This window comes from Klebsiella sp. JB_Kp004 (assembly GCF_040065795.1).
GTDB lineage: Bacteria > Pseudomonadota > Gammaproteobacteria > Enterobacterales > Enterobacteriaceae > Klebsiella > Klebsiella quasipneumoniae.
The window spans coordinates 1-114,595 of record NZ_JBEAKW010000008.1 but is presented as its reverse complement, the minus strand read 5'-3'; the positions used below and the strand labels follow the sequence as shown (position 1 = coordinate 114,595).

104 protein-coding genes, 8 pseudogenes and 2 riboswitches (1 of these 114 cut by a window edge) are annotated in these 114,595 nt (G+C 57.6%); of the genes and pseudogenes, 57 read left to right on the top strand and 55 right to left on the bottom strand.

Features of this window, described 5'->3' with window-relative positions; genetic code table 11:
• Positions 1–720, top strand: partial view of a PLP-dependent aminotransferase family protein gene (locus tag ABLX76_RS10840; protein WP_065883948.1) — the end only. The gene continues 783 nt to the left of window position 1, outside the view; 720 of the gene's 1,503 nt are visible here — the last part of the coding sequence; the start codon falls outside the window, past its left edge; the stop codon is at positions 718–720.
• Between the two features lie 143 nt (positions 721–863).
• Here the strand turns inward: ABLX76_RS10840 and ABLX76_RS10835 are convergent.
• Both ABLX76_RS10835 and ABLX76_RS10830 read right to left on the bottom strand, forming a co-directional pair.
• Positions 864–998, bottom strand: a pseudogene (locus ABLX76_RS10835) (IS30 family transposase); the annotation flags it as partial.
• Between the two features lie 204 nt (positions 999–1,202).
• Positions 1,203–1,310 (bottom strand): annotated as a pseudogene (locus ABLX76_RS10830) (hypothetical protein); the annotation flags it as partial.
• On the opposite strand from ABLX76_RS10830, the pseudogene ABLX76_RS10825 reads away from it, so the two are divergent.
• Positions 1,263–1,754 (top strand): annotated as a pseudogene (locus ABLX76_RS10825) (ISNCY family transposase); the annotation flags it as partial. The pseudogenes ABLX76_RS10830 and ABLX76_RS10825 sit on opposite strands and share 48 nt — an antisense overlap.
• Positions 1,755–1,815: 61 nt before the next feature.
• On the opposite strand, the gene ABLX76_RS10820 reads toward ABLX76_RS10825, so the two are convergent.
• The 4 genes from ABLX76_RS10820 to pgtC form a co-directional block, all read right to left on the bottom strand.
• A complete protein-coding gene (locus ABLX76_RS10820; protein WP_348874505.1) occupies positions 1,816–2,154 on the bottom strand; it encodes a hypothetical protein in 339 nt (112 codons plus the stop codon).
• 220 nt (positions 2,155–2,374) lie between these two features.
• The gene (locus tag ABLX76_RS10815; protein ID WP_348874504.1) at positions 2,375–3,625 is read right to left on the bottom strand and encodes a sigma-54 dependent transcriptional regulator; all 1,251 of its coding nucleotides are present in this window, start codon (positions 3,623–3,625) and stop codon (positions 2,375–2,377) included.
• On the bottom strand, positions 3,615–5,624 hold the full coding sequence (gene pgtB, locus ABLX76_RS10810; RefSeq protein ID WP_348874503.1) for a two-component system sensor histidine kinase PgtB: 2,010 nt from the start codon (positions 5,622–5,624) through the stop codon (positions 3,615–3,617). The genes ABLX76_RS10815 and pgtB overlap by 11 nt, the downstream gene beginning before the upstream one ends.
• Positions 5,621–6,841 carry a phosphoglycerate transport regulator PgtC gene (pgtC, locus tag ABLX76_RS10805; protein ID WP_348874519.1) on the bottom strand — a complete coding sequence of 407 codons (1,221 nt, stop codon included), beginning with the start codon at positions 6,839–6,841 and terminating at the stop codon, positions 5,621–5,623. The genes pgtB and pgtC overlap by 4 nt, the downstream gene beginning before the upstream one ends.
• Before the next feature lie 405 nt (positions 6,842–7,246).
• Between pgtC and pgtP the strand changes: the two genes are divergently transcribed.
• Complete coding sequence (gene pgtP / locus ABLX76_RS10800) at positions 7,247–8,638, top strand: phosphoglycerate transporter PgtP (protein WP_348874502.1); 1,392 nt, start codon at positions 7,247–7,249, stop codon at positions 8,636–8,638.
• A gap of 144 nt (positions 8,639–8,782) precedes the next feature.
• Here pgtP and lysM read toward each other — a convergent pair whose 3' ends face one another.
• The 3 genes from lysM to ABLX76_RS10785 all read right to left on the bottom strand — a co-directional run bounded on the left by lysM (position 8,783) and on the right by ABLX76_RS10785 (position 11,080).
• Positions 8,783–9,232 (bottom strand): peptidoglycan-binding protein LysM, encoded by a 450-nt coding sequence (gene lysM / locus ABLX76_RS10795; protein ID WP_023289703.1) that lies wholly within the window; start codon positions 9,230–9,232, stop codon positions 8,783–8,785.
• 358 nt (positions 9,233–9,590) lie between these two features.
• Positions 9,591–10,235 (bottom strand): TenA family protein, encoded by a 645-nt coding sequence (locus tag ABLX76_RS10790; protein ID WP_044523237.1) that lies wholly within the window; start codon positions 10,233–10,235, stop codon positions 9,591–9,593.
• Positions 10,235–11,080 carry a BtpA/SgcQ family protein gene (locus ABLX76_RS10785; RefSeq protein ID WP_023289705.1) on the bottom strand — a complete coding sequence of 282 codons (846 nt, stop codon included), beginning with the start codon at positions 11,078–11,080 and terminating at the stop codon, positions 10,235–10,237. Before ABLX76_RS10785 ends, ABLX76_RS10790 begins: the two co-directional genes overlap by 1 nt.
• A gap of 26 nt (positions 11,081–11,106) precedes the next feature.
• Here ABLX76_RS10785 and ABLX76_RS10780 point away from each other — a divergent pair, with 26 nt between their 5' ends.
• Complete coding sequence (locus ABLX76_RS10780; protein ID WP_348874501.1) at positions 11,107–11,979, top strand: PfkB family carbohydrate kinase; 873 nt, start codon at positions 11,107–11,109, stop codon at positions 11,977–11,979.
• Position 11,980: 1 nt separating this feature from the next.
• Here ABLX76_RS10780 and ABLX76_RS10775 read toward each other — a convergent pair whose 3' ends face one another.
• Positions 11,981–12,934 (bottom strand): substrate-binding domain-containing protein, encoded by a 954-nt coding sequence (locus tag ABLX76_RS10775; RefSeq protein WP_348874500.1) that lies wholly within the window; start codon positions 12,932–12,934, stop codon positions 11,981–11,983.
• Between the two features lie 345 nt (positions 12,935–13,279).
• Between ABLX76_RS10775 and ABLX76_RS10770 the strand changes: the two genes are divergently transcribed.
• The 7 genes from ABLX76_RS10770 (at position 13,280) to ABLX76_RS10740 (ending at position 19,985) form a co-directional block, all read left to right on the top strand.
• On the top strand, positions 13,280–14,302 hold the full coding sequence (locus ABLX76_RS10770; RefSeq protein WP_032428845.1) for a LacI family DNA-binding transcriptional regulator: 1,023 nt from the start codon (positions 13,280–13,282) through the stop codon (positions 14,300–14,302).
• Positions 14,303–14,682: 380 nt separating this feature from the next.
• Positions 14,683–15,429 (top strand): ATP-binding cassette domain-containing protein, encoded by a 747-nt coding sequence (locus tag ABLX76_RS10765; RefSeq protein WP_072199055.1) that lies wholly within the window; start codon positions 14,683–14,685, stop codon positions 15,427–15,429.
• A gap of 18 nt (positions 15,430–15,447) precedes the next feature.
• Positions 15,448–16,449, top strand: coding sequence for an ABC transporter permease (locus tag ABLX76_RS10760; protein WP_176221083.1), 1,002 nt, complete (start codon positions 15,448–15,450; stop codon positions 16,447–16,449).
• 3 nt (positions 16,450–16,452) lie between these two features.
• The gene (locus tag ABLX76_RS10755; protein ID WP_102006060.1) at positions 16,453–17,532 is read left to right on the top strand and encodes a phosphotriesterase-related protein; all 1,080 of its coding nucleotides are present in this window, start codon (positions 16,453–16,455) and stop codon (positions 17,530–17,532) included.
• A 14-nt stretch (positions 17,533–17,546) separates the two neighbouring features.
• A complete protein-coding gene (locus ABLX76_RS10750) occupies positions 17,547–18,302 on the top strand; it encodes a glutamine amidotransferase (RefSeq protein WP_348874499.1) in 756 nt (251 codons plus the stop codon).
• Entirely contained in the window at positions 18,302–19,414 is a 1,113-nt protein-coding gene (locus tag ABLX76_RS10745; protein ID WP_241515993.1) for a M20 family metallopeptidase, read from the top strand. The genes ABLX76_RS10750 and ABLX76_RS10745 overlap by 1 nt, the downstream gene beginning before the upstream one ends.
• Positions 19,415–19,556: 142 nt before the next feature.
• Entirely contained in the window at positions 19,557–19,985 is a 429-nt protein-coding gene (locus tag ABLX76_RS10740; protein ID WP_087827220.1) for a cell envelope integrity TolA C-terminal domain-containing protein, read from the top strand.
• Between the two features lie 187 nt (positions 19,986–20,172).
• Here ABLX76_RS10740 and ABLX76_RS10735 read toward each other — a convergent pair whose 3' ends face one another.
• Positions 20,173–21,078 (bottom strand): LysR family transcriptional regulator, encoded by a 906-nt coding sequence (locus tag ABLX76_RS10735; RefSeq protein ID WP_241515992.1) that lies wholly within the window; start codon positions 21,076–21,078, stop codon positions 20,173–20,175.
• Between the two features lie 103 nt (positions 21,079–21,181).
• On the opposite strand from ABLX76_RS10735, the gene ABLX76_RS10730 reads away from it, so the two are divergent.
• Positions 21,182–22,390 (top strand): MFS transporter, encoded by a 1,209-nt coding sequence (locus ABLX76_RS10730; protein ID WP_348874498.1) that lies wholly within the window; start codon positions 21,182–21,184, stop codon positions 22,388–22,390.
• Positions 22,391–22,491: 101 nt separating this feature from the next.
• On the opposite strand, the gene ABLX76_RS10725 is transcribed toward ABLX76_RS10730, so the two are convergent.
• Together ABLX76_RS10725 and ABLX76_RS10720 are read right to left on the bottom strand one after the other, a co-directional pair.
• Positions 22,492–23,121 (bottom strand): helix-turn-helix domain-containing protein, encoded by a 630-nt coding sequence (locus tag ABLX76_RS10725; RefSeq protein ID WP_348874497.1) that lies wholly within the window; start codon positions 23,119–23,121, stop codon positions 22,492–22,494.
• Between the two features lie 66 nt (positions 23,122–23,187).
• On the bottom strand, positions 23,188–23,847 hold the full coding sequence (locus ABLX76_RS10720) for a helix-turn-helix domain-containing protein (protein ID WP_348874496.1): 660 nt from the start codon (positions 23,845–23,847) through the stop codon (positions 23,188–23,190).
• A 435-nt stretch (positions 23,848–24,282) separates the two neighbouring features.
• Between ABLX76_RS10720 and ABLX76_RS10715 the strand changes: the two genes are divergently transcribed.
• From ABLX76_RS10715 to ABLX76_RS10690, 6 genes are all read left to right on the top strand, one after another.
• Complete coding sequence (locus ABLX76_RS10715) at positions 24,283–24,813, top strand: fimbrial protein (RefSeq protein WP_023289719.1); 531 nt, start codon at positions 24,283–24,285, stop codon at positions 24,811–24,813.
• A 57-nt stretch (positions 24,814–24,870) separates the two neighbouring features.
• Positions 24,871–25,548, top strand: coding sequence for a molecular chaperone (locus ABLX76_RS10710; RefSeq protein WP_348874495.1), 678 nt, complete (start codon positions 24,871–24,873; stop codon positions 25,546–25,548).
• A 28-nt stretch (positions 25,549–25,576) separates the two neighbouring features.
• Positions 25,577–28,111, top strand: coding sequence for a fimbria/pilus outer membrane usher protein (locus ABLX76_RS10705; protein WP_348874494.1), 2,535 nt, complete (start codon positions 25,577–25,579; stop codon positions 28,109–28,111).
• Positions 28,095–29,153 carry a fimbrial protein gene (locus ABLX76_RS10700; protein ID WP_224222690.1) on the top strand — a complete coding sequence of 353 codons (1,059 nt, stop codon included), beginning with the start codon at positions 28,095–28,097 and terminating at the stop codon, positions 29,151–29,153. Before ABLX76_RS10705 ends, ABLX76_RS10700 begins: the two co-directional genes overlap by 17 nt.
• Positions 29,154–29,163: 10 nt before the next feature.
• Positions 29,164–29,676 (top strand): fimbrial protein, encoded by a 513-nt coding sequence (locus ABLX76_RS10695; RefSeq protein ID WP_135721149.1) that lies wholly within the window; start codon positions 29,164–29,166, stop codon positions 29,674–29,676.
• Positions 29,677–29,807: 131 nt separating this feature from the next.
• Complete coding sequence (locus ABLX76_RS10690; protein WP_135721148.1) at positions 29,808–30,431, top strand: LuxR family transcriptional regulator; 624 nt, start codon at positions 29,808–29,810, stop codon at positions 30,429–30,431.
• A 254-nt stretch (positions 30,432–30,685) separates the two neighbouring features.
• Here the strand turns inward: ABLX76_RS10690 and ABLX76_RS10685 are convergent, their stop codons facing one another.
• Positions 30,686–31,876 (bottom strand): outer membrane protein transport protein, encoded by a 1,191-nt coding sequence (locus ABLX76_RS10685; RefSeq protein WP_135721147.1) that lies wholly within the window; start codon positions 31,874–31,876, stop codon positions 30,686–30,688.
• Positions 31,877–31,936: 60 nt separating this feature from the next.
• The gene (locus ABLX76_RS10680; protein WP_135721146.1) at positions 31,937–33,562 is read right to left on the bottom strand and encodes a mechanosensitive ion channel domain-containing protein; all 1,626 of its coding nucleotides are present in this window, start codon (positions 33,560–33,562) and stop codon (positions 31,937–31,939) included.
• A gap of 620 nt (positions 33,563–34,182) precedes the next feature.
• On the opposite strand from ABLX76_RS10680, the gene ABLX76_RS10675 reads away from it, so the two are divergent.
• The 9 genes from ABLX76_RS10675 (at position 34,183) to ABLX76_RS10635 (ending at position 44,000) form a co-directional block, all read left to right on the top strand.
• The gene (locus tag ABLX76_RS10675) at positions 34,183–35,772 is read left to right on the top strand and encodes an arylsulfatase (protein WP_049014088.1); all 1,590 of its coding nucleotides are present in this window, start codon (positions 34,183–34,185) and stop codon (positions 35,770–35,772) included.
• 96 nt (positions 35,773–35,868) lie between these two features.
• Positions 35,869–37,164, top strand: coding sequence for an anaerobic sulfatase maturase (locus ABLX76_RS10670; RefSeq protein ID WP_032452881.1), 1,296 nt, complete (start codon positions 35,869–35,871; stop codon positions 37,162–37,164).
• Positions 37,161–38,165, top strand: coding sequence for a MoxR family ATPase (locus ABLX76_RS10665; RefSeq protein WP_032452882.1), 1,005 nt, complete (start codon positions 37,161–37,163; stop codon positions 38,163–38,165). The genes ABLX76_RS10670 and ABLX76_RS10665 overlap by 4 nt, the downstream gene beginning before the upstream one ends.
• A complete protein-coding gene (locus ABLX76_RS10660) occupies positions 38,165–39,070 on the top strand; it encodes a DUF58 domain-containing protein (RefSeq protein ID WP_348874493.1) in 906 nt (301 codons plus the stop codon). The genes ABLX76_RS10665 and ABLX76_RS10660 overlap by 1 nt, the downstream gene beginning before the upstream one ends.
• A complete protein-coding gene (locus ABLX76_RS10655) occupies positions 39,071–39,511 on the top strand; it encodes a DUF4381 domain-containing protein (RefSeq protein WP_348874492.1) in 441 nt (146 codons plus the stop codon).
• Positions 39,504–40,481 carry a VWA domain-containing protein gene (locus tag ABLX76_RS10650; RefSeq protein ID WP_348874491.1) on the top strand — a complete coding sequence of 326 codons (978 nt, stop codon included), beginning with the start codon at positions 39,504–39,506 and terminating at the stop codon, positions 40,479–40,481. The genes ABLX76_RS10655 and ABLX76_RS10650 overlap by 8 nt, the downstream gene beginning before the upstream one ends.
• Positions 40,478–41,992 (top strand): tetratricopeptide repeat protein, encoded by a 1,515-nt coding sequence (locus ABLX76_RS10645; RefSeq protein WP_348874490.1) that lies wholly within the window; start codon positions 40,478–40,480, stop codon positions 41,990–41,992. Before ABLX76_RS10650 ends, ABLX76_RS10645 begins: the two co-directional genes overlap by 4 nt.
• Positions 41,989–43,002 carry an oxygen tolerance domain protein gene (locus ABLX76_RS10640; RefSeq protein ID WP_289553480.1) on the top strand — a complete coding sequence of 338 codons (1,014 nt, stop codon included), beginning with the start codon at positions 41,989–41,991 and terminating at the stop codon, positions 43,000–43,002. The genes ABLX76_RS10645 and ABLX76_RS10640 overlap by 4 nt, the downstream gene beginning before the upstream one ends.
• On the top strand, positions 42,999–44,000 hold the full coding sequence (locus ABLX76_RS10635) for an HAD family hydrolase (protein ID WP_241515984.1): 1,002 nt from the start codon (positions 42,999–43,001) through the stop codon (positions 43,998–44,000). The genes ABLX76_RS10640 and ABLX76_RS10635 overlap by 4 nt, the downstream gene beginning before the upstream one ends.
• Positions 44,001–44,060: 60 nt before the next feature.
• On the opposite strand, the gene ABLX76_RS10630 is transcribed toward ABLX76_RS10635, so the two are convergent.
• From ABLX76_RS10630 to ABLX76_RS10620, 3 genes are all read right to left on the bottom strand, one after another.
• Positions 44,061–44,681, bottom strand: a complete 621-nt coding sequence (locus ABLX76_RS10630; protein WP_348874489.1) for a LysE family translocator — start codon at positions 44,679–44,681, stop codon at positions 44,061–44,063.
• A gap of 198 nt (positions 44,682–44,879) precedes the next feature.
• The gene (locus tag ABLX76_RS10625; protein ID WP_023289727.1) at positions 44,880–45,671 is read right to left on the bottom strand and encodes an HAD-IIB family hydrolase; all 792 of its coding nucleotides are present in this window, start codon (positions 45,669–45,671) and stop codon (positions 44,880–44,882) included.
• 222 nt (positions 45,672–45,893) lie between these two features.
• Positions 45,894–46,814 carry a LysR family transcriptional regulator gene (locus ABLX76_RS10620; protein WP_110237704.1) on the bottom strand — a complete coding sequence of 307 codons (921 nt, stop codon included), beginning with the start codon at positions 46,812–46,814 and terminating at the stop codon, positions 45,894–45,896.
• 104 nt (positions 46,815–46,918) lie between these two features.
• On the opposite strand from ABLX76_RS10620, the gene ABLX76_RS10615 reads away from it, so the two are divergent.
• Together ABLX76_RS10615 and ABLX76_RS10610 are read left to right on the top strand one after the other, a co-directional pair.
• Positions 46,919–47,584, top strand: a complete 666-nt coding sequence (locus ABLX76_RS10615) for an SDR family oxidoreductase (protein ID WP_110237705.1) — start codon at positions 46,919–46,921, stop codon at positions 47,582–47,584.
• A gap of 124 nt (positions 47,585–47,708) precedes the next feature.
• On the top strand, positions 47,709–48,347 hold the full coding sequence (locus ABLX76_RS10610) for a hypothetical protein (protein WP_110237706.1): 639 nt from the start codon (positions 47,709–47,711) through the stop codon (positions 48,345–48,347).
• A 42-nt stretch (positions 48,348–48,389) separates the two neighbouring features.
• Here ABLX76_RS10610 and atzF read toward each other — a convergent pair whose 3' ends face one another.
• The 7 genes from atzF to ABLX76_RS10575 all read right to left on the bottom strand — a co-directional run bounded on the left by atzF (position 48,390) and on the right by ABLX76_RS10575 (position 58,005).
• On the bottom strand, positions 48,390–50,186 hold the full coding sequence (gene atzF / locus ABLX76_RS10605; RefSeq protein ID WP_348874488.1) for an allophanate hydrolase: 1,797 nt from the start codon (positions 50,184–50,186) through the stop codon (positions 48,390–48,392).
• Positions 50,183–53,788 carry an urea carboxylase gene (gene uca, locus ABLX76_RS10600; protein ID WP_348874487.1) on the bottom strand — a complete coding sequence of 1,202 codons (3,606 nt, stop codon included), beginning with the start codon at positions 53,786–53,788 and terminating at the stop codon, positions 50,183–50,185. Before uca ends, atzF begins: the two co-directional genes overlap by 4 nt.
• Positions 53,789–53,954: 166 nt before the next feature.
• Positions 53,955–54,590: an urea amidolyase associated protein UAAP2 gene (locus ABLX76_RS10595; RefSeq protein WP_023289733.1), complete on the bottom strand. Its 636-nt coding sequence runs from the start codon at positions 54,588–54,590 to the stop codon at positions 53,955–53,957.
• Positions 54,591–54,600: 10 nt separating this feature from the next.
• Entirely contained in the window at positions 54,601–55,329 is a 729-nt protein-coding gene (locus ABLX76_RS10590) for an urea amidolyase associated protein UAAP1 (protein ID WP_032454968.1), read from the bottom strand.
• Between the two features lie 4 nt (positions 55,330–55,333).
• The gene (locus tag ABLX76_RS10585) at positions 55,334–56,110 is read right to left on the bottom strand and encodes an ABC transporter ATP-binding protein (RefSeq protein ID WP_348874486.1); all 777 of its coding nucleotides are present in this window, start codon (positions 56,108–56,110) and stop codon (positions 55,334–55,336) included.
• A complete protein-coding gene (locus ABLX76_RS10580) occupies positions 56,107–56,922 on the bottom strand; it encodes an ABC transporter permease (RefSeq protein ID WP_023289736.1) in 816 nt (271 codons plus the stop codon). The genes ABLX76_RS10585 and ABLX76_RS10580 overlap by 4 nt, the downstream gene beginning before the upstream one ends.
• A 24-nt stretch (positions 56,923–56,946) precedes the next feature.
• Positions 56,947–58,005: a putative urea ABC transporter substrate-binding protein gene (locus ABLX76_RS10575; protein WP_087848820.1), complete on the bottom strand. Its 1,059-nt coding sequence runs from the start codon at positions 58,003–58,005 to the stop codon at positions 56,947–56,949.
• A gap of 56 nt (positions 58,006–58,061) precedes the next feature.
• Positions 58,062–58,160: riboswitch (guanidine-I (ykkC/yxkD leader) on the bottom strand.
• Positions 58,161–58,772: 612 nt separating this feature from the next.
• Between ABLX76_RS10575 and oxlT the strand changes: the two genes are divergently transcribed.
• Positions 58,773–60,029: an oxalate/formate MFS antiporter gene (gene oxlT / locus ABLX76_RS10570; RefSeq protein ID WP_050534108.1), complete on the top strand. Its 1,257-nt coding sequence runs from the start codon at positions 58,773–58,775 to the stop codon at positions 60,027–60,029.
• A 37-nt stretch (positions 60,030–60,066) separates the two neighbouring features.
• On the opposite strand, the gene ABLX76_RS10565 is transcribed toward oxlT, so the two are convergent.
• Genes ABLX76_RS10565 through ABLX76_RS10555 form a run of 3 tightly spaced genes read right to left on the bottom strand, consistent with a single transcriptional unit; the run spans position 60,067 to position 61,198 of the window.
• A complete protein-coding gene (locus ABLX76_RS10565; protein ID WP_192870691.1) occupies positions 60,067–60,639 on the bottom strand; it encodes a GNAT family protein in 573 nt (190 codons plus the stop codon).
• Positions 60,640–60,663: 24 nt separating this feature from the next.
• On the bottom strand, positions 60,664–60,855 hold the full coding sequence (locus ABLX76_RS10560; protein WP_227524074.1) for a hypothetical protein: 192 nt from the start codon (positions 60,853–60,855) through the stop codon (positions 60,664–60,666).
• Entirely contained in the window at positions 60,767–61,198 is a 432-nt protein-coding gene (locus ABLX76_RS10555; RefSeq protein WP_227524073.1) for a haloacid dehalogenase-like hydrolase, read from the bottom strand. The genes ABLX76_RS10560 and ABLX76_RS10555 overlap by 89 nt, the downstream gene beginning before the upstream one ends.
• A 154-nt stretch (positions 61,199–61,352) precedes the next feature.
• Here ABLX76_RS10555 and ABLX76_RS10550 point away from each other — a divergent pair, with 154 nt between their 5' ends.
• Positions 61,353–61,931 (top strand): TetR/AcrR family transcriptional regulator, encoded by a 579-nt coding sequence (locus ABLX76_RS10550; RefSeq protein WP_023289743.1) that lies wholly within the window; start codon positions 61,353–61,355, stop codon positions 61,929–61,931.
• Here ABLX76_RS10550 and ABLX76_RS10545 read toward each other — a convergent pair.
• Positions 61,907–63,005 (bottom strand): annotated as a pseudogene (locus ABLX76_RS10545) (iron-containing redox enzyme family protein). The gene ABLX76_RS10550 and the pseudogene ABLX76_RS10545 sit on opposite strands and share 25 nt — an antisense overlap.
• A gap of 202 nt (positions 63,006–63,207) precedes the next feature.
• Here ABLX76_RS10545 and ABLX76_RS10540 point away from each other — a divergent pair.
• On the top strand, positions 63,208–64,122 hold the full coding sequence (locus ABLX76_RS10540; RefSeq protein WP_261902426.1) for a DMT family transporter: 915 nt from the start codon (positions 63,208–63,210) through the stop codon (positions 64,120–64,122).
• A 39-nt stretch (positions 64,123–64,161) separates the two neighbouring features.
• Here the strand turns inward: ABLX76_RS10540 and ABLX76_RS10535 are convergent, their stop codons facing one another.
• Positions 64,162–65,394 carry an MFS transporter gene (locus ABLX76_RS10535; protein ID WP_023289746.1) on the bottom strand — a complete coding sequence of 411 codons (1,233 nt, stop codon included), beginning with the start codon at positions 65,392–65,394 and terminating at the stop codon, positions 64,162–64,164.
• 275 nt (positions 65,395–65,669) lie between these two features.
• Here ABLX76_RS10535 and ABLX76_RS10530 point away from each other — a divergent pair, with 275 nt between their 5' ends.
• Both ABLX76_RS10530 and ABLX76_RS10525 read left to right on the top strand, forming a co-directional pair.
• Entirely contained in the window at positions 65,670–67,277 is a 1,608-nt protein-coding gene (locus tag ABLX76_RS10530) for an FAD-NAD(P)-binding protein (RefSeq protein WP_262962660.1), read from the top strand.
• 107 nt (positions 67,278–67,384) lie between these two features.
• Positions 67,385–68,485, top strand: coding sequence for an NADH:flavin oxidoreductase/NADH oxidase (locus ABLX76_RS10525; protein WP_023289748.1), 1,101 nt, complete (start codon positions 67,385–67,387; stop codon positions 68,483–68,485).
• Between the two features lie 228 nt (positions 68,486–68,713).
• Here the strand turns inward: ABLX76_RS10525 and ABLX76_RS10520 are convergent, their stop codons facing one another.
• From ABLX76_RS10520 to hpxU, 9 genes and pseudogenes are all read right to left on the bottom strand, one after another.
• The gene (locus ABLX76_RS10520; RefSeq protein WP_348874485.1) at positions 68,714–69,202 is read right to left on the bottom strand and encodes an E3 ubiquitin--protein ligase; all 489 of its coding nucleotides are present in this window, start codon (positions 69,200–69,202) and stop codon (positions 68,714–68,716) included.
• Positions 69,203–69,290: 88 nt separating this feature from the next.
• Positions 69,291–69,443 (bottom strand): annotated as a pseudogene (locus ABLX76_RS10515) (LysR family transcriptional regulator); the annotation flags it as partial.
• Positions 69,444–69,506: 63 nt separating this feature from the next.
• Positions 69,507–70,766 carry an allantoate amidohydrolase gene (gene hpxK / locus ABLX76_RS10510; RefSeq protein ID WP_348874484.1) on the bottom strand — a complete coding sequence of 420 codons (1,260 nt, stop codon included), beginning with the start codon at positions 70,764–70,766 and terminating at the stop codon, positions 69,507–69,509.
• Positions 70,763–72,004: an alanine--glyoxylate aminotransferase family protein gene (locus ABLX76_RS10505; protein ID WP_023289753.1), complete on the bottom strand. Its 1,242-nt coding sequence runs from the start codon at positions 72,002–72,004 to the stop codon at positions 70,763–70,765. The genes hpxK and ABLX76_RS10505 overlap by 4 nt, the downstream gene beginning before the upstream one ends.
• Before the next feature lie 15 nt (positions 72,005–72,019).
• Positions 72,020–72,757, bottom strand: a complete 738-nt coding sequence (locus ABLX76_RS10500; protein WP_348874483.1) for an amino acid ABC transporter ATP-binding protein — start codon at positions 72,755–72,757, stop codon at positions 72,020–72,022.
• Positions 72,738–73,394 (bottom strand): amino acid ABC transporter permease, encoded by a 657-nt coding sequence (locus tag ABLX76_RS10495; protein WP_002905295.1) that lies wholly within the window; start codon positions 73,392–73,394, stop codon positions 72,738–72,740. Before ABLX76_RS10495 ends, ABLX76_RS10500 begins: the two co-directional genes overlap by 20 nt.
• Entirely contained in the window at positions 73,394–74,059 is a 666-nt protein-coding gene (locus ABLX76_RS10490; protein ID WP_117136993.1) for an amino acid ABC transporter permease, read from the bottom strand. Before ABLX76_RS10490 ends, ABLX76_RS10495 begins: the two co-directional genes overlap by 1 nt.
• A 9-nt stretch (positions 74,060–74,068) precedes the next feature.
• On the bottom strand, positions 74,069–74,854 hold the full coding sequence (locus ABLX76_RS10485; protein WP_023289755.1) for a transporter substrate-binding domain-containing protein: 786 nt from the start codon (positions 74,852–74,854) through the stop codon (positions 74,069–74,071).
• A 214-nt stretch (positions 74,855–75,068) separates the two neighbouring features.
• Positions 75,069–75,908: a MurR/RpiR family transcriptional regulator HpxU gene (gene hpxU / locus ABLX76_RS10480; RefSeq protein ID WP_023289756.1), complete on the bottom strand. Its 840-nt coding sequence runs from the start codon at positions 75,906–75,908 to the stop codon at positions 75,069–75,071.
• 179 nt (positions 75,909–76,087) lie between these two features.
• Between hpxU and hpxW the strand changes: the two genes are divergently transcribed.
• Genes hpxW through hpxZ form a run of 4 tightly spaced genes read left to right on the top strand, consistent with a single transcriptional unit; the run spans position 76,088 to position 79,647 of the window.
• A complete protein-coding gene (gene hpxW, locus ABLX76_RS10475; protein WP_348874482.1) occupies positions 76,088–77,674 on the top strand; it encodes an oxamate amidohydrolase in 1,587 nt (528 codons plus the stop codon).
• 10 nt (positions 77,675–77,684) lie between these two features.
• Positions 77,685–77,870, top strand: coding sequence for an oxalurate catabolism protein HpxX (gene hpxX / locus ABLX76_RS10470; protein WP_348874481.1), 186 nt, complete (start codon positions 77,685–77,687; stop codon positions 77,868–77,870).
• Positions 77,867–79,264: an AtzE family amidohydrolase gene (locus ABLX76_RS10465; RefSeq protein ID WP_065883690.1), complete on the top strand. Its 1,398-nt coding sequence runs from the start codon at positions 77,867–77,869 to the stop codon at positions 79,262–79,264. The genes hpxX and ABLX76_RS10465 overlap by 4 nt, the downstream gene beginning before the upstream one ends.
• Positions 79,261–79,647, top strand: coding sequence for an oxalurate catabolism protein HpxZ (gene hpxZ, locus ABLX76_RS10460; RefSeq protein WP_101978245.1), 387 nt, complete (start codon positions 79,261–79,263; stop codon positions 79,645–79,647). The genes ABLX76_RS10465 and hpxZ overlap by 4 nt, the downstream gene beginning before the upstream one ends.
• Positions 79,648–79,819: 172 nt before the next feature.
• Here the strand turns inward: hpxZ and asd are convergent, their stop codons facing one another.
• A complete protein-coding gene (gene asd, locus ABLX76_RS10455) occupies positions 79,820–80,938 on the bottom strand; it encodes an aspartate-semialdehyde dehydrogenase (protein ID WP_289553434.1) in 1,119 nt (372 codons plus the stop codon).
• A gap of 322 nt (positions 80,939–81,260) precedes the next feature.
• Here asd and ABLX76_RS10450 point away from each other — a divergent pair, with 322 nt between their 5' ends.
• From ABLX76_RS10450 to fabF, 3 genes and pseudogenes are all read left to right on the top strand, one after another.
• Positions 81,261–81,818 carry a helix-turn-helix domain-containing protein gene (locus ABLX76_RS10450; protein WP_080901592.1) on the top strand — a complete coding sequence of 186 codons (558 nt, stop codon included), beginning with the start codon at positions 81,261–81,263 and terminating at the stop codon, positions 81,816–81,818.
• 24 nt (positions 81,819–81,842) lie between these two features.
• Positions 81,843–82,035 (top strand): annotated as a pseudogene (locus tag ABLX76_RS10445) (EmrB/QacA family drug resistance transporter); the annotation flags it as partial.
• Positions 82,036–82,054: 19 nt separating this feature from the next.
• A complete protein-coding gene (gene fabF, locus ABLX76_RS10440; protein ID WP_348874480.1) occupies positions 82,055–83,329 on the top strand; it encodes a beta-ketoacyl-ACP synthase II in 1,275 nt (424 codons plus the stop codon).
• A 261-nt stretch (positions 83,330–83,590) separates the two neighbouring features.
• Here fabF and ABLX76_RS10435 read toward each other — a convergent pair whose 3' ends face one another.
• Together ABLX76_RS10435 and ABLX76_RS10430 are read right to left on the bottom strand one after the other, a co-directional pair.
• Positions 83,591–84,082 carry a DMT family transporter gene (locus tag ABLX76_RS10435; RefSeq protein WP_241515970.1) on the bottom strand — a complete coding sequence of 164 codons (492 nt, stop codon included), beginning with the start codon at positions 84,080–84,082 and terminating at the stop codon, positions 83,591–83,593.
• A gap of 9 nt (positions 84,083–84,091) precedes the next feature.
• Positions 84,092–84,526 (bottom strand): DMT family transporter, encoded by a 435-nt coding sequence (locus ABLX76_RS10430; protein WP_289553498.1) that lies wholly within the window; start codon positions 84,524–84,526, stop codon positions 84,092–84,094.
• Positions 84,527–84,625: 99 nt separating this feature from the next.
• Here ABLX76_RS10430 and ABLX76_RS10425 point away from each other — a divergent pair, with 99 nt between their 5' ends.
• Together ABLX76_RS10425 and ABLX76_RS10420 are read left to right on the top strand one after the other, a co-directional pair.
• Positions 84,626–85,549: a LysR family transcriptional regulator gene (locus tag ABLX76_RS10425; protein WP_348874479.1), complete on the top strand. Its 924-nt coding sequence runs from the start codon at positions 84,626–84,628 to the stop codon at positions 85,547–85,549.
• A 251-nt stretch (positions 85,550–85,800) separates the two neighbouring features.
• On the top strand, positions 85,801–86,157 hold the full coding sequence (locus tag ABLX76_RS10420; RefSeq protein ID WP_186976793.1) for an ASCH domain-containing protein: 357 nt from the start codon (positions 85,801–85,803) through the stop codon (positions 86,155–86,157).
• A gap of 502 nt (positions 86,158–86,659) precedes the next feature.
• Here the strand turns inward: ABLX76_RS10420 and ABLX76_RS10415 are convergent.
• Positions 86,660–87,460: a helix-turn-helix transcriptional regulator gene (locus ABLX76_RS10415; RefSeq protein WP_172754642.1), complete on the bottom strand. Its 801-nt coding sequence runs from the start codon at positions 87,458–87,460 to the stop codon at positions 86,660–86,662.
• 92 nt (positions 87,461–87,552) lie between these two features.
• Here ABLX76_RS10415 and ABLX76_RS10410 point away from each other — a divergent pair, with 92 nt between their 5' ends.
• Positions 87,553–88,278: a type 1 glutamine amidotransferase gene (locus tag ABLX76_RS10410; RefSeq protein WP_348874478.1), complete on the top strand. Its 726-nt coding sequence runs from the start codon at positions 87,553–87,555 to the stop codon at positions 88,276–88,278.
• 132 nt (positions 88,279–88,410) lie between these two features.
• On the opposite strand, the pseudogene ABLX76_RS10405 reads toward ABLX76_RS10410, so the two are convergent.
• The 4 genes and pseudogenes from ABLX76_RS10405 to ABLX76_RS10390 all read right to left on the bottom strand — a co-directional run.
• Positions 88,411–88,681, bottom strand: a pseudogene (locus tag ABLX76_RS10405) (LysE family translocator); the annotation flags it as partial.
• Positions 88,678–89,298: a histidine phosphatase family protein gene (locus tag ABLX76_RS10400; RefSeq protein WP_241516011.1), complete on the bottom strand. Its 621-nt coding sequence runs from the start codon at positions 89,296–89,298 to the stop codon at positions 88,678–88,680. The gene ABLX76_RS10400 and the pseudogene ABLX76_RS10405, both read right to left, overlap by 4 nt.
• Before the next feature lie 143 nt (positions 89,299–89,441).
• Complete coding sequence (locus ABLX76_RS10395) at positions 89,442–89,666, bottom strand: hypothetical protein (protein ID WP_086075864.1); 225 nt, start codon at positions 89,664–89,666, stop codon at positions 89,442–89,444.
• A gap of 204 nt (positions 89,667–89,870) precedes the next feature.
• Positions 89,871–90,638, bottom strand: coding sequence for a helix-turn-helix transcriptional regulator (locus tag ABLX76_RS10390; RefSeq protein WP_086075863.1), 768 nt, complete (start codon positions 90,636–90,638; stop codon positions 89,871–89,873).
• A gap of 109 nt (positions 90,639–90,747) precedes the next feature.
• Here ABLX76_RS10390 and ABLX76_RS10385 point away from each other — a divergent pair, with 109 nt between their 5' ends.
• Positions 90,748–91,539, top strand: a complete 792-nt coding sequence (locus ABLX76_RS10385) for a sulfite exporter TauE/SafE family protein (protein ID WP_241515967.1) — start codon at positions 90,748–90,750, stop codon at positions 91,537–91,539.
• An 87-nt stretch (positions 91,540–91,626) separates the two neighbouring features.
• Here the strand turns inward: ABLX76_RS10385 and puuE are convergent, their stop codons facing one another.
• From puuE to ABLX76_RS10370, 3 genes and pseudogenes are all read right to left on the bottom strand, one after another.
• Positions 91,627–92,526, bottom strand: coding sequence for an allantoinase PuuE (gene puuE, locus ABLX76_RS10380; protein ID WP_223171644.1), 900 nt, complete (start codon positions 92,524–92,526; stop codon positions 91,627–91,629).
• A pseudogene (gene hpxA, locus ABLX76_RS10375) lies at positions 92,450–93,315 on the bottom strand (allantoin racemase). The gene puuE and the pseudogene hpxA overlap by 77 nt, the downstream one beginning before the upstream one ends.
• The gene (locus ABLX76_RS10370) at positions 93,315–94,031 is read right to left on the bottom strand and encodes a GntR family transcriptional regulator (protein ID WP_002905523.1); all 717 of its coding nucleotides are present in this window, start codon (positions 94,029–94,031) and stop codon (positions 93,315–93,317) included. Before ABLX76_RS10370 ends, hpxA begins: the two are co-directional and overlap by 1 nt.
• A 144-nt stretch (positions 94,032–94,175) precedes the next feature.
• Between ABLX76_RS10370 and ABLX76_RS10365 the strand changes: the two genes are divergently transcribed.
• Complete coding sequence (locus tag ABLX76_RS10365; RefSeq protein ID WP_023289774.1) at positions 94,176–95,672, top strand: NCS1 family nucleobase:cation symporter-1; 1,497 nt, start codon at positions 94,176–94,178, stop codon at positions 95,670–95,672.
• 101 nt (positions 95,673–95,773) lie between these two features.
• Positions 95,774–97,084: a guanine deaminase gene (guaD, locus tag ABLX76_RS10360; protein ID WP_086075859.1), complete on the top strand. Its 1,311-nt coding sequence runs from the start codon at positions 95,774–95,776 to the stop codon at positions 97,082–97,084.
• Positions 97,085–97,138: 54 nt separating this feature from the next.
• Here guaD and ABLX76_RS10355 read toward each other — a convergent pair whose 3' ends face one another.
• Both ABLX76_RS10355 and ABLX76_RS10350 read right to left on the bottom strand, forming a co-directional pair.
• On the bottom strand, positions 97,139–98,080 hold the full coding sequence (locus tag ABLX76_RS10355; RefSeq protein ID WP_348874477.1) for a hypothetical protein: 942 nt from the start codon (positions 98,078–98,080) through the stop codon (positions 97,139–97,141).
• 89 nt (positions 98,081–98,169) lie between these two features.
• Positions 98,170–99,426, bottom strand: coding sequence for a sensor domain-containing diguanylate cyclase (locus tag ABLX76_RS10350; RefSeq protein WP_348874476.1), 1,257 nt, complete (start codon positions 99,424–99,426; stop codon positions 98,170–98,172).
• A 396-nt stretch (positions 99,427–99,822) separates the two neighbouring features.
• Between ABLX76_RS10350 and ABLX76_RS10345 the strand changes: the two genes are divergently transcribed.
• The 3 genes from ABLX76_RS10345 (at position 99,823) to ABLX76_RS10335 (ending at position 103,162) form a co-directional block, all read left to right on the top strand.
• Positions 99,823–100,863 carry a LacI family DNA-binding transcriptional regulator gene (locus ABLX76_RS10345; RefSeq protein ID WP_101976439.1) on the top strand — a complete coding sequence of 347 codons (1,041 nt, stop codon included), beginning with the start codon at positions 99,823–99,825 and terminating at the stop codon, positions 100,861–100,863.
• A 190-nt stretch (positions 100,864–101,053) separates the two neighbouring features.
• Complete coding sequence (locus tag ABLX76_RS10340; protein WP_065883659.1) at positions 101,054–101,977, top strand: TIM barrel protein; 924 nt, start codon at positions 101,054–101,056, stop codon at positions 101,975–101,977.
• A gap of 12 nt (positions 101,978–101,989) precedes the next feature.
• Positions 101,990–103,162, top strand: coding sequence for a Gfo/Idh/MocA family oxidoreductase (locus ABLX76_RS10335; protein WP_023289780.1), 1,173 nt, complete (start codon positions 101,990–101,992; stop codon positions 103,160–103,162).
• Positions 103,163–103,198: 36 nt separating this feature from the next.
• On the opposite strand, the gene ABLX76_RS10330 is transcribed toward ABLX76_RS10335, so the two are convergent.
• The 3 genes from ABLX76_RS10330 to ABLX76_RS10320 all read right to left on the bottom strand — a co-directional run bounded on the left by ABLX76_RS10330 (position 103,199) and on the right by ABLX76_RS10320 (position 106,455).
• Entirely contained in the window at positions 103,199–104,305 is a 1,107-nt protein-coding gene (locus ABLX76_RS10330; RefSeq protein WP_065883657.1) for a DUF4056 domain-containing protein, read from the bottom strand.
• A 65-nt stretch (positions 104,306–104,370) separates the two neighbouring features.
• Complete coding sequence (locus tag ABLX76_RS10325) at positions 104,371–105,315, bottom strand: hypothetical protein (protein ID WP_065883655.1); 945 nt, start codon at positions 105,313–105,315, stop codon at positions 104,371–104,373.
• Positions 105,316–105,333: 18 nt separating this feature from the next.
• Complete coding sequence (locus ABLX76_RS10320) at positions 105,334–106,455, bottom strand: BamA/TamA family outer membrane protein (RefSeq protein ID WP_064154579.1); 1,122 nt, start codon at positions 106,453–106,455, stop codon at positions 105,334–105,336.
• Positions 106,456–106,675: 220 nt separating this feature from the next.
• A riboswitch (TPP riboswitch) is annotated at positions 106,676–106,777 on the top strand.
• A 68-nt stretch (positions 106,778–106,845) separates the two neighbouring features.
• Here ABLX76_RS10320 and tenA point away from each other — a divergent pair.
• The 7 genes from tenA to ABLX76_RS10285 all read left to right on the top strand — a co-directional run bounded on the left by tenA (position 106,846) and on the right by ABLX76_RS10285 (position 114,243).
• A complete protein-coding gene (gene tenA, locus ABLX76_RS10315) occupies positions 106,846–107,541 on the top strand; it encodes a thiaminase II (RefSeq protein WP_065883654.1) in 696 nt (231 codons plus the stop codon).
• On the top strand, positions 107,538–108,266 hold the full coding sequence (locus ABLX76_RS10310; RefSeq protein ID WP_048335802.1) for an ABC transporter ATP-binding protein: 729 nt from the start codon (positions 107,538–107,540) through the stop codon (positions 108,264–108,266). The genes tenA and ABLX76_RS10310 overlap by 4 nt, the downstream gene beginning before the upstream one ends.
• On the top strand, positions 108,263–109,003 hold the full coding sequence (locus ABLX76_RS10305; RefSeq protein WP_032452953.1) for an ABC transporter permease: 741 nt from the start codon (positions 108,263–108,265) through the stop codon (positions 109,001–109,003). The genes ABLX76_RS10310 and ABLX76_RS10305 overlap by 4 nt, the downstream gene beginning before the upstream one ends.
• A 24-nt stretch (positions 109,004–109,027) precedes the next feature.
• The gene (locus ABLX76_RS10300) at positions 109,028–109,963 is read left to right on the top strand and encodes an ABC transporter substrate-binding protein (protein WP_241515963.1); all 936 of its coding nucleotides are present in this window, start codon (positions 109,028–109,030) and stop codon (positions 109,961–109,963) included.
• Between the two features lie 306 nt (positions 109,964–110,269).
• Complete coding sequence (locus ABLX76_RS10295; protein WP_072096675.1) at positions 110,270–111,655, top strand: diaminobutyrate--2-oxoglutarate transaminase; 1,386 nt, start codon at positions 110,270–110,272, stop codon at positions 111,653–111,655.
• A gap of 9 nt (positions 111,656–111,664) precedes the next feature.
• Entirely contained in the window at positions 111,665–113,146 is a 1,482-nt protein-coding gene (locus ABLX76_RS10290; RefSeq protein ID WP_176377340.1) for an aspartate aminotransferase family protein, read from the top strand.
• A gap of 203 nt (positions 113,147–113,349) precedes the next feature.
• Positions 113,350–114,243 carry a LysR substrate-binding domain-containing protein gene (locus tag ABLX76_RS10285; protein WP_348874518.1) on the top strand — a complete coding sequence of 298 codons (894 nt, stop codon included), beginning with the start codon at positions 113,350–113,352 and terminating at the stop codon, positions 114,241–114,243.
• The last annotated feature ends 352 nt before the right edge of the window (positions 114,244–114,595 follow it).

Sequence of the window (114,595 nt, the reverse complement as noted above, 5' to 3'; positions counted from 1 at the left end):
GACTTTCGGCCAACGGCGAAGGATATTCTTTATCTGATGCCGGAACATCATTTTCCGCAATGCATCACGTTGTCGGATAGCAGACGAAGCGAAATAATTCATTTGGCAAGTCAGAAGAAGATACTTTTGCTGGAAGATGATTATGACAGTGAATTTTACTTCGACAAAGTTCCCCGCCCTGCCCTCCGTTCAACCGCAGCCTCAGAACAGGTCGTATATATGGGTACCTTTTCCAAAGTACTTTTCAATAACGTTCGGCTCGGATATCTGGTTGCAGACAGCCATCTAATACAACAGATGGCTGCTCTACACTGGAGTCTGTCACGCGGTACAAGCGGGCTTGTGCAACAATGGGTAGCTGAATTGCTGAAAAGTGCAACATATGCGAGACATTTGCGAAGAATGCGAACGGTATACCGGCATAAACGAGATGACATGGTGGCTCTGGTACGGAAATACCTGCCGGACGCACAATTCAGCGTCCCGCCAGGTGGCCTGCAACTTTACGTCAAATTCAGCGAGCCTGAAAAAGCCATCTGGGTTTATGACTGGCTTTCCGGAAACAATATTCAGGTTGCTGATACAGGAAACTACACGTTAGATACTGACGCGACGTCTGATTTTATCGTATTAGGGTTCGCGAATACTGATGTGAATGAATGCGAGACGGTTCTTGAAAGGCTGAGTCACGCACTGTATTCAGGCCTCGACAGGATCTGATTTCGCGGTATGACTATTTTACGTTTCATCAACGATCCTATGATCTTCCTTGTTACCAGAGTGACACCGGTAACATTCACTATATCATTGTGGCCACTGTCTGTAGTGGTTTAGTTAATTTGGTCACCTGAGTTGAGGTGTTATCCAAAAGTCTGGCGGAAAGTGGGCAAGATAGAAGAATGATATCTGTCGAACATTCTGGCGATATCATGTAGGTCATCAACTTGCTTATATCTGTCCCAAATAATCGTTTTCGTAATGCGCGTTTTTCGTTTCATGGCAACGTCCCCCTTGATTAAGGATAGCGTGCATCGACCCGTTAAACTCACAGCACTAAGCGGACATTTTGACTTTGCCCTGCCCCGGACATCTGAACTTAGCTTTGACATAGATTATGGTGGCTGAGTTGTAAAGCCTGCTCCTGGATAAGTGACACATGGATTCACCATGGAGGGATTCTGATAACGGCTCATGCAGCGGACGTTTTCACTTTGGATGACGTTAACCGACTCAAAATTATTCAGGACGTTGTCGACCGGCGTCTGACCACTCAGATGGCCACACAGCACCTGAGTATATCTGATCGCCAGTACCGACGCCTTCTGATGCACTGCCGTGAATCAGGCTCGCCAGATATCGCTAACCAACATTGTTGAAATCTCAGCAATAACCAGCTGCCAGATGACCTTGCACAGTACGCGCTCAATATTATCCGCGAGCGCTATACCGACTTTGGGTCTACGCTGGCGTGTGAGAAACTCGCAGTACTGCACGATGTTAACCTGTCCAATGAGACTGTCCGTTCCCTCATGGTTAAAGCCGGTCTCTGGATCCCCCGCAAACAACGTGCTCTGAAAATTCAGCAGCCACGTTATCTTCGGGCCTGCTGCGGCGAACTGATCCAGATTAATGGTTGCGACCACCACTGGTTCGAGAACCGTGCACCCGCCTGTATCTCACTAGTCTATGTCGACGATGCGACGAGCCGCCTGATGCAGCTTCGTTTCGTTAAATCGGAATCGACCTTCACCTATTCATGCCACTTTAAAATGATGGCGTGGAGATCGCTCTGTGGTCCTTACGCCTGATGTCACCTTATATTGATTGAAGCGTCGCAAGCGCCGAAAGCAGGATACCGATAACGACCGGATAAAAAATGCAGGAAATCAGGAATTCAGCTACCTTATGACCTTCACTTTGTATATGAATAGTTCTTCCTATACTTATCAGAGAGGCAAAAAAACCGATCGTCGCCACAACGGCGATGAAAGTCAGAATGCAATACAGCGTTAACCCGCCAGCCTCTCTTTTCACAAGGCAACCAAACATCGCCAGCGCCTGCAACAGGCTTAATGCGATCGCCCCGGAGCAGCTTTCACAAACCCTTCCATAGATACCAAACACTTCCCAGGCACGTTCGTTAATGCGCTTCACTCAGAATTCCTTCTATAAAATAAAAAAAAATAACAGGTGCTCAAGTTTTTACCTCTTCACCTTTGCAAATCTATATAAAAAATCCATTTAAAAAATGGTGTCCTCTTTTTTCAGGTATTCATAAGGGTTCACCCTTCCCTGCCCCTTTAGCGTAAAAACATCGTTATTTTCCGGCACAGGAACCATTCAGGATATTATTAACCATCGTCTGGCGCCATGCCTAAACCCCTTTGTAGTGCTCTTTACTCAGGCCATACTTCTTCATTCTGAGATAGAGTTTTTTACGCGGTATCAGCAGATACTCCGCCACCTCATTAATACGTCCCTGGTGGATATTCAGCGCTTCGGTGATAATCTGCCGCTCGACCTCCTCAACCCGCCGATCCAGCGGCGTCGGTTCGCCGACGAGCATCTGCGGATTCACCGTTTCCGCGAGCGGTAATACCCCCACCGCAAACAGCTCGGCGGCGTTCGCCAGTTCGCGAACGTTATTTGGCCACACCCGCCGCATCATCCCCTTCAACAGACCGGCATCCACCTCAGGGACGGGATGATTCAGCCGTTGACAGGTTTTTTGCAAATAGTGATGAAACAGCGGCTCGATATCATCAGGTCGCTTTGACAGAGGCTGGCAGCCAATTTGCGTCATCGCGAAGCAGTAATAGAGTTCCGCCACTATCTGGCTGCTGGCGGCCAGCGCCACCAGCGAAGCATTACCGATACCAATCAGGCGAAAAGGCCGTTTCTCATGACTCTGCAGCTGTACCAGATGATGTTGTTGCCCGTGAGACAGATGCTCCAGGTGGCTTAAGACCAGCGTCCCGCCCTGGGCTTGCGCGATCAGTTCATTCAGCGTGTGGGCGTTAGCCGTGCTGAGTTCGCAGGAGATAAACGGACCTTCGGCGTGACGCCCTAACTGGTGCAGGTAACGCGCGCCGGTCATGCGGCCGGTTCCCGGCTCGCCGTAAAGCCATACCGCAATATCCGTCTCTGCCAGCTGCTGAAGGCGCTGGCGATACCGATCCGTCCATTGGCTGCGGCCAATAAGCTCAACCTGTAATTTTTGCTGACAATACTGGCGACGGGCGATCACCGATTGCCTCTGACGCAGCGCGGCATCCACCAGCGTGAGCAGCTTGCCCGGATCGATCGGCTTTTGCAGGAAATCCCAGGCCCCTTTTTTCACCGCCTCCACCGCCATCGGCACATCGCCGTGACCGGTGATAAGCAGAATCGGCAGCAGATCGTCATCCTGATGAAACAACGTCATTAAATCGATTCCGGAGCAGCCGGGCATGCAGACATCGCTTAAAACAATGCCGGGCCAGTCCTTCGGCACCTGTTCCCGCGCATCAAAAGGATTATTACAGGCACTGACCTGATACCCCGCTTGCTCAAGCAGCTGCGTATAGGCATCCAGCACATCGGCATCATCATCAATCAGCAGAATCGAACAGTGATTACTCAACATCTTTTACATCCATCAAATTGAATTCCAGCACCACGCAGGCACTGCGCGTAAACGTTGACGCCAGGCGCAACGCCCCTTCCATTTGCGTCATCAGCGAAACACATATCGAAAGCCCTATTCCCAGACCCACGGCTTTGCTGGTAGTGAACGGCTTTAACAGCGAAGGGAGTAAGGCCGCAGGCCAGCCGGGGCCGTTATCGGCAATCAACACGCACAGCCTTTCGCCCTGGATGTGCCAGCTCACGGTGATTTGCGCTGCGTGCGGGCAAGCATCAAGGGCATTTGACAGCACGTTCACCAGCACCTGATGTACACGCACTTCGTCTCCCAGGATCCAGACGGCGTCATCCGGTATCAGCAGCATCCCCTGCTGAGGTTTATGGCGCATCGCCAGCAGTTCCCATGCCACGGTAAAGGTCTGGCGCAAATCGACCGGGTGCAGCGGCGTTTCCAGTTCTGCGCGGCGGGTAAACTGGCGCAGGGAGCGGATAATCGCGTCAATGCGGTTGATCAACCCTTCCGCTTTGCTTAACGTCGTCCGCGCCTGCTCCGTCTGTCCCTGCTCGATCGCCCTTCCTGCGGTAAAAAGATACATCGACAGCGCATTCAACGGCTGATTAATCTCATGCGCCAGGGTAGTCATTGTCTGCCCCACCACCGCCAGTTTAGCGGTCTGGATCAGCTCGTCCTGAGTGGCACGCAGATCGGCCTCAATCGCTTTCCTCTCGCCTATCTCCTGTTCAAGCTGCTGTTTTTGCGCATTAAGCTGACCGAGGGTATGGCGAAGCAAACCGGCAATACGTCCCAGCTCGTCGCGCCCGTAAACCGGAATGGTCGCCTCGGTCTGGCCCAGACCAATCTGCACCACCGCCTGATTCAGCGCGGTAAAGCGTTTCACCAGCCGCGAGCGAATAAAATAATGATTCAACCCCCACGCCAGCAGCAGCGCCAGCAGCGTCGCCACCAGGATTAGCCCGCCGCTGACCCGGACAATCTGCCCCATACGCTGATTAAACATCTGCATCTGCTGGTGACTGCTGCCAAGCTGGGCTTCCAGCAGCGTTCTGAAGCGTCCCAGCGTCGCTTCTCTGGCCCGGCTGGCTTCCACGAGCGCTTTTTGCGCGGTAACGTAGTCGCGCATGGTGTCCGGCATCTTATTTTTCACCATGCCAATTTCCAGCAGCTCATCGATCGTTTGTCGCAGGGTAATGGTGCTCGGCCAGTTATCCAGCGCACGAATATTTTCATCCGATGTTTTCTTCAGGTTTTCCAGATAACGGATATGCGTCTCCACCAGCATGCCGTCATCATTCCCGGATTTTAGTTCATTGAGCCTGTCGCGCAGGTCGTCAACGATCTGATTTTCAATACGCGCCAGCGTATAGACCTGCTGTTGTTCATTCTGCACTTCCCGGGAGCGTTTCAGGTACTGCGCCGCATCCCCCTGTCGGGCTTCAATCTGATCGAGCAGCGTTCCCTGTTGCCAGGTAAAATCCTGCACCAGCGAATTCAGCTCGGTGGTGAAATCATCGTGCAGCCAGTCGATCCGCGCCGAAAGCTCTCCCACCTTTTCGCGAACCAGAAACATGTTGTAGAGCACGCGATCCAGTTCCGCCAGCAGCGCGCGGCTGTCCTGCAATATCACCGCCAGCTGCTGGCGTTCTGCCGGCGACAGCCCCTGGCTCAGCCGCTCTATTTTATCCAGATGCTGGATAACCTGGTTGCGCAGCTGCAGCCGTACCGTGGTATTCGGCGCCAGCAGAAATTCATTGAGCTGATCGACCACCAGGTTGAGATTCCCTTCAATCAGAAAAGCCGAATGGATGCGCGGAAAATACTCATCCAGCGAATAGCGGATCTGCGAACTTTGCTCATGCCATGAATAGAGGCTGACGCTGCTGACAATCAGCGTAAGCAGCGCCCCCATCAGAAAAGCCCCGCGCAGGCTGCTACTGATACTGATTTGCCGCAGACGTTGCAGTATGGACCTGCCCATCATTTCAGTTCTTCCAGTTTATTAATCGCCTGCCGCTGATTGTTGAGAAACCAGAGCTGCCACTCCATCATCTGCTGTTCCGCGAAGCTCTTATTGTCGAACTGAGCCAGCCAGGCTTCATCCTCGCTGCTCGCCGGATCGACCGGCACACGGGTCAGCAACGCGCGAATCTCGGGCAGCGGACGCTTGAGCCGGGCCTCCGCGCTATGCAGCGCTCGCCAGGCATCTTTTAGCTGAGCAAGACGAAAGCTGATCGCCGTATCGAACATCCGTTGCACCAGGCGCTGGCGTTTGAGGATCAGCCGATAGTTCAATGGCGGTTGATTCATCAGCACCGCCTGCTGCGCCGCCCGGGGATTGCCCGCCGCCAGGGGCGTTACCGGGTATTTCCCGGTATTGGCATCGGCGAGGATCGTCTGGCCCTCCGGGCTTAACAGATAGCGAATAAACCGCCGCGCCTCGCTGGCGTGCTGGCTGTTTTTAAGCACCGCGACATAGGTCGGCGAAACCGCCGACTGCGGGAAATAGGTAAAAGCCAGGTGCGGATCGTTCATCAGCAGATTGGCGTAGTTATCAATCACCGGACCGGCCACGCCCAGGCCGCTTTTAATCTTATCCGCCACCCCAAAGCTGCGGGATGAAATGGTCACGAGGTTTCCCGCACTCGTCAACAGCGTTTCCCATCCTTTAATCCAGCCCTTTTGTTGCAGCAGCGACTCCACCATCAGATGGTTGGTATCCGAACGCGACGGACTGCTCATCAGCAGCGCCCCCTGATAGCGGGGATCGGTCAGGTCATCCCAGTCCGCTGGCGCAGGCAGATGCCGTGTCATCAGCGCCGGGCGATTAATCAGCAAACCGAACCCGGAAATCGCTACGGCCACGGAGGTGGAGCGAATGGATTCCGGCACCAGTTGTTGGCTGACTGCCGGCGCACCGCTGAACGGTGCCAGCTTTTTATGCTCCTGAAGATGCTGCAGCAGCATCGGCGACGAGGTCAGGATCAGATCGACATTTTCGCCATTTGCCGTGTCAAGCAGCTGTTCCAGCGAGGCGCTGGTGCGGTTGAGCGTCCTGATCGTCACTGACCCCGGTTCTTTCTGCCAGCGATCGATAATCCACACGGTGGCGCTGGGAGAAAATGTCGTCGCCATCACCAGCTCATTGCTTTGCGCCGCACAGGGTCTCAGCCAGGCGGTCAGCAGCAGCATCGCGAGCATTTTGCTCACTATCCCGCCCCGACGAAGAGACATGTTTGTGATCCCGTTCATAAATATTGAAATACCAAAAAAATTACGTTGAGACAAAACTTACCCGTTTATGACAGCTGGCGAATTAATCACCGCGAGCGGAAAAATAGTCAAACGGGCGCCCGGGATATCGCTAAAGATTACCAGATAATGATTGGGTAATTTGTTAGAGTCCGCACAAGCCGGACATAAAATCAGCGCAACATTAATTCCGCAGGCTCTCGCTCATTCAATATGAGTCAAAATCAACCCATCAATTCATTAGTTTGAGTCAGTTTTGACTCATTTCGACGATTTGTATTTTACGGCCGCTTATTTCACCCTTCAGGCCGAATGCTCCTGATGTTCACATCAATATAAAATACAGGTGACGACATGTTATCATTATTAAAAAAAGGGCCGTCGGCGAATACAGTTTCTGCTGAGAAAATTCAGGCAACGTATGGTCGATACCGTATGCAGGCGCTGCTAAGCGTATTTCTGGGATATCTGGCGTACTATATCGTGCGCAATAACTTCACCTTATCCACGCCCTATCTGAAAGAGCAGTTAGATCTTAGCGCCACGCAGATCGGTTTGCTCAGCAGCTGTATGCTCATCGCGTACGGGATCAGTAAAGGCGTGATGAGCAGCCTCGCGGATAAAGCCAGCCCGAAAGTGTTTATGGCCTGCGGTCTCGTACTGTGCGCCATCGTCAACGTCGGGTTAGGATTCAGCACCGCATTCTGGGTTTTTGCTGCGCTGGTTGTCCTGAACGGCCTGTTTCAGGGGATGGGGGTCGGCCCCTCTTTCATTACCATCGCGAACTGGTTTCCGCGCCGGGAGCGTGGCCGCGTAGGAGCTTTCTGGAATATTTCCCATAACGTCGGCGGCGGAATTGTCGCCCCGATCGTCGGCGCCGCGTTTGCGATTCTCGGTACCGAGCACTGGCAGAGCGCCAGCTACATTGTGCCGGCCTGCGTGGCGGTGGTATTCGCCATCAGCGTACTGGTGCTGGGTAAAGGTTCGCCGCGAGAGGAAGGCCTGCCTTCGCTGGAAGAGATGATGCCGGAAGAGAAAGTGGTGCTGAAGACCAAACACGCCCAGAAAGCGCCGGAGAACATGAGCGCATTCCAGATCTTCTGCACCTACGTCCTGCGTAACAAAAACGCCTGGTATGTCTCCCTTGTGGATGTGTTTGTCTATATGGTGCGTTTCGGCATGATCAGCTGGCTGCCAATCTACCTGCTGACGGTGAAACATTTTTCTAAAGAGCAGATGAGCGTCGCCTTCCTGTTTTTTGAATGGGCGGCGATTCCGTCAACCCTGCTGGCCGGCTGGCTTTCCGACAAGCTGTTCAAAGGCCGCCGGATGCCGTTAGCCATGATCTGCATGGCGCTGATCTTCATCTGTCTGATCGGCTACTGGAAAAGCGAATCACTGCTGATGGTCACGGTATTTGCGGCGATTGTGGGCTGCCTGATTTACGTACCGCAGTTTCTGGCCTCGGTCCAGACCATGGAGATCGTCCCCAGCTTTGCCGTTGGCTCCGCCGTGGGCCTGCGCGGATTTATGAGCTATATCTTTGGCGCCTCGTTAGGCACCAGCCTGTTCGGCGTGATGGTCGATAAAATGGGCTGGCACGGCGGGTTCTATCTGCTGATGGGCGGGATCGTCTGCTGCATCCTGTTCTGCTATCTTTCTCATCGCGGCGCGCTGGAGCTTGAGCAACAGCGTAAAAACAGCGAGCAGGAAGAGGCCCGGCTGGCGCTGGCTGACGCACAGTAAGCGCCTGAACCCGGGGAAACAAGAGCCAGCTTGCTGGCTCTTTTGCCGTTGAGAGAGGAATTGATGTCCGCAGCTGCTCCCGACGACGGTATAAAGCAAGTATCCCTGCCATCACTGATGTTACTACTGAGTGGAATGAACGGCCTACTTCGCCGGGATAATCAGCACTTGACCCGGATAGATTTTATCGGGATGCGTCAGCATCGGTTTATTGGCTTCAAAAATACGTTGATAATCATTGGCAGAGCCATACATCGCTTTGGAGATAGCGCTCAGGGTGTCACCGGATTTGACCGTGTAAAAACGACTTTCCGCCCCGCTTTGCGTCACCTTAACGCCGTCACTGACCTGACCTACGCCAGTGACATTCCCGACCGCTACCAGAATTTTTTCCTTATCCTCCTGCGAAGCGACATCGCCAGTGACCGTGGCGGTGCCATCGTCCGCAACATCAATATTGACCTTTTCGGCGCCAGGCAGATTAAGACCATCGATATGTTTTTTCAGTTTATCGGCCCGCTCTTCTTTACTGTCGCCGGAGACGGCGTCCCATATTTTCTCGCCCGCTTCTTTCACAAAACTTAATAATCCCATCTTTCCATACCTCCACGACTGTTACATGATCACATCATCATCGGACCTGTTGACCCAATGTCAGGGGGCTGGTTTGCTACCCGCCCTCGCGTCAACTGCCTGAAGCAGCACAAGCCACCATCAAAGTATAATCAATAAGCGTCAAAGTGCAGGATATTTGCCCCACTACGGCAGGAAAGTCTGTATTCCGGCAAGGTGACACGAAATGGAAGCGGACATAGCCCCCCCAGCCATGCAGAGAAATTATGGCCCCTCGTCGTACAATGGCTGGAGAGGCAATGCCCGGATAAGACGCGGACTACCTGAGCAAGATTTCAGAAGACGCCGCTTCCGGCGCCTCCTGTGATTCACCTCGCGGCTATTCCTCGTACGCAGCGTGATGGAAATCAATTTCCCACTGCAGTACTTCACCGTAAAGTGCCGACAGCGCCTGCTTTTCTTTTTCACTCAGCGCCATGGCGCAACGGTCGAGTTCGTTCTTTAGCCAGAGCGCCTGCTGATAGAATTCGTCCTCCGCGTGCATTTCCACCCAGCGTCGTAAATCAGCATCGCTCTGTCGATGTTCGCTCGCCCGTCGGCACCAGCGATAGTACATCCACTCCGCACCGAACATCAGGGTCACGATCTGCTCATAGCTGCCCTCGCGGGCGGTCCGCAGCATACCGTCGCGAAAGCGCCGTACACCGGGCAAATCATCCGGGTACCCAGCGGGATCGATCTGTCGCGCTGACAGCACCTGCTCAAACCACGCGATCTGCGTATCAACCAGGGCATTCAGCACGCCAATCAGCCAGCGCTGCTGATGAATACCCGGCGCTTTGCTGACCCCGAGGGCAACAATCGCGATGGCCGTCGCGACAAAATTGCCCTCAAACACCAGATAGCGGTTGAAGACCGCTGTCGGCAGTCGATCCTGTTCAATATCAGTGACAAACGGGTGCTGCTGCATCGCCTGCCACGCCGGTTGATGTTCGCGCAGCAGGCGTTCGCTAAACGCTTCCATTAGGCTTCCTCCAGCGCGGCCTGAGCGACCGACATAAAATGCTTCACCCGGGCCAGCTCAACATCGTTCCACCAGACGCCATCGACCTTCATCGTACTGGCCACAATGACCCCCTGGGTCCGCCCGAGGATCTGCCTCACGTTAGCCGGCGTTACCCCTGAGCCCACCAGGAGCGGTAGCGCCGTCGCCGCGCGGATCTCGTCAATTTCCGCCATCGTGGCGCTATCGCCGGTGCGCTGGCCGGTGGCGATCACCGCGTCGGCCTCGAAGAAATCGACATCGCGCGTCAGCTCCTGAATCGAACGATCGGCGACGATGGCATGGCTACCGTGCTTGACATGGCTATCGGCAAAAACGCGAATATGCTCAGCGCGCAGCATACTGCGGTAGCGCAGCGCCTTTGCCGCCGCCCCTTCGATAAATCCTTCGTTGGCGATATAGGCGTTGGCCCACTGGTTGACGCGGACGAAATCGGCGCCGCCCGCCAGCGCGATGGCCATCGCCGGGATCGCCGCGTTAGCCAGGACGTTAATACCCAGCGGGACCGCAAACCGCTCACGAACTTTCTCGGTAATGACCGCCATCAGCGCGGAGGTTTCATGGCCGATGTCCTCAGGTTTGGAAAACGGAATATCGCCGTGGTTTTCAATAATCAGACCATGAACACCGCCTGAAATATAATTTTCAGCATCGCGAAGCGCACGCTCAACAATATCGGAGACTGATTTTCCTCGATATTTAGGCGCTCCAGGAAAAGGATCGCAATGAATAACGCCAATAACGGCTTTGTTTCGTGAAAAAATAGCTTGTATTGCATTGGTTTTTTCTGCTGAGATAGCAACCATCTTATCCATCCTGTTAAGGGAACACTATGCGTGTTTACGTTACCGGTAATATTGCCGTCGATGAAACCTGGTCCATTCCGGATATACCGAAAAAAGGCACTTCCATTCACGGCGTTAAAGTTTCGCAGGATATCGGCGGTAAAGGCGCGAATCAGGCGATTATATTATCCCGCTGTGGAATAGAGACGCGTTTAATTGCCGCCACGGGAAATGACAGCAACGGCGCCTGGATCCGCCAGCAGATAAAAAATGAACCACTGACCTTACTTCCCGACCAACCTTTCAATCAACATAGCGACACCTCGATTATTTTAAATAGCGCTGATGGCGACAATGCCATCATTACCACGACGGCGGCTGCCGACGCCTTCAGCCTTGAGGATATTATTCCGCATATGGCGGATGCCGCCGCCGGCGATATTCTGCTGCAGCAGGGCAATTTCTCCCTTGATAAAACGCGGGCGCTGTTCCGGTACGCCAAAACTCTCGGCATGACCACGGTGTTCAACCCCTCGCCCGTCAATCCTGACTTTTGCCATCTGTGGCCGCTCATCGACATCGCGGTAGTCAATGAATCCGAGGCCGAGCTGCTTCGGCCCTATGGGGTGAAAACCTTAGTGATAACCCAGGGCGCCGCTGGCGCCTGGCTGGTTCAGGCGGAACAGCGCCAGTTTTGTCCCGCCGTGCCCGCCGAAGCGATTGATACGACCGGCGCAGGCGATACGTTCCTCGCCGTCATGCTGGCCTCCGCCCTGCTGCGCGGCGTCGCGCCGGATGACCTGGCGCTGGCGCATGCCAGCCGCGCTGCCGCCATAACCGTTAGCCGCCGGGGAACGCTCAGCGCGTTTCCCGGCAGCCATGAGCTCGCCGCCCTGTTAACCCAGGACAGCGCGCGTTGACCTACTTAAACAGCGGACGGTAAGCATCGACGTTCGCTTTGGTCACCACCGTCGCCGGAACCAGAATGGTTTTCGGCACGGTTTTTCCCGACGTGATGCTGTTCAGCGCATTCAGGGCCTCGGCGCCCATCTTTTCCGGATCCTGCTGCAGGACGGCGGTCACGTAGCCGCCGTCAATACCGGAAATCGCCTTCGCCGTCAGATCCCAGCCAAACACTTTAATATCCTTCTGGCGCCCCTGGTTTTCTACGGCGGCGATAGCGCCGAGCAGCGCGGGTTCGCCAGTAGCATAGATTGCTGTCAGATCCGGGTTGCCGGTGATCAGGTTTTCCGCCGCGGTCATCGCTTTATCCTGCACGTTCTGCCCGTCGACCACGTTAGCGATGGTAATGTTCGGATTGCTTTTCAGCGTCTCTTCGAACCCTTTCTGCCGCTGGTTCTGGATGGCCGAATTCAGCGCGCCGACAATCCCCACCCTCGCCTTGCCATCCATCTCTTTCTGCACGTTGTCCACAAAATATTTACCAATAATTCTGCCGCCTTCAATATTGTCCACGCCGACCTGGGCCGCCTGTGGTCCGGCCGGTAATACGGCATCAATCGCAATCACCGGAATGTTAGCGGCGGCGGCTTCTTTTACCGCTGGCATAATTCCGTTAACGTCGATAGCGGCGACCAGAATGCCTTTAACGCCTTGCTGAATATAGTTTTCTATCGCGTCGTTTTGCGCCACGGGATTATCGTTAGAATTGAAAATAACTAAATCCTTGCCGCTGGCTTTAGCCGCATCCTGCGCGCCTTTATTCATCAAATTAAAGAACAGCGCCTGCTGATTGATTTGCACCAGCGCATAAGTCGGACCGGCAGCGCTGGCGGCAGAAATAAAACTCATCGATGCCAGCATGGTCGTGGCGACAGCAAGTAAACGCAGTTTTCCGGTGTGAAATAACATCATCAGTATCCTCGTCGGGAATAGTTGATAGCCAGCAGAGTTCCGCGCCGCATGCGAACGCAGAAGGATTGTTTTTTTGGCGGGCAAATATCGTCTATATGGCCAGAACAATCATCGATCGTTCGGCGGATACCTGCTTAATGTCATCCCGGCAACCGGTCCGTGTCGGTGCGCGACTGGAATGACTTAAACGGGTTTGGGAATGACTTCCCGGATGATGCGGTAAACTGCCTATACAATTCTCTGCTGATTAAAATTTGTCAAGCATTTATTTTCGCTTATTACGCACAGAGAAATTGCTGTATCCACCGCGCTTAACTATGTTACAGATAGCCGATTCTGGCAGAGATGGCGCAGGAAATGAGTATAAAACGCGTATTGTTATCTGATGTGGCAAAGCTGGCGGGGCTGTCGAAAGCGACCCTGTCGCGCTATATGAACAACAGTATTGTGCTGCCGCAGGACACCATCGACCGTATCGAAACCGCCATTCGCGAACTGGACTATCGCGGCAATAGCCTGGCGCGCCGTCTGAGCAAAGGCGGCAGCGAGACGCTTGGCCTGGTGCTCCCCGACATTACCAACCCCTTCTTTGCCGAGCTGGCCGACGCTGCCGAAGAGGCCGCTTCTGCCAGCGGCTACAGCCTGGTGTTGTGTATCACCCGCAACAACCCGGAAAAAGAGTGCCAGTTCATCCGCTGGCTGGATACCTGCCAGGTAGACGGCCTGCTGTTCACCACCAACCGCCCCGATAACGGCCTGCTGCGCAAGGAGATCCAGCGTCACGAACGCATTGTCCTGCTGGATGAAGATATTCCCGGGAGTCAGGTTCCAAAAGTGTTTGCTGATAACGTTCAGGGCGGGCGCATCGCCACCGAAAAACTGATCGCCGCCGGGCATCGTCATATCGCTTTCGTCGGCGGCCCGGACAAACTGATGAGCGTCCGTGAGCGCTATCAGGGTTTTTGCACCGCGATGGAGCAAGCCGGCCTGAGCTGGCCGCCCGAATGGGTGATGTACGGCGACTATCAGCGCGAGTTTGGCCAGCAGGCGCTGCGGCACCTCTTCAGCCAACCGGTTCGCCCTACCGCCGTCTTCGCGGCCAGCGACTATCTAGTGCTCGGTCTGCTTGACGGTCTACGCGCCAGCGGGCTCCAGGCGCCGGAGGCGCTTTCGCTAGTCGGCTTCGATGACGCCAATTACGCCGATTTTACCCAGCCGCGGATCTCCACTATCCGCCAGCCCGCCCGGGAACTGGGGCGCACCGCGGTGCACATCATGATGCGCCTGCTAAACGACGATCCGGATATCCCAGCGGAAACCCGCCTGCCGGTTGAATGGATTGGTCGCGACTCGATCAAGATCTGTTAAGCATGTCCCATAATGACGCAAAAGCGCCCGTTTTTGGCGCAAAAAACGATCAATTAACAATTTATTCACTATAATCAGTAAACCGGTTTACCGGATTGTAATCAATAAAACCTATTGAATACATAAGGTTAAGTTACAGGGCTGCTGTGTTGTTCCTGCCCTGGCACGGATGCTGCAATGTTCTTACTGGCGAACAAATATCTTACATAGCGTTTGTCTTGACTGTACTGGCGAGGGCTCTGTTCCGCAGGTAAACCGGTTTACTAGATTGTAAACCGTGTCGGATAGAGTCTCTCCCGCAGGATGGCGAACATTTTCCCGGCAATAGCGATGGGAGTTATCAGATGCAGCAGCCACAAACTACCCCGCCAAGGGTGGAGATGATCAATATCACCAAGACCTACGGGTCGATACGTTCATTGCGCGGCGTTAACCTCGAGTTGGCCCCGGGCGAAGTGCTGGGTTTAGTGGGCGATAACGGCGCGGGGAAATCCACCCTCACCAAAGTGCTCTCTGGCGCGGTGATCCCCTCCAGCGGCACGATTCGTATCGACGGTGAACAGCAGCAGTTTACCAATCCGGCCGATTCGCGCCGCTGCCATATCGAGATGGTCTATCAGGATCTGTCGCTCTGCGACACGGTCGACGTCGCGGGCAATCTGTTTATGGGCCGTGAGCCGATGAAATCGGTCCTCGGTATTCCCTTTCTCGACGAGGCCAAAATGCACGCCGATGCCAGAGAGATGCTTAAAGGGCTGGGGATCTCTATTCCGGATACCCGCCTGCTGGTGCGAAATCTCTCCGGCGGCCAGCGCCAGGCTATTGCCATCGCCCGCGCGGCGGCCTTTGACCCGAAAGTGCTGATTATGGATGAACCCACCGCCGCGCTGGCCGTCGCGGAGGTCGAAGCGGTTCTGGAACTCATTCGCCGCGTTTCCGCTCGCGGGGTGAGCGTGATTCTGATTACCCACCGCCTGCAGGACCTGTTCCTGGTGTGTGACCGGATCATGGTGATGTATGAAGGTACCAATGTCGCTGACAGGCGGGTGTCCGACACCAGCCTGAACGATATCGTTAACCTGATTGTGGGCGAAAAATTCACCGCCCGCTCTGCGGCTGCACATTGAGGTAACAGGATGAGTATCATGAACTTAAGCAGCTCCCGCATGATCCAGCATTCGCTGCCGCGCCGCCTGCTGCATAACCACTCGGGCGTAGTCAGCATCGCGCTCTTTTTCGTCTTCTGCTGCGTGGTGTTTTCGCTGATCACCAGCAACTTTCTCACCGGCACCAACTGGCTGAATATCATCCGTCAGAGCGCCCCGCTGCTGATCGTCGCGACGGCGATGACCCTGGTGATTACCACCGGCGGTATCGATCTGTCGGTGGGCTCTACCCTGGCGCTGGTCGGCGCACTCTCCGCTATCGCCCTGAATAGCTGGGGGCTGCCGTGGCCGGTGGTACTGCTCGGCGGCCTGCTGCTCGGCGGATTGGTGGGCGCCATCAACGGCTTCTTTATTGCCTATGAAGGGATTCCGGCGTTTATCGTCACCCTCGCCACTCTGGCTGTGGTTCGCGGCATCGCGCTGCTGATCACTCAGGGTTATTCGATTCCGGTTCCGGCTGACAGCCTGTTTACCTTTATCGGACGCGCGTGGGTAGTCGGTATCCCCATGCCCGCGCTGCTCGGCATTCTGATTCTGCTGATCGGGCATATCGTTCTTAATCACATGCGTTTTGGTCGCTACGTGACCGCTATCGGCGCCAACGCTGAAGGCGCGCGACGCAGCGGGATTAACACCAAAGCCGTCACGATGAAGGTCTATATCCTCAGCGGCATGGCCGCCGCGCTGGCGGGAATGATCATTACCGCTCGCCTCGGCAGCGGCTCCTCCAACCAGGGCGAAGGCTTTGAACTGCAGGTTATTGCCGCCGTTGTACTTGGCAGTACCAGCCTGTTTGGCGGCTTCGGTACCATTATCGGCACGCTGCTGGGCGCGCTGTCGATTGCGGTCATTCAGAACGGGCTGATCCTGTCGCATATTTCGCCGTTTTACACCCAGATAGCCACCGGCACCATTATCCTGCTGGCTATCTGGCTGAACACCCGCATTCTCAACCCCACGCGCTCCGCGGCAAAAGGATAGCTGATGAACGGTTCAATTTTTCGTCATCCCTCACCGTTGCCGGTTGGCGTCACCAGCGGTTACGTGATGACAGTGCTTGGCCCGCTGCCGATTAACGAAATGGGCGTCACCCTGATGCATGAGCATATTCTGCTGGATGCCTCCGGCAAATGGGTGCCGCCCTGCTGCTGTAGCGATCGCCATCTTGCCGAAATGCCGGTGAAAATGGAAAACCTTGGCGAACTGTCGCTGAATCCGTTGATGAGCCGCGATAACTGTCAGCTGTTTGATGTCGACGTTGCGATTGAGGAACTCACTAAATATCGCGCCCTTGGCGGCGAAACCGTGGTCGATCCGACCAATATCGGTATTGGCCGCGATCCGAAAGCGCTGGCGCGCATCGCGCGTCTGACCGGTCTGAACATTATTATGGGTACCGGGCTCTATCTGGAGCCTTCGCACCCCGAGTGGGTAAGGACCAGCAGCGTTGAACAGCTGACCGAACGGCTGATTTACGATCTTGGCGGCGCGGAGGAGAAACCGGAGGTACTCGCCGGGCTTATCGGCGAAATCGGTATCTCCAGCCGTTTTACGCCGGATGAGGAGAAATCCCTGCGCGCTGCGGGTCGGGCCAGCGCCGCGACCGGCGTGCCGATCGAGGTCCATCTGCCGGGCTGGGAGCGGCTGGGTCATCGGGTGCTGGATATTCTCGAGCAGGAAGGCGCCGATTTACGCCATACCGTGCTGTGCCATATGAACCCCAGCTTTGCCGATAAGCGCTACCAGCGCGAACTGGCCCAGCGCGGAGCATTCCTCGAATACGACATGATTGGCATGAGCTATTACTACGCCGACGAGTCAGCGCAGTCGCCCTCCGACGAGGAAAACGCCCGCGCGATCCGCGAGTTAATTGACGACGGCTATATCCAGCACATTCTGTTGTCGCAGGATGTCTTCCTGAAAACCATGCTCACCCGCTACGGCGGCCACGGTTACGGCTACATACTCAAGCATTTTGTTCCGCGTCTGCGGCGCCACGGCGTCAGCGGCGAACAGCTTGAAACTTTAATGATTGGAAACCCCCAGCGGGTCTTTGGCGGATAAAAGGAAACGTCATCATGCAGAAAAAAATCTTACTGGTCGGTGAGTCCTGGACCAGCACCTCAACGCACGTTAAAGGCTTCGACCAATTTGCCACCGCCACCTGGCACACTGGCGCAACGGATTTTCTGGCCGCGCTCGCCGACAGTCCCTATGCCATTACCTATATGCCCGCCCACGCGGCGGCGACAGACTTTCCGCTGACGCTGGAAGCGCTGGAACACTGGGATGCGATCATCCTCTCGGATATCGGCGCCAATACGCTGCTGCTGCATCCGGACACCTGGCTGAAGAGCCGCTGTACCGCCAACCGTCTAACGCTCCTGCATGATTACGTGGCTGGCGGGGGTTCTCTGATGATGATCGGCGGCTATTACAGCTTCCAGGGGATCAACGGCGGCGCGCGCTACCGTAATACCGCGGTGGAGAAAGTGCTGCCGGTTCGCTGCCTGGCCTGGGACGATCGCATTGAAACCCCGGAAGGCTGCTTTGTGGAAGTGGCGGGATCTCACCCCCTGTTTAACGATATTCCGGGCGAATGGCCGTGGCTGCTGGGCTATAACGAGGTTGAAATGCATCCGGAAGGTAAACTGCTGGCGACCGTGGCCGGTACCGATCATCCTCTGCTGGCCATTCGCGAATATCAGCGGGGGCGCTCGCTGGTGTGGACCAGCGACATGTCGGCACACTGGCTGCCGGAAGAGTTTGCCAAATGGCCCGGCTATCGCCAGCTGTGGATTAACTGCCTCGACTGGCTGACGGAACGCCGCTGATGAGCGCTACCCTTGAGCTCGCCCGGCAGCTGCTGGGCTTTAACACCATCAACCCGCCGGGCAGCGAAGCCGACTGCATGCGATTCTTCGCCGACTGGCTTGCCGATAGCGGTTTTGAGGTGTCGCTGTCGTCATTCGGCGAGGGACGCTGCAATCTTATCGCCAGGCTGCCCGGGTCGAAGAGCGGTAAACCGCTGGCCTTTACCGGACATCTGGATACCGTCCCGCTGGGAAATGCCCGCTGGCAGTACGATCCTTTTGGTGCGCAGATGGAAGACGGGCGTCTTTATGGACGCGGGTCGAGCGATATGAAAGCGGCGATAGCGGCATTTGCCGTCGCCTGCGTTCATCAGCGGCAAACGATTCGCGCCGGGCGCGGCGCACTATTGCTGATCACCGGCGGAGAAGAGACCGGCTGCGACGGCGCGCGGGCGGTGATCGCCTCCGAGACGTTGCCAGAGGTGGGCGCGCTGATCGTCGGTGAGCCCACCGCCAACTACCCGGTTATCGGCCATAAAGGCGCCCTCTGGCTACGCTGCGAAACGCGGGGAAAAACCGCCCACGGCGCGATGCCGGAGCTGGGGATCAATGCTATTTATCTTGCGGCTGATGCGCTGGGTAAGATCCAGCATTTTTCGCCGGGCGCGCCGCATCCCCTGATGAAGCAACCCACCCTCAACGTCGGACGCATAGAGGGCGGACTCAATATTAATTCCGTACCGGACCGCACGCGTTTTGATGTCGATATCCGCAGCGCGCCCAATTTACAGCACGCCGCTATCCGGGAGCGCTTGACGACGCTGCTGGGCGAAAGCGTTACGGTCACCACGCTGGTCGACCTGCCTGCGGTCCTGAGCCGGGAGGATCATGCATGGATTAAGCAGGTTTACCAACGCTGTCAGCCGCTGCACGCTGAGCCGATTACGCCGCGCGTGGTGCCCTACTTTACCGACGCCTCGCTGCTGCTGCCTGCCCTGGGCGACCCGCCCTGTATTATTCTCGGCCCCGGGGAGCCGTCGATGGCTCATCAAACCGACGAGTACTGCCTGCTCAGCCGGCTGGCGGAGGCAGAACGGCTATACGGTGACCTGATTCGCGACTGGATGGCCTAACCGCCCGCGACGAAAGCCCAAAATGTGTGACGGTGTCACTTAAAGCGAGTGCCATGCATTCAACGTTTGAATAATCTCGCGGAATAACAGAGGATAACCGCCTCGTACACGAAATGTTTCACCACCAGCAAGGAGGCTTACCATGTCCGTGAAAATTAACGCCGTGCTCGTTTGCACCCTCTCTTTCCTCCTTTCCGCCTGTTCGGGTCATGCTTCTGCGCCGGACAGCGCCGAAGACGCTCAAATATCGGCAGAAGTGGATAAGATACTTCGCGATTATCAAACGGGTGCCGATACGTCACCGCAGGCCAATGCCTCACGCTATCTGGCGCGGATCCAGGCGGCTATCTTCGCTAACATAGACCAGCCGGACTCTTGGCAAGGGCAAAAATGCTCGGTGCGCTTTACCCTGCAGCGTGACGGGACGGTGCAGGATCCGACGGTCGAGAACGGCGATCGGCCATTCTGCGCGCAGGTGATGTCCGCGCTGAAAGTCGCCAAAATTCCGCCTGCGCCAGATGAAAAAACCTATCAAACATTCAGCCATGTCGTTCTGGACTTGAAGGCCTGAGCTTGCCCGTAGTAAGCGCCCCGTCCATCGCCAGGGCAATGGCTAAAAAGATAAGCTGACAGCCTGCTTAACAGACGCTTTTTGGCGATCAGCGAGGAATGATTCAATGGTGCTTGAGTCGAGGTGATGAGCGGCAAGAGCGCCGGCTGAACGGGACAGCGCATCCAGGTGCGCTGATGATGGCCTCTTATTCATGACTCAATCTCTGATGCATGAAATCAATAAGCGCTCTTGTTTTTGCCGGCAAATAACGCCGATCGGAATACAGGGCGAACAATTGCAAGGGGGCCGCCGATTGTTCAAATTCAATTTCGATTAACCGGCCATCGTCAATATAGGGCTGGCAGGCTTGTTTCGACAGGATGGCATAACCGACGCCTGAGATGGCCGCTCGCCCTGCCATCTCCCCGCTGTTGACCCGATAACGACCGTTCACTTTAATCGTCTCGAATCCGCCCTTTTTATTCACAAACTGCCAGGGAGCGCCTTTAAGCGCATTTACCGTTGTAATACAGGGCAATTCTTCAAATTGCTGTATACGAGAAGGCGTGCCATAACGCTGGATAACGGAGGGGGCCGCAACGATGGTGCAAGGGATGGTCACCAGATGACGGGCTATGTAGTCACTGTCATCCATCTGACCACGACTCACAATGACAGCGAGATCCAGATCATCGCGCAGGGATTCATAACCAGACAAATTGGTGACGCAACTTATCTCCAGGTCCGGATGCTGACAGGCGAAATCGGCAACAATAGCGCCCAGCAGTGTAGGACCGATTTCATTGGGAATACAGATACGTAATGGCCCCTTGAATTGCATTTGCCGCAACGTTAATTCGGTTTCAGTTTGCTCAAGCGCTTCCAGTAATGGCTTCGCCCGGGTATAGAGTAGATGCCCCGCCTGAGTGAGTTTCATATGTCGGGTACTGCGTTCAATAAGCTGAAGATTCAGTTTATCTTCTAGCTGAGCAATGCAACGGCTCACATTTGATGCCGGCATTTCAAGGGCTTTCGAAGCCCCCACAAAACTGTCTCTTTCAACTACAGCGATGAAGACTTTCAGCGCATTAAAATCAAGAACTGGCCGCATCAACTATCCCACATATGATAATAATGAGTGCCATTTTTACCATCTAATCGATAAGTTTGATAGCAGTTAAGCTAGGTTATCTTTCATCATCAGGTCGCTTGCTATGCCACGGGTCACCACAACATTTAATCAAAAGGCGCTAATACGGATAGCGCTGGTCATCGCTTTTGTGCAGTTTACTAATGCGCTGGAATATATGATGTTCAGTCCTGTTTTTACATTTATGGCCGCGGATTTCGCTGTTCCCGTCTCCTTCTCAGGCTATGTATCCGGTATGTACACCTCTGGAGCCGTCCTGTCGGGAATTATCGCCTTTTACTGGGTTGACCGTTGCAATAAGAAGCGTTTTCTTATCGCTAATATGGTGCTGCTAGCCATAGCGACACTGTTGACAACATTCATGACCCGTTTTCCTCTTCTTCTTACCTTGCGATTCTTCGCAGGGCTGGTTGGAGGGACGACAATGGGTGTGGGGATCGGTATTTTGATAAACCACACGCCGGCTGACTTGCGCGGAAAAATGTTGGCGACGGTGATTGCGTCATTTTCGCTGGTAAGCGTTGTGGGGATGCCCGCTATATTATTTTTGTGTACTCATTACGGTTGGCATGTCGCGTTGTGGTTAATCAGCACGCTCTGTTTGTTGGCATTGCCATTGATCGTCACTGTCATCCCTCAGGACCCCGTCACTTTCGACACGCCTCACGCGCTGCCCCTCGATGTTGATACTTTACTGTTTGCTTCCGGTAATGCGCTGGTACAGTTTAGTCCAATGCTGATCATTCCTGTTCTGGCGCCGTTAATGACGCAGCTGTTGGGGGCTTCTGAAGGCCTGCTGCCCTGGCTGTTCTTCGGCGGGGGACTGGCGGGGTATCTGTCTACAAGAATGACAGGGGCATTAACCTCTCGTTTCTCTGCATTGAGTTTGGCGACCGGGTCAACCCTCGTTTTTATTCTGAGCTTGCTGATACCCCTCCTGGGCTATCCGCATCCGGCGCTGTTTATGACGTTATTTCTCGGGGCAGCTTACAGTCGTCTGGTTTCATCTTCGGCGGTTACGATTCAGTTTCCTGATAACAACCAACGAGCGGGATTCTCTTCATTACAGACGTCCATGATGTATCTGATGACGACTGCCGCATTTTTCCTGTCCGCTTTTCTGTTACCTGACCATCGCATGGCGCTCCAGAATATGGACACATTGCTGGCGCTATGTGCAATTTCCGCATCAGGATCCCCAATTATTATCATCATTTTGCAAAAGAAACTGGCTAAGCGGATGGTCCCGCCCGATCGGTGCACCACTGGGTAGAACATGGCGCGCCCTGCTCTGGGCATTAAAAATTATCATTGACCCTGGTGTGGTCGCTAAATGGAGATGAGGGGCGTTTTTTTGTCTGACGGTGTCTGAATTTAGTACCTGGCGGGAAGCTTATGGATTTTAATGAGTCTTCCCTCTTCCATTTCGATAAAACCACCCGTTTTTAAATCTGCAAGTATGCGCATGACGCCGCTGCGAGAAAGATGGGTTTTCTCGCGGATGTAGAGTTCCGCTGTGACTGCGGCGCGATAACTCTCATCTTCTTCGCTTAAATTGAGCAACTGCTGGCGGATCATCTCGTACGCCGTCGGTGCGCCCTGCGGCATCACATTGTTGTAAAGTCGGCCATACACAAACATCAGTTGCTTTGAGAGCAGCCCCCATAACGACTTTTCTTTAATAATGTCATGAACACGAGCGGTGGAGATCTCGCCAATCACGCAGCAGTTGATAGTTTTAATGTAATCATCGAAGTAAATATCCGTCAGATTGGCAAGACCAAACACGGCGGGACTGCGCGCAGTGGACAGCATCATATTATCGTTTCGGCGATAAACCGCTACGGTTCCCTCAAGGATGAGGTAACACATCCCCTGGCCATTCACCTTGAAATCCAGTTGCTCCCCCCTTTCAGTTTTACGTGGCGTGCAATACGGCTGTAAATGCGTCATCAACTCTTGCGCGTAGGGTGAACCTCTGTGAGGTTTTGCTGAAGAGGACATAACCGATAACCTTTAGATTGACCTGTCTGATTATAGCCTGGCTTCCTGTTGCGGGTATCCTCATCGTCAGTATTTTCGAGGCAAATGGTTGATATCAAGAAGTATACCCCGTTCCATGGTGATGTTGTTCCCGGTTCGCAGCTCTGCCAGAATTCGCATAATCCCGCTCCGTGAAAGATAGGTTCGGCTCTTAATATAGGCTGCAGCCGTAATTTGTTGCCGTATCGCATCCGGCTCTTGCATCAGTTCAACAAGCTGAAAGCGGATGATGTCATAAGCCGACATCTGCGAGATTTGTGCGCAATGCTCATACACCCGGGAGGCCGTATAAATCAGGAGTTTCGAAAAATGCTCCCATAGATCCAGTTGCGCCACGATGTGATTAAAACAATCCAGTGACACCCGGGCGATCTCTGACGTCTCCAGCGCTCTCACATAGAGATGCTCTGAGGAAAACTGACTACTGACGCCCAGAATAAAGGGTGATGATTCAGAATTTAAAACAATGCCATCGCCGCGACGGTGCAGCGCGACGCTACCTTGCAATAGTAAAAAACATTGCCGGATATCATCTTTATAATAATGCACGACCTCACCTCTGCCGATCACTACTCTTTCTGCTGCTGGCAACACATGATTTATCAGAGTCTCGATGTGCCGAAATGGTTTTAATTCCAGGGCAATTGATTTGTCCTGGTTTTCCGGGGTGGTTAAGCGCGTGTTCATATGCTGCCTCAATTCCTCTACGGTGATCGCTTTATTGATCGACCCGACGAATTATCTTAAAAACGAAGAAGCCGCGAAATATTGGTTTGAGGTCTAAAAGTAGACCGTGCTAAAGATGTACTCTAAGTAATTGATTTTGTGCCTCATGACCTTTGAGTCTAAAAATAGACCGGGCCTTAATAAACACAATAAAAAAATGTTACTTATTCGTTAAGTGAGAGTCTACTTATAGACCCACAAATCATTTGAGTTTAAGAAAGTGATTAGATAAATTTTAGCCAGCCAGCAGAACAGTTCATGATCTTACCGTAATTAATTATGGCTGCCATGCTGCACAGTAATAAATAAGGCGCTGGTACAAAAAGAGTGTAACGCTCATCGGCACCCTATTGCCTGAATATAAGTGGCAAACCAAGTTAATAAGGAAACAACGTAATGAAAAAAAGTCTTGTTTTAGTTGCCTTGACCGCAACTGCAGCGCTGTCTATGTCTCACGCTTTTGCTGCCGCTGGCACCGTGAATTTCGTCGGCAATATTCTTGATACTGCCTGTGAAGTCGATGTGGCATCGCAAAACCAGCAGGTCAATCTCGGTAACTTTTATAAAACTGAATTCCCGAACAGTGGCGCAAAAGCGGCTGCAAAGGATTTTAATATCGTGCTTAAAAACTGCCCAACCACGGTAACTTCGACAAAAGTACGCTTTGATGGCACCCCCGATCTGACCAACCCTAACCTGCTGGCTATTGATACCTCAACCTCCAGTGCGGCGTCAGGGGTGGCGATTAACCTGATGACTGCCGATAAAGTCGACCTGCCTTTGCACGGTGAGAACAGCTATAACTACACCCTTAGCAGCACCCAGGACAATACGCTGAAATTCTACGCGCAATATATCTCCACCACGGCATCAGTAACGCCGGGTACGGCCAACTCTGTTGCTAACTTCTCCATTGTATATAACTGATTTTCTGTCCAGAAAAGCTGATGGGGTCGATACGGCCCCATGTTTCAGAGGTCTAAAATGAATGTTCTTCGCAGTATCTTGCTTACCACCACGATATTGAGTTTTGGTTTATCCGTTGCTCAGGCCGGTGTCGTTATTGGTGGTACGCGGGTCATTTTTGATGGTAATAAAAAAGAAGCCTCAATTGGCATAAATAATCCTGATAAAACCCCCTACCTGATCCAGTCCTGGATCGAAACTCCGGGTGGCGGTGCCGAAAAGGCGCCTTTCATCATTACGCCGCCGTTATATCGACTGAATAATGGCCAACAAAACGTCGAGCGCATTGTTGCCACCGGAGCATTACCTCAGGATAAAGAGAGCTTGTTTTGGCTTAATATAAAAGCCATACCCTCTGCAGCTAAAGTTGACAATACGTTGCAAATTGCCATTAAAACCAGAATCAAGCTCATCTACCGTCCGGCGGCGATGAAAGGCGCATCCCCTGAAGAGCAGGTCGATAAATTACGCTGGCAACGCGTCGGTAATAAGATACAGGTAAACAATCCGACTCGGCATGTCATGAATTTTAACGAAATTTCACTATCAGGTAAAAAATTACCCGATGTCAGTTATGTATTACCCGGTAGCACAGCGACGTTTGATTTACCCTCCGGCGTAACGGGCGGGCCAGTGACATTCAAAATTATCAATGATTATGGCAGTCCCGGGGCAGAACACAAAGCCAGTCTGTAGACCGGCGAAAAGACACTGAGTGGGATTTATGATGATGGCAATGGATTATATAAAAGCACGTTCTCCACGGTTGGCATTATTGATAACCATCGCGCTCTTCGGTAATACGCAAAATAGCTATAGTCGCGATTTTTTTAATCCAGAACTGGTTGAACTGGATAATCCGGGGACAGAAAAAGTCGATCTTTCTGGTTTTGAATCGGGCGCGCAAGCTCCCGGGGATTATCATGTTGATATCGTCCTGGACGATCGGTTAGTTGATACCCGCGATATCAGGTTTGTGTTGCTGAAAGAGCCTGGCGGTGATGACAAATTAGTCCCCTGTTTATCCATTGAGCAATTAGAAAGCTGGGGAGTAAAGACTGGGCTTTTTCCCGCGTTAAAAGGCGAAACATCCTGTGCGAACCTGTCCGCGATCCCTCAGGCCAGTACGGATTTCCAGTTTGCCATGCAGCGTCTGGTATTGAGCATTCCGCAAGCGGCACTATCAGCGCATGCGCGCGGAGCGGTGTCGCCGGATCGCTGGGATCAAGGGATTAACGCCGCCCTGCTCAACTACAGTCTGAGTGGGGCCAATAACTGGGCAAAAAATAGCAACAGCAGCACCAGCGATAATCAGTATGCCAACCTGCGTCCTGGCGTGAATATTGGCCCCTGGCGGTTAAGAAATTACACCACCTGGTCGCGCGATTCACAGGGTCACGATGCCTGGAAGACGGTTTATACCTATGCTCAGCGTACGATAATCCCGTTACAGTCGCAGCTCACGCTGGGTGATAGCTCTGCCCCGGCAGATGTCTTCGACAGCATGCCTTTCCGGGGAGGACAACTTGCCTCCGATGATGACATGCTGCCCGACTCCCTCAAGGGCTATGCCCCAGTGGTGCGTGGTATCGCCCGGACCAATGCCCAGGTGATAATTCGCCAGAATGGCTATCAGATATACCAGAGCTTTGTGGCGCCGGGGGCTTTTGAAATCACGGATATGTATCCTACCGGCGGCGCCGGCGATCTTGATGTCACTATTAAAGAGGCTGATGGCAGTGAGCAGCACTTTAGCGTGCCATTTGCCTCCCTTCCCGTATTACAGCGTGAAGGCCGAATAAAATATGCGTTAACGGGCGGCCAATATCGTTCTTACAACGGCAGCGTGGACAAAACGCCCTTTGCTCAGATGAGCGTTATTCTCGGCTTGCCCTATGGCTTTACGTTTTACGGCGGATTACAGGAGTCGAGTAAGTACCAGTCCCTCGCCGCGGGTGTCGGTAAAAACATGGGTGACTTTGGCGCAATCTCCAGCGACATCACCCAGGGCTGGTCCACGCCGCAAAATATGCCGAAATCCAGGGGGCAATCATGGCGGGCTCGATACAGTAAAAATTTTGCCGCAACGGGCACCAACTTCGCGATTGCCGGCTACCGCTATTCGACCAGCGGCTACTATGGCATGCAAGAGGTCCTGGATTCTTACGGTGACAGTCAGGCGCTTCAGGACCGACGCCGCAACCGTGCTGAGCTGACGTTGAGCCAGGGGTTGGGAGACCATCTGGGATCGTTGATGCTGAACGCCGCGCGTGAAGATTACTGGAATTCGGGTAAGGCGATGGAATCATGGAGCGTTGGGTATAACAACTACTGGCACAGTATCGGTTATGGCCTGACCTGGACGCTGAGTAAGAATGGGAGCGCGGGATCGTACAGCTCACCCCAGAGCGACGATAAAAACCAGATGCTGGCGCTGAATATCAGCATTCCCCTGGAAAAACTGTTGCCGCAGACATGGGCAAACTATGGCATGAATACCAGCAAGAATAACGGTACGACACACAGCGCTGGGTTAAATGGCGTTGCTTTGCCGAATAATGCGCTCAACTGGAATATTCAACAGGGTTTCGGCACTCACGACGTGGCCTACACCGGCAATATGAATGGTGATTATCGCGGCACCTATGGCGAAATCACAGCCGGGTACAGCTATGACAAAAATACCGATCGTCTGAATTATGGGATTCAGGGAGGTGTGGTTGCGCATGCCAATGGCGTGACGTTTTCTCAGCCCCTGGGTGAAACCAACGTGCTGATTGCCGCCCCCGGGGCTGCCGGCGTAGGCATCCAGAATATGACCGGAGCGACAACCGATTATCGCGGATATACGGTTGCCTCTAACTTAATGCCTTATCGCAAAAATGATGTGTCATTAATCACTGAAACATTACCGGCTAACGTTGAGTTAGAGCAAACGGTCAAAACCGTGGTTCCTACGCGTGGCGCGATTGTCAGGGCGAACTATCGGGCAAGCGTAGGCGTTCGCATGTTGATGACCTTGAGCCAGCGAAACGGCCAGTTAGTGCCGTTTGGCGCAATGGCCAGCGTTGATGGAACAGATCATAACAGTTTTATCGTGGGTGATAGCGGACAGGTCTATTTGACGGGTCTCGATCCCGAGGTAAACCTGACCGTGAAATGGGGAAATCAATCCGCAAACACCTGCAGGGTTCATTACTCGATAAACATGACGAAGCTGAATAACGATGTGATTATCGATAATGCTGTTTGCCGATAACGTTGAAATGAATTTTTATATCAGGTGCATAGGTATGCGACTTTTCCGATCTGCATTATTAATGCTGGCTGTGTTGTTTCCATTGAGTGGCTTCTGTTGTGATTATACTTACATCGGCTCTCCCTATACCGTGGATTATGGCAATATTATCGTTCAGCGCGATGTTCCCGTTGGCCAGGCGATAAGCAATGAGATATATGGCTCTTTAGCACATGCTTATACCTGCGTCACAACCGGCAATGAAGGGTCTAGCTCAGGAATGAAAAGCGCTATTTTACCCTATGTCGCGACGTACGGCGCGCGGCGCGTTTATCAAACCAATGTGCCTGGGGTGGGTATTTCTTTTGGCTTTTACATGAACTCCAAAGCAGGCGCGTCGACATTTAGCGGCACCGATTATATTGACCGCGGTAACGCTTCAATGTCCAGTTGGTCTTCAAACCCAGGCGAGCTAGTTATTCATGATTATCAGCCGGTTATACAATTCTGGAAGATTGGTGATATTACATCTGGCTCAGTAACGGGACAACTGGCATCGTTTGTCGCCTTTACGATGCAATATCTCGGCGGAGAACAAGCTCCTGAGATCCCCGTCAATGCGGGGGCCGGATCTATTACCCAGGTGGCATGCGCGGTGACAACGTCGAATATGGTATTTGAACTGGGGGACGTTTTGGTCAGCGAGTTTGGTTCTGCGGTGGGATCAACCCCCGCTAATGCGCAGAAAACGCAGAATCTCATTCTGGACTGTGATGCCGGAGCCAATATTAACGTCATGCTCTCCGGGGCACAAAATCCAGACGTCAGCGATAATACCGTGCTGGCGTTAACCGGTCAGGGAAGCGCAGGCGTCGCACAGGGGGTTGGCGTGCAGCTGGTTTATAACAATACCCCTCTCATCCTTGGCAATAATCTTGTTCTGAAGAGAACCAATGGCGGCCAGGAGATGTTTCCGTTAACCGCACGCTACTATCAGACCAATACAACGGTAACCACCGGCATCGCCAATGCCTCCGCAACGCTGAGTCTTACCTATCAATAAGGGCTGTTAAATGAAAATGAATAAACTCGTGTTGCTGATGGCATGCGCAATAGTATTGCCTGCGTTGTCGGCAGACAATGTCGATATCAAAGTCACAGGTCGTATTATCGCAGCGCCCTGCGTCTTTAACGGGGGGAGTGAAAATATGAATGTTGATCTAGGTAATATCCAGGCCACAAACATGTTCACCCCTGGGTCATCTTCCGATCCGGTTACCTTTAATCTCCTGTTTACCCGCTGTCCGCCGGGTACGCTAAGCGTGACAACCCGTTTTAGCGGAACGCCTGACCCGGAAGCGGGCATGAATTATTACCAAAACAGTGGCACGGCAACCCGTGTGGCCATTGCGATGTCTGACGCTACTACAGGTTTGTTGATGGGCAGCGGATCCAGCATCACGCAAAATATTGCCGCAGACAGAACGGCGACGATTCCGATGAGCGCCATGGTGACCTCAGTGGCGGGAAGGCCGACGCCAGGTTCCATTCATGCCGTTGTCCTTTTGACAATGCAATATAACTGACGGGTTGCTGGCTATAGCGGGTCATAGGCGCGTGAGTCGTCATCCCCTTCAGGAAGCTAACAGGGTAAAAAAGCTGCGTCTATTATTCCCCCAATGCAGCTGCGCTTAATAATTATGTTTCGGTATAGTAAATGGTTAACATTGTAATAAAAGAGTGGGATATCCTCTTTAGGCGTGGACTGACCTTTTTTTTTAATGATTTCTTTTCTCAGCACAACACTAAAGTTAGTTTCATTTTTAACTTTACCTCAGAAAGCGTGAAGGTAGCGGACGTTATTGTGCTGGCATTATGTCCAGGAGAATGTTTTATTTGCCGCCCTGAACTGCGGAGTCGAAAAAAAAGCATTGTGATTGGTATTGTTGATGATGACATGCGTGTCTCAGCGCTACCCTCTTGCATTCAGGATATTATCTTTCTCTCTCGCCGACATTCCGTGACGCAGTTACGTACAGCAATGCATACCGCCTGGCACCGGCTGCAGCAGACAAATTATCGGCACTCAACCGGGTCATGTTGTGATTGCCAGCTTACCAAACTGTCGCCACAGCAAATCCGCATCATGAGCTATTTAAATGAGGGAATGTCAGTCATGCAAATTGCCGAAGAACTGATGGTGAGTGAGAAAACGGTCTATACGCATAAATATATGGTGATGAGGAAATTTAACTTACATAGCGATTATGAGTTAATGCTCCTGCTCAATAAGCTGACAATAAATAACGACTGGCCCAAGGGCTTTATAAATGTAAATTAATGATAGCTGGCAAGTCACAGAAACAGACTGCCGGGCGTCTTCCCAGCGCCACTTACCAGCGCCCCCGGGTCTCAAAAAAAGACCCGAGGGATCGTGGATAACCAGCGCTCAGGATATACAGGCGAATTAATCAAACTGATTCAGGATAAACGCCACACCCACCGTACAAAGGCGGTGATGCCCCTTTACGAGGGCACAAAAAATCATTTGTACATCCCTCCCCGCGCTCACTGAACGGTAAAGACATCAGCCCATTAGAATTGATAACTATAGTTTACATTAGCAAACCATAAATATGGGTGGTTGTAGCTACCGCTATAGATAGCAGGCGACTGAACGTGAGACGATTGCATATGCAAGTAGGAGACGGCGACGCCAATATTACTCTGCGGTGTAATCTGGTACTGGGCGCCTGTAGCAAAACGCCATTCATCACCCGTCGGTAAGGTCAGCGCTACGTTACTCTGCGAATCGTATACCGTGCTGTCAAAGGCAACACCAGCGTTGAGACGCCATTGTTCAGTAGGACGATACTGCACGCCTAATGCCGTATGCCAGGAATCCTTCAGACGGCTATTTTTATCCAGTTCCTGCCCCACCACCGCAATTTGTGGGGCGCCAAACTGGCTCCAGTCCTGCCAACCGAGATCGCCCATCACCGACCATTGTTTATTGATATCATGCACCAGGCTCAGCATAATTTGCTGAGGCGCGCGTACCTGCGCTGAGACAGGAAGCTCGTACTCAACGTTGGCTAAATTCGGCAAGCGCGCCTTACCATCAATATCAAAATCGTATTCTGTCTTACTCGTCCATGCTATACCAAGCCGGGTCTGTTCCGTCAGCTGCATCAGCAAGCCAAGACGATACCCTAACGCCCAGTCGTGATCCTTCTGCGTTTCATCAGTATTATCGACGTTACGTGTTAATGACAGGAAGCCATAGTTGATGTTTACAGAGCCGCCCACAGACACTCTATCGCTTAATTTGTAAGCGATTGAAGGGCTGAGTGTCATCGCCACCATGGTGCTTTTCTTGATTAATCTGTCCCCAGCCCACTGACCAAAGTCAATCCCCAGGCCGTAGTTGCCGTAAATGCCGAGGCCAGCATAGAGATCATCATTGATTTTTTGCGCATAGAATGCGCTGGCATTAGGGAAGAAGCGCATAATATCCCCAGGGCTCTTACGTCCGGCGTCATCGTTAAGTGAATAAGATACATCACCGTCCATCGCCTGAACTCCCCCGGTAAACATATGGTCAGGCAAACGAGTCATCCCGGCCGGGTTGGTGACAATCGTTGATGCATCCTGAGCGCGAGCAGCCTGCCCTGCGCCTGCCAGTGCCGTATCTTCTGTGCCAATTTCGTAGAAGTAGAGTGCGCTCGCCTGCGTGGTCTGCGAAATAAGGAGCCCAAAACATACCAGTATCAATTTTTTTTTCATGTGCTATCTGCCAATTTATATTACAAAATGTCCCTCTCTGTCAGGAAGGACGGAAATAAGTTACGCACTCACATTTTTACTGCCATCAGGAGGAACCGCCGGGGCTGAATACCAGTTTTCTTTGGCAACAGTGACTGAACCCTCGGGTTGCATAACATAATTCGGGGACATAATCTGTACGTTGAATTCGTTAAATACATCCTGAATATGGCTATAAAGTTCATTGCGTGCTGCGGCTAATGATTGCCCTGCTTTCAGTTGTACCTGTAATTCGTAGGCGATATACCAGTCCATCAAACTGAGCTGGCGTACCAGCGGTGGTTGAGCCGGATCGACTGAGCTTGCCCGTTTGGCGGCGAGCTCTAGCATGGCATGAACCTGTCGCCAGGGTGTGTCATAACCAATCGTCACGCTGATGGTCAGGTTGATGCCACCACCGTGAGCATGTGCGCTCAAATTGGTGATTTTTCCACTCACAACCACCGCATTAGGCACCGTGACCACGTAATTTTCTCGGGTAATGATCTTGGTGGCCAACATACCAATTTCACTCACCAGCCCTTCGTTATCGGCCACGCGTATCACATCGCCTTTGCGCAGCGCGCGGGAATAAATCAGTACAAGACCACTCATGGCGTGGTTCATCACCCCGGCGGAACCTAACGTCAACATCAGACCAAAGAAGACGCTGATCCCTTTAAACGCGAGCGAGTTAGCGCCAGGCAAAAAGGGGTACGCTGCTGACAGCGCAAACAGCCATACCACCACAGCGATCAGTTTACGAGTCGCCCCGACCGTTTCCGGATGAATGCCAGGAAGTTGCAAACGTCCTGCTGCCACCTGATTGAGAACCACTTTAAGCAGTTTCAAAATCACAGCGGTTAGCATAAAAATAATCAGCACGATCATCAGGCCCGGCAAGGCAGATACCACAGCAAGCGCTATGCCCTGAAAAGCGCGCACAGACCAATCGCCCAGTGAGGCTCCCCATACGCGTGTCCATGGGAACAGGCTTAATACCCAGCTCAGCCAGACATACAGTGCTATGACGCCCAGCAAGATCATGAATGTGGCATAAAGTCGCGCTTCGATAGCACCGATAAAGCGTCGCCAGCTTTGGGGGATCCAGCTACGATTCTCGATGATACGTCGCCGAAATAGATGTTTTACCCTGCGCCATGAGCGATATGCACCGTACCAAAGCGCGACTAGCCCAAGCAGACCTCCAACGGCTTTTATGGCGGAAAGCATCAGCCAGCTGCGGTTATACTGGTCGCGCAGAGCGGTTCTCTGCGCCTCCATACGCGCCATAACCCGCTGCGCGGCCTGATCGAGCGTGAGGTCATCCCCTTCGTCAAGATCACCTTCGGTAAGCAGCATAACTGGCTTACCGTTCATCACGATGAGTTTTCCAGGCTGGTTATAACGGGTAACAGACACCAGTTTGAGAGGTTGGCGAACATCCTCCTCAGTGAAATTCCGCAGCGTATTTCTAATTCGCAATACCCGCTCTTCCGGCGTGGTAAGTCCAAATTTAGCCTGCAGCATGACTATCGGCTGATGAAAGATATATACCGTACGGGCACGCTCTTGCGGCGTCGCCTCCTGTCGTGGCTCTGCGGCATGCGAAATGAAACTTGTTATCGTGAACAAGCTCGCCAGCCAAATGAACAGAATTTGCTTCATTTCCACCCTCAACCCACGAAACATTGTTGTTATTGTTCTGAAAAGTTTTGAACTATTTCTCTTTAACAATTGAGCATAGACTAGCCGTTCGCTTCTGCAATACGCACCAGAAGATATTGTTCGCCTATCTTATATCTCTCCCCCCGCCGACTAACGGATACAACCGACTATTTCGAAGTTGAAAGTGAGTTCACATCAATATTGATCAAAGGATAACATTTTTCACCAGTAATGCATAATTCGTAGTCTATAAAATAATACGATTGGTTAATCGATTCAGCATGAATACACTAAACTTTTGCATGAGAATAAGTTAAAGGGATATTCGGATTTTCCTTCCATTTATTTGGCACAACGATGAAACTGATGCTTCGTAACTGACGCGGGATGCCGCAGCGACGCTAATTTATTAATAAACAACATTTACTTTTATATAGTCGCGCTTTTGAATTAATCTGGTATTCCGATGTGTGACAGAGAATTCACTATAACCGCTAGTAATATTTCATTGACGATACTTGATTTTTTCGTCAAACCTATTAATTTTATTACTAAAATTAATGTAAGCGTTTTTACCCGTCTATACTCAACTTGCCATCATAAAGACTGGAGTGTCCCTAATGCAAAAAAGTGTCCCTTTTAGAAGGACCGTGATTGCCAGCATGCTGACGTTAGCGGCTGGCGTGGTTTCCACAGTCCATGCAGCACCCGCAACGACTGCCGCAGAAAATGCCCCGAAACAAGATCCCGCTAAACCAAATATTGTGGTAATTTTTGGCGATGATATCGGCTACTGGAACCTGAGTACCTACAACCAGGGCATGATGGGATATAAAACCCCAAATATCGACAGTATTGCTGCCGAAGGCGCCAAGTTCACCTCCTATTACGCTGAGCAAAGCTCTACCGCAGGACGCTCATCGTTTATTACCGGCCAGATGCCTTTCCGCACCGGGATGAGTAAAGTCGGAATGCCGGGCGCACCTCAGGGTCTGCAAAAAGAAGATCCAACCATTGCGAACATCCTTAAGCAGCTGGGCTACGCTACCGGTCAGTTTGGTAAAAACCACCTGGGCGATCGCGATGAATTCCTGCCGACCGCTCACGGCTTTGATGAATTCCTGGGTAACCTTTACCACCTGAATGCCGAAGAAGAGCCAGAAAACTCAGACTATCCGAAAGATCCTGCCTTCCGTAAGGAATTTGGTCCGCGCGGCGTAATTAAGAGTACCGCAGACGGCAAAATTGAAGATACGGGTCCATTAACGGTGAAGCGTATGGGCACCGTGGATGAAGAGACCCTGGCTGCGAATAATGACTTCATGGAGCGCCAGGTTAAGGCCAACAAACCGTTCTTTACCTGGTTCAATACCACCAGGATGCACAATAAAACCCACCTGAAAGATGCCAGCATTGGTGCAACGGGCCTTGGGACCTATGCCGATGGCATGGTTGAACACGATAAAATGATTGGCGAAGTGCTGAAGAAAATTAAAGATCTCGGCATTGAAGACAATACGATCGTCATTTATACCACTGACAACGGCCCCATGACCGCGACCTGGCCAGATGCCGGTATCACACCGTTCCGTGGCGAGAAGAATACGGGCTGGGAAGGCGGTTTCCGCGTCCCTGCGATGATCAAATGGCCAGGTCATATTAAACCAGGCACGCTAATTAATGATATTTTTGCCAGCTACGACTGGTTCCCTACCCTCATTGCCGCAGCGGGTAACCCTAATATCAAACAAGAGCTTTTAAAAGGTTATAAAACGCCATCTATTACTTATAAAGTTCATCTCGACGGCTATAACCAGCTCGACTTCCTGCAGGGCAAAGGTGAGGATCAGCGTAAAGAATTCTTCTACTGGAGCGATGACGGCGATCTGCTGGCTATGCGCTACGGACGCTGGAAAGCGCATTTCATGATTCAGGAGCATACCGGTCTTGATTTATGGCGTTATCCGTTCACCAAACTGCGTGCGCCAATGATCTTTGATCTCGAAGTTGACCCGCTGGAGAAAGGCAGCGACGGTATGGGATACAACTCCTGGTTCTACGATCGTATGTTCCTGATGGGCGGCGCGCAGAAGTACGCCAAAGAAATGTTGGCCACCTTTAAGGAGTTCCCACCACGTCAGAAGCCAGGTTCATTCACGATCTCTGATGCTTCGGCAATGCTGGAACAAGGCTCAAATATCAATAAATGATGAAAGCCTGCGGACAGACTGCCCCGGCAGTCTGTTCGTGCTTTGAAGAGCAGTCAATCTGCGCTTTGTTTGTTTTTCTGTTCAGGGGTCTGCTATATGAAGTACAGCACCACACTACCCGTTAAGGCGCTTCCGTCGGCGGAAAAATATGACGGCAAAGGGCCAGAATACAAGCGCCGCTTTCATGTCATGGCTAAACCAACCGGCTCAACCTGCAACCTCGATTGTTCCTACTGTTTTTACCTGCACAAAGAAGAGCTTCTGCATCAGGACAGGCATACCGGAATGAGTGACGAGGTGCTGGAGAATTTCATTCGCCAGTATATTGACGGCCAGGACGGTGACCAGGTGGTATTTTCCTGGCAAGGCGGCGAACCCACACTGATGGGGTTAGCGTTTTTCCAGAAGGTTGTGAAATTTCAGAAGCAGTACCAGAAGCCCGGACAGCGTGTCGAGAATGATTTACAAACCAATGGCGTGTTGTTAAACGATAAATGGGCTGAATTTCTAAAAGAACATCAATTTCTGGTGGGACTCTCGATTGATGGCCCACGAGAACTGCATGACCGCTATCGCGTGACCCGTAGCGGCAAACCGACATTTGACAAAGTGATGGCGGGCGTTGAGGCCCTGAAGCGTCACGGCGTCCCATTTAACGCGCTGGTAACGGTAAACCGGACCAACGCCCGCTTTCCGCTGGAAGTGTACCGCTTCGTCACCCGCGAACTGGGTGCGACCTATGTACAGTTTAATCCCTGCGTCGAACCTGTTGATTTCAAACAAACCGCGCCGCAATTCTGGCAGGATGACGCCATCCCGCTCACCGGTAGCCGCCGCGCGCGTCCCGGCGACCTCGACTCCATTGTTACCGACTGGTCGGTTGACCCGGAAGACTGGGGCACGTTTCTGATTGCCGTTTTTGAAGAGTGGGTGAATAACGACCTTGGCCGCGTGCAGGTCAATCTGTTTGAAACGGCGGTCGCCCAGACAATGGGAATGCCGGCGCAAATTTGCACCCACTCAGAATTCTGCGGAAAAGGGCTGGCGATTGAGAAAAATGGCGATATTTATTCCTGTGATCACTATGTCTACCCGGAATATCAGATCGGCAACATTGAGCATGCTCAGCTTTCGCATCTGGCTTTCTCCGAACGGCAGAAAGCGTTTGGCATGGGCAAGCGCGACACGCTGCCCAACTACTGTAAAGCCTGCCCTTATCTGAAGCTGTGCTGGGGCGAATGCCCGAAAAACCGCCTGGTGCGCGCACCGGACGGCGAGTTGGGACTGAATTATCTTTGCCCGGGCATTAAGGCCTTTTTCAACTATGCCGAGCCGATCCTGGTGGGCATCGCCACTTTAATTAAACGTGATTTTGCAGGGCTACGCCGATGATAAATCGAGAGAAGTTATTGCAGCTTGAGCAACGCATGAACGAACAGGTTCTCGGTCAGGAAGAACTGGTGCGCATGTTGATAGTCGCCCTGTTGTGCGACGGACACGTGTTGCTTGAAGGATTACCGGGCCTGGCGAAAACGCGCGCGGTACGCGAACTTGCCCGCCACGTTGAGGGGGATTACCGTCGTATTCAGTTCACGCCTGATCTTCTGCCCTCAGATATTACCGGCAGCGAAATTTATCAGCAAAACGCCACCCGTGAAGAGGATCAGTTCCGCTTCCGTCCCGGCCCGGTGTTCGGCAATATCATCCTCGCCGATGAAATCAACCGCGCCTCGGCCCGCGTGCAGTCCGCGCTGCTCGAAGCCATGGAAGAACGTCACGTCACCGTGGCGGGCAAAAGCTGGCCTTTACCCGGTGTTTTTATGGTTCTGGCCACGCAAAACCCAGTGGATCAGGAAGGTACCTGGCCTCTGCCGGAAGCCCAGCTGGACCGTTTTTTGATGAAGGTACTGGTGCACTATCCGTCAAAAGACAATGAACAGAAAGTGATGCAACTGGTGCGCGCCGAGCAGCAGAAAAAGTATCAACAACTGACGAGTGCCGCATCAGCACAGCCAGAACAGACCGATACGCTCATGCTGAGTCAGCAGGAAATCGCTGAATGCTGGCAGGCGATTTCCGCTATTCACGTCTCCCCGACCGTCGAAAATTATATCGTCAACCTGGTAGACTTAAGTCGTCATCCACAGTCGGTGAGCGATACGCTGGCCGGTTATCTGACGTTTGGCATCAGTCCTCGCGGCACGCTGGCCCTGGAGCGCTGCGGGCGAGCGCAGGCCTGGCTGGAAGGCCGGGACGCGGTGCTGCCCGAAGACATTAAAAAGATCGCCCCAGCGGTATTACGTCATCGTCTGATGCTCAGCTACCAGGCCAGCGCGGATAACTGCACGCCGGACGATGCCGTGCGGATGCTGCTTGATGCCGTGGTGGCATAATGAGTAGCGCCGTTCGCATTGACCGGGAAACGCTGCTGAAGCTCGCCGCAGAGGCGCGAGCCATCGCCAATCCGCCAGGGCAGATCCCGCCTGGCGCGCTTGGGGGTGAACGTACATCACGCCAGCAGGGCCGCGGGCTGAACTTTGACAGCCTGCGTCGTTATCAGCCCGGCGACGACGTCCGGCTGATTGACTGGCAGGCTACTGCCCGCATGCGTACGCCGTGGATCCGACTTTATAACGAAGAAAAAGAGCGCCCCGTCTTTCTGCTGGTTGATCAACGACGGGATATGTTTTTTTCCACGCGCGTTCAGACAAAATCCGTCGCGGCAGCGAAAACTGCCGGATTGCTGGCGTGGCGCAGCTGGCACGACGGCGATCGTTTAGGCGGCATTGTCTTTGGCGATCGGGACTTTTCTCTGCGTAAATGCCGCGCGCCAAACGGTACGCTTCCCGCATTTCTCGACGATATTGTGCAGTACAACCACGCCGTGGCGGATACTTATCCGCGGGAAACGCCTGACCCACTTTCGCTGGCCACCATTCTGCGCCACTCTCTGCCGTTAATTCCAACCGGCTGCTGGGTCGCGTTAATCAGCGACCTTCACGATCTGGATAACGAGTGCGATGCGCTGCTGGCAGCCCTGCGCCGTCGAGGGGAAGTGAGTGCATTCGTGATCCTCGACGATCTGCATTTGCGCCTGCCTGCACACGGGCGGCTGGCCGCCCGGTATGAAGGGCAAGAGGCGGCCTTTTCGCTCTCGCCTGCGCTACAGGACGGCATCAAACAAAGCATCACGGCGCGACTCTCAGCCCAGGCGTCTCGTCTCACGCGACTTGGCGTGCAGGTGAAGCAGATTGTCGTCGCCGGGGATCTAGTCAGACAGCTTCAAAAAGAGGTATAGATGCTGGAGAAAGGATTTACGGTACCCGAACTGGCGGAACCGGTTCTTCCCGATTCACCGTCATGGTTTCCCCTACCGCCGGGATGGTTTGTACTGGGCGGTATCCTGCTCGCCCTGTTGCTCATTTATCTCATCATCCGCATCGCCAGATGGCGGCGAAACCTGTGGCGTCGCCAGGCGCTGGCGGCTCTCGCTCAACCGCAAACGGTAGACAGCTGGCTGCTGCTGATGAAACGTATTTTGCTGGTGCATCAGCCGCGGGAGCAAGTGAGCGGCGCGCTGGATCCTGCCCAATGGTTGCAAAACGTCCCGCTGGATGACGCGTTACGCCAGCAGCTGTGCGAACGCTTCTGTCAGCCAGAGAACCAGCTCAGTGATGGCGATACCGAACGGCTGCGTATGCAGCTTCGCTCCTGGCTTGAAGGATTACCCCATGTCTGACTTCTTCTCACGTCTGGCGTTCGCCTGGCCGTGGGCCTGGCTGCTACTGATCCTGCCGCTGGCAAGTCGCTTTGTGATGGCCAAAGAGCGCTCGTTGAAAGAGTATGTCCGGGTTCCTTTTTTGCCTGGGCTGATTAATGAACTCCAGCTTAACAACCAACCTGCACATGGCGGGAAGCAATCCACCTGGCTGTTCTGGCTGGTATGGTCGCTGTTGGTCTGCGCCCTCGCCCGCCCGGAATTACTTGCCCCGCCGCAGCATACTGAAAAACCGATGCGCGATATTATGCTGATTCTTGATGTTTCCGGCTCTATGGAGAAAAACGACGTCACGGGCGGTATCACCCGTCTGCAGGCGGTACAAAGCTCCGTTAAAAAATTCGTAGCGGCTCGTAAATCCGATCGTATCGGGCTGGTGATTTTTGCCAACAGCGCCTGGCCCTTCGCGCCCGTCAGTGAGGATAAACAGGCGCTGGAAACCCGTATCAATCAGCTTGCGCCTGGCATGGCGGGACAACAGACGGCGATTGGCGACGCGCTGGGCGTCACGGTGAAACTGCTGGATTCCAGCGGCGATACTGACGCCAGTAAATTAGCCATCCTTTTGACCGATGGTAACGACACCGCGTCACAACTGACCCCTCGCCTCGCCGCTCAGCTGGCGGCCCGTCATCACGTACAGGTTCACACCATCGCCTTTGGCGACGTGAACAGCGACGGCGATGACAAAGTGGATGTCGCTCTTTTACAGGATATAGCTCGCACCACCGGCGGGCGCGCCTGGACGGCAGAGAATAGCGGGGCTTCGCTGGATGCGGTCTGGCAAGAAATTGACGCGATTACGCCAGTGCAGGTAAAAAGCATCGGCTGGTCGTGGCGTATACCGCTTTTTGCCTGGCCGCTTGCCGCCGCACTGCTTCTGTTGCTGACCTTTAATCTGTATCGCGCGTTCAGGGAGAGAGCGGCATGAGTGATTTTCACTTTTTATACCCCTGGCGTTTGCTGCTGCTGATCCCGGCCATCGCGCTGTGGTGGTTACCCTCCGCCGGGCATAGCGCCTGGTCGCGCATCATGGACAAGCCGCTGGCGAAAGCGCTGATCGTCGGGCGGCAGCGCAAGCTCACCCGCGTACTGCCATGGCTGGCGATGCTTGGCCTCATCGCGCTGGCTGGCCCAAGCTGGCAGCGTCAGCTTCCCGCCGCGCTGACGACGGAAAGTAACGTGATGGTGATTTTGCAACAGGATACCGCCATGTTTGCCAGCGATCTGCCTCCCAGCCGCCATCAGAGGATGCAGACCAAAATCCTGTCCCTCATGGAGCGCATGCCGGGTACCCGATTTGGCCTGGTGGTGTATAACTCCGGTGCCTGGCTAACCACCCCGCTCACTGTCGATACGGCGTTTTATTCGCTATTCCTGCATGCGCAAACCCCCGCGTTATTACCGTCTGGCGAGGGTTCCGGACTTCAGCATGCCATCTCACTGGCCATGCATAATATGCCCACCGCCCCGCGCAGCATTATTCTGGTGGCGGATAACCTAAGTGCGGATGACGCCAGATGGCTAGGCACACAAAAGACACCGCTGCAGATCTGGGTGCCGGGAACCGCTCAGGGGGGCGCGCTGCCTGAAAAATATGCCGCCAGTGAAACCGATACGCGACTGAATGTTAAACGCTTCGAGCAGGTGCGAGACGAGGGGATCCCCGTCACGCTGGTGACCACCGATGATGACGATCTGCCCGTGATACAGAGCCATATTCAACAAAGTGTCACCGCGCAGAACAATGCCCGGAGTGATTTACACTGGCGTAACGATGGCTGGATGCTGGCGATACCTATGCTCGTCATGCTGTTTATCTGGCGACGCCAGCTCTTTTGCTGGATTTTAATCGCGCCGCTGCTGCTCTGGCAGCCATCCGGCCATGCCGCCTGGCTGGATGCCTGGATAAGCCCCGATGTGCAGGGTCAGCGTGCCTTTGCCGAGGGGGATTATGCCCGCGCGGCCCAGCATTATAGCGACCCGCTCCGGCAAGGTATTGCATGGTATCGGGCGGGCAATTACCCCGCCGCTACCGCCGCGTTCCGCCAGGCGCAACAAACCCCGGAAACCCTGCTCTGGACAGGCAATAGTTATGCCCAGCAAAAACAGTGGCAGCAGGCGCTAAACAGCTATGACCGGGCGTTAAGTCTGCGCCCGGACTGGAAGCTGGCCCAGGGGAACCGCGCCAAAATCGCCGCGATCATCATGCAACTGCGGCAAAAAGAACGCGAGAAAAAGTCGGCGCAAGGTGAAGAAGCCGATTACAAACCTGATGAAATTAAGCATGATTTGAAACCCGACGATGGCGTTGAACAAAAGGACATTCAGCCCATTGCTGGAGGGAATCCGCAGGTGAATCAGTGGTACGAAAATCTGACCGTTTCGCCTTCAGGGCTGCTGGAAAGTCTCTACCGGATTCAGTCAGGAGAAGGCCAATGAAACTTATCTGGTTAATTCTGGTGGCGGCGATTCCCTGTCAGGCAGCCATGACGGTCACGCGCGAGCTGGTCGCTCCCGAACACGTTGTCCCAGGCCAACCGGTGCGCGTGGCGGTGACGTTCTGGACGGATTCATGGTTTAATCCGCCGCCGCAGTGGCCCGGTTTCCCGGTTGAAAATGGCGATATCTCGAGCAAAGCCGAACCCAATCAGCTGCTGACCCGTCACGCCGAGGGAACCAGCTGGAGCGGCGTGCGCATGGAACGCCAGCTCACTGCCTGGGATGCAGGTAAGCTGCGTTTACCGGCTTTTGAAATGACGTTAACCGCCTCCGGACAGGCGCCCGTGACGGTCAAACTACCGGCGCTGGAAACGCAGGTTAACTGGCCGCAAGGAATTGAACAGCCAGACCGTTTCCTGCCCGCTTCAGGTCTCTCGCTCAGCCAGAAGGTCAATATTTACCGTAGTGGTAAAGATAAAACGCTGCGTGCCGGCGACGTTATTGAACGCGTCGTCACCGTCCGAGCCACGGAGGTGATGCCCGCCCAAATCCCACCGCTGCTCTATGCTATCAGCGGCACCCATACCCAGCGTCTGCCGCCTGAAAATCGTCTGCTGACTTCGGGTCGGGGGGATCTTGAAGGCGCGGAACGCGTGGAAACGCTCCGCTATTTGCCTGTTGTTGCGGGGGAAGTCACGCTGCCGCCGATCAAATTGCGGTGGTGGGATACAACCCATCAGCAGTGGCAAACCGCTGAACTCCCCGGCAGCACCTACCGGATTGCCGCTTCGCGCTCGGCCGGTGCGGAATCTTCGTTAAAGGGCGATCGTGGCACGTTGACCCGGCAGAATGCGTTAATGCTCGCAGGCGGCCTCGCGTTACTCATGCTGATGTTTATTTTCCGCCGCACTTTACTGCGTAGCGCGCGTTACTTATCTCACCGTTGGCGCCGATTCTGGCAGCCACTTTCGCTACCGGGACAGACCCCGGATAACAGGAGTTCACGATGAAGCGTACGTTAATCGCTCTGACTTTATTCGCCCTCTGCGGCAACGCAGTGGCAGATCCACTCTCAGCATGGAACGATACGGCAGCCAAGCGCGCCATTGAAGAATGGGTGCAAGGTGCCACCAACCCAGACCGCTCAACGTTTATTCCGGCCGAAAAACGCTACGTCGTATTTGATAATGATGGCACCCTGTGGCCAGAAGCACCGCTGACGTTTCAGATCCGGTTCGTGCTGGATGAGATCAAACGTCTGGCCCCGCAACACCAGGAGTGGTCTAGCGACGCGTTGGTGCAGGCCGTGTTGAAAGACGATATCAAAACTGTCGCCGCTTCCGGCGAAAAAGGGCTTATTCATCTTTTATCGCTGACGCACAGCGGCATGACGACTGATGACTTTAATCAGCGCGTTGCTAACTGGGTTTCATCGCATAAGGACCCGCGTTTTGGCTGCCAGTACGATCGGATGGGATATCAGCCGATGCGTCAGCTTCTGGAATATCTGCGGGCTAACGGTTTCAAAACCTGGATTGTCTCCGGCGGCGGTATCGATTTTATGCGCGTACTGTCGCAAAAGATGTACGGTATTCCACCTGAACAAGTGATCGGGTCGTTTTCGCTTGGCGAATTCGCGTTATCTGATGAAGGGACAAAAATTACCAAGACAATGTCGGGGGCCTTCAATGACGATGCAGCCAATAAACCCGTGGCGATCCACCTTTTCATGGGCCAGCGCCCTGTCGCGGCATTTGGCAATAGCGATGGCGATCTCGCCATGCTGCAGTACACCGCCGCCAATCCTGACGTCAAATCCTTTGGCCTTCTGGTGCATCATACGGATCCCGTGCGTGAATATGCCTATGATAGTCATCCTCCAGCCAGCGGAAAGCTGGTTGATGGATTAACGCAGGCAAAAGCGCATGGCTGGACCGTCGTTGATATGAAGCAAGACTGGAAAACGGTGTTTGATCCGGCACAGTGTGTGACCCAGCCGGGATCGTAGAGCCTGTACCTCAAGATAGCTGAGCAAAGCGCAAAAACAGGGGCAAAGGCCCCTGTTTTATTACCGGCGGCTCATCGCCAGCTTCGCCGCAAAAAGCAGAAACAGGCAGCCGGTCGTTCGATCCATCCATTTCACTACCGCCGTTTTTTTCAGGATACCGGCGGCATAGCGAGTGGCGGTGATCAGGGTTAACGACCACAGCGTACCAATCAATACATGGATAGTAACCAGGAGAAAGGTCCATGTGATGGGGGAATGCCCCGCCGGGATAAACTGAGGTAAAAACGAAACGTAGAAGACGCCCATTTTGGGATTAAGCACATTTTCCAACATCCCACGCAGAAACCAGTTACTCGTGGCGGTTGCCGCTGCCGGATTGCTGTTAAATTGCTGGCGCGGACGCAGAAGCAGCTGGATGCCCAGCCAACAAAGGTAGCCCGCGCCGCACCATTTCAATAAGGTATAAGCCAGCTCAGAAACCGCCAGCAGCGCGCCCAAACCAAAGGCCACCAGCGCCCCCCAGATAAAGCACCCGAGATCGATACCTAACGCGGCATGCAAGGCTTTGCGCCCGCCTTCAGCAGTCGCCGTGCGCAGTATAAGCGCGGTATCCAGACCTGGCGTCAGGGTAAGCAGAGTGGCAGCAAGGGTGTAAGCCAGAAGTGAATCAGTGACGAGCATTTCCTGTCTCCGAAAGAGACAAGGCTACTGAAGTGTTCACATTTTTGCAACAAGAATGATGAGCCATTCAAGGTGAATGGCGTTCCGCCTGGATAACGGGAAGTACCCCACATGAAGCTCTCTATCTGACACATACAACAACCGGACCTGTTGCAACGAACGGAGCCGGTTTAATTCTGTCAGAGCGGAGAAGGCAACTTAACTGATGCTTGCCCTTTTAGCATTTAAAATTCTGTTCGCGCCATCGACAAACCCTTCACCACCTGGAAATTGACTTATCCAGCGAGGCAATGATGGTATAACTTGCGCTATGTCATTGATCGTGTTCATTCCCAACGTTTTGCTGTAGTAACTGAACATAGGTGCATCATTGAGCGAATCACCACTGTAGAAAACCGATGCTTGTTCATCAGATTCTTCCAGTGCATAAAACTGCTTTAACACCTTTCTGCTCATGACGAGTTTGTCATATCCCCCTAACCACCCCAGTACCCATAAATTATTAATGGTATAGCTGCACTTATTTTCCACTAATTCGTCAATAAGTTGTTTGGTCTGCTCATGATTTTTGGGAAGTTTGAAAGCAATACTCGTCAGGCGAAAATCCTGATCGTCAGAAACCTCAACCCAGGGGTATTTCTGGCGAATCTTGATAAGAATATGGCTGATGTTTTTTCGATTAAGAAGATAGTTGTCTTCATGCCAGAAATACCTGTTAATACCCTCACCGACGTTATTTCTGATAAGAAATAATCCTCCATTTTCAGCGATGACCCCATCAACAGGCCACATTCTCGCCATCTGATCGGCCCACCCGGCAGAGGCCGCCGTTACCGGAATAACCTTAATGCCCGCATGTTGTAGCATTTCCAGACTCTGATAGGTTCTGGCCTGCAGTCTGCCCTTATAGGTCAGCGTTTCATCCATATCAGTTAAAACAAAACGAATATTCCGTAGCTCTTCATTCTTAGCGCTATCAATTAAATTCATAATCCCTCCATACTGGTGATATTAATGGCTTTCTTGATAAACGTTAATATCAATTTAGCATTTGATATTCACTATTAATTCGAGTGATTAAACCTTCTCACTGCACGAAGAAAGTCCGCCAGGGCATTATCTGTCCGAGGATAAATTTATTGCTCCGTACATTCAGCAGGAACACTTCGAGGCCCTTCTCCATCAACGATCTGCGCAATCGGCCCCCCCTGCTTATCGCTTCAATTCGTCCTGCCACAGCGGGGATGACGCCAGTTGATGGCATAGCGTGTCGATAAATACCCGGGTCTTGGCGGGAACCAGCGAGCCGGGCGGCATCAGGGCATAAACGCTGACCTTCGCCGCGCTACGCCAGTCGGGCAGCACGCGGACCAGTTCTCCGCGCTGCACCGCCTGGCTAACCATCCACCCCGGCAGCAGTGCGATCCCGGTTGCCCGAATGACCGCCGTCAGCAGCGCTTCACTGATATTGGTGGTGAGGGGGCCGGCTGGCGTCACCTGGATATGCTCACGACCATTTTCGAGGATCCAGTAGGGCCAGTCCGGATGGTGGGTAAAGCCAAGGCACCGATGGGCTGCCAGTTGCTCAGGATGAGTCGGCTCACCGAAGCGTTGCAGATAGGCCGGCGAAGCAATCAGCTGACTTCTAAACGCCCCCAGCTCGCGCCCGGTTAAGGTACTGTCCCGCACGCTCCCCAGGCGAACCACCGCATCAAACCCTTCCGCGACAATATCGACCCGTCGATCGAGAAAATGGGCATCCAGGCGAATATCCGGATACGCCTGCAGGAAATCAGGAAACACCGGGGCAATCAGCTCCCGGCCAAAGGTCACCGGCAGCGAAACCCGCAACGTTCCCTGCGGGGTGGCAGCAAAGTCCCCCACCTCCCGGCTGGCGGCGCTGAGCTCATCCAGCGCCGCGCGGGCGCGCTGCAAAAACCAGGTTCCGGCTTCGGTAAGCGTTACGCTACGGGTAGTGCGCACCAGCAACCGGACGCCCAGTTTTTTCTCGAGGTGGCTAACCCGGCGGGAAATGACCGACGCATCCCGAGCCAGCCTGCGGCTGGCCCCGATAAAACTCCCTGTCTCGGCCACACAGACAAACGCCATCAGCTCTTCAAAATCATCGAACATGATTCCTGCACCCAGCACATTAATCATTTGCAAATAAGGCTGATTATCAGCGATCTGCCAGGGTATTAACATAGCGGCTCTGCAAACTACAGTGAGAGAAGCACATGAAAACGTTTTTGAGTATCGGGTCCGGTCCTGGGATGGGAATGGCGACGGCCTCACGATTTGCTGGTGAGGGATTCCGGGTGGTGCTGTCCTCACGCAATAAAAACTATGTGGCGGCGCAGGCCGACCAACTGAGAGCGGCTGGATTAGCCGCGGAAGGCCGCGTGGCGGACGCCAGCGATATCACCAGTATCGTGGAACTCATTCGCGAGGTAGAGGTGGAGACCGGCGGCGTGGATGTGCTGCACTTCAACGCCGCGGCCATGCATGACGGTAATCTGGAGACCCAGTCGGTGGCAGGCTTCATCCAGGATCTCACCACCAATATTGGCGCGGTATATGCCGCCATCAAAGCGGTCACTCCGCTGATGGCCGCGCGTGGAGAAGGCGCGATCCTGCTGACTGGCGGGATGTTTGCCACTCAGCCTCATCCGGAGTATCTGACGCTGAGCGTCGGCAAAGCCGGGCTGCTTAACCTGACGCATGGCCTTTTTCCGTTATTAAAAGCGCAGAATATTCATCTTTCCATCGTGACGGTGGGGGCGTACGTCACGCCGGGTTCCGCCGAAGCCCGGGAGATTGCCGAACTGTTCTGGCAGCAATACCGCCAGCCATCAGCGCAATGGACAGCGGAAGCGTTTTATCCCGCCCCACACCATCAGTAACCTTCCCCGGCCGTCGCTCGGCGTCCGGGAGGCATCGCCCGGACATGTGGAAAAGACATCATCCATCGCTTGCTTTCCCTGTCACCTCGGATCAGGATACGTCGATATTCATGGAGGCTATGTGATGAAATATTTTATCGGTATGGCGGTGACGTTATTGTTGAGCACGCCGGTGCTGGCGGCGGGCGAGCTTGAGATAAACCAGTCTCCTCTGACGCTGGTGCTGAGTGACCAGAATCAGGCACGGGTCTCTTCCTGTGCCGATTTCATTGCGCTGCGTAAAGCGGGAGAGACCGTCGATGCGCTGCCCGGACTTTCCGACCCGGATGGCCGTGCGGCGGAAGCGGCGTTATTCTCCTGCTGGCTACAGGCCTACACTATCGATCACACGTTATTCCCCTCTGCCGCGCCGAAACCGCCCCTGGCTGACGTGGTTCAGCACTTTCCTGCCAGCGCGGCGTTTATCGTCAGCGTTGACGAAAAGCAGGACGTCGCCAAAAACTTTGTGGGGAAAACCATCGCGGACTATACCCCGGACCTGAAAGCCAGGGACGATCGTCTGGAATCAGCGGCTAGCGCCAGCGGCTATGTGCTGGATGAATATTATGCGTTTACCGATAAGCAGGGGCATCAGCTCAACATTGTGGCTCTGGTGGGCTACGCCATCGGCGGTACGGCAAGCGTGAAAAGCTACTATCGCATTGATGACACGCACGCCCGCGTCTGGAGCGTCACCCGGCTCGATGAGAACAGCCCGCTATAAGCGAGGGTTCCCTCTGCGGCGCTACCGCAGAGGGTGTTCCGTTTACCTGGCCAGCCACTGGCGCCAGCCGCCCCAGGCGGTGATCTCGGTGGCCGCGCCCAGCCCCCCGGCTTCGCAGATAAAGCCTGTCACCCAGCGGCCGTCCGCCAGCTCAATCTGTCCCAGCCCCAGCGGCGCGGGGATGGCGGCCAGCAGCGACCCCACCTCAGCGCTGGGGATCGCCCAGACTTCCACCGCTATCGCGGCCCCCTCTGGTTCGTCACGCACCATCGCCGGGCGCTTGCCATCCGGGAGGGCATACAACCGATAGCGCGGCGCGCTGTGGGTCGCCTGCAGCAGCCGGCCGCCCCGCGCCAGCAATTGACCGTTCAGCGGCTGGCCGGTCAGGTGGGCGCCGCATACCGCCAGGGCCATCCGATCATGGCCCGCGGGGTGCGCAGGCGGCGGGCTCTCCAGCCGCGCGCCGCCTGCCAGCGGCAGCCGCTCCGCGCGCTGGAAGGCGTCGGCCAGGCTCAGCAAATACTGATCGGTAAAGGCCCGGCCGAACAGCGTGACGCCGGAGGGCAGTCCGTCGGGCATAAACCCGCACGGCACGCTCACCGCCGCATAGTCCAGCAGGTTCATAAAGTTGGTGTAGTAGCCCAGGTCGGCGTTGCGGGCGATGGGCTCCGCCGCCAGCTCGTCCAGCGTTACCGGCCGCGGAAAGGTTGGCGTGAGCACGCAGTCCAGCGTCTCGAGGATGGCATCGCACTGCGCTTTATACTCCTGCAGCTGATACATCGCCTTAAAGGTCGCCGTCGCGTCGATATCAGGCGCTTTCGCCAGCACGTCGCGAATGACCGGCAGCACGGCGTCCGGCTGCTGCTCAATCAACGGGCCAGCCACCGCATAGCGTTCAGCGACCCACGGCCCGTCATACAGCAGGCGGGCGGCGGCGAGAAAAGGCGCAAAATCGATTGCCACGGCTTCCCCACCGAGCGCCGTCAGCCGCTGCACGGCCTGGGCGAACAGCGCTTCGCTGGCGCGGCAGCCGAGGAAGTTAAGCTCCTGCGGGACGCCAAAGCGAAACCCGGCGGACGGCCTGCCGAAGGCCTGACGACTGTTCCACTGGGGATTGCGGCGGCTGTAGCTATCCTGCGGATCGGCCCGGGCAACCAGCGCCAGCAGCTGGCTGGCCTCGTCGGCGGTGGCGCTGAAAAAGGTCACGCAGTCCAGCGTGCGGCAGGCCGGCACCACCCCGGCGGTGGAGATCACCCCTTTCGTCGCTTTCAGGCCCACCAGGTTATTCAGCCCGGCCGGGACGCGACCGCTGCCGGCGGTGTCGGTCCCCAGCGCGAAGCTGGCGACGCCCAGGGCTACCGCCAGCGCCGAGCCGGCGCTGGAGCCGCCGGAGGGATAAGCGGGATGGTACGCGTTGCGGCAGCGACCATACGGCGAACGGGTCCCGTTCAGGCCGGTGGCAAACTGATCGAGATTGGTTTTGCCCACCGGCACCGCCCCCAGGGCAATCAGCTGTGCGACAATGGTCGCGCTTTGCGTCGGCCGGTAAGCAAACGCCGGACAGGCGGCAGTGGTGACGATCTCCGCAAGGTCAATATTATCTTTGATGGCGAACGGCACCCCGTACAGAGGGAGCGTGTCTGGCGAATGGCCTTCCAGCGCCGCCAGAAACGGCGCCTGCTCCGCTTCGCTCAGGAGATGGATAAACAGATTAAACTCGGGATCCAGCGCTTGCGCCCGCTGGCGGATCCCCGCCAGCAGCGCGCGCGGGGTGGTGTGGCCGTTACGATAGTTCGCCGCCAGAGTCGCCAGGCGTAAATCAAACGTCTGCTGCATCATGCCTTCTCCTCAATAATCACTGCCACCCGCTGCCCGGCACGTACCGCGCTGCCTGGCTGCACATTGACCTGCTGAACCCTGCCATCGCACGGCGCCAGCAGCGGGATCTCCATTTTCATCGACTCAAGCACCACCAGCACATCGCCGGCGCGTACCTGGCTGCCGGCCGCGGTCTGTACCTGCCACAGATTACCGGATACCGGGCTTTCCACCCCCTGCTCCCCCGGCTGCAGCGGCGCATCGCCCGCCTCTTCTGTCGCGCTCTCCTGACTGTCGAAATGGGCCTGGCCGCTGGCGATCCAGCGCTCGCGCTCGTCGTTAAACGCCCGCTGCTGATGGTCGCGAAATGCGCTAATGCTCTGCGCCTCGCGAGAGAGAAACTGCTGGTACTCCGCCAGCCGCAGCGTGCTGTGCTCGATGCGCAGCGGGTAGCGTCCGAGCGGGAAATCGCGGCGAATAGCCAGCAGTTCTTCCGCCGAGACCGGATAGAAACGCAGTTGGTCGAAAAAGCGCAGCAGCCAGGGCTTGCCGGCAAAATCGGCCACCTCGTGATAGCGATTCCACATCTGCAGGGTGCGGCCGACAAACTGATAGCCGCCCGGACCTTCCATGCCGTAAACGCACAGATACGCTCCGCCGATGCCCACCGAGTTTTCCGCCGTCCAGGTTCGCGCCGGGTTGTATTTGGTGGTGACCAGCCGATGGCGCGGATCAAGGGGCGTGGCCACCGGCGCGCCGAGATAGACATCGCCGAGCCCCATCACCAGATAGCTGGCGTCAAACACCGTTTGCCACACCGCCTGCTCATCCGGGAGATCGTTTATCCGGCGAATAAACTCGAGGTTGCTTGGGCACCAGGGGGCGTCCGGGCGGACGGTGGTCATATATTTGTCGATCGCCTTGCGGCAGGCCGGATCGTCCCAGGAGAGCGGGAGATGCACCACCCGTGTTGGAACCTGCAGATCGTCGCTCATGCAGACCGTGGCCCACTCCCCGCGGACCCATGCCAGCAGCGTATCCAGCGCCAGCGTTTCCGGCTGGAAATGGAGCTGCAGAGAGCGGATCCCCGGCGTGATATCGATGATCCCGTCCCGGGATTGCCCCTCAAGGGCCTGCATCAGGGCATGGATGCGAAAGCGCAGCACCAGATCCAGCTCCGCCTCACCGGCCTCCAGCAGCAGGTGGGTATCGCCGGAGAGGCGCGCCACCAGGCGTTTGTCAGCGTCGCCGCAGGTCATCACCACCGGCGAGGTGAGCGGCACAGGCTGCCAGGCAACGTCCTGCGCCTGCAGGGTCGCCAGCTCTGCGCGACGGCCTGCCGCCAGCCGCCGGGCGGTGGGGACGTCAATCGCCACAAAGCGCACCTTATCCCCCGCCTTAAGCTGGCCCAGCTGCCAGAGATCGGCTTCGATCACCGTGACCGGGCAGACGAAGCCCCCGAGGCTTGGGCCGTCCGGCCCGAGGATCACCGGCATATCGCCGGTAAAATCCACCGCCCCCACCGCGTAGGGGTTGTCGTGAATATTCGACGGATGGAGCCCGGCTTCGCCGCCGCTGTCGCGGGCCCAGACCGGCTTGGGCCCGATCAGGCGCACGCCGGTGCGGCTGGAATTAAAATGCACTTCCCAGTCGGTGGCAAAAAAGGTCGCCATATACGCCGGGGCAAAGAACTCCGGCGCGCCGTGGGGGCCATAAATCACCCGCAGCGTTCGCACTTCCGCAAGCTCAGGGCGCAACTCTGCGGGAAGCGCCGCGCCTTCCATGGTCTCAGCCGGAGGCGCAAGATGCAGCACGTCGCCGGCGCGCAGCGCCCGTCCGCCGTGGCCGCCAAACTGACCGAGGGTAAAGGTGCTTTTACTGCCCAGGTAGTCCGGCACCTGAATGCCGCCGCGCAGGCAGAGATAGCTTCTGACGCCTGGCCCGCTTATCGCCCCCAGCCTGAGGGTCGCCCCCGCCGGAACAGAGAAGACGCCGTCCATCTCCTGGTCGATGCCGTCGAGCGTTACGGGCAGCGGCGCGCCGCAGACCACCGCCTGCACCGCGGTGTTAAATTTCAGCGTGGGTCCGCTAAGGGTGATCTCCAGCGCGGCGTCGCCCTCGGCATTGCCCAGCAGACGATTGCCCAGGCGCAGCGCCCGGTCATCCATCGGGCCTGAGGGCGGTACGCCCACCGCCCAGAACCCCAGACGTCCCGGGTAGTCCTGGACGCTGGTCTGGGTGCCGGCGCTGAGTACCTCCACGGTATCGGCCCGGTAGCGCAGTTGCTCCAGACAGCGGGTCCAGGGTTCCCCGGCGGTGAACGGCGCAAAGCGAAGGATCTGCTGCAGGTACTGGCGGTTTGTTTCGACGCCGTACAGGCGGGTCTCCGCCAGGGCCTGCGCCAGGCCGTCGATCGCCTCATCGCGGCTGGGGCGCCAGACGATAGCTTTCGCCAGCAGCGGGTCAAAAAACGGCGGCACTTCACAGCCGGCCTCGACCCAGCGGTCGATGCGCAGGGTAGCGCCGTCCGCCGGCGGAAACCAGACGTCGGTTAACAGTCCGGGCGAAGGCTGAAACTGACGGCCAGGATCTTCGGCGTAAATTCGCGCCTGAATGGCATGCCCCCGGGGCTGTAGCCCGGCGGACAGCTCGCTCAGCGGCGGTAAATCCCCTGCCGCCAGGGCGATCATCCAGCGCACCAGGTCCACGCCCCACACCTGCTCCGTGACGCCGTGCTCTACCTGCAGCCGGGTATTGACCTCGAGGAAATAGAAGCGCTGCGCCGCGCTGTCGTAGACAAACTCCACCGTCCCGGCGCTGCGGTAGTTCACCGCTTTTCCGAGGGCAATGGCCGCGCTACACAGCGCCTGCGCCATCCCGTCCGGCAGATTTGGCGCCGGCGTCTCTTCAATCACTTTCTGGTTACGCCGCTGCAGCGAGCAGTCGCGCACGCCGAGGGCGATAACCGCCCCCTTCCCGTCGCCGAAGATCTGCACCTCGAGATGCCGGGCGCGTTCGATATATTTTTCGAGAAACACCCCGGCGTCGCTGAAGTTGTTTTGCCCCAGCCGCTGCACCGTGGCAAACGCCTCGCTCAGTTCGCGGGCGTCGCGGCAGACGCGCATGCCAATCCCCCCGCCGCCCGCCGTGCTCTTGAGCATCACCGGGTAGCCCACCGCCTCTGCCGCCCGGCAGGCTTCTTCGCTGTCGGCCAGCAGGTCGCTGCCTTCCAGCAGCGGAACGCCCTCCGCTTTGGCCAGCGCGCGGGCGGTATGCTTCAGGCCGAAGGTTCGCAGCTGTTGCGGGGTCGGGCCAACAAACGCCAGTCCCGCCGCCTCACAGGCCTCGGCGAAGGCGGCGTTTTCCGACAGAAAGCCGTAGCCGGGGTGGATGGCGCGGGCGCCGCTCTGCCGCGCGGCGGCAATGATCTTCTCTACGACTAAATAGGTTTGCGCTGCCGGCCCCTCGCCAAGGCTCAGCGCCTCATCCGCTTCGCGGACGTGCAGACTGCTCAGGTCGGCTTCGGCGTAAACGGCGACGCCCTTCACCTGCATGGCGCGCAGGGTGCGCAGAATGCGGCAGGCAATCGCCCCGCGGTTGGCAATCAGTAAGGTATCAAACATAAGCGGAACTCACAGCGAAGCGGGTCGTCCCGCAACAATTCGTCTTCCCCTGAGGTCGTCCCCGGGAGAACCGGCGCTTAAAGGTGGCGCGTCGGCGTGTGGTTCAGGCGGTCGGCGCGAACGGCGAACAGCCGAAAGGCCAGCAAACGCCAGCGCTGCCAGCGGGTCAGTTCCATACCAGCACCTCGGCGGGGGTCGGGTTCCAGCCATTGCAGGGATTGTTGAGCTGCGGGCAGTTGGAGATCAACACCATGGCGTTACACTCCGCGCGCAGTTCCACGTATTTTCCCGCCGCCGAGATGCCATCCGCGAAGGTCAGACCGCCCTCCGGCGTCACCGGCACGTTCATAAAGAAGTTAATGTTGGCGCCGATATCGCGCTTATGCAGACGGCCATCATGCAGACAGGCGCAGAGGAAATTATCCCGGCAGCTGTGCATGTAGCGCTTGTCGAGGGCGTAGCGGACGGTGTTGCTCTCCTGGGCGCAGGCGCCGCCGAGGGTATCGTGCCGCCCGCAGGTATCGGCCACGATGGTCATCAGCGGACGGCCAAGGTTGGAATAGAGCACGCTGCCGGCGGTGAGGTAGGCGTTACCCTGGCGGCGCAGCGTGCGCTGCGCATCGTAGCGCTCGCGCGGGTTGTCGGCGTTGTAAAACAGGGTATCAATCGCCTGGTTGCCTTCGAGATCGAGCAGACGCAGGGTTTGCCCTTGTTTAACCTCGAACAGCCACGGCTCCCCGGCGGGGATCACATGGCGATAGACGGCCTCTTCCGGACGTCGGTGACTGGTGATAAGGGTCATAAACGCCTCCTTACAGGGCAAAAAGTTGGGTATTGCGGAACGCGCGCAGGTTCTCATCGCGGGTCAGGAGCGCCTGAGTGGCCGCGTCTTCATCGTCGGCCTGATACCAGCTCAGCTGTACCGGACGGGGGGCATACTCTGTGGCCGGATCCTGAGGATGCGGTAGCGCGGTGAGGACCAGCAGGACGTCCATCGGGGCATACAGTTCCACATAGTCCCCGGCGCGGCTGTTGCCGGAGACAAAGTGAAAGCGCCCCTCGTCATCGACGGTCACTTTGCTGAAGAAGTTGACTACCATCAGCAGATCTTCCAGACCGAGATCCCATTTCCCCATCTCCACCAGCAGGTTATCGACGCCGTTGCGGTAGAAGCCATTGCGTAATTCCTGATAGCGTCCGGCGCCATATTTGTCGTGCGTCTCCCCGGCATTGAGGACCCCGCCGAACGGATCGTGCCAGCCGCAGCTGTCGGCGACGATCCCGGCCAGCACCCGGCCCATATCGGAGTAGAAACAGTGCCCGGCGGTCAGGCGCGCGGTATGCTGTCCTTTGAGGGTATCCGGCAGGTTGAGCCGCTCACTTTTCTCATGAGGATTGAGCATCATCATGCTGACGTTTGCCCCGCCGTCGAGATCGGTCAGGCGCAGGATCTGCCCTTTGCGCAAAATCAGCGAGGTGTGCGCCCCGCCGGGAAGCCGCTCTTCGCGCAGGCTGGGGGTGGAGTGAAACAGTTCAGTCATCAATTTATCTCCTTAATGCGTAAACGTTGGTGTCGCTACCGGCGGCCAGTTGCGCCATCCGCGCTTCATTGAGCGGGATGTCGTAGGTAATACGCGCTCCCCAGGCGTTGGGCGCCTGCGGGTCGATGCGCACTTTGTCGAACACCAGCAGCCTCGTGCCCAGGTTGAAGCCTTCGGCCAGGTCGTGGGTGACCATAAACACCGTCATGCGCGTTTCGCTCCACAGCTGGAGCAGCAGCGCATGAATATCCTTGCGAATGCCGGGATCCAGCGCGCCGAAGGGCTCGTCCAGCAGCAGCACCCGCGGCTGCATCACGAACGCCTGGGCAATGGCCAGCCGCTGCTGCATCCCACCCGAGAGCTGCGCCGGGTATTTATCCAGGGCGTGTCCCAGGCCCACTTTCTCCAGCATTCGCTGGGCCTGTTGCCGGGCCTCGCGCTTTCTGCCGCCAAACAGGCGCCCCAGCAGCGGGGACGCCGGCAGCTCCAGGCCGATGGCGACGTTATCCAGCACGTTGAGATGCGGAAACACCGAATAGCGCTGGAAAACCACGCCGCGACTGCGGTCCGGCTCCGCCGCCAGCGGCTGGCCGTCGAGCAGGATGGCGCCGCGGGTCGGTTGCTCCTGACCGAGCAGCAGACGCAGAAAGGTCGATTTACCGCAGCCGGACGCGCCGACCATTGAGCAAAACTCGCCCTCTTTCACCTGCAGATTAATGCGCTCCAGCACCACGTGGTCGCCGTACTCCTGCCAGATGTTTTTGATGTCGATAAAACTCATCCCCGGCCTCCTTCCGCCCACGGGAAACAGGCTTTGTGCAGCTGACGCAGCGCCAGATCCATCAGCCATGCCAGCAGCGTGATCCAGATGACATACGGAATAATCACATCCATCGCCATATAGCGCCGCACCAGGAAGATGCGATACCCCAGCCCGGCGGTGGCGGAGATGGCCTCGGCGGAGATCAGGAACAGCCATGCCGAGCCCAGCAGCAGGCGCAGAGAAGCGATCAGCCGCGACAGCAGCTGAGGCAGCACCACCCGCAGCACCACCGTCCAGCTATTAGCCCCCAGGGTCTGCGCCTTTATAAACAGCTCCGCCGGGATCTCCCGCGCCCGCTGCTCCAGGTCGCGCGCCAGCATCGGCGTAATGCCGATGACGATCAGCATCACTTTCGACAGCTCATCCAGGCCAAAGACGATAAACAGCACCGGCAGGATCGCCAGCGGCGGGATCATTGACACCACCGTCATCAGCGGCGACAGCGCCGCGCGGTACATCGGGAAGACGCCGGCGGCGATACCGATGCCGAGGCCGATCAGCGACGAGACGGCCAGGCCCGTCAGCAGACGGCTCAGGCTGATCAGCGTGTCGGCCCACAGCAGATACTCGCCGCTGCGTTTGTCCGGGGTGAACGCCATCCGGTCAATGGCCGCCGCCATCTGCGACAGGCCTGGCAGCAACTTGTCCTGCGGATTGGCTTCCAGCCGCACCGCCGATCCCATAAACCAGGCGGCGATCAGCAGCACAAACGGCAGCAGCATCAGCGTCAGGCGCATCCCCTTTTGGGGATATCGGTTAATGTGGCGCATGGCGTGGTCTCCCGGCGGCAATCATTACAGCTGGCCCGCGGCGGCCAGCTTCAGGTAGCTGTCGTCAAAGCGCAGTTTGCGGTTGGCGGCATCGCCGAGCGTGACATTGCCCGGGAAAGTCATGCCGATAAAGTCCGCGCTCTGCGCCCCCTCGCCCAGCAGACCTTTATCGAAGGAGAACTGCGCCACACGCTGCATGGTTTTCGCCAGATCCGGCGAGGCGATAAACGCCAGGGTGTCGGCAGGCGTCCAGAAAAGATGAGTGGTTTTGAGCTGCGCCTGGTAGCCGGCGAGATCGGTACCGGAGTCGGCGGCCATAGCGCTCAGCGCCTGGGTATCGCCGGCCTTCATTTTGGCCATCATTTCAAACCACGCGCCGGTCAGCGCTTTGCCCAGCGCCGGGTTATCTTTCAGGGTCTGGGTATTGACCACCATCATGTCGATAAGCTCGCCCGGCACCTGCGAGGAGCTAAACACTTCGCTGGTTTGCGGGGTCTTTTTGATAACCGACAGCTGTGGATTCCAGGCCACCGCCGCCCGCACGCCGCTGGTGCCAAAGGCCGAGACGATATCGGCATCGGAGGTATTCACCACCTTGACGTCTTTTTCCTGCAGCCCGGCTTTTTCCAGGCCGCGCACCAGCAGATAGTGGGAGACCGACAGCTCCGGGAGATACACCGACATCCCTTTCAGGTCGCTGAGCTTTTTATCCGCCCCTTTCAGAACCACCCCGTCGTTACCATCGGAGTAGCTGCCGGTGATCAGCGCCGTGCTGTCGACACCGCCGGCCGCCGGAATGGTCAGGGCGTCCATATTCGTCATCGTGCAGCCGTCAAACTGCCCGGCGGTGTACTGATTGATGGATTCGATGTAATCGTTGAGCTGAACAATATTGATTTTGATGCCGTACTTGCTGGCCCATTTATCGATGATCTTTTCATTGCTGATGGCGCCCCAGGGCATCCAGCCGGCGTAGATGGTCCAGCAGACGTTGAACTCTTTCTTGACGGCGGCAAAGGACGGGACGCTGGTCAATAGCGTCAGTGTCAGGACAAGTGAGCGGAGGAGCGGCGATGTTTTCATGGTGGACCTCTGGTTAGCACGAGAAACGGAGCAGCGCGACACCCAACGGTGCTGCTGTCTCCCGGGCTTTTATCCCGCCGTGTAACCTCGCCGAGGTCGCCAGCTCTCGGACCAGACGTTCACCGCGGTGAACCGGAACCCTAGCCAGCTATTGTGTGATCTAAATTGTCTGTTGCGCTGCTTTCTGCTGATGGTATTGCAAGGGCCATGCCAGGAGCCAGACAGCAGTACTTTCAGTGATTTACCGCCAACCGGCGCATCGCCTCCCAAAAATGGGGAGTAAAAGTGGGGCATTGCATGGCTTTGGTGCAAAGGGAAAGCCCACCGCGTCCTGGCCAACAACCGGCCGCGGGTCATGGGGGATGAATCCTGTAGCTGATTATCATGGCGCGGGGTAAATGTTTGCCATTACGCCGCTTCGACATGGGGGATGTCGCAGGCGCTTCTTCCCTGTCATCGGCCTTGAGCCAGTCAATAAGTGAAGCGCACAGCGATGACCCATTTGCACCGACTCAGTGCCGCCTGTTCACCATACTGAATCTCATCCCCTCCCACACTTCCATGTTAACTGTTTGTATATAAAGCACTATTTTAACTGGCACGTTTAATGCTCTGCGGTTGTATACAGCGATGTTGACAAGATCTCAGGGCAGGAGGCGACAACCCATAGCCACCTGCGGTCGCGACGCCAACGCCTTCTTCTCTCCGTGAAGCCTCCAGGGCGGATGCGTTTCACGGAAACCTGTTAACTGAAAACGGAGAACAACATGACGACACTCAGCGAACCGTTGGTTACCCCGAAATATGGCAAATGGCGCCAGCTGGTGCTGGGCCTGATCTGTATGGCCGCCATCTCCAGTCCGCAATATGTCTGGACGCTGCTGACGAAACCCCTGGCCGCAAAGCTGGGCGTCGGTCTGCCCGAGCTGCAGGTCACCTTCTCGCTGCTGATCATCCTCCAGACCTTCTTTTCGCCCTTTCAGGGGCGGTTAGTGGAGAAATTTGGCCCACGGCGGCTAATTGCTATCGGCACGGTGATGGCGGGGATGAGCTGGGTGCTTTCCGCACAGGTGAATGGCCTGGCGACGCTGTGGCTGGTTTATGGCTGCATGGGCGGCCTTGGAACCGGGATCGTCTACATCGGCGTTGTCGGCCTGATGGTCAAATGGTTTCCGCGGCAGCGGGGGTTCGCCGCCGGCGCGGTGGCGGCGGGCTACGGGATGGGGGCCATCATAACCACCTTCCCCATCTCCCTGTCGCTGACCACCAACGGCCTTGAACACACGATGACGACCTTCGGGGTCCTCTTCGCGCTCGTCGGCTTCCTCGCCAGTCAGGGACTGAAGCTGCCGCCGCCTGCTGTCTCTTTGCCCGTCAGCCAGACGGTGGCGCAGAGCAGCAGATCGTTTACCTCCCGGGAAATGCTGCGCCAACCGCTGTTCTGGCTGATGTTTGCCATGATGGCGATGATGTCGACTTCCGGGCTGATGGTCACTTCGCAGATGGCGGTGTTCGCCGAGGACTTCGGCATTAGCCAGGCGGTGGTGTTTGGCATGGCGGCCCTGCCGCTGGCGTTAACGATAGACCGCTTCACCAACGGTTTAACCCGGCCGCTGTTTGGTTTTATTTCCGACCGCTTCGGCCGCGAGCAAACCATGTTTATCGCCTTTGCGCTGGAGGGGGTGGCGATGACGCTCTGGCTGGCGTGCCGGGAAGATCCGCTGCTGTTTGTCCTGCTCTCCGGGGTGGTATTCTTTGGCTGGGGGGAAATCTTCTCCCTCTTCCCGTCGACGCTCACCGATACCTTCGGCAGCGAACATGCCGCCAGCAACTATGGCTGGCTGTATATTTCGCAGGGCATCGGATCAATCTTCGGCGGCCCGCTGGCGGCGTTGCTCTATCAGTACACCCACGGCTGGCATGTGGTTTTCAGCTGTGCCATTGGCCTGGATTTTGTCACCGCCGCCCTCGCGCTGTGGGTGCTAAAACCGTGGCGCGCGCGCTTTATCCGCCAGCATAGCTAACGACAACCCTGGCAGAAGTGACGGCCAGGCCGTCACTTCACTGATATTCGCTGCGCAGCAGCGCGTACAGATACTCATCGCCCCACTGGCCTTTAAAAAAGATATTCTGCCGGTAATGCGCCTCGCGACGAAAGCCCAGCCCTTCCAGGAGTTTGATCGCGGCGGTATTGCGGGTGTCTACTACCGCGATCAGCCGGTGATGGGCCAACGGTTCAAAGAGTAAGGCCATCACCGCCTGTATGGCTTCCCGGGCATACCCCTGATGCTGATACGCCGGGGAAAAGGTCATCCCCAGCTCGGCCTGTCTGCCCTGATCGAAAAAGTGGATCCCCACATCTCCCGCCAGCGCACCGTTGACCTGGATCTCTACCGCAAGCTGGAACCAACTCTCATCCTCAGCAAAGGCCAGGGAACGCTGTTGTTCATAGAAGGCAGTCGCCTCTGCCATACCGTAATGGCTCCAGCACTGAAAACGGGCCACTTCCGGCAGGTTGCGATAGCGGCTGAAAGACGGCAGATCTTCCTTTCTGAACCGGCGCAGCAGCAGCCGGGGCGTGATCAGGGGTAGCAACATCTCTTCTTCCTGGTGAGAGGGGCAATAGCGCGCCATCTTAACCTGCGCAGCCTGACGCCGCTAGCCGCATGGCGGTGCCTCCTCCCAGCGATAGATTTGAGTGGTGGCCAGCGCCAGCATGGCGAAATCTTCCGGCGTATCGCCGTATGCGAAGATCGCTTCGTCATCGGTCAGGGCGTAGTTCGCCAGGATACGCGCCTTTTTGGCCAGGCCGCTGCAGTCTCCACCCTGATACTGGACGAAGGTAGACATCCAGCGAGGCTGAGACCACCACGGTGTCCCCTCGCGCCTGATGCCAGGCTATACGCTGCATCGCGTTCTCCCGCAGCGTGCGGGGAATAAACGCCTGGCTATGATCGTTCCCACGCTGCAGGATCTCAGGTTGCGATTTCCCGGCAAAAGCATAATGAAACACTTTTTGCCGGATGGCAGAGGCTGAAAGCCAGCCCATTTTCCAGGCGAGAATATAGGGCAACAGCCGCAGTTTGCCCCGACGAATGGCTTTCGCATCGAGGGACTGATAAATGAAAGGGGTAAACGTATCTTCGTGGGTTATCGTGCCATCGAAGTCAAAAAAGGCAATGTTCTTCTTCATCCTTGTCACCTTATACACCAATACCGGCGCCGCGCGAGGCGCGGCTGATTTACTTTTTGCCCGCCTGGCGGCAAGATCCGGCATAATGCACCGCTGTCGCAGGACGACCGGGTCACCGGCAGTCATGACAGCGAACCATTCGACAGGAAAACGCATGAAGCCAAAACAAGCGGACATTCTCCGCCACGCCAGCGCGCTGTTTAATCGCGAAGGATATCAGTCGCCCAGCATCGAGCGGATTGCTGAGCATGCCGGCATCTCCAAAATGACCTTCTACCGCTACTATGCCGATAAAGAGGCGCTCATTCTGGCTATCCTCCGGCAGAAAGAGAGCGAGTTTATGCAGGATCTGACGCAGATCACCGCGGATAAAGCCACCGCGCGGGAGAAGCTGTTCGCCGTGTTCGACTACTATCAGTGCTGGTTGACCTGCGAAACCTTCCACGGCTGCATGTTTACCCGCGCGCTGTTTGAATATGGCGCGTCATCGCCGGCGATCCGGGAGCAGTGCTCCCGGTTCAAATCGCGCCTGTGGCAGTTCTTCCGCGATATTCTGACTCGGGTATTAAAACCAGAGCCTGCCGAACGGGTCGCCATGATGATGGTGATGCTCATCGATGGCGCCATCGCCGCCCAGCAGGCCGAGTCAGCCGAATGCCGGGAGATCCCGCCGGGGACGACCGCCTGGAGCGCGGCCAAAGCGCTGATCTACTCAGAAGGCGGTACGCTGTGAGCGCATGCTGCCGTCCAGCGACTGCAGCGCCGCCAGCAGACCATCATAGTAATCGTTGCAGGTTTGCAGGCGCAGCGCGGCGCCAAAGTAGACCTCCTCCATCGCCGCCGGATGTTTTTTGCCAATCGGCACAATCACATTGTTCAGCCAACCGTCCGCATGGCCGATATCGACCGTGATATGTTCGGCATAGTAATGCACGTCGCGATCGCTAAGCCCAATCCGCCGACAGCCCGCCACCAGTTTTTCATACTGTGGCGGGTCGAGCAGTTCGGTCATCGCCATCACCCCCAGCGATTTGTAGTAATGCTGACGATTTACGCCGCCGAGCATAAAGGCGTTATACCCGGCCAGCCCCTGCCACTCGTACAAATGGGCAAAATGATTGTCCGGTAAGGCGATATTCCGCCGCTTCAGTAAATCCTTATACAGATTGACGTGGGTGATCTCAGTGCTGCCCTGGCCTATCTCATCCCACAGATTTTGCGCAATCTCGGCGCGGGTTTCCGGCAACGAGCCCACCAGCCCCATCGCCACCAGATCGAAGAAAAGCAGATTCAGCGCGCTGTCGCTTTTGAAGAAATAGTCGATTTGCGCCGCGGAGGCCTCGCTGGCAAGGAAATCGAACAGCGGATGATGAGACGCCGGGTGCTGCTGGCATAAGGCGCGCAGTTCGTCGACGATATTGCCGGCATTGAGCACCGGCCTCTGGCGGTGGAAACGTTTGCTTTCCGCCCGCAGCCACTCAGACTCAATGTAATTTCGGATCCCGGAGAGCAGCGGATGAAACTGATTGGCAGCCGCCGGCGAGAGCGGGTCGGCAAGCCAGGACTGATAAAGGATGAACAGCGCATGGTGCGCGCGCTTTTTGGCCTGCGGATCGTCAGCGGAGAAGGCGCGGATGCAGGTATTCTCCGTCAGATGCCAGGCTCTGTCGGCGACCAGCGGATTGGCCGTCAGCTTCAGCGACAGCGCGTTGCTGTGCAGAAGCTGGTCAATTAACTCATCCAGCGCCAGCCTGGCCATCACCGCGGTTTGGTCACTACCAATGACCCCATTGTCGGTATTACACATGAATTTATCCCTGTGAAATGCATGGCGACTGTACGGTATAGTACCCCTCACAAAGCGGCAACGTAAATTTCAACCACATTATTAATTCGCTGTTTATTAACGATTTTAAATAAACAGAACAAAAGCCACTAAAATAGTGTTGATATTATAAAAATAATAACGTTACCATTCAGTACAGTGACAAACGACACAAGGAATCACGATGCCCTATCTGTTACTGACGCTGGCCGCCCTGTTCTGGGGTGGGAATTACGTTGTGGGTCACGTGCTGGTTCAGGGCGTGGATCCGATCCTGATGACCGAAGCGCGGTGGGCGTTAACGGCGCTGCTGCTGGGCCTGCTCTACCGCCGGCAGATTGCCGGCAGTCGTCACCTGCTGCGGGAAAACGCCCCGGCAGTGCTGGTGCTCACCCTCTGCGGTCAGGTCAGTTTCCCGCTCACGCTCTATATCGGTCTGCAAACCACCTCCGCCCTCAACGCCGCCATCTATATGTCCGCCACGCCGAGCATGGTGCTGCTGATTAACCGGCTGATTTTTCGCGACCCGGTATCGGCCCGCAACTGGCTGGGGGTGGTCTTCAGCACCCTCGGCGTGATGATCCTCTTATTCCAGGGCAACCCGCTGCATGCCGCCTCGCTGCATACCTTTTCCGTCGGCGATCTGTGGGCGATGGGGTCGGCGCTGAGCTGGGCGCTCTATTGTTCGCTGTTACGTCTCAAGGACCGCCGGATCCCGGCGAATGGCTTTGTCGCCGTCAGCTCGCTGCTCGGCGCCCTGCTCCTGCTGCCGATCGTCGTCTTCTGGCTGATGCGCCACCCGACGCAGGACTGGGATGCCTGGCGCGAGCCGTTTTTCCTCAACGGGCTGGCTTATCTGGTGATTTTTCCGTCATGGCTGGCCTATCTGTTCTGGAATAAAGGGATCGCCACCATCGGCGCCACGCGGGGGGAGATTTACACCCACATCATCCCCCTCTCGGGTGGCGTGTTAAGCATCCTCTTCCTGCATACCCAGCCCCATGCCTGGCACCTGTTCAGCGCGCTGTTCATTATGCTGGGGATTGGCATCTGCTCGCTGGAAAAACGCCAGGCGGCGACGGTTCGCCTGCGCGGTTAGCGTGTCTGCCGGGCGCCTGATTACGCCCGGCGTCAGCCCTTAACGGCTGGTGGAGAGCGGCTGGTGACGCGCCGCTCCGGCAGGTTGCGCCACCCGGCCCTCGCGGCCAAAGAAGGTGAGAATGGTAATGACGATCGCCACCGTCCCGGCCACCAGGGCCATCGCCAGGCCGTAGTTATGCCCGTGGTGCTGCGCAATGGAGGCCTGCAGGGTGGCATTCACCGAGGCCAGCAGATTCCCCAGCTGATAGACGAAACCGGGCAGCACCGCCCGGGTGTTGGCCGGGACCAGTTCGTTGAGCCAGGTCGGGATCACCCCCCAGGCGCCCTGCACCATAAACTGCATCAGAAACGCCCCGGCCCCCAGCGCCAGCGAGCCGCTGGCGAAAGCCCACAGCGGGATCACCGGCAGCGCCAGCAGAGCGGCGATCATAATCGCTTTGCGCCGGCCAATCTTCTCCGACAGCGAGCCGAAGAACACCCCGCCGATGATTGAGGCGATGTTGTAGCACACCGCGATAATGCTGACCGTTTCCGGCGCAAACCCGTGCTGGACTTTCAAAAATACCGGGTAGAGATCCTGCGTCCCATGGGAGAAGAAGTTAAAGGCCGCCATCAGCACCACCAGGTACAGGCACAGCTTCCAGTGGCTACGCAACACCGGCAGCAGAGCCGTGCTCGCTTTACTCTGCCGGGCCGCCAGCCAGACCGGGGACTCCTCGACGCAGAAATAGATAAACGGCAACAGCAGCACCGGGGCGGCGCCAATGACAAACATCCCGCGCCAGCCGAGCTGTGCAAACAGCAGCCCGTAGGCCACGGCCGCCAGCAGATAGCCGAAGGGATACCCCGCCTGGAACAGACCGGACATCAGGCCGCGCGAGCGGTCAGGGATCGTCTCCATCGCCAGCGACGAAGCCACGCCCCAGATCCCGCCCATCGCCACGCCGTACAGCACCCGCAGCAGAAAAAACAGCATCAACGACGGCGCCGCGGCGGAGAGCAGCTCAAAGGCGGAGAAGAACACGATATTGAGCATCAGGATCGGTTTGCGGCCAAACTTTTCCGCCGCCCTGCCGAAGATCAATGCGCCGACGGGCCGCACGGCCAGGGTCAGCAGAATCGCCAGGGTGACCTCTTCGAGGTCGACGTGAAAGGAGTGGGCGATATCGCTCAGTAAAAAAACCAACAGGAAAAAGTCGAAAGCATCGAGCGTCCAGCTTAAAAAACTGGCGATCGCCGCATTGCGCTGTCGTGAAGTCCAGCCGTGCATTTTGTCATCCCTATCCCGACGGCGTTGCCGGGAGCTTGCGCGGCGTCCGGCAGAGCAGGCTGGTGTCACCGCTTGTGTAAATTGTTTGTATAGAAAGTTGCTCTTTTGTTAATTACACCCCTTTTCCGGCCGTCGGCAAGTTTATTAGCACGCTAATTTGTTTCAAATTGCGTGCGACGGCCCACCGGTTCGCTAATTTTCGACCAGAATTAAGGGCAGGCTGGCTTCAGTGCACTGCCCCGATGCCGTATCCACCCACAGGAAGGGAGAGAATCATGAAGAGAATCGCCATCGTCGGCGCCGGGCCGACGGGGATTTACACCTTGTATGAACTGGTGAAGCGCGGTGAGCCGCTATCGATCGCGCTGTTTGAAAAAGAGGCGCAGGCCGGGGTCGGTATGCCCTACAGCGACGATAATACCGCGGCGCAGATGCTGGCCAACATCGCCAGCATTGAGATCCCCCCTATCGACCTGACCTATCTGCAATGGCTGCAACAGCAGAGCGATGACTGGCTGGCGGCGCGCGGTCTTGAACGGCACGCGCTGCATGAGCGCCAGTTTCTGCCGCGGGTGATCCTCGGCGAGTACTACCGCGACCGCTTTCTGTATCTTGTCCAACGGGCCAGAGACGCCGGCTTCGTGGTGAACGTTTGCGAGTCCTGTGAGGTCACGGATATTGCGGTGCAGCCCGTCGGGATCGCCATCCACACCGACAGCGCGGCGCAGCCGGTTATCGTCGATCTGGTGGTGATAGCCACCGGCCATTTGTGGCCTGAAGAAGAACGCGCCAGCCGGCAATACTTCCCCAGCCCGTGGACCGGCCTGATGGAGGCCCGCATCGCCCCCTGTCGGGTGGGGATCCTCGGGACCTCCTTAAGCGCGATTGATGCCGCCGTGGCGGTTGTAGCCCGCCACGGCGTTTTCCATACTGAACACGACAAAACGACCCATTTTTCCCTGCATCCCGGCAGCGAAGCGCTGGAGATCACGCTGATGTCACGCAACGGCGTGCTGCCGGAGGCCGATTTCTACTGCCCGATCCCGTGGGAGCCGCTGGAGATCGCCACCTCTGCCGCCCTTGAGGCGGCCGTCGCTCAGGGCAGCGACGGCCTGCTGGAGCGGGTGTTTCAGCTGATCGTCCAGGAGCTGGAATATGCTGCCCCGGCCTGGTGCCAGGCGATGGGGCTGCGCCAGCTGACGCCTGACAGCATCGCCGACGCCTGGTTTGCCGACCGTCTCACCCATGACCCCTTCCAGTGGGCGCAGCGCAATCTGCAGGAGGTGGAGCGCAATAAGCGCGAGCGCCACACGGTGCCCTGGCGCTATGCCATTCTCCGCCTGCACGAGGCGATTGAAACCGTAGTGCCGCAGCTCAACGCCGAGGACAGCCGTCGCTTCCGCCAGGGGCTCGCCCGCGTGTTTATTGATAACTACGCCGCGATCCCGCCGGAGTCTATTCGCCGCCTGCTGGCCCTGCACCGGGCGGGCATTCTGCGAATTGTGGCGCTGGGTGAGGATTACGATCTGCAGCGCGAGTCTGACCGGACGCTGATTGTCCATCATCAGCAGCGCTGTGAATTCGATGTCTTTATCGATGCCCGCGGACAGAAAGCGCTCAAAACCCGGGATCTGCCCTTTCCTTCACTGCGCCAGCAGCTGCTGGCCTGCGGCGACGACATTCCGGACGTCGGCGATGACTACACGCTGCAGGCGCCGGAGGCAGTGCGCGGCCGGGTCGCCTTCGGCGCCCTTCCCTGGCTGATGCACGATCGCCCCTTTGTCCAGGGGCTGACGGCCAGCGCCGAGATTGGCAGCGCAATGGCCCGCGCGGTGTCACAGCAGGCAACCGGCCGGCGGCGCCGTCTCTGGTTTATCGACTAGCGGGACGTTTAAACGCAATATCCGAATAAAGGGGGGCTGGCAGGCGTGCTATAAACAGTGGCTGTTCGCCCCCGAGCAAGACCACGTCTAACATTTACGAGGTACTCATGAGTCATCTTTTTAGCGCGACGCGTATTGGTCAGTTGACGCTGGATAACCGTATCGTTATCGCCCCCATGTGTCAGTACTCTGCCGACGAGGGGAAGGCGACGTCCTGGCACCGGATCCATCTCGGACAGCTGGCGTTCTCCGGCGCCGGCCTGTTAATTCTGGAAGCCACGGCGGTAGAGCCGGCGGGACGTATCTCGCCGGGGGATCTGGGGCTGTGGGATGATGAAACCGAAAACGCCCTGCGCGCCGTGGTGGAGGATATCCGGGCCTGGTCACCGATCCCTCTGGGGATCCAGCTGGGGCATGCCGGGCGCAAGGCCTCCTGCGCGGCCCCCTGGCAGGGTGGCCATCAGCTGGCGCTCAACCAGGGCGGCTGGCAGACCGTCGCCCCCTCCGCGGTGGCGTTTCACGACGGCGATCGCGCCCCGGCCGAGCTGAGCCATGCCGATCTGGCGCGCATCAAAGCGGCCTTTGTCGCCAGCGCATTGCGCGCCCAACGCCTGGGCTTTGAGCTGATTGAGCTGCACGCCGCCCACGGCTATCTGCTGCACCAGTTTCTCTCGCCGCTCAGCAATCAGCGCCGGGACGAGTATGGCGGTTCGCTGGAAAACCGCATGCGCTATCCGCTGGAAGTGTTTAAGGCAATCCGCGAGGCGGTGGGCAACGCCATGGCGGTGGGCGTCAGGTTGTCGGCTACCGACTGGGTCGAAGGCGGCTGGGACGGCGAGCAATCCATTCAGTTCAGTCAGCAGCTGGAAGCGCTGGGCAGCGACTATATCCATGTCTCCAGCGGCGGATTGTCGCCGCAGCAGGCAATCACCGTCGGGCCGGGGTATCAGTTGCCTTTCGCCCGCGACATTCGCGAGCAGGTAGCCATCCCGGTGATTGGCGTGGGACTGATCACCGACCCGCAGCAGGCGGAAGCGGCGCTGGAGAATGGCGATGCCGACCTGATCGCCCTCGCCCGCGCGGTGCTCTACGATCCGCACTGGCCATGGCACGCCGCGGCCAGCCTTGGCGCCCAGGTTCGCGTCCCTTCGCAGTACCTGCGCTCGGAGCCGCACGGCCTGAAAGGCACCCTGCTTCCAAACCGCTGAACCCGGAACGGGCATCAAAAAGGGGTATCGGAAGATACCCCTGAGCAGGATGTTAATGCCGTTCTATGTGCCGGGCGGCGGCAACGCCTTGCCCGGCCTACAATACCCGATCATTGCGCAGCCAACTCGCACCCTTGCAGGCCCGCGCAAGCGCAGCGCCGTCGGGCGCGATATCAGGCTCCACGCTCTGTTTTTACGGACGGCGGCTGGCCAGGCAAACACCGCGAGTTACTGCTGGGCGGCCGGTGGCGTAGCGTTCTGTTTATCCTTCGCGATACTGTCCTGAATGGCTTTGGTTTTGCTCGCCGCTTCCGCCGAAAGCTGATTGGCGTCGCCGATGGCGTTGTCTTTGATCTGACCCGCCTCTTTGACGATGCGGTCACTTTCCTGCTTTGCGTTCTGCTTCACCGCATCGGCCTGGGCTTTCGCCTGCTCGGCGATGGCATCCGCTTTCTTGTCCGCCTCCGCCTTGATCGCGCTGGCCTGATCCTTCAGACGGTCGGCCTCGGCGTCGGCATGGCTTTTCAGCGTATCAATTTGCTTATCCGCATCCTGCTTAATCGCCTGGGCTTTGTCCGCCGCGGCATCCTTCATCTGCTCCGCATTATCTTTGGCCTTATCCAGTTTGTTATCTACTTTCGACGCATCGTCGCAGCCAAACAGGGTCAGGCACAGTGCGGAAGCGAGCAGTGTTTTATTCCAGAGTTTCATCAGCATTCCCTTACAGGTTGAGTCATTATCCAGCCTTGTGATTTATTGCTTTAATAGCATTCACATTTTATATATAAACGCTCAGCCAGCAGAGTCAAGCCGGCGGCGTCCGCGCCAGGGTCGCCACCAGCCCCTGCAGCCAGTCGGCAAAGACCCGCACCTTGTGTGAAAGATGCCGGTGCGGATAGAGCAGCGACAGCGGCCGACGCGGCGCCGGGAAGTCCGGCAGAATTTCCACCAGCTGGCCGGGAATGGCGGCCCGCCGGGGTCTGGAATCGCCAGGGCATAATCTGAATGGCAACCGGCGCGATCAGGCGTCGGCCACCTGCTCTACCGCCCGGGAGAACGCGTCGATGGCCAGCCCGACGTCGGCGGTGGTGACCGATTCCGCCGGGTGATGGCTGACGCCCCCCAGGCAGCGCACAAACAGCATGGCCGATGGCCAGCGCTCGGCGATGGCGATGGCGTCATGCCCTGCGCCGCTCGGCAGCGTCAGCGACCGCCCCTGCACCGCCACCACCGCCTCGCTCAGCACCGCCTGCAGCTGGCTGTCGCAGGCGGTGGCGGCGATGCGATAATACTCCTCGGCGCTGAAGCTCAGCTGGCGGCGCCCGGCAATGGTCTGCGCCTCCGCCAGCAACTCCTCCAGCAGCGCCGCCAGCGGCGCATCCTGCGGGCCGCGAATATCCAGCGTCAGCTGCACCTCGCCCGGTATCACGTTCACCGCGCCCGGCGCACAGCGCAGGGTGCCGACCGTCGCCACCAGATTGCCGCCGCGCTGCCGGGTCAGGCTTTCCACCTGCACCATCCATTCCGCCGCCGCGGCGAGCGCGTCCTTACGATGGAGCATCGGCACCGTGCCGGCATGGCCGGCTTCGCCGGTAAAGCGGCAGTTCAGGCGGCGGGCGCCGTTAATCGCCTCCACTACGCCGAGCGCCAGACCCGCCTGCTCCAGGCACGGCCCCTGCTCGATATGCAGTTCCAGATAGGCGGCGATATCCTGCGGGCGGCGGGCGGCATGGGCGATCCGCGCCGGATCGAGCCCGGCATTCACCAGCGCATGGGCGACGCTCACCCCGTCGGCATCGCGCTGCGACAGCCAGCTTTCAGGCCAGGTGCCGGTGACGCCGCGGCTGCCAAGCAGGGTGATGCCGAAGCGGGTGCCCTCTTCATCGCCAAAACCGACGATCTCGATAGCCTTTGCCAGCCGTCGCCCTTGCTGGTGCAGACGCTGCACCACCTCAATCGCCGTCAGCACGCCGAGCATGCCGTCGTAGCGCCCGGCGTTGCGCACGGTGTCAAGATGAGAGCCCAGCAGCACCGCCGGCGCGCCCTCCTGCACGCCTTCATAGCGACCGCAGATGTTGCCGACGCTGTCCTGCCACACCATCATACCGGCGGCCTGCATCCACTGACCCACCAGCTGGTTGGCCTGCAGATGCTCCGGCGACAGATAGACCCGGGTCAGGGCGTCGGCGGTTTCGCTGAGGGCGGCCAGCTGGTCGGCGCGCGCCATTACCCGGCTGGCGGCCGCCTCTCTCTCCGCCTGCTGGCGGATGGTATCACTCATAGGTTGCCCTCGGTGCGGTAGTGATCCCAGGCCGCCTGCATCGCCGCGCCCTGGGTGGTGGTGAACTTGAGGTAGTTCAGCACCGCCTCCAGCGCACTGAGGGTCTGCATCACACAGTCTTTACGCGCGTTATAGCCCATGGTGCCAATGCGCCAGACTTTACCGTGCAGCGGGCCGAACGAGGTGCCAATCTCAATGCCGAAATCTTCCAGCATCAGCTTACGTACCTGGTCGCCGTTGACCCCGTTGGGGATCACCACCCCCAGCACGTTGTTCATTTTGTGCCGCAGGTCGCCAAAGGTCTCGAGACCCATCGCCTGGATCCCTTTCAGCAGCGCATCGCCGTGCAGCTTGTGGCGAGCGATGCCGTTGTCAAGTCCCTCCTGAAGGATCAGGCGCGCGCACTCCCGGGCGGCGAACAGCGCCGAGGTCGCTTCGGTGTGGTGGTTAAGGCGCTCCGGCCCCCAGTAATCCATCACCATCCCGAGATCGAAATAGTTGGAGTAGATCATCTCGTCGACGCCATCGTGGTGGGCGTCGGTGCGGATCCCCTGCTCAATGCAGCGGCGGCGGCGGATCGCCTCTTCCATCCGCGGGCTGAGGGTAATGGGCGAGGTGCCGGAGGGGCCGCCCAGGCACTTCTGCATCCCGGCGGACACTGCGTCCAGCTGCCAGGCGTCGGTTTCCAGCGGGTTGCCGCCGAGCGACGCGGTGGCGTCAGTATAGAACAGCACGTCGTGGCGACGACAAATCTCCCCCAGCTCCGCCAGCGGCTGCAGCATGGTGGTCGAGGTATCGCCCTGCACGGTAAGCAGCAGGCGCGGGCGCACGCGCTTGATCGCGTCCTCAACCTGGTCCGGGGTAAAGACTTCCCCCCACGGCACCTCGATGGTGTGTACCTCTGCCCGGCAACGGCGCGCTATTTCGCACAGCAGGTGGCCAAACCGGCCGAACACTGGCACCAGCACCTTGTCGCCCGGACGGATCGCCGACACCAGGATCGCTTCGATACCAGCGCGGGAGGTACCGTCCACCAGCATCGTCCAGCGGTTTTCGGTGCGAAACACGCCGCGGTAGAGCGCCATCACTTCATTCATATAGTGGGTCATCGCCGGATCGTACTGCCCCACCAGCTGGCTCGCCATGGCGCGCAGCACGCGCGGGTCGGCGTTGATCGGCCCCGGGCCCATCAGCAGGCGCTGCGGCGGGTTAATTTGCGAAAACTGAGTGATATCCATCTGCCATTCCTTACGTTAGTTAAGACCGCGCACCGAGGAGATAAACTGTTTCAGTTCGGTTGTCTGTGGACTGGCGAACAGCGTTTTGCTGTCACCCTGCTCCCAGACGCGCCCCTGATGCATAAACACCACGCGGTCGCCCACTTCGCGGGCAAAATTCATTTCATGGGTGACGAGGATCAGCGTCATGCCTTCCGCCGCCAGCTGCTCCAGCACCTTCAGCACTTCGCCCACCAGTTCCGGGTCGAGCGCCGAGGTGATTTCGTCACAAAGTAAAACCTTTGGCGACATGGCCAGCGCCCGGGCGATGGCCACGCGCTGCTGCTGGCCGCCGGAGAGGTTGGCCGGGTAGTAATCCAGACGGTCGCCGAGCCCGACCTTCTCCAGCATCCGCTGCGCCAGCTCGCGGCATTCGGCCAGGGACTTCTTCAGCACCCGCCGCGGGGCCAGCATGACGTTCTCCAGCGCCGTCATGTGCGGAAAGAGATTGAAGTTCTGGAACACCATGCCGATGGAGCGGCTGATCTCCCGGGCCTGGGAATCGCGGTCGGTGATGGTCATGCCCCCGAGCTTGATGCTCCCCTCCTGGTACCCCTCCAGGCCATTGATGCAGCGCAGCAGAGTGCTTTTGCCTGAGCCGCTGCGGCCGATGATCGAGATCACTTCCCCCATGTCGATATCCAGATCGACGCCCTTCAGCACATGGTTGTCGCCGTAGTACTTCTGCATCTGATTAATGGTGATGAGAGGCATTGAATTTGTTCTCCAGATAACGGCTGTAGCGGGACAGCGGATAGCACAGAATGAAATAGCCCAGCGCCACCAGGGCAAATACTTTAAACGGCTGGTAAGTGACGTTGGTCAGCATGGTTCCCGCCTTGGTCAGCTCCACAAAGCCAATAATCGAGGCCAGCGCCGTGCCTTTGATCACCTGTACGGCGAATCCCACCGTCGGCGCGATGGCGATGCGCAGCGCCTGCGGCGCCACCACCCGGTACAGGGTCTGGCCGAAGCTCAGCCCGAGACAGCGCGAGGCTTCCCACTGGCCTTTCGGCAGCGCGCGAATGCTGCCGAACCAGATATCCAGCAGAAAGGCGCTGGTGTAGAGCGTCAGGGCCACCGACGCCGCGGTCCATGCCGAGACGTCGATGCCGAACAGCGCCACGCCGAAAAATGCCAGAAACAGCTGCATCAGCAGCGGCGTCCCCTGAAACAGTTCGACGTAGCCGCGGATCAGTCGTTTTACCTGCCGTCCGCCGGTCAGGCGCAACAGCAGCAACGGTAAGGTCACCAGCGCCCCGCCGGTGAACGCGACCAGAGACAGCAGCACCGTCCAGCGACCGGCCAGCAGCAGGTTGCGGATAATGTCCCAGTCGGTAAAGGTGGTCATCATGCCTGCACTCCCAGCCATTTACGCCCCGCCGCCATCAGCAGCTGACGCATCGCTATCGATAACGCTAAGTAGATCCCGGTGGTCACCAGATAGACCTCAAAGCTCAAAAATGTCCGCGACTGGATCAGGTTGGCGGCGAAGGTCAACTCCTCATAGGAGACCTGCGACACCACCGACGAGCCGAGCATCACGATGATGCACTGGCTGACCAGCGCCGGATAAATCCGCTGCAGCGCCGGGGGCAGCACGACGCGAATGAAGGTTTGCGTCCGGCTGAGTCCGAGCACGCGTCCGGCCTCCCACTGGCCTTTCGGCGTCACCTGAATGCCGGCGCGCACGATCTCGGTGCTGTAGGCCCCAAGGTTAACCACCATCGCCAGCAGCGCCGCTTCGCCGGCGGTCATCTTCAGTCCCAGGTTCGGTAAACCAAAGACGATAAAAAAGAGCTGCACCACGAACGGCGTGTTACGAATGATTTCCACATATCCGCCCCATACCCGGCTGAGGATGCCCGGGCGGCCGCTGCGGATCGCCGCCCCGAGGATGCCGATCGCCAGTCCGCCGATCGTCGCCAGCACCGTCAGCTGCACCGTCACCCACAGGCCGGCCAGCAGCTCCGGCCAATGCGGCCAGAGCTCAGAAAAATGAAGTTGCTCCGTCATCCACAGACCTTACGCGCCGAGGCTGGCAGGCAGCGGCGCTTTCAGCCACTTCTCAGACAGACCGTTGAGGGTGCCGTCCTTAATGCCCTGCTCGATGAGGGTATCCACTTTCGCCTTCAGCGCTGGTTCGTTCTTTTTCAGCCCGATAAAGCACGGCGAGTCCTTCAGCATAAAGCTCGGCACCGGCGCTTTGTCGGCGTTCTGCCGGGCGATGGCCGCCACCACCAGGTTCCCGGTGGCGACATACTGCACCTGGCCTGACAGATAGGCCGACAGAGTGGTGTTATTGTCCTCGTAGCGCTTAATCTGCGCCGCCTGCGGCGCCACGCTGGTCAGCACCATGTCTTCCACCGCCCCGCGGGTCACGCCGACGCTTTTACCGCTCAGCGCGGCCGCGTCCTTCAGCTCCGCCCCTTTCGGGCCAAACACCCCGAGGAAGAACGGCGCGTAGGCGCGGCTGAAGTCGATCACTTTCTCACGCTCAGCGTTTTTGCCGAGGCTGGAGATCACCAGGTCCACCTTATCCGTCTGCAGATACGGCACGCGGTTGGCGCTGGTTACCGGGACCAGCTGCAGCTTGAGCTTCATCGACTTCGCCAGATAGCGCGCCATGTCGATGTCATACCCCTGCGGCTGCAGGTCGGTCCCCACCGAGCCGAACGGCGGAAAATCCTGGGGTACGGCAATGCGGATGACGCCGCGTTTTTCAATATCCTGGAGCTGGTCAGCCTGAGCGGCGGAAACAGACGAAAGGAGACAAGCGGCCCCGGCCAGTGCGATCAACAGTTTCTTCATGATGTTTACCCGTTACGTTAGCATGAAACAAAAGATTCTTTGAATCTATTTTTGCAACTAATGTGCCAGATACGGTCGATGCGCGGGTTGGCGAGGAATTAAGGCAAAAAGTGAGAACGGACAGGGAGTAAGGAGCAGAAGAGTAAAAATCGACGGCGCCAGAACGCGGAACCAAATGCACCATATTGATGCACAGCACCACGCTGGCGCCCCATCAGCGTTGTTCCAGCTCGTCCAGCTGCTGATAAAGCGTAGCGATATCGTGGATCCGCGGACGACCGCTGTCGAGCGTTTCATGCAGAAAGGCATTGGCCAGCAGATTGATCAAACTGTTGACCGAGGCATAGCTGTCGTAAGCCGAGACGCTGTCCAGCGGCGCGCAGAGCTGCCAGCGGGAGAGCGGGAACAGGCTGTGGGCCTGCGGCTCGCACATTAACAGAACCGGCACCCCGTCGCGCTGCAGCTGCTGCAGCAGCGGGCGCACGATCCGCGGCCGCCGGCGAAACGCCATCATCACCACCAGGTCATCGGCGGTCAGGTCGACCAGCTCTTCGCTGAGGCTCTGCCCCGGCTGGGGCAGCACCAGCACCTGACCGCGAGCCTGCAGCAGCTGCTGGCGCAGGTGCAGCGCCGCCGGATAGGCATTGCGCATGCCAATCACCACAATGCGGCGCGCGGCCACCATCGCCGTCAGCGCCTCGGCGAACTGGTGAGCGTCAAGGGCATTGACCCATTGGGTGAGGTTCGCCATCTCCTGCTTATAATGACGCGCCAGCAGCGTGTTACCCTGCACCGCGTCGCGCTGGTCGGTCAGCGGCATTCCGCTCTGGCGCAGGGTGCGCAGTTCATCGCGCATGTCCTTATATTTGTCATAGCCCAGGCGCTTGAACAGCCGGCTGACGGTGGCTTTCGACACGCCGCTCAGCTGCGCCAGCTCGGCGCTGTTGTAGCTTATCAGGTCATCAAAGTGGTCAAAGATGAAATCCGCCACCCGCTGCTCCTGCGGCGACAGCGAGGCATATTGCCCTTTCAGTCGTTCATCGAGTTGTTGCATAGCGCCCCTGTAACTTTCGTTTCATCATCCATCCCTCATCATACTGTATCTGCTATGCCTTACACATAGCGTGCCAGCGGGAAAATTCCGGTCATTGTTTTTATCAATGAAACGAAACGTTCAGAGATGGAACAGCTTTTGCAGTGTTCTGCGGGTGATTCGTTCAGAAAGGATAATTTATGCACAGTAGCAACGTTTCGACCCACGGCATGGCGGTCGCTCCCCACCACCTCGCCAGCCAGAGCGCGCTGGCCATCCTGCGCGAGGGCGGCAGCGCCATTGAAGCGATGGTGGCTGCCGCCGCGGCCATCGCCGTCGTCTATCCGCACATGAACGGCCTGGGCGGGGATGGTTTCTGGCTGATCGTGCCTCCCGGGGGGGATCCCATCGCCATTGACGCCAGCGGGGCGGCCGGCTCGCTGGCCACCCTCGAGGCCTATGCCGCTCAGCGGCATATTCCCCACCGAGGACCGCAGGCTGCGCTGACCGTCGCCGGCACCGTCAGCGGCTGGGACGAGGCGCTGCGAATTTCACGGGACTTAACCGGCCGCGCGCTGCCGGTGGCGCGCCTGCTGGCCGATGCTATCGGTTATGCCGAAGACGGCATTCCGGTCACCGCCTCCCAGGCCCACGCCACCGCCAGCAAACTGGAAGAGCTGCGCCACCAGCCGGGCTTCAGCGAAACCTGGCTGGCGGCGGGCAAGCCCCCCCGGGCCGGCAGCCGCTTTCGCCAGCCCGCCCTCGCCGGAACCCTGCGCATGCTGGCCAGCGACGGTCTCGACAGTTTCTATCGCGGCCCGCTGGCCGAACGTCTCGCCCAGGGGATGGCCGCGCTGGGGATGCCCGTCACCCTCGGCGACCTGCAGGCCCACCGCGCACGGCGCCCGGCGCCGCTGAGCCTTCAGCACCGGCAGGGCACGCTGTGGAACCTCGCCCCGCCGACGCAGGGGCTGGTGTCGCTGGCGATCCTCGGCATCACTGACCGTCTGAACATGGCCGACGCCGACGAGGCGCAAACGGTGCATCGCATCGTCGAAGCCACCAAGCGGGCGTTTGCCCTGCGCGATGCGCATATCACCGATCCGCGCCATCTGGATGTCGACGTTCAGCAACTGCTGACTCCGGAGGCGCTGCAGCCGCTGGCCGACAGCATCGACGACGCCAGCGCTTCGCCCTGGGGCGGCGGCAAAGGCCCGGGCGATACCGTCTGGATGGGCGTCGTGGATAACAGCGGCCTGGCGGTGTCATTCATTCAGAGCATCTATCACGAGTTTGGCAGCGGCGTGGTGATCCCGGACACCGGGATCGTCTGGCAAAACCGCGGGGCGGCCTTCAGCCTCGATCCGCAGCATCTTCTGGCGCTGGCGCCAGGCAAACAGCCGTTCCATACCCTCAACCCCGCCGCGGCGCGCCTGAACGATGGCCGGGTGATGGTCTATGGCTCGATGGGCGGCGACGGTCAGCCGCAGACCCAGGCGGCGCTGTTTACCCGCTATATCCTGCAGGGGGCGCCGCTGCAGGAGAGCATCTCCCGGCCGCGCTGGCTGCTGGGCCGCACCTGGGGCCAGTCCTCGGATTCACTGAAGCTGGAGGGACGCTTTGCCCCCGCCTGCATCGCTCGCCTGCGCGAGCTGGGGCACGAGGTGGAAGTGCTGGCCGATTTCAGCGAGGCGATGGGCCACGCCGGGGCCATTGTCCGCCATCCCAACGGCTTGCTTGAAGGGGCTACCGATCCACGCAGCAACGGCGCCGCCGCCGGATACTAAGGAGCAGACCATGACCACACAGCCAGACTGGAGCGAGTATCTGACGCAGATGACCCACCTGTTGCGCCTGGAGCTGGATGAACCGCGCCGTGAGGAGCTGGAGCGCCAGTTTGCCCGCATCGCCGCCATGGCGCAGCCGCTGATGGACTATCCCCTCGGGCCGCGCGACGACATTGCGGGGGTGTATAAAGCATGACACTTCACCATTTCACCATCGCCGAGATCCAGCGTGCGCTGCACGAGGGCGAACTGAGCGCCCGGGAGATCGCCCGCCAGACGCTGGACGATATCGCCCGCGTAAATCCGCAGATCAACGCCTGGACCGAGGTCACCGCCCAGCGCATGCTGGCGGAGGCCGACAGCATCGACGCCCTGCGCCGTGAAAAGCGCCCCCTGCCGCCGCTGGCGGGCATTCCCTACGCGGTGAAAAATCTGTTTGATGTCGCCGGGCACACCACCCTCGCCGGCGCGGAACTGCTGAGCGACCGGCCGCCGGCAGCCAGCGACAGCTGGGCGGTGCGCCAGCTGCATAGCGCCGGCGCCCTGCTCAGCGGGATGCTCAATATGGACGCCTACGCCTACGGCTTCACCACCGAAAACAGCCACTATGGCGCGACGCATAACCCGCACGATCTGTCGCGGATCGCCGGCGGATCTTCCGGCGGTTCGGCCGCGGCGGTGGCGGCCGGGCTGGTCCATTTCAGCCTCGGCAGCGATACCAACGGATCGATCCGCGTCCCCGCGTCGCTGTGCGGGATCTTTGGCCTGAAACCCACTTTCGGCCGCCTCTCCCGCTCCGGCAGCCATCCGTTTGTCGCCAGTCTGGATCATATTGGTCCCTTTGCCCGCCGGGTGGCCGACCTCGCCGCGGTGTATGACGCTCTGCAGGGGCGCGACCCGGCCGATGACTTTCAGGCCGATAAAGCCAGCGAGCGCACCGGCAACCTGCTGGAGCGCGGGCTGGAGGGTCTGCGCTGCGCGCGGCTGGGGGGCTATTTCACCACCTGGTGCGATGACGACGCCCGGGCGGCCGTGGATCGGGTCGCCCACGCGCTGGGCGCCGACAGCGAGCTGCAGTTCGCGGATGCCGCCCTGGCCCGCTCGGCGGCCTTTATCATCAGCGCCAGCGAAGGCGGCAATCAGTATCTGCCGGATCTTCGCCACTCGCCCGAGCGCTTTGAGCCTCACTCCCGCGAGCGGCTGCTGGCCGGGGCGATGATCCCCTCCGCATGGTATCTGCAGGCCCAGCGCTTTCGCCGCCATGCCCGTCAGGCGATGAAATCCCTGTTCAGTCAGGCCGATGTGCTGATCGCCCCGGCCACCCCATGCAGCGCCACGCCGATTGGCGCCGAGGAGATGGTGATTAACGGCCAGCCGCTGCCGGTGCGCGCCAGCATGGGAATGCTGACGCAACCGATCTCCTTCCTCGGGCTGCCGGTGGTGACCGTGCCCCTGCGTACCGCCAGCGGCAAGCCGATTGGCCTGCAGCTGATTGCCGCGCCGTTTAACGAACAAGCCTGTCTTCGCGCCGCGCGGGCGCTGGAAGCGATGGGCATTACCGATGCCCGAGTGGCGGAGAGTGCAGCATGATCAATCTGGACAATATAGACCGCCCGGCGATCCTCGCCGAGGTGACGGCGGCGTTTTATCAGTATGAAGAGGCGCTGGTCAGCAATAACATCGAGGCGCTGGATGCGCTGTTCTGGCACGACCCGCGCACCGTGCGGCTGGGGGCCGGTGAGAATCTGTATGGCATCGAGGCGATCCGCGCCTTTCGCGCCGCCCGCCCCGCCGCCGGTCTGGCCCGCGATCTGCACCATACCACCATCACCACCTTTGGCGCGGACATGGCGGTGTGCAGCACCGAGTTCACCCGCGAAGGCAGCGCCCGCCCTGGACGCCAGCAGCAGACGTGGGTGCGCTTTCCCTATGGCTGGCGGATTGTCGCCGCCCAGGTCAGTCTGATGGACTGAGGGGAACAATACCGATTATGGCCAGGTGGATACCGTCTCCCCTGGCCATTCCCGAACCGGTAAAAATGGAGTTATTGACGATGGTCAGGATGATTGAGGGCTGCTGAATCAGCAGATAGTCTTGCGCTGAAAAGGTCATTTCTGCCGCAGGCCTGTCAGGCAGCACCAGTCATTACACTTTGCCAAGCAGGATATTTAACATACGGCGCAAGGGTTCCGCCGCGCCCCATAACAGCTGATCGCCCACCGTCAACACCGAGTAGATCGGCTCATTATTTAGCGACATTTTCTTGTAGCGGCCAATACCCACCTGCAGCGAACCGCTAATAGCAGCCGGGGTCAGTTTACTGACACTCTCTGGCTTATTATTGGGGATATAGTTTACCCACGGATGGGAATGGGTCACTAACTCTGCGAATTCCGTTTCGCTGACCTCTCGTTTAAGTTTAAGGGTAATGGCAGCGCTGTGGCAGCGGATCACGCCGACCCGAATACATAAACCATTAACCGGGATGGTGCCGGGCGCAAGGCCAAGTATTTTATTGGTTTCCGCCTCCCCCTTCCATTCTTCGCGGCTATTTCCATCGCCTAAATCGCTGTCAATCCATGGAATAATGCTGCCCATCAGCGGGACGCCAAAATTCTCCACCGGCATGCCGGCGCTATTAATCAGATCACTCACTTTATTGACTAAAGGCAGCACGGAACCTGATGCCGCCAGTTCATCAGCGGACAAATGCTGGCTGATATACGCGCTTTGCGCGATCAATTCCCGCACCTGCTTAGCGCCCGCCCCGGAGGCAGACTGGTAGGTCATGACGCTCATCCATTCGATCAGATCAGCCTTGATCAGCCCGGCCAGCCCCATCAGGCTCAGCGTAATGGAGCAGTTGCCGCCGACAAACAGTTTCACTCCCGCTTTCACCGCACGATCGATATTATCGCGATTGACCGGGTCGAGAATAATGCAGGCGTTTTCATCCATTCGCAGCGCCGAAGCGGCGTCGATCCAGTACCCTTGCCAGCCAGAGTGAATTAACGCCGGATAGATGGCTTTGGTATAATCCCCGCCCTGACAGGTTATAATAATATCCATTTCGGCGAGGGCGCTAAGGGAATTTGCATCTTTCAGTCTGTCGCTTTTACCATTAATAACCGGGCCCGCGGCACCCGCACTGGAGGTACTAAAAAAATGCGCTGAAATATCGTCGAAATCATTCTCTTCGATCATTCGCTGCAACAATACTGAGCCAACCATGCCCCGCCAGCCAACAATACCCACCTGCTTCATTTATTTAACCTTAAAAAGTTATGAGAATATTAATTTGCCTTCGCCATACCTTATATCGTATCCCCCAATAAAGGTCATTACCCACCACATCGATTTCTATGATTATTAAAATGTTTCATCTGCCATCAGCGGTTTTTATCTCTTATTACGGTAAAGCAGAAATAAGCAGGCGGCGGAGACTGTCCCGCTTTCAGCATTCAAAGGAAGAAATGACGTAGCGGAACGCGAGCGGCTGCTCCCCTGAAGTTATCAAGAGTAACTTGCATTTTGATAGTGACTATGTCAATTTGCTGGCAACAGCCACCTGCTCCCTGGACCGCTCATGAAAAATGAACCGCTTTGCCACGCTCCCTGCCCCATCGCCCGTAGCCTGGGCCGCATCGGCGACAGCTGGAGCATCATGATCCTGCGCGACGCCTTTGCGGGCTTTACCCGCTTCGACGAATTTCAGAAAAGCAGCAACGTCGCGCCCAATATTCTGTCGCGCCGCCTGAAGGCACTGGTCGACGACGGGCTGCTGGAGAAGGTCTGCTATAGCAGCACGCCGCCGCGCTACGAATACCACCTCACCCCGCGCGGCCGCGATTTCCGCATGGTGCTGCTGGCGCTGGCGGAATGGGGTAATCGCCACTTCGCTCCCGAAGGCCGTCAGATGCAGCTGGTGGAAACCGCTACCCAGCGCCGGGTGGAGCCAGTCATGGTGGATAAAGCGACCGGGGAAGAGATTATTCCGGGTAAATACGCCATGGTGCCGGGCCCCGCCGCCTCGCCGCTGATGAAATATCGTCATGAATATCTGCTGCGCAAACGCGAAGGCGATAGCGGGCAAAAATTCCAGCCTGAACCCTACAGAGATGCCGGCAATGAATCCGGCCAGTAAGCAAAGCGTCCACGTTCTGGCGGCCATCTGAATAACGCCAGGATTTTGTTCAGCGCAGCGCGGCAAACTTCGCCACGCGGGGATCTCGCCGGATGCCGCGCTGGCGCGGCGGGAGGCGCGAACCCAGGCATTTTCCGATGCGTTCTACCTCATCATGATTGGTTTTTTGCTTGCCGCGCAGCTGGTTCCCTTGATGAAAAAGCCGCCGGCACACTGATACTACAGGAGAGTTAACTATGGGCGTTTCCGTTAAACGCATTGTCGTCACCGGGATGGGGATTGTCAGCCCGCTGGGCTGCGGCGTACAGCACGTCTGGCAGTCGCTGCTGGCAGGAAAATCAGGGATTACCCGGCTCAGCGAGCAGCTGGTCGCGGATATTCCCTGCAAAGTGGCCGGCCAGGTGCCGTCCATTGAAAGCGATCCGCTGCACGGCTTCGACCCGCTGGCGACCATCCCGGCGAAAGAGCGCAAAAAGATGGATCGTTTTATCGAGTTTGCGCTGGTCGCCGCGCGTGAAGCGCTGACTCAGGCCGGTTGGTCGCCGGCATCAGCGGCCGAACAGGAACGCACCGCCACGGTGATCGCCACCGGGATCGGCGGGTTCAGCGAGATCGCCAATGCGGTACATACCACCGATGAGCGCGGGCCGCGTCGCCTCTCCCCGTTCACCATTCCCTCTTTTCTGGCCAACCTGGCCGCCGGGCATGTGTCTATCGCTCACGGTTTCCGGGGCCCCATCGGCGCGCCGGTCACCGCCTGCGCGGCGGGCGCCCAGGCCATTGGCGATGCGGCGCGGATGATCCGCAGCGGCGAGGCGGATATCGCCCTCTGCGGCGGCGCGGAAGCGGCAATACATCGCGTTAGCCTTGCCGGGTTCGCCGCGGCAAGGGCGCTCTCCAGCGCCTCCAGCGACCAGCCGGAAGCCGCTTCCCGCCCCTTTGACCGCGACCGCGATGGATTTGTGATGGGAGAAGGCGCCGGGCTTATCGTGATCGAGTCGCTGGAGCACGCGCTGGCGCGCGGCGCCACGCCGCTGGCCGTGCTGGTGGGCTACGGCACCAGCGCAGATGCTTATCACCTGACCGCGGGCCCGGAAGATGGTAACGGCGCGCGTCGGGCCATGGAAACCGCCCTTCGCCAGGCCGGAGTGACCGCTGAAGAGGTTGACCATATTAACGCCCACGCCACCTCGACCCAGGTCGGCGATAAAGGCGAGCTGGCGGCGATTAAAACGCTGTTTGGCGCCCATCCTGTCGCCATTACCTCGACGAAATCCGCTACCGGCCATCTGTTAGGCGCGGCAGGCGGGATAGAGGCCATCTTCACCATTCAGGCGCTGCGTGATCAGGTGGTGCCGCCGACGCTGAACCTGCATCACCCCGATGAAGAGGCGGCAGGTCTTAACCTGGTGGCGCTGGAGACCCGCCCGCAGAAGATGCGCTATGCGCTGTCGAACGGTTTTGGCTTTGGCGGGGTTAACGCCAGCCTGCTGCTGAAACGCTGGGAATAATCGTCAACTCCCCCGCCGGCGCGGGCTGGCGGGGGAGCTCCACCCGGACACCATACGTTGTCGCTGGTATCACTTGTCCACCCTGCTCCTGTGTTCTCTGCTGAAGCTGAAAAATTCGCTACCACCGCTGAAGTCGGGTGAGCAGCCCCTTTCTCTTAAGGTCAAAAAATGTGAGCCACTGACGCGTTGCTGCGAAAACGGGTGCGTTGGTGTTATGGCGTCCTGTAGACCAAAACCAATGTTAATGACGAAGACCTGAGCTTATGTGTTAGCGTTTTCCTGCTGCCTGGGGGGTGTCGCCGTTGCGGCTTTTGACCTGCTGCTGGCGTAAATAAAGAACAGCGCAATACCCAGGCAGATAATGGCGCCGATTCGGCTCAGCGAGAATGGAATCGCCGCATTGCCCAGCCAGCCGAAGTTATCGATCAGCATGCTCATGGTTAACTGGCCAAAAATGACGGCGACCGTAGCCACTGCAGCGCCAATACGCTGGACGGCCAGTACCATAATGACGATATACGGTACGCCAAACATTGCGCCCAGCAGTTGCCATTTAGGCACATCCATCAGCGTCAGGGTGTGTTTGGGTTCGAAGAAGAAGATCAGCAATCCCGTCACCAGCGCGCCGACAGAAAATGTCAGGAACGCGCTTTTGAATACGCCGACCTTGCTGCCCAGCTGGCTATTGATAGCCGCCTGGATACTCAGCATGGCGCCACCGGCGACGGCGAGAAGAATCATGATAGTTGTCATAACGTTCCTTTACCCCTGGGCAACCATAACCAGCGCTGCAATGATAAAAATCAGCGCAATGATACGCATACTGTCAATTTTCCTGTGCGACGTACCGAGCAGGCCGAAGTGATCAATCATCAGGCTCTTGAACACCTGGCCTGCCAGAATGCCGATCATCGTCATGGCGATGCCGATTGCCGGCGTTACCACGGTCAGGATGATGACGTAGATCGGCCCAAGCACGCCGCCAAGCAGCTGCCACGCTGGTTGCGCAAAGAATGACGGGCTGTTACGCGGGCTGAAAAAAAGCATCAGCAAAAAGGTCAGCGCCGCACCCACGCCGAATATGCTAAAGGTAGCCCAGAGGTCACCGACCTCCCCACCCAGTGGCCCGAGCAATCCTGCCTCTATGGACAGTCCCATGCCTCCGGCAATGACGATAAAAATCAATATGAGTTGCAAAGCAATCAGTCTCCTGTAGTTCAGGCGGAGAAGATTACGACTTAACATGGATGAGAAAAATGCCATAATGAGATAAACACTTGTGCAGGATATGCATTAATGAATGAGCTCGGGAACATCAGTATTCGCGCCCTGCTGATTTTTATAGAGGTTTATGAGACGCAGAATTTCTCTGTGGTAGCCCGGCGGGAAGGGATATCTGCCTCTCAGGTTTCGCGCGTCATCCATCAGATGGAGGATGTGCTCGGGCAGCAGCTTTTTTACCGCAATACCCGGGCGATAATTCCGACGGAAAGCGGCCATCTTTTTATCCGCTATGCGCGAGCCATGACTGGCAGCATGGAGGAGGCGCGGCGGGAACTCAACGAGAGAACCCTTGAGCCTTCCGGAATGGTGCGCATAAACGCACCGGTGTTCTTCGGACAGCGCCATGTCGCCCCCGCGTTACCCGGCCTGACGGCGCGATATCCGAAGCTCAGCATTGAGCTTACCCTGACTGATGATTACATCGATCCGCACCGCGAGCCGGCTGACGTAATTTTCCGCATTGGCGTGCTGACGGATTCCGCATTTCATGCGCGCGTGTTTGGCCAGCAGTTCTATCATCTTGCCGCGTCACCGGATTACATCCGCCGGCACGGCATGTTGGGATCACCCGAAGAGCTGGCGCGGCATAAATGCCTGGTCTATCGCGGTTCCTCAGGCCCAAACCAATGGCTGCTGCGCAGGCACGGAGAAGAATGGGTGCACTACCCCGTCTCGCCCCTGATGTCATCGAATAATGCTGAAACTCTGCTGATTGCCGCGCTCGGGGGAATGGGGATTGTGCTGTTTCCTGACTGGCTGATTGGAGACCGGCTGAAGCGCGGCGAGCTGCCGGAGCTGGATACGTCCATAAAAACGGAGCCACAGCATATCGCGGCAATCTATCCGAATGCCCGCCACCCTCCTCTGAACGTTCGGGCGATTATCGATTACTACCTGGACGCGTTCGGTTCACCGCTTTACTGGCAGTCTGAATAAGACAGGCGATGTTATTGCTCGTCCTGAAGTTAATTTCCGTTTCTGGCACAGAGCCAACGAGTTAAATGCCCTTGAGGTCCGTTTTGAGCGAAGAACGGACCACACTATCTAAAGAAAGATATCGCTGATAATATTGGGGCCGCTCAGGTTAAAAAAGGTATAACTTTCTTTTCATTGACGATAACGAAGGAATTTTCATGGTTGAAGTTGAGGAAATAAAAAGGAAATATCCAGGCGCAGGGGCCTGGCAAATGGGTGACAGTCCGGAACTGGCAAGCGAGCTTGCGGAGCTGATTAAAAAAGGGATCAAAACGGCTTCTTGCGGATCTTTTGCCTCTTATCAGCAGGAAGCGTCTGCCCCGAGGATTGGGGATTATAACATTATTCTTGATGGCCAGAATGTTCCAGTTTGTGTGATCAGACTGGTTTCGATGCATCTGGTGCGTTTTTGTGATGTGACTGAAGCGTTCGCCCGCAAAGAGGGTGAAGGCGATTTAAGCCTTGAATACTGGCAGCAAGAGCATCAGCGTTTTTTCATTCGTGAAGGTCATTTTTCTGAGGATATGGAGTTGATCGCAGAAGAGTTTGAAGTGGTTGAGGTGCTGTGAGACAAGGTTAACGGGCTGACGTTTTATCAATCGCCTTTGATAACAATATTCGATGCTGGCGCGGAGCGGACAAGCTATCGAGCAAAAGGTCTGCAGTGTGCGAGGGACAAACGGTCAAAAGGAGTTAGAAAAAGCCCCCTTTCATAAACAGAGGGCCACTTGGTTCGCTTATTTCACGGTTTCAATTTTCGGCGGCTGCCAGGTCCAGTCCAGAATCGACTGCTCACCCCAATAAGCGCGAATATACAGTGATAACTTACCGTCCGGTGCCGGCAGCCAGTTATTCACCTTATCTTCTGCTGGGCGCTTTTTGCTCACCACCGCGCTGGCAGGCGCAGGCCAGGCCGCCCGTGCACAGGATTACAGGGGTAAATATCATTCTCTTCCCCAGGGATTTTACGGTGATTCTGTTCCTCGCAGATGGCTCCCCTGCCATCCCCTCTTTGTCGTGCAACATATCCGAACGGCTGCGATGAGCAAAAAGCGGATATGGTTTCCCGGTTTAAGGCACAAAATCGCGCGGCGTTGAATCAAGAATGGAACGAAAAGCAGCGGTAAATGCCGCCGGGCATGAGAAACCAAGCTGGTAAGCGACCTGTTTGATTGGAACGCCGTTCGCGAGAAGATCCAACGAAGCATAAATTCTGGCTCTCTGCTTCCATGTTCGAAAACTAAAGCCTGTATCCTTCATAAACAATCGGGAAAAGGTCCGTTCCGACATGGCCGACATAAAAGCCAGCTCGCTCAGCGATGCTTCCCAGCGCTGATTGACCAGTAGCGATCTGGCCGCGCTGAATAATCGCTCATCATTCGGCATGGGTAGCGCCATCGTTAAAGGTGGCGCCTCGCTGAGAATTTCCAGAAGCAACAACGCTATCTTCCGTTGAATCGGTCTGGCGTAGTCCTCACTGAACAGCCCTGCGATAAGTTCTTTGACTAACGGCGTAGCCGTGATCACATGCACCTGTTGACTCTTCGTAAAGCTCATACATTCTGCGATAAGGCTACTGCTGAAATAGATCGCCCTGAGATCGGTTTGTGAAAGCAGATGGTAACTATGGATATGCAGAGGCGGTAGCCATAATGCCCGCTGAGGAGGGATCACCCAACGGTCACTCTCTGTTTGCACCAGCATAACCCCTCTGGTGGCGAAGAGTAGCTGCCCCTCAACATGATGATGGGGAGGATCTACCTCACCACGTTGATAGCTTATCGCAGTACTGGACCAGCCTGTGACTTCATCATGTCTTGGCGCTTTATCTATACTACCTGGCATTTCAGATTTAGCCCCTGCATTTATCATATCGAAACTGGAACCACCCGGAGTAGAGCCTTAGGCAATGGGTGCGTGACTTATCTTTCAGATCATCAAAGATATTACAGGAGCTTAACCTCATGCGTGTACACTTTATCGTACATGAAAGTTTTGAAGCCCCGGGCGCATATGAAACCTGGGCAATAAACCAAGGTCATGATGTAACTTACTCACGCGTCTATGCAGGCGATCGGCTACCTGCTGACGCCGAAGACATCGATTTTCTTATCGTGATGGGCGGTCCGCAGGATCCGGACACAACGCTTGAAGCGTGCCCGCACTTTAATGCTAAAGCGGAACAGGCGCTGATTGCTTCCGCGGTTAAAACCGGTAAGGCGGTGATCGGTATCTGCCTGGGTTCACAGCTCATCGGTGAAGCGCTGGGCGCGCCGTTCTCTCATAGCCCGGAAAAAGAGATTGGTAAATTCCCGATCACATTGACCGAAGACGGTAGAAAGGATGAGATGTTCTCACACTTTGGGAAAACACTGGCAGTGGGTCACTGGCATAACGACATGCCAGGGTTGACGCCGGAGGCTAAGATTATCGCTTACAGCGAGGGCTGTCCCCGGCAGATCGTTGCCTATTCAGACCGCGTCTTTGGTTTCCAGTGCCACATGGAGCTCACATTGGACGTTGTAGAACTGCTCATCGCCCATTCTGAGCAAGACCTGAGCCGTGCAGCAGACTACCGTTTCGTTGACACGCCTGAAGCGCTCCGGGCCCACGATTACAGGGAAATGAATCAAGCGCTTTTTGGCTTTCTGGATAAGCTGGAAGCACGTTACAACGCCGCTGAAGCATAATGTCATGCCCGGTGAGCTTGCCATCGGGTTGAGATTGACATGTCCGCTCCTTGCACAGAGCGGACGAACCAACTGAGGTTACGTTTCAGTCTGAACGAGAAGCGGACAGCGGGTTTACCGGTTGTGTATACCTTAACGGGCGGATGTCGATACTATGCCGGCCCCGCTAAACATCATGCGGATGACAACGCCTGTACACCGCTCCTGCCATTGGATAACGCCCGGGTGTTTAGGACCGTTTCCAAACGTCCCTGATGCCATCGCGACTAACCATTCCAGCCCGCTTTTGAATACTCCCCAGAACAGGCAATTGCAACCAGACAGGACCCGCGACGGGTACGACAAACTGAGGAAGAACAGCAAACATGAACAGCAGGAATTTGGGGTAAGTCAGACTGTTCAATCCAGGTGACGTAAATGTGTCGCGATCCCCCATCTAAGCGCGGTACACCTTCCATTAACCAGCTCGAAAACGGAGTAACTCGCGTTGGGTTGCGCATACCTGTGAAAATCATCCACAGATCCGCTTGTTAGCATCGCAAGCACGCCCTGAATGACCTGCCCGTGAGACACAAGACATATTGTTCGATGATGATGTTTTTTTTCCAGATTGGATAAAAAATGCATAATTCGCTGCGAAGCATGTGAGAGAGACTCCCCCCCTGGCGGACAATACTCTGCATCAAGGTTGAATAACGCTTCTGCGGCGTCTGGATTATTCAGCAGGAGCTCTACGGTTGTTATGCCCTCAAACTGACCAAAAGCCTGTTCTTTCAGAGCTGGTTCAGCTATCAGTGAACAATAAAAACTCTCCGCCAGGCGCTGTCCCATTTGCCAGGCCCGGCCAAGCGGAGAAGCGTAAACACATTCTGCCCGGTAATCACTCGCTGCAAACGCCGCCAGTAAGGCTGATGTTTGACGCTCCCCCCGAAGCGTCAATGCGCTATCATTGTGTCCCTGAATACTCCCTTTTACATTCCATTCTGTTTCTGCGTGTCGAACCAGTATCACTTGCATCATTGAAAGGTCACGTATGCTGTTGATTGAAATGTTACAAACTAAAAACACCCCGTTTATATGCAGGCAAGTTCTTAGCTCTCGACGAAAAACAGGAACACGTGTCGCTGACAAGGGTTATGTTCAGTCGCCCCTGCCGGCGGCCTCTATCTCAGTAAAACCTGAATCAGCTGTACGAAGATATACACACCCGCTACCACTTGTATGATCCGAAAACCCCATCTGAAATAACGCCATTGATAACGTTCTCTGGCATCAGCCGCTTCAATGGCAGGATCAAAACGTTTTCTTTTCCTGGTTCTGAATGTATCGAATCCCCACAGGATGAGAAGAAAGATGATGATGACTTTTTCAACGATAAGATGGTTCACAAAGAGAGACTCCGGTCTTCTCACGGTTACAGGCAGAATAGAGAAACCGGCTGGAGGCAGCCACCACTAAATGTAGGGGTACCTGAAGACGCAAGCCAGGCATTCCAGGATTGTCTATCTTATGACTGCGTTAACGCATAGCAACGCCATATAAAGTGACATTCATTTCCGCCCCATGCTGCCGGAGTCCCCTTCCCCGAAGCATCAGGCTGGGTGATAAACCGATGGCGGCTGCCCGGTCACGCGGCGGAACATGGTGGCGAAAGAGGACGCATTGTCGTATCCAAGAGATAATGCCACTTCGTTCACCGGTTTCCCTGCTATCAACCATGCCATGGCGCTCACCACACAGGCTCGCTGTCGCCAGGCGGAAAATGACAGGCCCAGCTGCTTCAGGAAATGGCGACGAAAGGTACTAGGACTCATAAACAGCGCTCTGGCCCAGCGCGCCGCAGGATCATGGATAGAGGGGTTAAGCAAGAAAGCCTGACAAAGCGCCAGCAGCGCCGGATGCTGCGGCAACGGAATGTCAAATTCGCGGACCGGCATGGCGGCCAGTTCCAGCAACATCAACTGTATCAGCATGCGATCGCGTGGGCTGTCGTACAACGGTGGTAAATCCACAGCCTCAAGCAGTAGCTGGCGCAACAGCGGCGAGACGCTGATCACTTCGCAACGACGGTGTTTAATGAAAGCGGTCACATAATCTGGCTCAATATATAAGCTACGCGTGGTCACCCCCACAAATCTGACGGCGTGCACAGTTTCAGGAGGGATCCAGACAGCATGTTGCGGAGGAACCACCCATTCTCCGTCCTGAGTGGTGACATACATCAGTCCGGTCGCGCCATACAGTAGCTGTGCGCGACGATGCTGGTGCGGTGGCAGGATAAACCCTTGCGCATAGTCATTACCTAACGCCACCACTTCGCGATCGAGCCGATCGACTTCGTCAATTTTTACGTTGCGCACACCTGCCTCCCTTTGACCGATTTACAAAGGTAATTGAGCGCTACGCAAATGGGAAGCCGTACGCGACCGGTATAAGCTGCTCGCTCATTTTCAGGTCGGGGATACTCTCTTGAATGAGATCGTTATTATTGCGCTGGCTGGCTTTACGACCGGCATTACCACAGTCCTGTTCGGCTTCGGGGGTGGCTTTGTGGTGGTGCCATTTGTCTATCAACTGATGCTTCGGCAGCCGGAACTCACGGGAAACGCCATGCATGTCGCGGTGGCTACCTCAACGGCGGTGATGATATTTAACGCCGGCTGGGTCAGCTATCGAAACTGGCGGGCTGGCAAGCTTGCCGCGCAGACGCTGTTCCCGTTGTTATGGTTTATTGCCATTGGGGCGGTGGTCGGCTCCTGTCTGGCGGGGATATTGAGCGAGAAGATCGTTCGCGCGCTGTTTATTCTCTATATGCTGGCAACCATCAGCGATTGTTTGTTGCGCAAAGGTTTTTTCACGGGCAGCGCTCGGCGTCGCCTGTCCCTGCCAGTGGTCACTGGCGGCGGTATGATTATCGGCATGATTGCCGCATTGCTGGGCGTGGGTGGCAGCGTCATGACGGTGCCCCTGCTACGGCGACACGGGTATGAGATGCAGGAGTGCGTTAGCGCATCCAACCCGCTTTCTTTGCCCGTGGCGCTATGCGGGGCTGTGACCTATGCCGTCATTGGCTGGCACAGCATTCCGCTGAGCGGATTTCTTGGGTTTATCAGCCTGAAAATTTTGGTCCTGCTCGTCCTGACCGGCTGGGCCGGGATAATGTTTAGCCGCCGGGCTATCCCTGCAGTACCAGATGTATGGTATGCACGCATCTATGTGCTGCTGTTGTGCCTGGTACTCCTCGCCATGCTTATTCAATAATCAAAATACATCCTGGTGAACCGGTTCAACAGACGCGTTCGGGCGATGCCCTCTCCCTGGGGAGAGGGCCTGGTGAGTGGCAGCAAGCTAACCGCGATACGGATGGACCTCGCGCCAGTGGTCGGCGATCTGCTGCCGGGTGCAGACCCATACCTTGTCGTGCTGCTGGATATAGTCAAGGAAACGCTGCAGCGCGCGGAAACGGCCCGGACGCCCCAGCAGCCGGCAATGCATCCCCACGGACATCATCTTCGGCGCGGTTTCCCCCTCGGCGTACAGCACGTCAAAGCTGTCTTTCAGGTAGGTATAAAACTGCTCCGCGGTGTTGAACCCCTGGGCGGTGGCAAAGCGCATGTCGTTGGCGTCGAGGGTGTAAGGCACGATCAGGTGCGGTCGACGGCTGCCATCGCTGCAGGCCACTTCGCTCCAGAAAGGTAAATCATCGCCGTAATAATCGCTGTCGTAGTCAAAGCCGCCGTGCTCCACCACCAGCTGGCGGGTGTTGGGGCTGTCGCGGCCGGTATACCAGCCGGTGGGCGGCTTGCCGAACAGATCGGTCAGCACCTGCACCGCTTTGTGCAGATGCTCGCGCTCCTCGGCGATATCCATGTGCTGATAGTGGATCCAGCGCCAGCCGTGGCTGACCACATCGTAATCCGCGGCCTTGATTGCCGCCACAATCTCCGGATGCCGCGCCAGCGCCATCGCCACGCCGAAGACCGTCAGCGGCAGCCCGCGCTGGCTAAATTCGCGATGGATGCGCCAGAACCCGGCCCGACTACCGTATTCATAGAGAGAGTCCATCGACATATGGCGCGCCGGGTAGCTGGCGGCGCCGATAATATCGGACAGGAACTGTTCCGAACCCGCATCGCCATGCAGGACGTGGTTCTCAGCGCCTTCCTCATAGTTAAGGACGAACTGCACCGCGATCCGCGCCCCGCCCGGCCAGCGCGCGTGCGGCGGCTGCCCTGCATAACCTCGCAGATCGCGAGGATAGTGTTCCTGGTTCTCAACCATCTCCTGCCCCTTTTAAAATGGATTTAACGACTGAAACTGTCCGCTTAACGCTTTTTTCTCCGGGAACGCTAAGTCCCCGTGCTTGCTGGTCGCCAGCCCCAGCGCGACCAGCGACTCGACCATCTTCACCGCCGCGCTGACGCCGTCGATCACCGGCACCCGCAGCTCGCGGGTCAGCTCCTGCGCCAGCGTCGCCATCCCGCCGCAGCCAAGGACAATCGCCCCGCTGCCATCCTCTTTCAGCGCGCGGATGCAGCGCTCACGCACTTTCTCCTGCGCCAGGCCGCTGCCGTCTTCCAGCGCCAGCACCGGTAAATCAATGGCGTGCAGCGCCGCGCAGTGTTGATGAAAGCCGTACTGGTGCAGCAAATGGCGGGCGATGATCAGCGTGCGCGGCAGCGTGGTCACAATGGAGAACCGGGTGGCGACCATTGTCGCCATATGCATCGCCGCTTCCGCAATGCCGATCACCGGCCCCTGAGCCAGCTCGCGCGCCGCCAGCAGCCCCGGGTCGCCGAAGCAGGCGATCACATGCCCATCCACTCCCTGCTCGCGTCCGGCCCTGATCTGCTCCAGCACGCCGACCGCCGCGATGGCTTCGTCAAAGTGGCCCTCTATTGACGGCACGCCGGCGCGGGGACAGACCGCAAGGATCTCGGTGCCAGGCGCGGCGACCGCACGCGCGGCGGCGCCTATCGTTTCGGTCATCGCCAGGCTGGTGTTGGGGTTGATCACTTGTATACAAACGGAAGACATCACGACTCCTTGTGGCCGGCGAACAGCCGGGAAAAATCGGGCAGACTGACGCCATCGCGCTCGAAGCACAGGCTGGCGACAATATGATCAAAATGGTGCATCAGCGCCTCGCTAAGCGGCTGCAGGGCTTTATCCCGCAGCAAACCGACCAGCTGCTGGTGATCGTCGCAACGGCAGCCCTGGCGCCAGGGTGCGCCCCAGGCGGCAATCACTAACGAGGAGCGCTGGCTGAGGCGGGTCACCATCTCGGTGAGTACCGGGTTGCCGGAGATAGCCTGCAGCTGAATATGAAAGTCAGCGGAGTGGCGGATCGCCGCCGGGCCGTCGTGCGCCTCATGGGCCTGCTGTTCACGCTGGATAATGTTCTCCAGCGCCGCCAAATGCGGCGGCTGACAGCGCGCGATCACATCGGGCAGATTAGCGACCTCAAGCAGCGCCCGGGTGCGAAAGATCGCCTGGGACTCTTCCACGCTCGGGCTGGTGACGTGTGCACCACGTTTGGGCGTTAACGTGACCAGTTGCACAGCGGCGAGTCGTTGCAGCACCTTTCTGATGCCGGTGCGGCTCACGGCGAAAACTTCCGCCAGCGCCTCTTCCGGCAGTTTACTGCCCGGCGGCAGCTGATGTTCGACGATAGCCGTCATCAGCGCCTGGTAAATGCTTTCGTCCTTATCCTGCAGCGCTGGCGCGGCCTGGAGACGATGTTCATTATTCATTAACCCACTCCGGTTTCACTTATCGATAGCAGATCGTATACATAAATATTATTTTTTGTATACAAGATTCATCATTCTGGCCTGGATCCTGCAATAGCCTCAGCAATCCATATCAAAGGGTTTTCATTCAGAGGAGCAGGTTTCATGCCACATTCATCCCACACGCAGCAGACGAAGACTCACGAGGCGGCCGCCGGCTACAGTCCGCGGCTATGTAATGACGATCTGGCGCCCACCCGCGACCAGAACTGGAGCTGGTACAATATCTTTTCATTCTGGATGTCGGACGTGCACAGCATGGGCGGCTACGTGGTGGCGGCAAGCTTCTTTACGCTTGGGCTGGCCAGCTGGCAGGTTCTGCTCTGCCTGCTGGTGGGCATCTGTATTGTGCAGCTGTGCGCTAACCTGGTGGCGAAGCCCAGCCAGATGGCCGGGGTGCCTTACGCGGTGATCTGTCGCCAGGCGTTCGGTGTCTTCGGCGCCAATATCCCGGCGGTGATCCGCGGGCTGATCGCCTTCGCCTGGTACGGTATTCAGACCTATCTGGCGGCAAACGCCCTGATGCTGGTCCTGCTCAAGTTCTGGCCCTCCCTTGCCTCGCTGACCGGCAGCAGTTTCCTCGGGCTGTCGACGCTCGGCTGGCTGTGCTTCGCCACCATGTGGCTGCTGCAGGCGATGGTTTTCTGGCACGGCATGAACGCCATCAAGCGTTTTATCGACATCGCCGGTCCGGCGGTCTATGTGGTAATGCTGGCCCTGGCGGGCTGGATTGTATACAAGACCGGTCTCGACGGGATCTCCTTTACCCTCGCCAGCAAATCCCTGAGCGCCGGAGAGCAGACCTGGCAGATGATCACCGCCACGGCCCTGGTCGTCTCCTACTTCTCCGGGCCGCTGCTTAACTTCGGCGACTTTTCCCGCTACGGCAAAAGCATGGGCGAGATCCGCCGCGGCAACCGCTGGGGTCTGCCGTTTAACTTCCTGCTGTTCTCGGTGGTCACCGTGGTGATTGTCTCCGGCACCCAGTCGCTGTTCGGCAAAATGATCACCGACCCGATTGAAACCGTCAGCCGTGTGGGCAACGATCTGGCGGTGGCCATCGGCCTGCTGACCATGATCACCGCCACCATCGGCATCAATATCGTGGCTAACTTTGTCTCGCCGGCCTTCGATTTTTCCAACTGCGCGCCGCAGAAAATCAGCTTCCGCGCCGGCGGGATGATCGCCGCGGTGGGGTCGATACTTCTGACGCCGTGGAACCTGTTTAACTCACCGGAACTGATCCACTATACCCTCGACGTGCTGGGCGCCTTTATTGGCCCGCTGTTTGGCATCCTGATCGCCGACTTCTATTTAATCAAACGCGGCCGGGTATCGGTGGACGACCTGTTTGACGATACGCCGAAGGGTAAATACTGGTACCGCAACGGCTTTAACCCGAAAGCCATTGCCGCCCTGCTGCCGTCGGTGGGCCTGGGGCTGATTATCAGCTTTATTCCGGCCCTGCACGAAGTGGCGAACTTCAGCTGGTTTATCGGCGTCTTCCTCGGCGCGACCACCTACCGCTGGCTGGCTCGCGACGAGCGTGAAGTGGCGGCGAAAGCCGCCTTCCGCTCCGGCGCGGTGGCGCAAAAAGAGTAACCTTCCCCTTCTGCCGCGGCGACTGGCCGCGGCAGGCTGCAAACTGGCACCAATCTTGCTGTTTATCACTATTCCCTGAGCGTTAAGAGAAGGCAGGTTCGATGATGGATTACCAGACCGCGGTGCGCGGTGCATTTTTTGATATCGCCGGCGTGGCGGAGACGCCGGATGAGGTGGCCGCCCAGGCCCGCTATCTCAATGATGGCCTGTTGTTCTTGCAGGACGGGAAAATTGTTACGCTGCTGCCATGGCAGGAGGGTGAAGCCTTTCTGCATCCGCTGAAGGGCTATGTTGACCTGCGGGGTAAGCTGCTGTTGCCGGGGTTCGTCGATGCCCATGTCCACTATCCGCAGACCGAAATGATCGGCGCCTTTGGCGAACAGCTGCTGGAGTGGCTTACCACTTACACCTTCCCGGTGGAGAGCCAGTTTGCCGATGCGGAGTATGCCCAGGAGATAGCGCAGTTTTTTGTCAATCAGCTGATTAGCCATGGCACCACCACCGCGCTGGTGTTTTGTACCCTGCATCCGGCCTCGGTGGAGGCGTTGTTCAGCGAAGCGCTGCGCCTGAATATGCGCCTGATCGCCGGAAAAGTGATGATGGATCGCCATGTGCCAGACTATCTGTGCGAAACCGCCGGGGAAAGCTACGAGCAGACCCGGACGCTGATCCGCCGCTGGCATCAGCGCGGCAGGCTGGGGTATGCCATCACCCCGCGCTTTGCCCCCACCTCGACGCCGGCGTTGCTGGAGGCGGTGCAGCGTCTGCGGGCCGAGTTTCCCGATACCTGGCTGCAGACGCATCTCAGTGAAAACCGGGAGGAGATCGCCTGGGTTAAACAGCTGTGGCCGGAGCATGCACGCTATCTGGATGTCTATCATCATTACCAGCTCACCGGCGAACGCAGCGTATTTGCGCACGGGATCCATCTTGATGATGCCGAGTGGCAGTGCCTGCATGACACCGGGTCCGCCGTTGCCTTCTGTCCGACCTCGAATCTGTTCCTCGGCAGCGGGCTGTTCCCCCTGCCCACCTGCTGGCAGCACCGGGTGCGGATGGGCATCGGCAGCGACGTCGGGGCCGGGACCACCTTCAGCATGCTGCGAACGCTGGGTGAGGCCTACAAGGTAGGACAACTACAGAGCTATCGCCTGCGTGCCAGCGAGGCCTTCTATCACGCCACTCTCGGCGGGGCGCGCGCCCTGCGGCTGGAAGAGAAGATTGGCAATTTTCAGCCGGGCAAAGAGGCCGACTTTGTGGTCATTGACCCGGCAGTCACTCCGCTGCAGCGTCTGCGGATGGGCCGCTGCCATGATATTTATGAGCAGCTGTTCGTACTGATGACCCTGGGCGATGAGCGCAATATCAGCGAGACGTGGGTGAACGGCGAGCGGGTGTGGTGTCAGGATTGATCCTCGCCCTGGCCCTCTTCAAAAGGGAGAAGGCGCTGGCTGGGTTAGCGGCATTCAAAAACTCATCGCCAGGCCGAGGCCATAGCCCGTGGTGTTATTGCCGAACATATAGCGCGCCACCAGCCGGGTGCGGGTGATAAAGACCGGGTATTTACTGCTGTCCAGTTCGAGACCAACCCCCAGGGAGGTCAAACCGGTAAAACCCAGCGCCCCTCGCTGGTCGCCGATAAATTCAGTATGCGCGCCCTCCAGCACGTAGCGCAACGGGTTGCCCAACAGCGTCCAGTCAGCGATCGGCGCGCGGCGGCGCAGATACAGGCCGAGGTTCTCCGCGCTGGCTTCGCCCTGCACCACCTCGGCGCTGCTGCCGAAACTTTGCAGACGCATATAGGAGTAACGCAGTTCGGCATCAATATCCTGGGTGGCGGAGAAGCGTTCATAATCCAGCATCAGCGCCCCGCCCAGCCCCCAGGCGTTGAAGCGTCCGCCGTCAAGAAACTGCAGATCGGCGTTGGTTTTTCGCTCTATGACCCAGCGGCCAAGGCGTACATCGCTGGCCAGGGTGCCCAGCATCACATTGACGATCGGCCGCAGCACCAGGTTACCTCCGAGGCTGTCCCGGTGCAGCGAAAAATCCCAGCCGACGCCGCCGGTGGTGGTCAGACTGTTCCATTTGGTCGGCACATTCCGCGTCTGTTGGCTATTGCTGACGACGAATCGCGGGTCGTAACGGCTGTAGCCCATTGTGCCTTCGAGGTAAAGAGGAAACGACTCGCTCAGGGTGGCCCCGCCGCCAAACTGGGTGATGGTCAGGTTGTGTTTATCGTTGCTCCCGGAACCGATGTTGAGATCGCTGGCGGTCACGTCGGGAACCACGGTATAGCTCATCAAGGTCAATACCGCATCGGCACGTTGTTTAATCGCGTGCCCGTCCGCCGCCAGCGTCGTCGGCGCAGAAAGAGAGACTACCGACAGCAGAACGAGAAGACGCACCATACGTTGTTTGCCACCTCAAACACAGGCTAATCTTATTACCACCCGTTACAGCAGGCTGGCTCATCCTCAGTATAGTCGGCGAGCGCGAATCAGGCTGCGCCACCGCTATTGCGCAACAGTTCCGCACTGTCAAAAGGCATGCGCGTTACCCGGTTGCGCCCGTCATTTTTCGCCGCATACAGCGCTTTATCGACGCGGTAAAACAGCTGATCAATCGCTTCGCCATCATGATGCTCGGCGACGCCGATGCTGACGGTGACCGACAGCGTCTGATATTCGCTGACCGCCTGGCGGATCGCCTCCGCCACCATCAGCGCCCGGGCAATCGGCGAATGGGGCAAAAAGAGCAGAAACTCCTCGCCTCCCCAGCGATATATCTTATCTTCACGGTCCACCGAGGTTTCCAGAATGCGGGAGATCACCAGCAGAACTTCATCGCCTTTTTGATGACCGTGAATATCATTAATACTCTTGAAATGATCGATATCGATTAACAACAGACAAAAACCATGGGCGACAAACGACGGCGCGTCGACGAGCCGGTAAAATTCGCGGCGATTTAACAGTCCGGTTAAGGGATCGTGGGCGGCGGAAAATTCCAGCTCTTTTTTCAGATGCACTTCTTCGGTGATATCGTGAATGATGCATAACATCAGCCGGATATTATACAGCACCACCGGCCCGGCATAGGTTTGAACATGGCGCAGCGAACCGTCAGCCAGAATATGAGTAAAATTAAGCGGCTTATGCCCGCCGGGCATATTGGCAATGTTATTCATAATGGGGATCACATCCCGACCCAGGGTATTAATTTGCCAGGTATGTTTAGTGCGCATTTCCTCATCGGAATAATGATAAAAGCGCAGCGCGGCAATATTGGCATCGACAATCCGGCCCTCTTTCTGAGGATCGATCAACAGCATCGGTGCGGTATTGGTCATAAAAAAGCGGGCAAAAAAGCCATTGTTCCGCCGCTGGTAGCGGCGGGAGCCGGTATGAATCGACTGATTTTGCGCGAGCAGCTTCACCGCTTCGAATAACAGTAAGGTGCCGCTGTCCTCGGTCTCCACCAGGGTGGTTTTACAATATACCGACTGCAACCCTTTGGCGGTCTGCAGCGTCCAGACTTCAAATATCTCAGTCATGGCGTCGAGATAGCGCAAATAATGCTGCAGCTGCGTTTCCGGGCAGGTGGAATAGATACCGTTGCGCATCTCATGCAGCGACATATCGCCGCTCAGCGTCCGGGAAGCCTGATTGGCATAGACCACACACTCTGTAAAAGGATGGACTACCCAGATCGGGGTGCTTAATACATCAAAAACAGCCAGTTCTTTTAATAACATACAGGCCCCAAACCGACCCACTCCCGGCGCGGAACGGCACATCATTCAGTGCAGCCCTGACGCTGGCATAAAGTGATAGCAAAAATAATCGAGTAACCGTGATTACGCGCGTGCGCGGCAAGTATAGTCGGTTCCTGGCCCAGCGACGCCCACCCGGAGCGACTTTGCGCACGGTTTAACCGACAGAGGAGACACTGCCTTTATTATTAATTTTATTTCAATAGCATAGCAGCAATGCCAGAACGGGTAGTCGCTTTTGATCACAGACTGTGTATACCCGTCACACTTTACGCTGCAGGGGCGCAGGCTTGTGCCGTGGCACGCAGATGGCCGTTGTTCTGCTCAGCGTTACCATGATAGTTTCTATCATAACGCTCATTTTCAATGGTCATCACAGTGAAAAAATCCGCCAGCAAAATCACGCTTACTGACATTGCGCGCGAAGCCAACGTCGGCGTGGCCACCGTCGACCGGGTACTCAACAAACGCGCGGCGGTGAAAGAATCTACCGCGTACCGCGTGCTGGAGGCCGCCCGGCGGCTGGGGTTTACGCTCGAACAGCCGCACTATCGCCTGGCCGCCGGCAAAGCGCCGGTTACCGTCAGGATGGGCTTTATTTTGCTGCAGGAGACCCACTCCTTCTACCTGCCGCTGGCGAGGGCGCTCGCAAGAGAGGCCGCGCCGTGGCTGCCGGCGGGCGAGACGCCGGCGATCCTGCATTTTGCCATTGATGCGGTGGAAGCGATGGCCCAGGCCATTCACCGGCTCAGCGATGAGGTGGAGGTGCTCGGCCTGGTGGCGCTGGATCACCCGCTGATTCGCCATGCGGTGGGCCGGGCCGCCGCCCGCGGCGTTCGCGTATTCACCCTGCTTTCGGATCTGTCGGTTCCCCAGCGCAGCGGCTATATCGGCCTTGATAACCAAAAAGCCGGGCGCACCGCCGCCTGGTTTATCGACCGCTTATGCCGTGGCGAAGGCGAAATAGCCATTATCATTGGCGATAATCGTTTTACCTGTCAGGAAAGCTGTGAGATCAGCTTCCGCTCCTGTCTGCGCGAGCAGGGTAAAGGGCAGCAGATCCTTGAGCCGGTTCGCAGCCATGAACGGGCGGATGTCGCCAGAAGCGTAACGGAACAGCTGCTCAGCCAGTACCCGGCCCTGCAGGCGATCTATGCTCCCTGCGGCGGCATTGAAGGGATTGTCGGGGCGCTGCGCGACAGCGGCCGCCAGCAGGCCGTCACCCTGGTCTGCCATGGCCCGCTAAGCGACAGTGAACTGGCCCTGATCGATGGCACCATCGATGTCATTCTCAACCACCGGCTGGATGACTTTGCCGCCGCCACCCTTCGCGCCATGACGGAAGCCGTTTCGCGGCCGCCCAGCGAAGTGATTTCGCACCCTCAGCCTTTCGATATCATCACCAAAGAAAATATGTAAACGCCCGCCCCGTCGCCGACGGGGCGGCCTCACGCCTGGACCACGCCTGGACTCATTTTGATAAATAACTATCAAAAACAACCTCAATACAAATCATGATGGCCATCATAAAATTATCATTCCAATATTGTTGACCATGAAATTTTCATTCAATACTCAGCGGCATCCCCTGTGATAAAAGGAAGCCGACATGACCTATCCTATCGCCAACGCCCCCTGCAGCTGGGGCGTGGATGACCCGAAAAACCCTGACCTTCCCGCCTGGACTACCGTGCTGAAGGAGGCGGCGCAGGCCGGCTATCGCAGCATCGAGCTCGGCCCGTGGGGCTACCTGCCCACCGACCCGAGCAGCCTGCGCGCGGCGCTGGAACAGCATCAGCTGTCGCTGGTCGCCGGGACGATCTTTGACGATCTGGTGAGCGAAGACCATTATCCCACTCTGGAGGCGCTGACCCATCAAATCTGCCGCAATCTGTCGCAGGTTCCGACCGCCGCCCCCATCCCGGGGCACCCTTTCCAGCCGCCCTATCTGGTGATTATCGACTTCGGCAACCCCGAGCGGGCGCGCTTTGCCGGACGCAGCGCGCTGGCTCCGCGCCTCAATGACGCAGACTGGCAGCGGATGATGGCGCACATTACCGCCCTCAGCACCCTCGCCTGGCGGGAGTACGGCGTGCGGGCGGTTATCCATCCCCACGCCGGGGGCTGCATCGAATTTGCCGATGAAATCGAGCGGCTGGCCAACGCTATCCCGCACGACGTGGCAGGGTTGTGTCTGGATACCGGGCATCTCTACTACGCCGGAATGGATCCGCTCACCTGGCTGGATCGCTATTACGCGCGGCTCGACTACCTGCACTTCAAGGATGTGGATCCGCAGGTTTACCAGCGCGCCGTCGCCGAAGGCATCGACTTTTTCACCGCCTGCGCCGAAGGGGTGATGTGCCCGCTCGGCAGCGGCGCCATTGACTACCCGGCCATTAACGATTTTCTTGCCCGCCGCGGCTATCAGGGCTGGATAACCATTGAACAAGAGCGTGATCCGCGCCATGCCGCAGGCAGCCTGCAGGCGGTCACGGAGAGCCTGCGCTACCTGCGCGGCGTCGGATTCTGACAGGAGAACCCCATGATTAACGGTTTAAGACCGCTCGACCGCACCCTGCGCTGGGGCATGGTCGGCGGCGGCGGCAGCAGCCAGATCGGCTATATTCACCGCTCTGCCGCCCTGCGCGATAACACCTTTGCGCTGCTGGCCGGCGCCTTTGATATTGATGCCGATCGCGGGCGCCAGTTCGGTCAACAGCTGGGGGTCGATCCCGCACGCTGTTACGCCGATTACCAGAGTCTGTTTCGCGGCGAGGCTGCCCGCCCGGACGGTATTCAGGCCGTGTCGATTGCCACGCCGAATAACACTCACTATGCCATCTGTCGGGCGGCGCTGGAGGCCGGGCTGCACGTGGTGTGTGAAAAGCCGCTGTGCTTCAGCAGCGAAGAGGCGGACGAACTGGTGGCCCTCAGCCAGCGGCAGCGTAAGATCATCGGCGTGACCTACGGTTATGCCGGCCATCAGATGATCCTGCAGGCCCGGCAGATGATCGCCGACGGACTGCTGGGCGACATTCGTATCGTCAATATGCAGTTTGCTCATGGCTTCCACGCCCAGCCGGTGGAGCAGGAAAACGCCAGTACCCGCTGGCGGGTCGATCCCCGCTTCGTCGGCCCCAGCTATGTGCTGGGGGATCTTGCCACTCACCCGCTGTTTCTGGTCGAAACCATGGCCCCGCAGTTGAAGATCGCCCGGCTGATGTGCGCCAGACAAAGCTTCGTCAAAAGCCGCGCCCCGCTGGAAGATAACGCGCATGTGCTGATGGAGTATGACAACGGCGCCGTCGGCTCGCTGTGGAGCTCCGCCGTTAACTGCGGCTCCATGCACGGGCAAAAGGTGCGCATCGTGGGGGAAAAAGCCAGTCTTGAATGGTGGGATGAACAGCCCAACCAGCTGCGCTACGAGGTGCAGGGCGAACCGGCGCGCGTTCTGGAGCGCGGCATGGGCTATCTTGATCCGCTGGCGCGCCAGGACGATCGCATCGGCGGTGGCCACCCGGAGGGGCTGTTCGACGCCTGGTCGAATCTCTATCGCCGCTTCGCCATCGCCATGGACGCCGCTGACCGGCGTGACGAGGCGCTGTTGGCGGACTTCTGGTATCCGGACGCCCGCGCCGGGGCGTTCGGCGTCCGCTGGGTGGAAAACTGCGTACGCTCTGCCGACAACGGCGCCTGTTGGGTCAACTTCCGCTAATTCGCCGGCTCAGGGCCTCGCCCTGAGCCTTTCTCGCTACTTCTCAATGCGCGCCAGCTGGGTTTTATCGGCCTCGCGGGCGCGATCGGCCAGCCCCTGAAACGCGGCAGCGCCATAGTATTGCTCAGGAACCGGCAGCGCCTGCATATCGTGCCCCGGATAGATCTGCAGCTCGCCGAGGTCGCGCAAGCGGAATCCCCCCACCTGCGCCGGCATGGTCAGGCGATATGGCGGCATGGTTTCGAAAGGGACCGGCGTCGGCAGCCGGTTTTCCTGTAGATCGTAATTACGCTTCAGCACCAGAAACTTATCCGGCACCCGGCGGCGACTGTTCCACCAGTCGCCATCGATCCGCTGGAACATCGCTTCCGTCTCCCCTCGCGTGGCCACCATCAGCCGGGTCAGCGCCTTTTTCAGCGCCGCCTCCATGGCCCGGTTATACGCTTCCACCGACCCGCCGTGGCCGCTAAGGATGACATTAATCGCCAGCCTGGCGCCCAGTAAGTTGGAGTAGAGATCCTCCGGCGAAAACGCGGAGATCTCCTCTGAAAACCCGGGCACTGACTGGAAGCCATACCACTGAGCGATCTCATGCCACTGGGCGATTTCGAAGGCCAGGTGCCCGGCGAGCCAGGCCGCCAGCTGATAGCGTTGCCTGACCCCCGGCGGCGGCGTAAAGGCATTGAGCTGAACGCGGCGCACCCCCAGCTCTTCGCTGTAGAATATGCGCCCCGCCTGGCCCAGCGTCGGCGAAATGCGATTGAACAGATAAAAGGTGTAATCCGCCGTGTCGCGCACATGGGCAATATCGATAAACCCGCCGCGACGGGTATAGATAAGCCCGTTTTGCTCCTCGCTCAGTCCCAGCAGATTTTTCACCGCCCCGAGCGCGCTGTCGTTGTAATGGTGCTTGCCCAGGGTATCCAGGGTCAGCACGTTACCAATCTGATACACCGGGATCGGAATGCCCACCGCCCGCACGTGCAGGTCGTAACCAAAGGCGCAGCATGGCCGCAGCGATTCCGGCGGCGACAGCTCGCCCAGGGTGGGCGCAGGATGGATCTCCGTCACCGCGGGCAACACCGGGTCCTGCGCCAGCGCCGGCAGCGCCAGCGCGAATAACAGCCATAAGGCTTTACGCATCAACAGCCTCTCCACAGCAACAAAAGAGCGCGCATCTTACCGGCAGACGGCGCCTGCAGTTTTAGTTAAAAACGGTATTCACCGGAGACAAAGAAGCTGTTGCGGTCGTTAAAACCGAATTCAGTCAGCACGTTAAAGTTTTTGGTGACCTCATACTGGGCGCCAATCAGCATATTCCACGGCGAGGTCAGCTTCTGCTTAACGTCGAATTTGCCCTCGCCGTCTTTATTCACCGCGGCAATAAGGGGCTGCAGCTCTGGCGGCATGTGCAGGTCGGCGAGATCGCCCTTAAACTCCTGCTGCACGTCCTGATACATGCTCCCGACCCACAGGCTGAGATGGGACGGCCCGTCGATCCCCTGAAAACTGAAACGGTAGCCGACGCGCGGCGAGACGGTGACCGCCGAAATGCTGCCGTCGAGGATATCGAAGTCGGTGCGGGTGTAGTTAGTATCCACTAACCCAAACCAGTTGCCGTAGCCGCCGGCGAGCGTAAAGCCGGCCCCCCAGGTGGTGCCTTTAAAATCAAGCTTAAAATCAATATCCTGCAACTTCCCGCTCTGATAAAGCTGGTGAACCGCGCCGGCGATGGCCCGATCCAGGCCGCGAAACTGCGATGGGTCTGAATCCACTGAAACCTGGGAGACGGACGACCCGCGGGTATGCCCCACCAGTCCGTATACGTTAAGGAACGGAAAGACCCACATATCCAGGCGCAGGTTTTCGGTTTTGCTCTTCTCGCGGGTGTGTCCGGCATCGATGGCGAACATATCGCTGGGAATGGGATGATTGCCGAGCTTAAGCCCGGAAAAGGTAATACTGTCGACCATGATATCCTGGCGGATATTCATATAGCTCAGGTTGACGCCGTAGGGTAACGGAATGGAATATCCTCTGGCGCGAGCCTCATCGCCCCAGATCGGAAAATAGCTGTCGTTCTCGTCCGGCTCCGCAGCCGACGTGCCCCAGGCCGCTAACAGCAGCGTTAACACCGCGCCGGATGTTCTCATTTTTGTTCTCATGTGTAGTTATAAACCCGAACCGACATTGAAATAGACCGCCTGCTCATGCTCGCTGAACGCCACGTCAATCCCGGTACGCAAACCGTACTGTCGCGCGATCAGGTAACGAAAACCGGCCCCCCATGCCACCTCTGACTGTTCCCATAGCGTTTCCGCCGCGTCCGCCGCGCTCCCGGCGCCAACGAATCCCTGCAGGATCCAGCGCGGAGTGACGGCCCAGGCCAGCTGGGTTTGCGCCGTGGCCACGTAGTCGCCCTGATAGCGGTAGCGCGAAATCCCACGCAGCGCGATGTAAGGACGCGCCATCGGCATCAGGTGCTTATCATGGTGGGTTAAGGACTGATAATTGCCCGCGATCGCCAGGGTCAGCGTCTGGCTGAGCGGAATAAACACCTTCCCGTCCAGCGAAAACGTGTTGTAGTGATAATCGCCCCCGAGCAGCGAACGGAAAAACCGATATTCGCCCTTCAGCGCTAACCCACTCTGAGGATAGAAAATATTATCGGTAGTGTCATATTCCGCCACCACCCCCAGCGCCGAAGAGGTGCTGTTTTGCCCGAGCACCTGCTGCCAGACCCGGTTGACCCGCGGATTATCGAAAGCGACATCCGCCCGGGCATACACCTGGGAGGCCCCGAGGAACACCGGCGTATCGCCCACGCGAAACAGCAGCTTTTGCAGCGCGGCGACCCCTTTGGTCTGCGTCTGCACCGGTTTAGCATGGCTGAAGCCGCCGATGTCGCCGGAATAGATATCCAGATTGACGTTAGCGTAGCCGGCTCCCGCCAGGTAACGAATGCGATCATGCCGCCAGGTGTGACGATGGCCGCCGCCAATAAACCAGGTGCCATTCTGCGTGGCGGCCCCGCCGAAAGCGGTGAGCGGCGGAGGAATAAACTGCCCGCCCTCCCGGCTGCCTTTACCGTGTAAAAACAGGCCAAACAGTCCGCCGCCATAGCCGATCGCCGGCTCGGTTATCGCCAGCGGCACCGGCAGAAAACCGTAACGGTTTTCCGCCAGATACTGACTCATGTCGAGCATGCTATCTTCCGCATCGAAGAGATCGGCGGCATCGCCAGGCGGGCACAACAGGAACAGAAGCGCCAGCGCGGACAGCGGGAATTTCATGCTCACTCCAGGGCGTTGGGGCGCGCACGACACGCGTGGCGAACAGGATTATTACAACGGAATAATGAAAATATAACGTAACCGGAGAACCCTCACCAACGCGCAGCGGCCTGTTTTTCGGGTTTTTTTGTACAAAAAAGAGCTGGCCGTCACAGAAAAACACCTTCGCGCCGCCGGACGGCGCGATGATTGTATTCATAAGGTGAAAGTCGTATAACATAGCGCTACCGAGGGGTGTCCCGTGAGGGCTGAGATGGCGCAAGCCGAACCCTTTGAACCTGATCTGGGTCATGCCAGCGAAGGGACGGGTCGGCAATTTTGCCAGCATTACCGCCATTGCCTGTTCACCCCCCTGCACGCCCGGATCTCCCCTGCATAAATGGAGGTCCTGTGATTGTTCCCGCGTTTAGCCAAGGTCTTTATGGCCGTTTACGCCAGCTGGCCGCCGCTGACTGGCAGCACTATGTGGCGCACCCTTTCGTCCAGCAGCTTGCCGAAGGCACCCTGGCGAAAAGCGCGTTCCGTCGCTATCTGACCCAGGATTATCTGTTTCTGATCCATTTCGCCCGCAGCTACGCGCTGCTGGTGAGTAAACTGCGCACGCTGCCGGAGATGCGCGCCGCGGCCGCCTCCATGAACGCCATCCTTAACGAAGTGCCGCTGCACGTCGGCTACTGCGCCCAGTGGGGCATTAGCGAACCGGAGATGGCCGCCCAGCCCGAAGCGCCAGAAACCATCAATTACACCCGCTACGTGCTGGATATCGGTCATTCAGGCGACGCGCTGGATCTGCTGGTCGCCCTGATGCCCTGCGTGGCGGGTTACGCCGAAATCGGTCTGGGCCTGCTGCATCACCCCTCCACCCGACTGGAGGATAATCCTTACGCCTCGTGGATCCGTAACTATGGCGATGAAGGCTATCTGCAGGGCGTCAGCGCCGCGCTGGCGCTGCTGGAGACCGTGTGGCAACAGCGCGGAAGCGAGGCCCGCCTCGCCGGGCTGAGCGACATCTTCACCACCGCCACCCGCCTGGAGGCGCAGTTCTGGCAGATGGGGCTCAACGCCGCGGCGGAGTCCCGGGCGTGACGGCGCCAGGTATCGAGGTCCGTAAGCTGAGCCTCCATTTCGGCGACCGCCGCCTGTTCGATAACCTGTCGCTGACGGTCCCCGGCGGCCAGTGGGTGTCGCTGCTCGGCGCCAGCGGGGCCGGTAAAACCAGCCTGCTGCGGGTCATGGCCGGCCTGGCCCCCGCCACCCGCGGGGAAGTGGTCGCCAGCGACGGAAAGCCGATACCCGGCCGCCTGGCGTGGATGGGGCAGAAAGACCTGCTTTACCCCTGGCTGAGCGTTCGGGAGAACGTCGCCCTCGGCGCGCGGCTGCGCGGTGAGAAAGTGGATCACGCCCGGGTCGCCACCCTGCTTGAACAGGTGGGGCTCGCCTCCAGCGCCGACGCCCGGCCGGCGACGCTCTCCGGCGGGATGCGTCAGCGCGCCGCGCTGGCCCGCACCCTGTATGAGGACCGGCCCATCGTGCTGATGGATGAGCCCTTCTCAGCGCTGGACACCCTCACCCGCACGCGTATTCAGACCCTCGCGGCCACTCTGCTGGCGGGGCGCACGGTGGTGCTGATCACCCACGATCCGCTGGAAGCCTGCCGGCTGAGCCACCGTCTGCTGGTCCTCTCGGCCGCCGACGGGGAGATCGACGACAGCCATCACCTCACCGGCGCGCCTCCGCGCGCGCCGGATGCGCCCGAGCTGTTGAACGCCCAGGCGGCGCTGCTGCAGCAGCTGATGAGGGCCCACTCATGACTGGACGTCTCTGGCGCGGCGGCATGGTGTTCTGCGGACTGATGCTTCTCTGGGGGCTGGCCAGCCGCAGCGGCATTCCGCACTTTCTTTTACCCTCCCCGGCGGCGGTCGCCGAGGCGCTGTGGGTCAATCGCGCCTATCTCGGCTGGCACACGCTGATTACCCTCAGCGAGATCCTCAGCGGCCTGGCGCTGGGGGTGGCGCTCGGCGTCACGCTGGCGCTGGGCATGATCCTCTCCCCGCGCCTGCAGCGCTGGCTGATGCCGCTGGTGCTCACCAGCCAGGCGATCCCGGTCTTTGCCCTCGCCCCGCTGCTGGTTCTGTGGCTGGGGTTTGGCATGAGCGCCAAAGTGGCGATGGCGGTGCTGGTGATTTTCTTTCCCGTCACGTCCGCCTTCTTTGACGGCTTGCGACGGGTCAACCACGAGTATCTCGATCTGGCGCGCAGCATGAACGCCTCCTTCGGCGCTCAGCTGCGGCATGTCCGCCTGATGGCCGCCCTGCCGGCGCTGGGCTCGGGCCTGCGCATGGCGGCGGCGGTGGCCCCCATCGGCGCCATTATCGGCGAATGGGTCGGCTCCGCCGAGGGGCTGGGCTACGTCATGCTTAATGCCAACGCGCGGCTGCAAACCGATATCTGCTTCGCCGCGCTGTTTATTTTAGTACTGCTGACCCTCTTCCTGTGGCTGGCGGTAGACACCCTGCTGCACCGGTTGATCGACTGGTCGCCGGAATAATCATGAAGTAATAAAGGAAAACAGATGAAAACGTCGCTTTTCGCCGGAGCAACCCTGACGGCGCTGCTCAGCGGTCACGCGCTGGCCAATGAACCGCTCACCCTGGTGCTGGACTGGTATATTAACCCCGACCATGCGCCGATTATGATGGCCGAGCAGATCGGCGCCTTTAAGGCCCAGGGTCTGGACGTCAAGATTGTTCCCCCGTCGGATCCGGCGCTGCCGCCCCGCATGGTGGCCGCCCGTCAGGCGGACCTGGCCATCACCTACCAGCCGCAGGTGCACTTCTTCGCTGACGAAGGGTTACCGCTGGTGCGCGTGGGCACCCTGATCGGCTCGCCGCTGAACACGGTGATCGCCCTGGATAAGCAGATCAAAACCCCGGCGGATCTGCAAGGCAAGAAGGTGGGTTACTCGGTCAGCGGCATTGAGCAGGCCACCCTGTCGACCATGGCGCAGCATGCGGGGATCGATCCGGCCAGTATCAAGCTGGTCAACGTCAATTTTCAGCTGACCAGCGCTCTGCTGGCGGGCCAGGTGGACGCGGTCATCGGCGGTTATCGTAATATAGAAGCGCAGGAGCTGAAGCTGCAGGGCAAAGCCCCGGTGGTGATGAACGTTGAGGATTATGGCGTACCGGCCTATGACGAGCTGGTGATTGTCGCCCACCGCGACGCGATTCATGAGGCGAAAATCCGTAAATTCCTCACCGCCCTGCAGGCCGGGGTCAGCTACCTGCGCGCGCATCCGCAGGAGAGCTGGGAGGCGTTCGCCGCCGCCCATCCGGAGCTGAAGACCGAGCTTAACCATCAGGCGTGGCTGCAAACCGTGCCGCTGTTCGCCGCCGATCCGGCGGCGCTGGATAAAGCGCGCTACGACACTTACGAACAGTTTTTATATAACAATAAGTTGGTGAAAAAAGTTACACCTTTAACAAATTATGCGGTTGAGCTGCATTGACTCTTGCCATCGCTGACGGAAGGCTTTCCGTCAGCGATTTAACGCAGCGGCAATAAAAATATAGAGACTTTCTCACTAATAATTACACTTTAAAGGGTTATCGTTACTCTGGTTTGTTTTATTATAATTCAGCAGGTTACGTTAATTTTTACCCCAGTAAGAATAGCGTCAAAATAACGCAATCAATAAAACGTTGAATGCGGATTTAAAAAGCCATATATTGTGCGCGCTTTATGAATGCCAATTCAATTCCTTACACCAATTATTCAACCAGCGTTCAACCGCAATGCTGGTTGTGGGAGTGATATGATGACGGATAAAGTCCGTATTGATACTTTACGTGCCGATTTATTAGACGCAAACAACGAAACCTTTTTGGCCCGTCAGGCCGAATTCGAATCGAATGTCAGGAGTTACCCGCGTAAGTTACCGCTGGCTATCACTAAAGCTGAAGGCGTGTGGCTGACGGATGCGGATAACAAACAGTACCTGGACTGCCTTGCCGGCGCCGGTACTCTCGCTCTGGGCCACAACCACCCTGATGTATTGCAGAGCATCCAAAGTGTCATTACCAGCGGCTTGCCGTTACATACTCTCGATCTGACTACCCCGTTAAAAGATCGTTTCTCCGAATACCTGCTCTCTTGCCTGCCGGGCGAAGGGAAAGAGTATTGCCTGCAGTTCACCGGTCCTTCCGGCGCTGACGCCGTGGAAGCGGCGCTGAAGCTGGCGAAAAAATACACCGGTCGTACGTCAGTGATCAGCTTCTCCGGCGGCTATCACGGGATGACCCACGGCGCGCTGTCGGTCACCGGCAACCTGTCGCCGAAAGCGGCGGTCAACGGCATGATGCCGGAAGTGCAGTTTATGCCTTACCCGCACCTGTACCGCTGCCCGCTGGGCATCGGCGGCGAAGCCGGCGTCAAAGCGCTGACCTACTACTTCGAAAACCTGATCAACGACGTGGAGAGCGGCGTCCGTAAACCGGCGGCCGTGATCCTCGAAGCCGTTCAGGGCGAAGGCGGCGTGAACCCGGCGCCGGTCGAGTGGCTGCAGCGCATCCGCAAAGTGACCGAAGAGCACGGCATTCTGCTGATCGTTGATGAAGTGCAGGCCGGCTTTGCCCGTACCGGTAAATTCTTCGCCTTCGAACACGCCGGTATTCAGCCGGACATCATCGTGATGTCGAAAGCGGTTGGCGGCGGTCTGCCGCTGGCGGTGCTGGGCATTAAAAAGCAGTTCGACGCCTGGGAACCGGGTCACCACACCGGCACCTTCCGCGGCAACCAGCTGGCGATGGCTACCGGCCTGACCACCCTGCGTCACCTGCGCGACAACAACATTGCCGACAAAGTCGCCGCCCAGGGCGAGTGGCTGAAAGGCAAACTGGCGGAGCTGCAGAAGCGCTACCCGGTCATTGGCCACGTTCGCGGTCTCGGTCTGATGATCGGTATCGAAATCGTCAAGCCGAACGACGCGCAGGATCACATGGGCTGCTACCCGGCTGACGGCGAACTCTCTGCCCTGCTGCAGAAGAAATGCTTCGAAGCGGGCCTGATTCTGGAGCGCGGTGGTCGTCACGGCTGCGTGCTGCGCCTGCTGCCGTCCCTGCTGATCAGCGACGCGGAACTGAATGTGTTCCTCGACAAATTTGAACAGGCCCTGCTGGCCGCCGGTGTGAAACCGGTCTGAGTGGAGTCAGTGACCACCATGTCCACATTGAATCCGATTCTTGCTGGTTCGGCGCAGAGCGTTGAGGCTTATCAGCAGGTTATCGAGCAGACCAGTCAGGCCGTTGTGCAGTGGCTGAAGCAACCTGAGATGTATCAGGGGAAAAGCGTTGACGAACTGCGTGAGCGTATCTCCCTTGAATTTAACGAACAGGGGTTGGGTAACCAGGCGGCGATTGATCGTGCGATCGAGTACTTCCTGAAAGACAGCCTGTCGGTGCATCACCCACAGTGCGTGGCGCACCTGCACTGCCCGAGCCTGGTGATTAGCCAGGCGGCGGAAGTGCTGATCAACGCCACCAACCAGAGCATGGACTCCTGGGATCAGAGCCCGTCGGCGACCATCATTGAGATGAAGCTGATCGAGTGGCTGCGCGCCCGGGTCGGCTATCCGGCAGGCGACGCCGGCGTCTTCACCAGCGGCGGCACCCAGAGCAACCTGATGGGCCTGATGTTGGCGCGCGACGCCTTCTTCGCCCGTCAGGGACACTCCATCCAGCAGGATGGACTGCCGGGGGATATCCGCCAGTACAAAGTGCTGTGCTCGGAAAACGCCCACTTCTCGGTGCAGAAGAACATGGCGCTGATGGGCCTCGGCTACCGCTCGGTTACGCTGGTGAAAACCGACGAATTCGCGCGGATGGACGTGGCCGACCTGCAGGCGAAGATTGCGCAGGCGCAGGCTAACGGTGAACAGATCATGGCGATCGTCGCCACCGCCGGGACCACCGACGCGGGGGCTATCGACCCGCTGCGCGACATCGCTGGTATCGCTGCGGAGCATCAGATCTGGCTGCACGTTGACGCGGCCTGGGGCGGCGCGCTGCTGCTGTCTGAGCAGTATCGCGACTATCTTGACGGTCTGGAGCTGGTGGATTCCGTTACCCTGGACTTCCACAAGCAGTTCTTCCAGACCATCAGCTGCGGTGCCTTCCTGCTGAAGGATGCCCGCCATTACGAGCTGATGCGTTATCAGGCGGCCTATCTGAACTCCGAGTTCGATGAAGAACACGGCGTGCCGAACCTGGTCTCCAAATCGCTGCAGACCACCCGCCGCTTCGATGCCCTGAAGCTGTGGATGGGCCTCGAAGCGCTGGGGCAGAAACAGTATGCGGCGATCATCGATCACGGCGTCACCATGGCGAAAAACGTCGCGGAGTACGTGAAGTCGCAGCCGACGCTGGAGTTGGTGATGCAGCCGCAGCTGGCGAGCGTGCTGTTCCGTTCCCGTCCGGCGCAGATGGCGCAGAGCGACGCGGCGGCTATCGCCCTGCTCAACCAGCGCGTCGGCGACGCCCTGCTGGCTTCCGGCCGCGCCAACGTTGGCGTGACCGAGCACAACGGCGTTACCTGCCTGAAGCTGACCCTGCTGAACCCGGTGGTGACGCTGGATGATGTGAAGGTCCTGCTGAGCCTGGTGGAGCGCACCGCTCAGGAGCTGCTGGCGCAATAATCTGCCTGAGCGAGGCGGCGCCTGTCGCCCCGCTCAGCGGCCAGCCCTGCCTGCACTAAGCCGATAAGTTCCCTTATCGGCTTTTTTTATGCCTGCCTGCGCGACTTCTACGCTTCTCGCCGCAGGGTCCGTTGACGCCTGCCCGCCGCGATGCCACAGTAAGGTCCCGATAATGGCAATCGCCAGAATCCAACGTCCCGGTAATAAGGATGATAATGGAGAAACGCTTACCCGGCCTCGATCTCGACGCCCTGCGCAGCTTTGTGACCGGCATGGAGTGCGGCAGCTTCGCCCTGGCGGCGCAGCGTCTGGCGCGCTCCACCTCCGCCGTCAGCGCCCAGCTCAAAAAGCTGGAGAGTCAGTGCGGCGCCGCGCTGGTGGTTAAACAGGGGCGGCACCTGGCACTGACCGCGGAGGGCGAAAAGCTAATGAGCTACGCCAGACGGCTGCTGGCGCTCAATGATGAAACCCTGCGCGCGCTGCAGGGCGAACGGCTCACTGGCGAAATTCACCTTGGCATGCAGGAAGATTTTGGCGAATCGCTGATGCCGGGGATCCTTGGGCAGTTTACCCGCCACCATCCGCAGGTGCGGATCGTCGCCAGGGTGGATCGCAATGGCCCGCTGCGCCAGGCGCTGGCGGAGCAGACGCTGGATCTGGCGCTGCTGTGGCAAACCGAAGATCAGGGCCCCGGGCTGGGCCGCTGCCCGCTGGCGTGGATTGCGCATCCTGACTTTGACGTTCGCGCGCGGCTGGCGTCCGGCGAGCCGCTGCCGCTGGTGATGTTCGACAGCCCGTGCCTGATGCGTTCCCGCGCTATTGCCTGTCTCGATGCCGCAGGGATCCCCTGGCAGGTGGTGTTCGTCAGCCACAGCCTGAGCGGCATCTGGGCGGCGGTGCAGGCCGGCCTGGGGCTGACGGTACGCAGCCGCATCGGCATGCCAGGCAATCTGCGCCCCGCCGGCGGATCACTGCCATCCCCCGGCAACCTGGCCGTCAGTCTGCAACAAACCCCGCGTCAGGAACCCCATTCCGCCGCGGTCACGCTGCTCGGCGAACTGATGTCCGAAGCCCTGCAGGAGTGGGTTTTTCGGTGACAGTGTCACGCCAGTTTCCCTAACCCTCTCCCGGATGGAGAGGGAACCGTTCAGCAGCGTCTGTTACCCCGGCCAACATTTTGTCTCCACCCGCTACGTAACCCGCCTTACCGGGCCTGCACCCGGCACCGTAACCCCCCAGGCCGGGCAAGCGCAGCGCCGCCCGGCAATGGGCATCCATCACCCTTCCCGTTTCAACGCCCGGTGGCGGCTGCGCCTTACCTGGCCTGCACGCGGCTCCGTAACCCGCCTGGCCGGGCAAGCGCAGCGCCGCCCGGCAACAGGCATCCAGCGCCGTTCCCGCTTCGATGCCCGGTGGCGGCTGCGCCTTACCGGGCCTACATTCTCCCTG

Coding starts and splice junctions, on each gene's coding strand:
- ABLX76_RS10815 (WP_348874504.1), bottom strand. CDS start 3,625: ATGTTGAGTAATCACTGTTCGATTCTGCTGATTGATGATGATGCCGAT.
- pgtB (WP_348874503.1), bottom strand. CDS start 5,624: ATGATGGGCAGGTCCATACTGCAACGTCTGCGGCAAATCAGTATCAGT.
- pgtC (WP_348874519.1), bottom strand. CDS start 6,841: ATGCTCGCGATGCTGCTGCTGACCGCCTGGCTGAGACCCTGTGCGGCG.
- pgtP (WP_348874502.1), top strand. CDS start 7,247: ATGTTATCATTATTAAAAAAAGGGCCGTCGGCGAATACAGTTTCTGCT.
- lysM (WP_023289703.1), bottom strand. CDS start 9,232: ATGGGATTATTAAGTTTTGTGAAAGAAGCGGGCGAGAAAATATGGGAC.
- ABLX76_RS10790 (WP_044523237.1), bottom strand. CDS start 10,235: ATGGAAGCGTTTAGCGAACGCCTGCTGCGCGAACATCAACCGGCGTGG.
- ABLX76_RS10785 (WP_023289705.1), bottom strand. CDS start 11,080: ATGGTTGCTATCTCAGCAGAAAAAACCAATGCAATACAAGCTATTTTT.
- ABLX76_RS10780 (WP_348874501.1), top strand. CDS start 11,107: ATGCGTGTTTACGTTACCGGTAATATTGCCGTCGATGAAACCTGGTCC.
- ABLX76_RS10775 (WP_348874500.1), bottom strand. CDS start 12,934: ATGATGTTATTTCACACCGGAAAACTGCGTTTACTTGCTGTCGCCACG.
- ABLX76_RS10770 (WP_032428845.1), top strand. CDS start 13,280: ATGGCGCAGGAAATGAGTATAAAACGCGTATTGTTATCTGATGTGGCA.
- ABLX76_RS10765 (WP_072199055.1), top strand. CDS start 14,683: ATGATCAATATCACCAAGACCTACGGGTCGATACGTTCATTGCGCGGC.
- ABLX76_RS10760 (WP_176221083.1), top strand. CDS start 15,448: ATGAACTTAAGCAGCTCCCGCATGATCCAGCATTCGCTGCCGCGCCGC.
- ABLX76_RS10755 (WP_102006060.1), top strand. CDS start 16,453: ATGAACGGTTCAATTTTTCGTCATCCCTCACCGTTGCCGGTTGGCGTC.
- ABLX76_RS10750 (WP_348874499.1), top strand. CDS start 17,547: ATGCAGAAAAAAATCTTACTGGTCGGTGAGTCCTGGACCAGCACCTCA.
- ABLX76_RS10745 (WP_241515993.1), top strand. CDS start 18,302: ATGAGCGCTACCCTTGAGCTCGCCCGGCAGCTGCTGGGCTTTAACACC.
- ABLX76_RS10740 (WP_087827220.1), top strand. CDS start 19,557: ATGTCCGTGAAAATTAACGCCGTGCTCGTTTGCACCCTCTCTTTCCTC.
- ABLX76_RS10735 (WP_241515992.1), bottom strand. CDS start 21,078: ATGCGGCCAGTTCTTGATTTTAATGCGCTGAAAGTCTTCATCGCTGTA.
- ABLX76_RS10730 (WP_348874498.1), top strand. CDS start 21,182: ATGCCACGGGTCACCACAACATTTAATCAAAAGGCGCTAATACGGATA.
- ABLX76_RS10725 (WP_348874497.1), bottom strand. CDS start 23,121: ATGTCCTCTTCAGCAAAACCTCACAGAGGTTCACCCTACGCGCAAGAG.
- ABLX76_RS10720 (WP_348874496.1), bottom strand. CDS start 23,847: ATGAACACGCGCTTAACCACCCCGGAAAACCAGGACAAATCAATTGCC.
- ABLX76_RS10715 (WP_023289719.1), top strand. CDS start 24,283: ATGAAAAAAAGTCTTGTTTTAGTTGCCTTGACCGCAACTGCAGCGCTG.
- ABLX76_RS10710 (WP_348874495.1), top strand. CDS start 24,871: ATGAATGTTCTTCGCAGTATCTTGCTTACCACCACGATATTGAGTTTT.
- ABLX76_RS10705 (WP_348874494.1), top strand. CDS start 25,577: ATGATGATGGCAATGGATTATATAAAAGCACGTTCTCCACGGTTGGCA.
- ABLX76_RS10700 (WP_224222690.1), top strand. CDS start 28,095: ATGCTGTTTGCCGATAACGTTGAAATGAATTTTTATATCAGGTGCATA.
- ABLX76_RS10695 (WP_135721149.1), top strand. CDS start 29,164: ATGAAAATGAATAAACTCGTGTTGCTGATGGCATGCGCAATAGTATTG.
- ABLX76_RS10690 (WP_135721148.1), top strand. CDS start 29,808: ATGGTTAACATTGTAATAAAAGAGTGGGATATCCTCTTTAGGCGTGGA.
- ABLX76_RS10685 (WP_135721147.1), bottom strand. CDS start 31,876: ATGAAAAAAAAATTGATACTGGTATGTTTTGGGCTCCTTATTTCGCAG.
- ABLX76_RS10680 (WP_135721146.1), bottom strand. CDS start 33,562: ATGAAGCAAATTCTGTTCATTTGGCTGGCGAGCTTGTTCACGATAACA.
- ABLX76_RS10675 (WP_049014088.1), top strand. CDS start 34,183: ATGCAAAAAAGTGTCCCTTTTAGAAGGACCGTGATTGCCAGCATGCTG.
- ABLX76_RS10670 (WP_032452881.1), top strand. CDS start 35,869: ATGAAGTACAGCACCACACTACCCGTTAAGGCGCTTCCGTCGGCGGAA.
- ABLX76_RS10665 (WP_032452882.1), top strand. CDS start 37,161: ATGATAAATCGAGAGAAGTTATTGCAGCTTGAGCAACGCATGAACGAA.
- ABLX76_RS10660 (WP_348874493.1), top strand. CDS start 38,165: ATGAGTAGCGCCGTTCGCATTGACCGGGAAACGCTGCTGAAGCTCGCC.
- ABLX76_RS10655 (WP_348874492.1), top strand. CDS start 39,071: ATGCTGGAGAAAGGATTTACGGTACCCGAACTGGCGGAACCGGTTCTT.
- ABLX76_RS10650 (WP_348874491.1), top strand. CDS start 39,504: ATGTCTGACTTCTTCTCACGTCTGGCGTTCGCCTGGCCGTGGGCCTGG.
- ABLX76_RS10645 (WP_348874490.1), top strand. CDS start 40,478: ATGAGTGATTTTCACTTTTTATACCCCTGGCGTTTGCTGCTGCTGATC.
- ABLX76_RS10640 (WP_289553480.1), top strand. CDS start 41,989: ATGAAACTTATCTGGTTAATTCTGGTGGCGGCGATTCCCTGTCAGGCA.
- ABLX76_RS10635 (WP_241515984.1), top strand. CDS start 42,999: ATGAAGCGTACGTTAATCGCTCTGACTTTATTCGCCCTCTGCGGCAAC.
- ABLX76_RS10630 (WP_348874489.1), bottom strand. CDS start 44,681: ATGCTCGTCACTGATTCACTTCTGGCTTACACCCTTGCTGCCACTCTG.
- ABLX76_RS10625 (WP_023289727.1), bottom strand. CDS start 45,671: ATGAATTTAATTGATAGCGCTAAGAATGAAGAGCTACGGAATATTCGT.
- ABLX76_RS10620 (WP_110237704.1), bottom strand. CDS start 46,814: ATGTTCGATGATTTTGAAGAGCTGATGGCGTTTGTCTGTGTGGCCGAG.
- ABLX76_RS10615 (WP_110237705.1), top strand. CDS start 46,919: ATGAAAACGTTTTTGAGTATCGGGTCCGGTCCTGGGATGGGAATGGCG.
- ABLX76_RS10610 (WP_110237706.1), top strand. CDS start 47,709: ATGAAATATTTTATCGGTATGGCGGTGACGTTATTGTTGAGCACGCCG.
- atzF (WP_348874488.1), bottom strand. CDS start 50,186: ATGATGCAGCAGACGTTTGATTTACGCCTGGCGACTCTGGCGGCGAAC.
- uca (WP_348874487.1), bottom strand. CDS start 53,788: ATGTTTGATACCTTACTGATTGCCAACCGCGGGGCGATTGCCTGCCGC.
- ABLX76_RS10595 (WP_023289733.1), bottom strand. CDS start 54,590: ATGACCCTTATCACCAGTCACCGACGTCCGGAAGAGGCCGTCTATCGC.
- ABLX76_RS10590 (WP_032454968.1), bottom strand. CDS start 55,329: ATGACTGAACTGTTTCACTCCACCCCCAGCCTGCGCGAAGAGCGGCTT.
- ABLX76_RS10585 (WP_348874486.1), bottom strand. CDS start 56,110: ATGAGTTTTATCGACATCAAAAACATCTGGCAGGAGTACGGCGACCAC.
- ABLX76_RS10580 (WP_023289736.1), bottom strand. CDS start 56,922: ATGCGCCACATTAACCGATATCCCCAAAAGGGGATGCGCCTGACGCTG.
- ABLX76_RS10575 (WP_087848820.1), bottom strand. CDS start 58,005: ATGAAAACATCGCCGCTCCTCCGCTCACTTGTCCTGACACTGACGCTA.
- oxlT (WP_050534108.1), top strand. CDS start 58,773: ATGACGACACTCAGCGAACCGTTGGTTACCCCGAAATATGGCAAATGG.
- ABLX76_RS10565 (WP_192870691.1), bottom strand. CDS start 60,639: ATGGCGCGCTATTGCCCCTCTCACCAGGAAGAAGAGATGTTGCTACCC.
- ABLX76_RS10560 (WP_227524074.1), bottom strand. CDS start 60,855: ATGTCTACCTTCGTCCAGTATCAGGGTGGAGACTGCAGCGGCCTGGCC.
- ABLX76_RS10555 (WP_227524073.1), bottom strand. CDS start 61,198: ATGAAGAAGAACATTGCCTTTTTTGACTTCGATGGCACGATAACCCAC.
- ABLX76_RS10550 (WP_023289743.1), top strand. CDS start 61,353: ATGAAGCCAAAACAAGCGGACATTCTCCGCCACGCCAGCGCGCTGTTT.
- ABLX76_RS10540 (WP_261902426.1), top strand. CDS start 63,208: ATGCCCTATCTGTTACTGACGCTGGCCGCCCTGTTCTGGGGTGGGAAT.
- ABLX76_RS10535 (WP_023289746.1), bottom strand. CDS start 65,394: ATGCACGGCTGGACTTCACGACAGCGCAATGCGGCGATCGCCAGTTTT.
- ABLX76_RS10530 (WP_262962660.1), top strand. CDS start 65,670: ATGAAGAGAATCGCCATCGTCGGCGCCGGGCCGACGGGGATTTACACC.
- ABLX76_RS10525 (WP_023289748.1), top strand. CDS start 67,385: ATGAGTCATCTTTTTAGCGCGACGCGTATTGGTCAGTTGACGCTGGAT.
- ABLX76_RS10520 (WP_348874485.1), bottom strand. CDS start 69,202: ATGCTGATGAAACTCTGGAATAAAACACTGCTCGCTTCCGCACTGTGC.
- hpxK (WP_348874484.1), bottom strand. CDS start 70,766: ATGAGTGATACCATCCGCCAGCAGGCGGAGAGAGAGGCGGCCGCCAGC.
- ABLX76_RS10505 (WP_023289753.1), bottom strand. CDS start 72,004: ATGGATATCACTCAGTTTTCGCAAATTAACCCGCCGCAGCGCCTGCTG.
- ABLX76_RS10500 (WP_348874483.1), bottom strand. CDS start 72,757: ATGCCTCTCATCACCATTAATCAGATGCAGAAGTACTACGGCGACAAC.
- ABLX76_RS10495 (WP_002905295.1), bottom strand. CDS start 73,394: ATGACCACCTTTACCGACTGGGACATTATCCGCAACCTGCTGCTGGCC.
- ABLX76_RS10490 (WP_117136993.1), bottom strand. CDS start 74,059: ATGACGGAGCAACTTCATTTTTCTGAGCTCTGGCCGCATTGGCCGGAG.
- ABLX76_RS10485 (WP_023289755.1), bottom strand. CDS start 74,854: ATGAAGAAACTGTTGATCGCACTGGCCGGGGCCGCTTGTCTCCTTTCG.
- hpxU (WP_023289756.1), bottom strand. CDS start 75,908: ATGCAACAACTCGATGAACGACTGAAAGGGCAATATGCCTCGCTGTCG.
- hpxW (WP_348874482.1), top strand. CDS start 76,088: ATGCACAGTAGCAACGTTTCGACCCACGGCATGGCGGTCGCTCCCCAC.
- hpxX (WP_348874481.1), top strand. CDS start 77,685: ATGACCACACAGCCAGACTGGAGCGAGTATCTGACGCAGATGACCCAC.
- ABLX76_RS10465 (WP_065883690.1), top strand. CDS start 77,867: ATGACACTTCACCATTTCACCATCGCCGAGATCCAGCGTGCGCTGCAC.
- hpxZ (WP_101978245.1), top strand. CDS start 79,261: ATGATCAATCTGGACAATATAGACCGCCCGGCGATCCTCGCCGAGGTG.
- asd (WP_289553434.1), bottom strand. CDS start 80,938: ATGAAGCAGGTGGGTATTGTTGGCTGGCGGGGCATGGTTGGCTCAGTA.
- ABLX76_RS10450 (WP_080901592.1), top strand. CDS start 81,261: ATGAAAAATGAACCGCTTTGCCACGCTCCCTGCCCCATCGCCCGTAGC.
- fabF (WP_348874480.1), top strand. CDS start 82,055: ATGGGCGTTTCCGTTAAACGCATTGTCGTCACCGGGATGGGGATTGTC.
- ABLX76_RS10435 (WP_241515970.1), bottom strand. CDS start 84,082: ATGACAACTATCATGATTCTTCTCGCCGTCGCCGGTGGCGCCATGCTG.
- ABLX76_RS10425 (WP_348874479.1), top strand. CDS start 84,626: ATGAATGAGCTCGGGAACATCAGTATTCGCGCCCTGCTGATTTTTATA.
- ABLX76_RS10420 (WP_186976793.1), top strand. CDS start 85,801: ATGGGTGACAGTCCGGAACTGGCAAGCGAGCTTGCGGAGCTGATTAAA.
- ABLX76_RS10415 (WP_172754642.1), bottom strand. CDS start 87,460: ATGATAAATGCAGGGGCTAAATCTGAAATGCCAGGTAGTATAGATAAA.
- ABLX76_RS10410 (WP_348874478.1), top strand. CDS start 87,553: ATGCGTGTACACTTTATCGTACATGAAAGTTTTGAAGCCCCGGGCGCA.
- ABLX76_RS10400 (WP_241516011.1), bottom strand. CDS start 89,298: ATGATGCAAGTGATACTGGTTCGACACGCAGAAACAGAATGGAATGTA.
- ABLX76_RS10370 (WP_002905523.1), bottom strand. CDS start 94,031: ATGAATAATGAACATCGTCTCCAGGCCGCGCCAGCGCTGCAGGATAAG.
- ABLX76_RS10365 (WP_023289774.1), top strand. CDS start 94,176: ATGCCACATTCATCCCACACGCAGCAGACGAAGACTCACGAGGCGGCC.
- guaD (WP_086075859.1), top strand. CDS start 95,774: ATGATGGATTACCAGACCGCGGTGCGCGGTGCATTTTTTGATATCGCC.
- ABLX76_RS10355 (WP_348874477.1), bottom strand. CDS start 98,080: ATGGTGCGTCTTCTCGTTCTGCTGTCGGTAGTCTCTCTTTCTGCGCCG.
- ABLX76_RS10350 (WP_348874476.1), bottom strand. CDS start 99,426: ATGTTATTAAAAGAACTGGCTGTTTTTGATGTATTAAGCACCCCGATC.
- ABLX76_RS10340 (WP_065883659.1), top strand. CDS start 101,054: ATGACCTATCCTATCGCCAACGCCCCCTGCAGCTGGGGCGTGGATGAC.
- ABLX76_RS10335 (WP_023289780.1), top strand. CDS start 101,990: ATGATTAACGGTTTAAGACCGCTCGACCGCACCCTGCGCTGGGGCATG.
- ABLX76_RS10330 (WP_065883657.1), bottom strand. CDS start 104,305: ATGCGTAAAGCCTTATGGCTGTTATTCGCGCTGGCGCTGCCGGCGCTG.
- ABLX76_RS10325 (WP_065883655.1), bottom strand. CDS start 105,315: ATGAGAACATCCGGCGCGGTGTTAACGCTGCTGTTAGCGGCCTGGGGC.
- ABLX76_RS10320 (WP_064154579.1), bottom strand. CDS start 106,455: ATGAAATTCCCGCTGTCCGCGCTGGCGCTTCTGTTCCTGTTGTGCCCG.
- ABLX76_RS10305 (WP_032452953.1), top strand. CDS start 108,263: ATGACTGGACGTCTCTGGCGCGGCGGCATGGTGTTCTGCGGACTGATG.
- ABLX76_RS10300 (WP_241515963.1), top strand. CDS start 109,028: ATGAAAACGTCGCTTTTCGCCGGAGCAACCCTGACGGCGCTGCTCAGC.
- ABLX76_RS10295 (WP_072096675.1), top strand. CDS start 110,270: ATGATGACGGATAAAGTCCGTATTGATACTTTACGTGCCGATTTATTA.